We start from the raw sequence: 113551 nt of genomic DNA on the forward strand, positions 1-113551 counted from the left end.
ACGTGTCGTTGTTGTGGTGGTGGTGGCGTTCGGTGGTGGGGAAATCCTCCGCCATGCCGTACACCGAGGCGCTGGATGCCGCCACCAGCTTGCCCACGCCGTGGTCGGCCGCGGCCTCGAACACGTTGAACGTGCCGTCCACCAGCACTTCCAGAGCCAGCCGCGGCTCCTCGGCGCACTGCGTGATCCTGATGGCCGCCTGATGGAAGACGATGTCCTTGCCGCGCGTGAGGTCGTGGACCAGGTCCCGGTCGCGGAGATCGCCTTCGACAAGCTCCACCCTGCCGGTGGCAACCGCATGGTCGAGATTGGCGCGGCGGCCGCGGACCAGGTTGTCCAGGACTGCCACCTGCTCGACGCCGGCGGTGATCAGGTGGTCAACGATCGTGGATCCGATGGTGCCGGCGCCGCCGGTGACCAGGACCCGCGCGCCCTGGAGCATGCTCATCGCCGTCCCTCCATCTGGGCTTCGTTGCCTGTGACGGCGACCGACTGTCCGCCGCTGCTGAGGCTGCGGCTGACCGCTTCCAGCACGGACAGCACCCTCAGCCCGGATGCACCGCTGGTCCGTGCAGGGCGCTGATGCCAGATGCTGCTGGCAAATTCCGCCACCATCTGGCCGAGGGCCTCATGTTCCGGCAGCGCGGGCGACCAGGTATCACCCAGCCGGTACGAAATGGCGAATGCCTTCTTCTCCGCCGGTGACCGGTATTTCCGGTCCAGGCTGACACCCCGGTCGTAGACACTGAGCCGCTGCTGTGGATTCAGGTCGTCCCAGACCAGGGTGCGCTGGGAGCCGCCCACCACCATCTGGCGGATCTTGGTGGGACTGAGCCAGTTCACGTGCACGTGCGCCATGGCGTCGTTGGGCAGCGCAAAGGTCAGGTGCCCCACGCAGTCCCGTCCGGTGCCCAGGGGATCAGCGCCGTGGGCCGCCACTTCCACCGGCCGGAGGCCGCCGGGCAGGATGAAGTCGATGATGGACAGATCGTGCGGTGCGAGGTCCCAGAATACGTCCACGTCCGGCTGGACGAGCCCCAGGTTGATCCGCACCGAGTCAATGAACAGGATCTCGCCCAAGGACCCTTCCGCGATGAGTTCCCGGATTTTCAGGACAGCGGGCGTGTAGCAGTACGTATGGTCCGCCATCAGGACCAGGCCCCGCTTCTCGGCTTCTTCGACCATCTCCACGCCTTTGGCCCTGCTGTCGGCCAGGGGTTTTTCCACCAGCACGTGTTTGCCTGCCCGCAAGGCCGTCAGGGCGATCCCGTGGTGGGTGTGGGCCGGGGTGGCGATGGCCACCGCGTCGACGTCGACGGTGTCCAGAAGTTCGTCTATGGATTCGCAGACCGGAACGCCCCCGTTCGCTGCGGCGAGCTTGACGGCGCGGTCCCGGTCCATGTCCACGATCGCGGACAGTTTCCAGTCGGGGCTGGCCTTGAAGTTGCGGGCAAGGTTCGGCCCCCAGTAGCCGGCGCCGATGACGGCGGCCCGCAAGGGTGCGGCGGAAGCCATCAGGTCAAGCTCCCGGCGGTAGGACTCTTGTGAAGCGTCCATGTCTGTCCCCTCTACTTAATACGCGCCCGAAGGCATGCACATTGCTTTGAAGGTCCGCCACATGATGATGACGTCCCCGATGATCGACCAGTTTTCGACGTAGTAAAGATCGAGGCGCACGGCCTCGTCCCAGGGCAGGTCCGAGCGGCCGTTGACCTGCCAGAGGCCGGTGATTCCCGGTTTGATGAGCAGCCGGCGGTGGGTGTGCCGTTCGTAGGCTTCCACCTCGCGCTGCAGCGGCGGCCGTGGACCCACCAGGCTCATCTCGCCGGTGAGCACGTTCCAGAACTGCGGCAGTTCATCCAGGGAGTAGCGGCGCATCCAGCGCCCGCAGCTGGTCACCCGCGGATCGTTCTGCATTTTGAACAGCACGCCTGCACCCTCGTTGCTCGCCATCAGTGCAGCGAGTGACGCTTCCGCGTCGGTCACCATGGACCGGAACTTGATCATCCGGAACGGACGGCCGGCTTTGCCGACGCGCTCCTGCTTGAAGAACACCGGCCCCGGACCGTTCCGTTTGACGATGACCGCGAGGGCCAGGAACAGCGGCGACAGCAGGACGAGGGCCACGGACGCGCCCGCGATGTCCAGGAGCCGCTTGAGCACGTGCTTGCCGCCGCTGTATTGCGGCACGTCCACATGCATGAGCGGCAGTCCCTCCACCGGCCGCCAGTGGATCCGAGGCCCTGCCACGTTCGTCAGCGTGGACGCCAGGACGAGTTCGGCGCGATGCTCTTCCAACCGCCATCCCAGCTCCCGGATGTACTGGTTGCCTCCCGGCACCGGCCCCGCCACGATGACTGCCTCTGCACAGTGCTTTCCCACGGTCCGGACAACGTCGTCGGTGGAGGACAGCACCGGAATCCGGCGGCCTTCGACGTCGAGCATCATCCCCCGGCGGGCTCCCGGCAGGGACACCCCCAGGATTTCGTAGGCCGCGCCGGTCTTTTTGGCGATCCGACCGAGGACGTAGCGAACATCGTTCGGCTCGCCAATGACTATCGCCTTCACCAGGAACTGGCCCTCGGCCTGTTTCCGGTTGTACCAGCGGCGGGCGAACCACCGGTTTCCCACCAGAGCCAACAGGCCCAGCGGGAACGACGCGACATAGAACGCCCAGGCCGGTTCCAGCCGGAACACCACCAGGAACACCGCCAGGAGGCCAAAGACGCGGGTGGTGGAGACGGCAACGCGCTTGTATTCGCTGGAGCCGATACCGAGCACCTTCGGGTCCCGGGTCCGGTAAAAATGGAGCGCACCGATCCATGCCACCGCGAGGCCGGCGGCCAGGAGGGCGCCGAGCGCATTTTCGCGGCTTTCCGCAAAGGAGTGCCCGCCGTCGAACCGGATCACGTACCCCGCGAGCACCGAGACAACCACCAACAGGGAGTCGGTCAGCCGGAGGCAGCGGGCAAGAAAGCGGGCCCATTCCCGGCCGGACAGCTTGTGCGCGGACGGCGGCCGTTCCGGGCGGCCGGGGGAACCCCCGACGACGGCGCCAAGCGGCGGAGCGGCGGCGGTCCCGGAGGTCCCTCCGGGACTCAGGAACCTCAGCACGAACGGGCTTGTTTTACCCAGCTGGCTCACTGCAGCCCCCAAACATTGGTGGCGGAAGGGCGCCACGCGCAGGCAGACCATGTCGCCATTGCCTATCCCCCCGAACATTGGTAGGCGGCATCGGTTGATGCCTTCCCCAATGAAAGCCGTGGGCCGGTCCCCGCGTCACGAGCGGCACCTACCCGGCTTTCTATGCACGCGCTTGGAGCTTTATGCGTGTGGTACTCGGACACGTCGTGGACGGTCAGGTGGAGGTGCCGGGTATTACGTGCACCCCCGGCGGCCAGGGACACCCGGGCCTACGCGAAACCGGGGCCCGGAGGCGGGCTCTCGAAGGCGTCCCCGGGTTGGCAGCCGCCAGCTCCTGAGCGGTACAAAAACCGCGCCAATTCAGGGATGTGGGCGTTCGTGACGCAGCCGCAATCCCCCTGAAACAGGGGCCGGACATGATGTGAGTATGAAGCGCAAGGCACAGTCCCCCGAATCGGCCGACTTGAGCTGCGAAGTTTGCGGCCAGATGCCGGAACCGCCAAAAGCCCGGCTGACCCTGGCGAATATTTTGGTGATGCTGCCCATTGAGCTCCTGGTGCATGCCGCCGTGGTGGAGACGCATCTCCCCTATGTGGCCAAGGTCCTGGTACTTACCCTGACCGCCACGGTGCTGGTCATCTGGGTGGCCGAACCATCAGCGGCCCGGATGCTGAGGAGCTGGCTGCATGCCCCGGCCCTGCGGCACCGCAAACGGCTGAATACGGCACCGGCCCTGTGGCGGGCCCGCACAGTGCTGCGCGATGAGCCGGGGTCGCTTCAGAAGATTACGCAGGCGCTGGCACGGCTGGACACCAACATCCTCAGCATCCACATCCATCCGGTGGCGGGCGGTGTTTTGGACGAGTTCGTCCTGTCCGCCCCGGGGCACCTCCGCGAGCGCGGGCTGCTCGAGGCACTTCGGGACGGCGGCGGCCGGCACGCGCATGTCTGGCCCACCACTGCCCTGGCGATGGCCGACGGCCAGACCAGGGCCCTGAGCCTGGCCGCCCGGATCGCCGGCAATCCGAATGAGCTTCCGCTGGCCGTGGCCGAGCTGCTTTCCGCCAGGATCGTGCCCGTTCCGGTGGAGGGTGGCCAGGAATCTCCGGCCTCAGCCGACGCCGGGACGGTATTGAAGATCCCCACGGCGTGGCACGGCCCCATCACCTTCTACCGCCCCGGCGAACCGTTTACTCCCGCCGAATCGGCGCGCGCGCACCGGCTCGCTGAGCTGGCTGAGATCCTGGCGCACAGCGGCAGCCGGTAACCGGGCCGTCGGGCTGCCGGGTCCCCCTTGCTCGCACCGAGGTGGGGCAGGCTGCTGGCCGGCTAAACGCCAGGCAATCTGCAGTCACAAGCCTGCAGATCAAGCAGCCCAAGCAAGAACCGACGGCGGCCCACTCACATGAGTGGACCGCCGTGCGGGCCGCCGTCGAACCTTAATTACTGTTGTTCAGGCCTCCGGCGGGGCCGTCATCAGGATCTTCAGGGCATTGGGCTCCACCCGGACGGCCAGGTGCTTCCCGGTACCCACATGGTCGCCGTCCAGCTGGAATTCCTGTTCGTGCTCCAGGGTGATCTCGGCGGACTTGCCCTGGAAGTACTCCACGGATTCCGTCTCGTCCTTGTTCCGGCCGAAGATGCCCGCCACCACTCCCAGCCAGCCCAGCCGCCCCTTGGGCGCCAGGATGAGCAGGTCCAGGACGCCGTCGTCGACCTTGGCGTCGGGGAAGATTTCCACGCCGCCCATGATCCGGCCGCAGTTGCCGATCATGACGCTGCGGATGTGCCGGCGGACGGGGTGCCGTCCGTCAATGCTGACGTGGGCCTTCACCGGTTTGCCAGGCAGCTTGCGGATGCCGGCTTCCACATAGGCCAGCCAGCCCATGCGGTCCTTGAGCGCGTCGACGGTGTCGGCCATGATGGCGGCGTCGTAGCCCAGCCCGGCCATCACCAGGAACACCTGTTCGTCGTCCGAGTGGTCCAGCTTTGCCTTGACGACGTCCACGGTCCGTTCCGTGCCGTTCAGGACGTCGAACGCCGCTGACACCGGGTCGGTGATGTTGACGCCAAGGTTGCGGGCCAGCAGGTTGCCCGTGCCCAGCGGAACAAGGCCCAGTGGTATGCCCGTTCCCGCGAGCACCTCCGCCACGCAGCGCACGGTGCCGTCGCCGCCCGCCGCAATGACGACGTCGGCCCCTGCCTCCAGCGCCTCACGTGCCTGCCCCTCGCCCGGGTCTTCGACAGTGGTCTCGAGCCACAGCGGCTCCGCCCAACCCTGCGTTTCGCAGAGCCGGACCAGGGCGCCGCGCAGATCGGCGCCAACGGCTTTTGCAGGATTGACGACGACGGCGGCGAGCTTGGTGTTGGTACCGGTCCGGGCCGCCGGGGTGTCGGACGGAGCGCTGGTGTTCTCCGGCTCATTGTTGTGCTGTGTCATGGCATCCTTCACGGGCAAATGGTCGGGGGTGGTCCCCACGTGAAGCGTAGCCGAAATCCGGGTCTTGCTCCCCTGCCAGTGCGCGTGCCGTACGCCTAGGCTCGGCAGCATGAACAAGTCTGAGCCGGGCCAGGAAACACAAGACCTCACCGTCCATGAATGCTGGAGCCACCTTCGTTCCGTTTCGGTGGGACGGCTGGCGCTCATCAGCCATGGCAAACCTGAAATCTTTCCGGTCAACTACCTGCCAGATGAAGGTACTGTAATTTTCCGGACAGGACCGGGTACCAAGCTGGAGGCCGTGCTCTCCGGGGAGCCTGTGGTTCTTGAAGCAGACGGGCTGAACACGTACGGGACCATCGCCTGGAGCGTGGTGGTCAAGGGGGCGGCCGCGCCTGTGCAGCCCGGCGAGGATGTTCCGGCCCGGACCCCGTCGCCGTGGGAAGAGGGCGACAAGGACATCCTGGTCCGGATAACTCCCACCGAGCTGAGCGGGCGCCGCTTTGTCATCGGCCCGCCCACGAGCTGGTGGCCGCCGCTGGAGCCCGTCAACTTGCCGGGTCCGAAGGAGTAAACCGGGGCCCACTAATGCTTGGCTGAGAGATCCGCGGAAATCAGCCGGGCCGTCTCCACCGTTTCCGTCCGCACCATGTCCAGGTAGGCCGTGGGGTCCGCTTTGGCGGCCACCGACTGGGCCTGCAGCGACACGTTGATGGCCGCCACCACCTTCGTGGGGCCGTGGTAGACCGGCGCCGCGATGGACATCAGCCCCAGCTCGAGCTCCTGGTCCAGCAGGCACCAGCCCTGTGCACGGACGGTGTCGAGCGCGGCCGCGAGGTCCTTCCTGGTGCCGATGGCCCGGGGCGTGAGGGGCTTGATCTCGGCCTCCGCGAGGTACTCCTGGAGCTTGGCCGGCGGCAGCGCGGCGAGCAACACGCGGCCCATGGACGTGGCGTACGCCGGGAAACGGGTTCCCACCGTGATGCCCACGTTCATGATCCGGCGGGTGGTCACTCGGGCAATGTACGCGATGTCCCGGCCGTCCAGGACAGCGGCGGACGTCGACTCCCCCAGCCGGAGCGATAGTTCCTCCAGGTGCGGCTGGGCCAGCTGCGGCAGGGACAGGCCGGACAGGTAGGCGTAGCCCAGCTGCAGTACCTGTGCCGTCAGGGCGAAGGTCTTCCCGTCGGTGCGGACGTAGCCCAGCTCAACGAGGGTGTGCAGGAAACGGCGGGCGGTGGCGCGGGTCAGGTCGGTCCGTGCAGCCACCTCGGTGAGGGTCATCACCGGGTGGTCGGTGTCGAAGGCGCGGATCACGGCCAGGCCGCGCGCCAGGGACTGGACGTACTGGTCGCTGGCCTGGGGCGCAGAGGAGGGCCTGGGCGCGGTCTCTGCTGCTGCGTCGGTCATGGATACCAATCCTATTAGCCCGCCGGTCCCCTGAAGCGCGAACTGGAGTTAGCGTTCGACGGCGGGGGCTGCTGTGAGGGGGACCGGCACCAGGGCCTGGAGCTCCTCGAGGGTGCAGCCGAAGGTCTCACGCACCTGGACTCCGTCCGGACCCGTGAGGAACACGGCCTTGTCGGTGTACACGCGGGTCACGCAGCCCACGCCGGTGAGCGGGTACGTGCAGGCCTGCACGATCTTGGAGGCACCGTCGCGGGTCAGGAGCGTCATCATCACAAACACGTCCTTGGCGCCGGTGGCCAGGTCCATCGCACCGCCCACGGCAGGGATGGCGTCCGGGGCGCCGGTGTGCCAGTTGGCGAGGTCACCGGTGGCGGAGACCTGGAACGCACCGAGGACGCAGATGTCCAGGTGCCCGCCGCGCATGATCGCGAACGAGTCGGCGTGGTGGAAGTAGGACGCCCCGGGGAGTTCGGTGACGGGGATCTTGCCCGCGTTGATGAGGTCGCCGTCGATCTGGTCACCGGTGGCTTCCGGGCCCATGCCGAGCATGCCGTTCTCGGTGTGCAGCGTGATGTCCTGCTCCGGCTCCAGGTAGTTGGACACCAGGGTGGGCTGGCCGATGCCCAGGTTCACGAACGAGCCGGGCTTGATGTCCTTCGCCACGAGCCGGGCCAGGTCGTCGCGGCCCAGGGGCGTCTCGCTGGTCTGGATGGATGCTGTCTGGATGCTCATGTCAGGCCACCTGTTCTGTCGTTCCGGCGGCGGCAGCTCCGCTGGAATCAATACGGACAATGCTGTTCACGTAGATGCCAGGGGTCACGATGACCTCCGGGTCCAGCCCGCCGACCGGGACGATTTCGGACACCTGGGCGATGGTGTGCTTGGCCGCGGCGGCCATGATCGGGCCGAAGTTCCGGGCCGTCTTGCGGTACACGAGGTTGCCCTTGCCGTCCGCCTTGAGTGCCTTGATCAGGGCGACGTCGGCGTGGATGGGGGTCTCGAACACCTGGCCGCGGCCGTCGATGATGCGGGTCTCCTTGCCCTCGGCCAGCATGGTGCCGTACCCGGTGGGCGTGAAGAAGCCGCCGATGCCGGCGCCGGCGGCACGGATCCGCTCGGCGAGGTTGCCCTGCGGAACGAGTTCCAGCTCGATCTCACCGGCCTTGTACTTGGCGTCGAAGTGCCAGGAGTCGGACTGCCGCGGGAAGGAACAGATCATCTTCTTCACCCTGCCTTCCTTGATGAGCAGGGCCAGGCCCTGGTCGCCCTGGCCGGCGTTGTTGTTGACCACGGTGAGCTCGCGGGCTCCGCAGTCCATCAGCGCGTCGATCAGTTCGAACGGCTGGCCGGCGTTGCCGAAGCCACCGATCATCACGGTGGAGCCGTCCTTGATGCCGGCGACTGCCTCGCCGACGGTGTCAATGAAATTCAGCATGATCAGCTCTCTCTTTTATGCCGCAGCGCCGGCGGTGACGTTTTCGAGGACGACGGCCAGGCCCTGGCCGACGCCGATGCAGATCGCGGCGACGCCCCAGCGCTGCCCGGAGGCCTGCAGGGACCGGGCCAGGGTGCCCAGGATCCGGCCGCCGGAGGCGCCCAGCGGGTGGCCCATCGCGATCGCGCCGCCGTGCCGGTTCACGATGGAGGCATCGATGCCCCAGGCGTTGATGCACGCCAGGGACTGCGCGGCGAACGCTTCGTTAAGTTCGACGGCGCCCACCTGGTCCCAGCCGATGCCCGCCTTCGCGAGGGCCTTGTTCGCGGCCTCCACCGGGGCGTAGCCGAAGAACTGCGGGTCGTTGGCGTGCGCGCCGCGCCCGGCGATCCGGGCCAGCGGTTCCATGCCGAGCAGCCCGGCGGCGTTCTCGGAGCCGATCCAGGCCGCGGACGCGCCGTCGGACAGCGGGGACGCGTTGCCTGCGGTGACGGTGCCTTTCTCGGTGCGGAACACGGTCTTGAGTCCGGCGAGCTTCTCGGCCGAGGACCCGGCGCGGATGCCCTCGTCCCGGACCAGGTCCGTGCCGGGCACCGGGGTCACCAGGTTGTCGTAGAAGCCCTCGTCCCACGCGGCTGCGGACAGGTTATGGGAGTTCGCAGCGAACTCGTCCTGCGCCTCGCGGGTCACCCCGTACTTCCCGGCCAGCCGTTCGGTGGCCTCGCCCAGGGAGATGGTCCAGTCCTTCGGCATGGCCTTGTTCACCAGGCGCCAGCCCAGCGTGGTGGAGGCCAGGGTCATGTCCCCGGCCGGGTAGGCCTTCTCGGTCTTGGGCAGCACCCACGGGGCCCGGGACATCGACTCGGCGCCGCCGATCAGCATCAGCTCCGCGTCCCCGGCGTTGACCTGGCGCGAGGCGATGATCGCCGCATCCAGGGACGACCCGCAGAGCCGGTTGACCGTGGTGCCCGGGATCGAGACCGGCAAACCAGCCAGCAGGGTGCCCATCCGGGCGATGTTGCGGTTCTCCTCGCCGGCGCCGTTGGCGTTGCCGAAAACGACCTCGTCGATCCGCTCGACGTCGAGCTTCGGGGCGCGATTGACGATCTCACCGATCACGTGCGCGGCGAGGTCATCCGGACGGACGCCGGCCAAACCGGAGCCGAACTTCCCAAAAGGCGTGCGAACGGCGTCGTACACAAAAGCCTGGTTCATAACTAATCCTCTAAATTCTGTGTGAGAGTCCCAACTAGGTAGCAGTTAGTGTCGTTTTGACGGCTCAAAACGACACCTGCTGCTACCTAGTTGGGCGGGGTGGCTGCGTCAACCGCTGTGTTGTCCATTGCTGCTTTGTCCATTTCACGGAAAACCTGCTGCGCGGTTTTGAAGGCGGTGTTGGCGGAGGGAACTCCGCAGTAAATGGCGGTCTGCAGCAGGATTTCCTTGATTTCGTCCCTGCTCAGGCCGTTGGTGATGGCGGCGCGGATGTGCATCGCCAGTTCTTCCCAGTGCCCGTGGGCCACCATGGCCGTGATGGTGACGGCCGAGCGCATCTGCCGCGTCAGGCCCGGGCGGGTCCAGATGCCGCCCCAGGCGATGCGGGTGATCATGTCCTGGAAGTCCTCGGTGAAGGAATCCTTGTTGGCGTTGGCGCGGTCCACATGCGCGGCGCCGAGCACTTCGCGGCGGACCACCATCCCGCCGTCGTAAATCTCCTGGCTGGTGGCGTCCGGCTGGACTGCGCCATGCCTTTCCAGGCCGGGGCGTGCGGCGCCGGATGCTTCGGGGCCGGTCATTTGGCTGCTCCGCGGGTTTCGCTCCAGGCGATGAGGCCCTTGAGCAGTTCGGCGACGTGCGCGGGCGCTTCGGCCGGAGCGAGGTGCGCCACCCCCTCCAGCGTTACGGCACTTGCGGTGCCGCCGCCGGCTGTGATGCCCTTCGCCACTTCTTCGGCGAACGACGGCGGCGCGACAGCGTCCTCCGCACCTGCCACGGCCTGGGTGGGGACGCGGATGCTGCCGAGCTCCTCGCGGACGTCGAAGCCGGCCAGGGCTTCGCAGCAGAATGCGTAGCTGAAGCGGTCGGCGTCGCGCAGGGAGTGCAGCAGCCGGCTGCTGAGCTCGGGCTCGCGTTCCATGAATCCGGGCGCGAACCAACGTTGCGCGGAACCCTGGATCATCACCGGGGTGCCCTGGCTGCGGACGGTTTCGGCCCGCTCCAGCCAGCCTTCGGGAGTGCCCAGCTTGGCACCGGAGCACTGCACGGAGAGGCTCTTGAGGCGTTCGCCGTGCTTGATGCCCAGCTGCAGACCGGTGGCCCCGCCAAGGGACACTCCGGCGTAGTGGAACCTCTCGCCCGGGGCGATCGAATCAACCAGTTCGACGACGGCGTCAGCCAGTTCGGCGACGTCGAAGGTTTCCGTGGCAGCCGGCGAGACGCCGTGGCCGGGCAGGTCCCAGGCGACGACGTCGAAGTCGTCCCCGAGCAGGGCGCCGGCCTGTGTCCACAGCACTGAGGACGTCCCCAGTGAAGGCCCCACCACCAGCAGGGGCTTGTCCCCCAGCGGGCGCTGGGGGGAGAGCAGTACAGCCTTGACTGTTGGTCTAGCCACGGGAAACTCCGTTCAGGTCTGTTTGGATGGGGGCATCTTCGGTTGGATCCGCCGGTGTTGGGCCGCTGCTTCCGGCGAACTCGGGGAAGGCGGCCAGGATGCGGCGGGAGATTTCGGCGGCCTGGCCCAGGTAGCCGGCCGGGTCCAGGAGTTCGTCCAGCCGTTCTTCCGAAAGGGCACTGGCCGGGACAGCCTCGCGCAGCAGGCGGCGGTAGGTTTCGGACTGCTCCGCGGCCGGAACCTCGAGCGTCCGGTCCACCACGGACTGGAGCTGCTGCTTGCCGGTCCGGCCGGCGGCACCAGCGTTCTGCTCTGCCGGCAGCGCATCGAGCAGCGGCGCCACGGCGGCGGACACTCCTTCGCTGAGCAGCAGCGGCCCGGACAGGTCCAGGTTGCGGCGCATGGCATCCGGGAAGACCCGCAGGCCTTCGGCGAGCTCCCTGAGCTGGCCGGCGGAGCCGAGTGCCAGGCGGAGCAGCTGCCTGAAGGCGGGCCATTCGCTGTGCCACGCGCCGTCGGGCCGTTCGTCGTTGAAGGTGGCCGCCGCCAGATGCAGCTGCGCGGCCAGGTAGGGGCCCTGGAGTGCCGCACTGCGGACCAGGACCGACAGGACGGGGTTTTGCTTCTGCGGCATTGCCGAGGAAACTCCGCGCCCGGCGGCCCGCGGTTCGGCGAGCTCAGCCACCTCCGGGCGGCTGAGGAAAAGCACATCGGAAGCGATCTTGCCCAGCGCGTCCGTCACACCGGTCAGGGCGTCGCCCAGCGACGTGACGGCAAGCCGGTTGGTGTGCCACGGTCCCGGGGTGGCCGCCAGGCCCAGGTGCGCCGCCAGGTTGCCCGAGAGGTCGAAGGGCGTGTCCACGGAATCCCTGGTCAGGACGGTTCCGGCGGCGAGTGTTCCCGCGGCGCCGCCGGTCTGCAGCGGCAGCTCGACGGCTTCAAGGCGGCGTGCGGCGGCAGCGAGCCCGTGGAACCACTGCGCCGCCTTCAGGCCGAAGGTGAACGGCAGGGAATGCTGCGTCAGGCTCCTGCCCACGCAGAGCGTGTCCGCATGCCGTTCCGCCAAGGCAGCCAGCGCCGTCGTGATCCCCCGAACATCTGCCAGGAGTGCCGAAACGGCTTCGCGGGCCAGCAGCATCAGGGCCGAGTCCAGGACGTCCTGGCTGGTCAGCGAGGTGTGCACGGCGCGCACAGCGCCCACGTGCTCCGTGTCCAGGGCATTGACCTCGGTCCGGAGGTCAGCCAGCAGCGGGATGACCGGGTTCGCGCCGCCCTGCGCGCGGACGGCAATGCCGGCCACGTCATAACGGTCGACGTCCGCGGCTGAAGCCACGACGGCGGCTGAGCCGGCCGGCGCGAGGCCGGCCTTCTCCAGCACCGAAGCCCAGCCGGACTCGACGGCGAGGATTGCCGCGAGCACCGCCCGGTCCCCTGTCAGCGCTGCCACGGCGGGCGACGCCGATACCGGGCTCAGGAGCCCGACGTCGCCGTCCATGCCGCTCACGGCATATTCGTTTATGGCGCTGGCTGAGCTGTCCGCGCTGGCTGCTCCGGAGGTGTTCACTGTGCGGCGCCCCCGGCAGCCGCTCCCTCGACAGATGCTCCCTCGAAGTCGAGGAACACGGTTTCGCCCTCGCCCTGCAGCCGGATGTCCCAGGTGAGTCCGCCGTCAGCATCACGGCGGGCGATCAGCGTGGAGCGGCGTTCCGGATCCAGGGAGGACAGCAGCGGGTCGGCCGCCAGCGCTTCGGCGTTTTCGGGCAGGTAGACGCGGGTGAAGAGGCGGTTCATCAGGCCGCGGGCAAACACGGCCACGGAGATGAACGCCGCCGCGCCGGGCTTGGTGGGGCCGGGGTTCACCGTGGTGAAGGTGTACACGCCGCTGTTGCCCACGGCGCTCCGGCCGAAGCCGGTGAACGTGTAGCCGTCGCGGACCAGCGAGCCGGTCCGGTGCACGATGTTGCCTTCGGAATCCGGCTGCCAGATCTCCAGGATCGCGTCCGGGATGGGGTGGCCGGCGCCGTCGTACACGGTGCCCTGCAGGCGGATGGAGCCGGGCGATCCCGCGGCCAGCAGTTCGCGGTCCTTCTCGTACGGCAGGGCGTAGCCGTAGAAGGGGCCTACGGTCTGGCCGGGTGTGGGGGTCAGCTTGGTGGTTGAGCTCACGTTATTCCTCGTCTCCTTCTGCGCCGAATGCTTCGTTTTCGGTCCAGGTCCGTTTGGAGCCCGTCAGGACAATGTCCCACTTGTAGCCCAGCGCCCATTCGGGCTGGGTGAGATCGTGGTCGTAGCTCGCCACCAGGCGGTCCCGGGCATCGTGGTCCACGATGGACTGGTAGATGGGGTCGAGCGGGAACAGCTGGTCACCCGGGAAGTACATCTGGGTGACGATGCGCTGGGTGAATTCCTGCCCGAACAGGGAGAAGTGGATGTGCGCCGGGCGCCACGCGTTGAGGTGGTTCTTCCACGGGTAGGCGCCGGGCTTGATGGTGGTGAAGCTGTAGGAGCCGTCGGCCGCGGTGATGCAGCGGCCCACGCCCGTGAAGTTGGGGTCGAGCGGTGCCGGGTGCTGGTCCCGCTTGTGGATGTAGCGGCCGGAGGAGTTGGCCTGCCAGATCTCCACCAGCTGGCCGGCGACGGGCCGGCCGTCACCGTCGAGCACGCGGCCGGCGACGATGATGCGTTCGCCCTGGGGCTCACCGTTGTGCTGGATGGTCAGGTCCGATTCCAGTGTGTGCACGTCCTGGTGCCCAAAGGCAGGCGAGTACAGCTCGATGGTTTCCGGATCGGCGTGGTGCAGGCTCTTGGTGGGGTGGCGGAGGATGCTGCTGCGGTACGGCGCGTAGTCCAGCCGCGGCTGGATTTCCGGAGCCTTCCCGGTTTTCAGGGCTGCGGCGTACGCGTCCCCGATTGCCTTGATCTCCGCGCTGAGGTCCTGCTGGGTTTCCACGGCGTTCTTCGGCTGGGTTTGAGGCGCAGCCTGCGGTGCGGCCTGCGGTGCGGTCCCGGGTGCGGCCTGCGGTGCGGTCCCGGGTGCGGCCTGGGGTGCCACGTCCGACACGTCTTCGGTGATCGGATCGGCATTGAATGTTTCAAGGTTGATTTCTTCAGGCACGGCAGCCTCCTTTCGGTTGATGGTGTTGATGGTTGGACTTAGGTTCAGGTGGTGCGTTTCAGCTGGTGCAGGTGGTCGTACTGGACGGCGTGCCGGACCGGGGCGTTGGGGGCGCCGTAGCCGTCGTAACCGCCGCGGCGTTCCACCATTTCGAAGAACACGCTGCCAACGGTGGCGGTGTAGAAGTGCAGGAATTCGCCGTCGGCGTCGCGGTCGTACAGGAGGTTCAGTTCCCGCAGGGTGGCCAGGAACGCAGGGTCCAGGTCGAAGCGGGCATCCAGGTCCTCGTAGTAGTTCGCGGGGATCTGCAGGAAGTCCAGGCCGCGGTCGCGGGCCTCGCGGGCGGTGGCCACGAGGTCGTCCACGGCGAAGGCGATGTGCTCCTGGTACGTCTTCCGGTGGGCGGTGCCGGTGTCCGCGCCGTCCTGCTGGATGACGGGAGCCAGGTTCAGCACCAGGCGCACGGCGCGGTCGGCGGTAAGCATCACCTGGGAGCGGACCAGGCCGCTGGGGCTGGGCACCTCCGCGAACGGCTGCGGCTCCAGGGCCAGGGCGCTGGTGTAGAACAGCACGGCTTCGTCAAAGTGCTGCCACGGCTGCGCGAGGTTCACGTGGTCAATCACGGCACTGCGGGCGCCGGCAGGGACTTCGAGCCCTGCGCCGAACTCGTGGGTCCAGGCGGCGGTGCCGTCCGGGCTGCCCTGGCAGAGGAAGATCTCGGTGGAATCCGGTGCGGCGAAGCCCTGGAACACTTCCTCATTGGCCTGGCTCTTGCGCGGCACGGCGGGTGCCTTGAGCTGCTGGGCGCGGGCTGCGGCAATCACCGGCGAGTCGACGTCGAAGCCGAGCGCGGCGATGGCTGGCGCGGAACCGGCAGGAATCCCGGCAAGTGCTGCCGCGTCGCCTTCCGCATGAGGCGCGTCGGGATCCTGCTCGTTGATGATCACGCGTGCGTGGCCCATGGTCCACAGTTGCACGTCCTTGGTGCGGTGTCTGCCGTTGAATTCGAATCCCAGCTGGCCCAGCAGCTTCTCCAGGCCTGCGGTGTCCGCGGCTTTTACCTCGGCGAAGTTGAAGCCTGCCGGTTCGGCAACCTGCGGGAGGGTGGCCAGTTCCATCGGATAACGACGGCGGGCGGCGGCCGCAGGCCCACTAACAACAGCGCCCACGCCACCCGCAGGGGCGTTGGCGTCCAGCCATTTGGCGCTCTGTTCCTCGAGCCAGATCAGGGACCGCATGGCGTCCACGGCGGTGCGTTCGACGTCGGATTGGCGGAAGACGTCATTGAAGACCTCCAGCGAGACCGGCCCGGCGTATCCGGCGCGGACCACGTGGCCCATGAATTTGGCGAGCTCGAACTGGCCCTCGCCCGGGAAGACCCGGTAGTGCCGGCTCCAGGACAGGACATCCATGGAGAGCTTGGGGGCGTCAGCCACCTGGACGAAGAAGATCTTGTCCGTATTGAAGGCCTCGATGGGCGCGGTGTCCCAGTCGCGGGACAGGATGTGGAAGGAGTCGAGGCAGGTGCCGAGGTTCGGGTGGTCCACGGTTTCCACCAAACGGTGGGCGTGCTCGTAGTCGTTGACGTACTTGCCCCAGGCCAGTGCCTCGTAGGCCACCTTGACGCCGTGGTCACCGGCGAGACCGGCCAGCCGGGACAGCTGCTCAGCGCGCAGGGAGTCGTCGTCAACGGTGGCGGTACCCACGTTGGAGCAGACCAGGATGGTGTCCATGCCCAGGCGGGACATCAGCTTGAACTTGGCCTCGGCCCGGCGGAGATTGGCGGCGAGGAGGTCCTCGGGAACGCTGTCGAAGTCGCGGAACGGCTGGTAGAGGTCCAGGGTCAGGCCCAGGTCCGCGGCCATTTTCCGGACGTCCTCCGGGCTCAGGGACGACGTCACAAGGTCCTGCTCGAAAATTTCAATGCCGTCGAAGCCGGCGATGGCGCACGCCTGCATTTTTTCCTTCAGCGTCCCGGACAGGCACACGGTGGCGATCCCGGTACGCATCAGGCGGCCACCTCTTCCGCGGCCACGAGTTCCAGGAAGTGGGAGCGCATGCGGTCCGCGTCGGCTTCCAGGCCGGTGAAGATCCTGAAGGCGTCCGCCGCCTGGCCCACGGCCATGCGGCCGCCGTCCAGCACCTCGCAGCCCCTGGTGCGGGCTTCGCGGACCAGCTCGGTTTCGATCGGGCGGTAGACAATGTCCGCCACCCAGTGCCGGGATTCGAGCAGGGACAGGTCCAGCGGGACGCCGGGGTGCGCGGCCATGCCCACGGGGGTGCAGTGCACCAGGCCGTTGGCGAGGGGCATCAGCTGCGGCAGCTCCGCCGTCGTCCGGGCCGTGACGGTGCTGTCCGGGAAGAACCCGGCCAGTTCGGCGGCGCGCGCGGCGCAGCGGGCAGCGTCCGTGTCCACGAGGTCCAGGTGGCGGACGCCCGCGGTGAGCAGGGCGTAGGCGACGGCGGAGCCGGCGCCGCCGGCACCCAGCTGGACCACACGGTCAAGCTTTGCGCCGGGAAGGCCGGAGGCGAGGGCGGCCGCGAAACCGGAGAAGTCGGTGTTGTGGCCGATGAAGCGGCCGTCCCGGATGGTGACGGTGTTGACGGCTCCGAGGCGGCGGGCGTCCGGTGAGATTTCATCGAGGTGGTCCAGGACCAGCTGCTTGCACGGGTGCGTGATGTTCAGCCCGTTGAAGCCGAGGCGGTGCGCGCTCTGCAGGAGCTCTCCCACGGAGGCGCCGGGCAGGCCCAGTTCCAGGAGGTCGATGGGGCGGTAGAGGTACCGCAGGCCCTGCACGTCGCCTTCGCGCTCGTGCATGTGGGGCGTGAGCGACGGCATGACGCCATCACCTACGAGGCCCACCAGAAAGGACTCTGCTCGATTGCTCATCCGTATAGCTCCTTTGACAACGGCATCCGGCTTGCCGGGGCGCCCTGGGCGCCGGCGGCCGCGTGCCGGGTGATATGGCTTACAGTACAGGAAATGTTCACATCTTGCACTGATGTTCTTATTGCGAACAAATAATGACGGCGACGGGAAGTAGCCGAGGCAGCGCGGCTCATCGTTGCGGCAGCCTGGCGGACAGTTCGGCGGCGGCCTCCTGGAGTGCCGGGACGAGCGCCACCAGGTTCTCCAGGGTGAGCCGGAAGACCGGAACCGCCGTGGCCAGGGATGCAAACGCGAAGCCCTGGGCATTGAAGACAGGCACAGCGACGGCGCGCATGCCCAGCTCGTTTTCCTCATCCATGACGGCATAGCCCCGGCGGCGGACATGCTCGATCTCGGCCCGGAAGGCCTCCCGGTCTGTGATCGAGAATTCCGTGAGCGGCTCCAGCTCCAGCTCCTCCACGAGGCGCTGGCGTTCGGCGTCCTCGGCAAAGGCCACGAGCGCCTTGCCCACGGACGTGGTGTGGAGGGCGCCGAGGTGCCCCGGATCGCTGGTGACGCGGAACGTCTGGGGGCCGTCCACCTTGTTGACGGTGAGGTGGTGGTGCCCGTCGCGCACGGAGAGGATGGTGGCCTCCCCGGTCTTCTCGGTGACGCGCCGGAGGATGGGCAGGGCGGTGCCGGCAAAGCCGTGGTGGTTGGATACGCGCTGGCCGAGCTGGAAGACGCGGAGGCCCAGGTGGTAGCGGCGGCCGTCGGGTTCATAGTCCACAAAACCGTCCCGCGTGAGCGAGCCCAGCAAACGGTATGTGGTGCTGAACGGCAGTTCCGCGCGGCGTGACAGCTCTGCCGCACTGGCGCCCCGGGGCTCATCGCCCAGCAGCACGAGCAGGCCCAGGGCCTTGCCCACCATGTCCGTCCGGGAGTCCTCCTTGGAAGCCTTGGGCGCCTTCGTTGCCTTCGCTGCCGCTACTGCATCTTCTGCCGCGGCCGGTTCTGTGTCTTGATTCACACTCATAACCCGATATTGCCACATCGTGAGAGCTATTTCTAGATGGTGATTATTTTTCTTGACAGGTGATAGTCCTCACAGCCATCATTGCTGTATCGCAAAAGTAGCTCCCACCATGTGGCTACTTCTCCCAGGGTCTTCACAAGGACCTCCAGCCGCCGCCAGCTGAGCCTCCATTGGGCCTCCGGCTGGGTCTCCAGAAATGAAGGGCGGCAGCTGCGAACATCCTGATCCATCCGCGACAATGTCGTCACACAAAGGAACACCATGAGCCAGACACTCCCGTCCACGACGCCGGGCACCGTTGCACCGGCCGGGACCCCGAAGAAGGCGGCCCTCGCCAGCTTCCTGGGAAGCGCCGTCGAGTACTACGACTTCTTCATCTTCGGTTCCGCCGCCGCGCTGATCTTCCCGCACGTGTTTTTCCCCAACGCTGATGCCAACGCCGCCATCATGTCCTTCGCCACGTTCGGTTTCGCCTATGTGGCACGCCCGGTCGGCGCCGTCATCCTCGGCCACTTCGGCGACCGCGTGGGCCGGCAGAAGGTCCTCATGTTCACCCTGGTACTGATGGGCGCGTCAACCTTCGTCATCGGCTGCCTCCCCGACTTCAATACGGTGGGCTGGTGGGCTCCCGCCCTGCTGGTGCTGGCACGCCTCTGCCAGGGCCTCTCCGCAGCGGGCGAGCAGGCCGGCGCCTCCTCCATGACCCTGGAACACGCCCCGGACAACCGGCGCTCCTTCTTCACCTCCTGGACCCTCACCGGCACCCAGGGCGGCCAGATCCTCGCGGCCCTCGTCTTTATCCCCGTGCTCGCCCTCCCTGACGAGGTCAAGTACGGCATCGGCTGGCGCATCCCGTTCTGGCTCAGCGCCGTGGTTGTCCTGGTGGCGTTCTTCATCCGCCGCACGCTGCACGAGCCGCCGGCATTCGCCGAAGCCCAGAAGTCCGCTGCGATCTCCAAGCTGCCGGTGGCCGATCTGCTGAAGCACCACTGGCGCGACGTCCTCCGCGTGGTCGCCTGCGCCTTCATCGCCGCCGTGTCCACTGTGTTCGGAACCCTCGCCATCAGCTACGCCAAGACCGTCGCAGGGGTGGACGGCACCACCACCCTGTGGCTGGTGGTCGGCGCCAACTTCGTGGCCCTCGGCACCCAGCCCCTGTTCGGCATGCTGTCAGACAGGATCGGCCGCAAACCTGTCTTCATCTACGGTGCAGTGGCCAGCGCGGTCCTGACCCCGGTGTTCCTGCTGAGCCTCGAATCCGGCAGTGTTCCGCTGATGTTCCTCGCGGCCATCGGGTTCTTCTCCTTCGGTTACGCCGCCTCCAACGCCGTCTGGCCGTCCTTCTACGCCGAGATGTTCAGCACCAAGGTCCGGTTCTCCGGCCTGGCGATCGGCACCCAGCTGGGCTTCCTGATGGCCGGCTTCGCCCCGGCGATCGTGGCGGCAATGGGCGGCATCAAGCCCGGCGGCTGGGTCCAGATCAGCATTTTCACGGCTGTTATCTGCGGAGTCGCCGCAGTGTCGGCCCTCACGGCCAAGGAATCCTTCAAGACACCCACCCGGGAGCTCGGCCTGAAGTAACCGCTGCCCGGTAAAAGTACGACGGCGGCCCGTCCCCTCTTGGGGGCGGGCCGCCCGGGTTTAAGTGCGCGGGTCAGGTTGCAGATTTTCCTGTGGCCAGCACTTCGGCGAGGTCGAAGCTGACCGGCTCTTCCAGCTGCCCGTAGGTGCAGGATTCCGGGTCCCGGTCCGGCCGCCAGCGGACAAACTGGGCGGTGTGGCGGAACCGTTCGCCTTCCATGTGGTCGTACTTCACTTCCAGCACGCGCTCGGGGCGGAGCGGCGTGAAGGACAGGTCCTTGCCCGCGCTCCAGCGGCTGCCCTCGGCATTCCGCGGCGTCCGTTTGCCTTCCTCCTGCTTGGCCCAGGCCCAGGGGTGGTTGTCGAAGTCCGTCACCAGCGGCTGGAGTTCTTCAAACAGTTCCTTGCGGCGCTGCATCGGGAAGGCACCCACCACCCCCACACTGGCCAGCCCGCCGTCGCCGTCGTAAAGCCCCAGCAGCAGGGACCCGATCCGGTCCGGTCCGCTGGTGTGCACGCGGTAGCCGGCCAGGACGCAGTCCGCCGTGCGTTCATGCTTGAACTTGAGCATCACGCGTTTGTCCGGCTGGTACGCGCCGTCCAGGGATTTGGCCACGATCCCGTCGAGGCCCGCTCCCTCGAACTGTCGGAACCACTTCTCGGCCGTGCCGTTGTCCCGTGTGGTGGCGGTCAGATGAATCGGCGCCGCGCTGCCGGCCAGGGCCCCTTCCAGCATGCTCCGCCGCTCGGAGAACGGCCGCCCGGTGAGGTCCTCGTCTTCGAGGGCCAGCAGGTCGAACGCCACGAAGCTTGCCGGTGTCTGCGCCGCCAGCAGCTTCACGCGGCTGGCCGCGGGGTGGATCCGCTGCTGGAGCGCATCGAAGTCCAGCCGGTCACCGGAACCGCCCACCAGGACAATCTCGCCGTCCAGCACGCAGCGCGGCGGCAGGTTTGCCTTCAGGGACTCCACGAGCTCGGGGAAGTAGCGGGTCATGGGCTTGCCGTTGCGGCTGCCGATCTCCACCTCGTCGCCGTCCCGGAAGATGATGGACCGGAAGCCGTCCCACTTGGGTTCAAAGCTCCACTTCGGGCCGGAGTCCGGCGGGTCGGGCAGGGCGCTGACGGCTTTGGCGAGCATCGGCGCGATCGGGGGCATCACCGGCAGTTGCATACCGCCCATTCTTGCCCGGCGGTCCGCTTCGCACCACCCCCGCAAGGGAACGGCCCGGCTGGGCCTCCCGCCTACAGGGCCTTGACCGCGCCGAGCACCTTCGTCAGCGAGTCCTTGGCGTCGCCGAACAGCAGCGTGGTCTGCGGCTCGTAGAGGAGCTCGTTCTCGATGCCTGCGAAGCCCGGCCGCATGGAGCGCTTCAGGAACACGACCTGCCGGGCGTCGGCCACTTCCAGGATGGGCATCCCGAAGATGGGCGACCCCGAGGACGTCTTCGCGGCGGGATTGACCACGTCGTTGGCGCCCACCACGAGTGCGACGTCGGCGGTCTTGAATTCCGAGTTGATCTCGGTCATCTCCTTGAGTTCCTCGTACGGCACGTTGGCCTCCGCCAGGAGCACGTTCATGTGCCCGGGCATGCGGCCGGCCACGGGGTGGATGGCGAAGTCCACCTGGATGCCGCGGAGCTGCAGGGCCTTGGCCAGTTCCGCGGCGGTGTGCTGGCCCTGTGCCACGGCCAGGCCATAGCCGGGAACGATGATCACGCGCTGCGCGTAGCCCAGCAGCACGGCGACGTCCTCCGCGCTGGAAGAGCGTACCGGCCGCTCACTGACCGCGGTGGAGCCCGCCGTCGAACCTCCCCTGAAGGCGCCGAACAGGATTCCCGCCACGCTGCGGCCCATGGCGGCAGCCATGGCACGGGTCAGGATGGTACCGGAGGCGCCCACCAGGGTGCCGGCCACCAGCAGCAGCACGTTGCCCAGCACCAGGCCTGACGCCGCAACCGCCAGGCCGGTAAAGGCGTTCAGCAGCGAAATGACGATCGGCACGTCCGCGCCGCCCACTGGAAGCACCAGGAGAACGCCGGCGGCGAGGCCCAGCACAAGCAGCGCCAGGGCCAGCGGCAGCGAACCGGCCAGCACGACGCCGACCGCGGCACCCACCGCGGCCAGCAGCACCGCCGCCATGATCACGGGCAGCCCGCGGAAAACCACCGGACGGGTGGTCATGAGCTCCTGCAGCTTTGCGAACGTGATGGCGGAGCCGGCGAACGACACCGCGCCCACGAGCAACGTGAACGCAATGGCCAGGCGGACCCAGGCGTCCCCCGTGTGCGCCAGTTCAAGCAGCGCTACCAGTGCGGCGGCACCGCCGCCCACGCCGTTGAAGGCCGCCACGAGCTGCGGCATCTGGGTCATTTTGACCCGTCGGGCCACGGGGGCGGCCACGGCCGTACCCACGGCGATCGCGCCCAGGATCCAGGGAATGTTATCCAGCCGCGCCGACAGGAACACCGTGACGACGCCAAGCACGGCGCCGGCGGCGCCAACAAGGTTGCCGCGTCGTGCGGTGCGCGGTGAGTTGAGGCCCATCAGGGCAAGGATGAAGAGCGCGGCGGCCACGAGGTAGAGCAGCCCCGTCCAGGTCGGATCAAGGAAGCTCATCGCGGACCCTCCCGGTCCCTGCGGCCGCGGAACATCTCCAGCATGCGGTCAGTCACCACGAATCCGCCCACCAGGTTCGCGGTGGCCAGCACGACGGCGAGCAGCGCCACGGCGAGGACCCACGGGTCCGCAGCCTGGCCGGCCACGATGATGGCACCCACCAGGATGATGCCGTGGATGGCGTTGGCGCCGGACATGAGCGGTGTGTGCAGGGTGCTGGACACTTTCGAGACCACTTCGAAGCCCACAAAAACCGCCAGCACGGTAATTGTGAGCAGGCTGATGCCATCCATCAGACCACCCCCTCGTTTTCGGACTCGCGGTTCCCGGGTTCATCGGACTGCGCGAGGGCCTCCGCCGTCGGTGCGTGGCGCACCTCGCCGTCGTGCGTCAGGCACGTGCCGGCCACTACTTCGTCGCTGAAATCCAGGGCCAGGGTTCCGTCCCGGACCATAAGGGCGAGCAGGTTGGCCACGTTCTTGGCGTAGAGCCGGGAGGCGTCCGCGGGCATGGCTGAGGCCGCGTCCTTCATCCCCACCAGGGTGACGGTGCCCTGGCCGTCGGCGGTATCCACCAGGATGTCCTGGCCGGGAACTGATCCCTCCACGTTGCCGCCGGACTCCGCGGCCAGGTCCACCACCACCGAGCCGGGCCGCATGCCCTGCACCATCTCACGGCTGACGAGCAGCGGGGCGCGCCGCCCGGGGACGGCCGCCGTCGTGATCAGGACGTCGGCCTGGGCCACGTGCGGCGCCAGGAGCCGGCGCTGCAGGGCACCGCGGTCCGCGCTGAGCTCCCGCGCGTAACCGCCAGAGGCTTCGGCCGTCTCCAGGTCGAGCTTGATGAAGGTTCCTCCCATCGAGGTGACTTCGTCCGCCGAGGCCGGCCGGATGTCGTTCGCGGAAACCCGGGCGCCCAGCCGTTTTGCCGTGCCGATGGCCTGAAGGCCTGCCACGCCGACGCCGAGGACCAGCACGCGGGCCGGCGGGATGGTCCCGGCGGCCGTCATGAACAGCGGGAAGAACCGGGGCAGGCGCATGGCCGCTTCCAGCACACAGCGGTAACCCGCCACGAGGGCCTGCGAGGACAGGGCGTCCATCGACTGTGCCCGGGAGATCCGCGGCACCAGTTCCAGCGCGAAGGATGTCACCCCAGCGGCGGCCAACGCCCGCACGGTGGGCAGTTCGGACGACGGCGACGCCAGGCCCGCGGTGACGGCCCCGCGGCGCAAAGCCGCCGCCGTCGCCGGTTCCAGCGGCCGCACGTGGGCGAGGACATCGAGTGATCCCGGATCCAGCTCGGGGACGATCCGCGCGCCCGCCCGGACGTACGAGTCGTCACTGTGGCCTGCCGCGGTTCCGGCCCGGGATTCCACCAAGACCTCGAGGCCGAGGCCGATCAGTTGCTGCACGGTCTCAGGCGTCGCGGCCACCCGCCGCTCGCCGTCGCGGCGTTCCCGCACTATGCCTAACTTCACCGGCCACTCCCTTTCCAGCGTCATCGCTGTCCCGGGTCATCGCTGTCCCGAGTCGGTACTGGCTAGAGTCTATGCAGAAAGCTCCGGCTCCGCCGGAGTGCCGCGGCACGATCCCGCGCACAAGCCGGTTCCGGGCGGTGGATAGTTTCAAGCCGGCCCCGGTTTTCCTCGACACTCCCCCGCCCCGATAGTAGACATTAACGATGGCTACTATCGGTTTTCACGCATCGCATGAACAGATCAGCCCGGGCCAACTGCTCCATGACGTCCAACTGGCGGAGCAGGCAGGATTCGACGCGGCCATGTGTTCGGACCACATCGAGCCGTGGTCCGCCCGGCAGGGCCATTCCGGCTTCGCTTGGTCCTGGCTGGGCGCGGCACTGGCCACCACGTCCCTCCGCTTCGGTGTGGTCACGGCTCCCGGCCAGCGCTACCACCCGGCCATCATCGCGCACGCCTCGGCCACCCTGGCGGACATGTTTCCAGGCAGGTTCTGGATGGCGCCGGGCAGCGGGGAGAACATGAATGAGCACATCACGGGCGACGCATGGCCGGCCAAGGAGACCCGCCAACAGCGCCTGGAGGAGTGCGTTGACGTCATCCGCCGCCTGCACAACGGCGAGGAGGTAACCCACCACGGCCTGGTCACCGTGGAACAGGCCCGCCTCTGGGACGTTCCGGACACCAAGCCGCCGCTGATCGCACCGGCGATCAGCGTGGAGACCGCCCGGCGCGCCGCGACATGGGCAGACGGGCTGGTCACGGTAAACCAGCCGCACGCGAAGCTGACGGAAATGCTCGCCGCCTACCGGGACAACGGCGGCCGGGGCAAGGCAGTCCTCCAGATCCACCTGTCCTGGGCGCCGCGGGAGGAGGATGCGGTTTCCATTGCCATGGACCAGTGGCGCTCCAACGTCTTCGCCCCGCCCATCCCCTGGGACCTGCCCACCGCCGCCCACTTTGACGGCGTCAGCACCGACGTCGGCGAGGACCAGGTGCGCAAGGCCGTCAACATCTCGTCCAGCCTCGAGCAGCACGCCATCTGGCTCCAGGAATACGCGGAGCTGGGCTTCGACGAACTGTACCTGCACTTCGTGGGGCAGGAGCAGAAGCCTTTCATCGGGGCGTTCGCTGAACACGTTCTCCCCCGGCTGCGGGAGAAGTCTTCCCGCGAGGTGACAGCGTGAGGATTGCGCAGACCTCCGACCTGTGGTGGAAGAACGCTGTGATCTACTGCCTGGATCCGGAAACCTTTTTCGACGACGACGGCGACGGCACCGGGGACTTCGGTGGGCTGATCCAGCGCGTGGATTACCTGGCGGCCCTGGGTGTCACGTGCATCTGGCTCATGCCGTTCTACCCGTCACCGGACCGGGACGACGGCTACGACGTGACCGACATGTACGGCGTCGACCCCAGGCTCGGTACCCTGGGCGACGTGGTGGAGTTCATCAGGACGGCAAAGGACCGGGGAATGCGTGTCATCGCGGACTTCGTCATCAACCACACCTCGGACAGGCACCCCTGGTTCAAGGAATCCCGGAAGTCCGTGGACAACCCCTACCGCGATTACTACGTCTGGCGGAAGGACACTCCCCCGGACACCTCGGAACAGGTGGTGTTCCCCGGTGAGGAAACATCCATCTGGACCCAGGACAAGGCCACCGGCGAGTGGTACCTGCACATGTTCGCCAAGCACCAGCCGGACCTGAACGTCGCCAACCCGAAGGTCCGGGACGAGATCGCCAAGTCCATGGGCTTCTGGCTCCAGATGGGGCTGGACGGCTTCCGGCTGGATGCCGTGCCGTTCTTCCTGGAGCTGCAGGGCGTGTCCAAGGAGGATGCGGGAAAGATCGACCCGCACGACTACCTGGCAGCGCTGCGCAGCTTCATCAACAGGCGGAACGGCAGCGCCATCCTGCTGGGCGAGGTCAACCTGCCGTATAAGGACCAGCTGAAGTACTTCGGCGGGCCGGACGGAAACGAACTGAATATGCAGTTCGACTTCCTCTCAATGCAGAACATCTACCTCTCCCTGGCCAGGGAGGACGCACGGCCGCTGGCCAAGACCCTGGTCGGCAGGCCCGCCATCCACCCGGACAACCAGTGGGCCATGTTCGTCCGCAACCACGATGAGCTGACGCTGGACAAGCTCAGCGACGAGGAGAAGGCGGAAGTCTTTGCCGCCTTCGGCCCGGACCCGGACATGCAGATGTACGGACGGGGGCTCCGGCGCCGCCTGCCCCCCATGCTCGACGGCGATCCCGCCCGGATCCGCATGGTGTATTCGCTGATGTTCTCCCTCCCCGGAACCCCGGTCCTTTTCTACGGCGAGGAAATCGGGATGGGTGAGGACCTGCGGGCCAAGGGCCGCTCCGCCGTACGCTCCCCGATGCAGTGGAATGACACGGAAAACGGCGGATTCTCCACGGCGCCGGCGGACCAGCTGGTGGCCCAGGTGGTCGACGGCTACTTCGGGCCGAAGAACATCAACGCCGCCCGGGCCAAACGCGACCCGGACTCGCTGTGGAATTTCATCGCCGCGCTCATCCGAAGCTACCGGGAAAGTCCCGAGCTCAGCTGGGGCGAATTCGAACTCATCAAGCAGCCCAATCCGGGCGTGCTCCTGCACAGCTGCACCCGCGCAGGTTCAACGCTGGTCCTGGCCCACAACATGGCCGCACAGCCGGCCTCCGTCACCGCAAGGGTTTCGTCGCCGGAAGATCCGGAGGAGACGTTCGGCGGAGCCATCCTGCTGGACCTGCTCGACGGCGAAAACATCGCCTTGGCGGACGACGGCGGATTCGAGCTGGAGCTGGAACGCTACGGCTACCGCTGGTTCCGGATCCAGCGGCCAACGGACCGCCGGATCTGACAACGGCCCGCCGCACCTAACCCCGCCCCGCTGAGCGGCGGTTTCCTTGACCGCCACGAGCCAAGGAAACCTCCGCATACTTATTTCAAACCATTTAATAAGAGCTATTGAAAAGCGCGGGTTGTCCGAATAGTTTGGATTCCAGCCCGGTTCCCCAGCCCGGGACGCTAGTGGATTCACACCCAACTTCACCTCACCCTTGGAGAACCGATGATGCTTCGCCCGAGACTCAGGGCTGCCCTGGCAGCCCTGGCCATCGCTGCCACGAGCCACACAGGCGCCGGCGCCGCGACTGCCGCCGACACGCCGGCGCCAGCGCCTTCCCCCACCTCCGAACCCACCTACCTGTTTGCCTTCGGCGCCAACACGGCAGGGCAAACCACCCTCCCCGCCGCTTACAAAAACGACTCCATCGTGCAGCTGGCGGCGGGCAACGCCCACACAGTTGCCCTGACGCAGCCCGGCCGGCTCCTCGCCTGGGGCTCCAACACCGCCGGGCAGGGCACGCTCCCGGACACCGGCAAGACAAAGTTCAAGGCCGTTGCGGCGGGCGCCACCCATTCACTCGCCCTGTCCGAGGACGGCCGCGTGACCGCCTGGGGCGGCAACTCCGCCGGACAGGCAACCGTTCCCGCCGGCGCGCAAGCCGGCGTCCAGGGAATCTCCGCCGGCGGCAGCAATTCCCTCGCCCGCAAAACCGACGGGACACTTGTCGCGTGGGGAGACAACGCCTTTGCCCAGAACCACGTCCCCGCTGAACTGGCGGGCAAGCAGGTCAAACAGACCGCAACCGGCGCCGGCTTCAACCTGGCCCTCACCTCGGACGGGAAAGTCACGGCATGGGGCCGGAGCGATTTCGGGCAGCTCGAGCTTCCGGAGGCCGTGAAAACCGCCACCATCGGTGCGATCTCCGCCGGCGTGAAGCACTCGCTCGCCCTCAGCGCCGACGGCAAGGTCCTGGCCTGGGGCGACAACACGTACGGCCAGCTCAACGTGCCGGCGGAACTAGGTTCCGAGAAAGTCACGGCGATTGCTGCCGGCGGCTTCCACAGCCTGGCGGCCACTGCGTCCGGCAAGGTCTTCGCCTGGGGCGAGAACAATGCGGGCCAAAGCACGCTCCCCGCCGGCCTGGGCACCAAGGTTGTGGCGCTGGCCGCCGGCGAGGCGCACAGCGTGCTGTTCACCCGGCCCGACGACGGCGGCGCTGCCGCCGTTCCGCTGTCCGGCCCGGCAGCAGCCGTTCCACCGCAGCTGACCGTGGCTTCGTTCCTGTCAACGGCTGCCTCCGGGGCAGCCCTGCCCGCCGCCGGAGTCCTCGGGCTGGCACTGCTCGGGCTGGCACTGCTGGGGGCAGCCGGCTTCGCCGCCTTCGGCTCCCGGCGCCTGCGCGGCACAGCCGCCTGGATCCGGCCCCGGGCCGGCGCCCGGCGCGCAGCAGGAGCAACACTGGCTGCCGCCGTCGGCGCGTCCCTCCTGATCCCGGCAGTCCCGGCCGTGGCGGCCGAAGAGGCTCCGGCGGGATTCCCGGAACCGACCCTTGCTCAGCTGGTCGCCACCAACGGCGTGCTCTACTTCGCCAACAGCGGCGCAGCAGTGACGGACACCGTGGCCGACGGGGACACGCTGGGCGTCTTCCAGTCCCGTTCAGACCAGCCGCTGGGAACTGACGCGAAGACCGGCGGCAGCTGGGGCTACGTCTCCGACGCGTCTTCCAACCCGAAAGCCAATACCAACAGCACCACGGGAAAGTACGACTCGATCCTGTACGACGCCCCGCCTGCCGGTTCCGTGCTGGACCAGCGCGCGGTGAAGTACAACTTCGACCTGCCCAACGGCAGCTATGACGTCACGTTCGGCTTCAAGCTGCCCGGCGGCTGGGGCGGCCGCACGATGGACCTCATGGCCGAAGGCGCCATCGTGGGAACCGCTGCCGCCAGCAACACCGCGCTGGAAAAGACGGCCACAGTGCAGGTCACGGACGGCACCCTTAACCTTCAGGCCCACAGCCAGGCAGGCCGCACCAACACCTTCCATGACCCGGCCCTGAACTTCGTGCTGGTCCGGAAGCCATTGGACTACACCACGGAACTGCTCGCCGAAAAGATCCGCCAGGCCAGCCTGGGCCCCGACCAGGCATCCCTGTACGCGGCCGACAGCGTTGATGCCCTCAAGCAGAAGATCGCTGCGGCGCAGTCGCTGGTGGGCGCTTCGTCCACGGATGCGGCTGCGATCAAGGCGTCCTACGAGGCGATCGACGCCGCCAGCAAAGGCCTGCGCAAACTGGTCAGCTACGATTCCTTCCGGCCGGGGCAGCCCTGGCTGGACAACAACGCCAAGGCCATCCAGGCCCATGGCGGCCACGTCATCCCGACCAAGGACGCCAACGGCAGGACCGTCTACTACTGGTACGGCGAGGACCGGTCCAACGGCTACCAGCCCATGCCCGGAGTGCACGCCTACTCCTCCTACGACCTCTACAACTGGAAGGACGAAGGGCTGGCCCTGAAGGCCCTGACTTCCCGCGCGCAGCTGGACACTGACCCGTACTTCACGGCCCTCTACGCCGACTACACGGCACACGAGAAGGACGCCGTGTTCCGCGACCTGGACAGCAACGGTTCCGGCAACTCCGAAGGCCGGGCAGTGGTCCTGGAACGCCCCAAGGTCATCTACAACAAGGCCACCGGCAAGTGGGTCCTGTGGGTCCACGCCGACGGGCCCTCCGCCACCTCCAACGCGCAGTACGCCAAGGCCCAGGCCGGCGTCGCGGTGTCCGACTCTCCGTTCGGGCCGTTCCGCTACGTGGACAGCTACCGCTTGGACCAGATCCCCGCGGACGATCCGGACAACCAGCACCCGTCCCAGCTGGGCATGGCCCGGGACATGAACCTCTTCCAGGACGACGACGCCGCCCAGACCGGGTACATCGTCTACTCGAGCGAGGAGAACCGCACCATGTACGTTTCGCGGCTCAACGCCAGCTACATGTACCTGAACGTGCCGCCGTCGCGGTCCGTGAACGGGGTGGACTTCAGCCGCAACTTCCAGGGCCAGCAGCGGGAGGCCCCTGCCATGTTCAAATACGACGGCACGTACTACATGATCACGTCCGGAGCCACAGGCTGGACAGCCAATCCGGCCCGCTACGCCACGGCGGCGTCCCCCATCGGGCCCTGGACGCAGCACGGCAACCCGGCCGTGGGTCCGAACGCCAACACCACGTTCTCCTCGCAGAGCACCGCCGTCATCCCGGTGGACGCGGCAGCCGGAAAGTTCATCTACATGGGCGACCGCTGGACGCCGTCGGACCTAGCCAATGCACCCCAGGTGTGGCTGCCCATGACGTTCGACGCCAACGGCGGACTCACCTTCGACTGGCACGACACCTGGAAGCTGTCAGACCTCGAGAACCGCGGAAAGTTCAGCGTCCAGATGGACGTCCCGCGGCAGGTGGCTCTCGGGGCAGGCCCCGCCGCGCTGCCCGCCACCGCCGTCATCACCCAGAACGGAACAACGACGACGACGGCAGTCACCTGGAGCGGCGCGGCGTTCAGCACGCCGGGCACAGCCACGGTCACGGCGACGTTCGCCTCCAACGGCAGGAGCACCAACTACAGTGTCCTGGTGGTGCCGGCCGGCACGGTCTACCTGGCCGATCCCGGCGGTGCCGACACCGCTGACTACGCCGAACTGCGGGACGCCGTGTCCGCCCTCGGCCCGCTGTCCAACTCGGCGAAGGACCAGCCGCTGGGCGCCGATCCGGCCACGGGCAAGGTGTGGGGCTATGACAACCCCGGCACCGCCACGACGTCGGGAAGTTCGATGTTCTCCACCCTGCGCTACGTCACCAGGACGGCCGCCCGCAAGGACCTGTCCTACGTGTTCGGAGCGCTGGATCCCGGCCAGTACACGGTGTACGTGGGTCTCTTTGACCCGTGGGCCTCCTCAGCGCCGACCCGGGCGGCCAGGATCAGCATCAACGGGACGGTGGTGGCCGCCAGCCAGCGGATCGGCGGAACGGACACCACGGTGAGCTACGCCGCCCAGTCTCCGGACGCTGCAGGCAAGCTCAACGTCAATCTGGCCCCGACCACCGCCAACGACGTCCAGCTGAGCTGGATCATGGTGGTGAAGAACTAGGTACGGCCGCCCGTCAGTAGTCGCAGAAGCACCCCCGGCCCAATCTCGGACCGGGGGTGCTTAGCGGCCACCGGGGTCAGGCTTTGGCAAGGTTGAGGCGTTCTTCCGATTGCTCCAGGACTGCCACGGACGCAACCGGGTCCGAGCGGAACAGGTGCTCGCCCCGTGCGTTGTGGAGGGCCGGCCACATGCTGGCCGCCCAGGCGATCTCCCGTTCGTCGTCGCTAAAGGTGCGGGCACGGGCCGACTCGTATGAGTCGAGAAATATGTCTGAGCTCCCGATCGGAGCCAGGGTGGGAACTTCCGTGCTGGCGAAGGCACCCGATGCGGCTCCGACGATGGCTGCTTCGGGAAGGGACACGAGGCTGTCCCAGTCGTACACCGACCAGGGCCGGCCGTCTTTCCACCGGATGTTCTGGGCCTCCCAGTCGCCGTGGCCGAGGACGTGGGGCAGCGCCGAGCGGCGGAGCCTCGAGGCGGCACGGCGGGCGCACTCCCGGATGATGTCCGGTACGGGGGCTTGATCCATCCGGTCAATTGGACCGTTCGGTGGCCACAACCCGCCTCCGGGAGGATTCCAGTTCATCCAGGGCGGCGGTGGGTCCAGGGCTTTCGCGGGCCGTCGTTCGAGAAGTGCCACGAGTTCGGCCAGGAGGATGGCGGAGCGGCGGGCCGAGTCACCGTCGTGGCCCCGGAGCATTTCGCCGCCGGGGCGCCATTCTTCCGATGAAACGACGCCAGTGGCGTCGAGTGCCTCTGCCTCTCCCAGCGGCATGGCGCAGGGAAATCCGTTCCTGGCTGCCAGGCGCTGCGCGTCAAGGCAACGTTTGACCCGTTCAAGCGGCTCTGAACGGACCTTGACCACCGCGGAATTGGCTTCCATGAGGTACCGGTAGACATTCGACATCTGGCCGCCCGCAGCAGGAACCAGCTGAACCAGCTCCCCGGGGCCGAGCCGGCTCGCACACCAGTCGAACAGCTGCTGCGTCCGCGCGTCGTTTCCCATCACCCCAGCCTAGGCTTGCGGCACACAGCCCAACGGCGCAGTTACTCGTTACGCAATACTGCGTGGAACGCGAAGGAAGCGTTGCTCCAGACGACGAACAGCAGTGGCGCCGGCGCCAGTGCAACGCCCATCACGGGCTGCAGGAGGGCAGCTGAAACGATGATGCCGAGCAGGACCAGCATGGCAAGGCTCAGGTACCAGCGCCGGATGCTGAGGTACAGGGATGCCTTGAGGACGCCCTTCAGCGTCGCCTCAGGCAGGAGAACGACGCCGGCTGTCGCCGTCACGGCGAGGCTTACCGTGACGGCGGCTGCTACGACGATCAGCGGCACCAGGACCGCCGCGGCCGGCATGGCCTGGACGATCACCAGGTCCACGCCGAGGAACAGCAGCACGGCTACCGCCCCCAAACCGAGCGGTGCGGCCCGCCGGAAACTGCGCGTGTATCCGCGCAGGAAGGCGGCAACCGGCTTGACCGCGCCGCCGTCGTCGTTCAGTGCACGGAAGGCGGCGAAGATGCCGGCGAGCGACGGCGCCACGGTGACCGAGAGCGCCAGGAAGAACGGCCAGGCGGCTGCGGGATCAGCCACCAGGGCGAGACAGAGCACCAGCGGTGCGTTCGCCACGGCAAGCAGGACGTTCCCGGCCAGGAAGGTGTAGACGAACCCGAAGATGCTTCCGAAGGTTTCGAATCCCGGCCCGGTCCAGCGGCGCGGCTTCTGCCTGATCGTGTGCTGAACCACAGTGGTCACCCCTTCATCCCGCTCGTCGCGATGCCCTGGATGAAGTAGCGCTGGCCGATCAGGAAGATGATGAGGATCGGGATCACGGAGATCACGGAGCCGGTCATGATCATGGCGTATTCGGCATCGAACTGGCCCACGAAGGAGCGCAGGCCCAGCTGGACGGTCCAGAGGCGGTTGCTGGTGAGGTAGATGAACGGGCCCATGTAGTCGTTCCACGTGTTGACGAAGGTCAGCAGCGCCAGGCTGGCGAGGGCCGGCTTGGACAGGGGCAGGATCACCCGGGCCCAGATGCCGTATTCGCTGAGTCCGTCGATGCGTGCGGCCTCGCACAGTTCATCCGGAATGGTCATGTAGTACTGGCGCATCAGGAACACACCGAAGGCGCCGAACGCCTGCAGCAGGATGAGCGAGTTGAAGCTGTTGGTCAGTCCCAGCTGCTGCATCATGATGTACTGCGGCACCATGTAGGCCTGCCACGGCACGGCGATGGTGCCGATGTAGCAGAGGAAGAGCACGTCGCGGCCAGGGAAGCGGACCTTGGAGAATCCGTAGGCCGCGAGGGACCCGGTGAGGACCTGCAGGCAGGTGATGATCACCGCGAGGTACAGCGAGTTCTGCAGGTAGCCCATCATTGGGATGCGGGTCCAGATGTCCGTGTAGTTGCTCCAGACGAACTCGGCGGGGATCCACTGGATGGGGACCGTGAGGACCTGGTTGTTCTCCTTCAGGGAGGAGGAGAGCATCCAGATGAACGGCACCAGGAGCGCCAGGACCAGCACCGCCAGGACGCCGTAGATGATGACGTTCGCGGTCCGTTTCTTCTGTTCGCGCGTGGATCGCCTGCGCTGCGTATGACGGCGGTCTTCCGGCGTCCGTGCCGGGCCGGGCCCGATGAACGGCGCCCCGGCCCTGAGCTCATGGGCTTTGAGGTCTTCAGCCATGTTGGTCATCAGCGTTCCCTCCGCTGTTGGATCTTGAACTGCAGGACGGTGACCGTCAGGACGATGAGGAACAGGACCAGCGAGATGGCCGACGAGTAGCCGAACTTCCCTTCTCCAATGCCCTCCTGGTAGATCAGCTGGGACAGCACGGTGGTGGAACGTCCGGGGCCGCCGTTGGTCATGACGACGATCAGGTCGAACACCTTGAAGCTGGAGACCGTCAGCATCACCACCACGAAGAACGTGGTGGGCCGCAGCGAGGGGATCGTGACGTTCCAGAAGCGCTGCCAGGCGCTGGCACCGTCCACTTCGGCGGCCTCATAGAGCTCGGTGGGAATCGCCTGCAGGCCAGCGAGGTACAGGACCATGTAGTAGCCCATGTCGCGCCACACGCTGGTGATGATGACGGCCGGAAGCGCCCAGTCCGAGCTGGAGGTCCACCCGGGTGCCTCGGCGATGCCGATCGCGTGCAGGAACTGGTTGATGGGGCCGCTGTCCGGGCTGAACAGCATGTTCCAGACGACGGCGACAGCCACCAGGGAGGTGATGTAAGGGAAGAAGATGGCCACCCGGAAGAAGCCGATTCCCTTGAGCTTGCGGTTCAGCAGCATTGCCAGGACCAGGGCGAGGGCCATGGTGAGGGGGACGTGGCCGAGCGCGTAGACCACAGTGTTGCGCAGGGCCACCCAGAACGAGTCGCTGGCGATCATGCGTTGGAAGTTGGCCAGGCCCACCCAGCGGGGAGCACTGAACGAGGTCCATTCCATGAAGGAGAGGGCGAAAGCGGCCAGGACAGGGATGAGCGTGAAGGCCAGGAAGCCCAGGAAGTTTGGAAGGATGAACGTCCAGCCGATCAGCGTGTTGCGCCTGGCCTGCTTCCTGTTGCCGCGGCTGTGGGGTGCGGTCCGTGCCGGGCCAGCAGCCTGGGTGATTGTTTCAGTAGTCATGGTTACTTCAGGACTTCGTCCCTGACGCGCTTGCCCATTTCAGTGATGCCGTCGGCCACCGATCGTTCGCCCACCATGACCAGGTCGTGCTCCTGGTTGAGGATCTTGTCCGTAGCAGCGGACTTGTCGCTTACCGGCATTTCAAGGGCGGTCTCGTCCGGGGCGAACGCCTTCTTGGAGAGCTCGTCGGTGGGCAGCCCGTCCAGCTTGAAGTACTCCGCCGTGACGGACTCGTTCTGCAGGGCCGGCACAACGCCGATCTTGGAGATGGCTTTGGCGCCTTCCTTGCCGGCCGCCCACTCGATGAACTTCTTGGCCTCATCCGTGTGTGCGGCGTTCTTGTTCACTGCGAACGCGGTGGGAGACCCGAACGTGGAGACCTTGCCGTCGGAGTCCTTCTGCGGCAACGGCGCCAGGCCCCAGTTGACGTTGGTCTTGCCGTCCTTCTTGGCCTGCAGGATGCCGGCGATGTACCAGGTGCCCATGGGCATCATGGCAGCCTGCCCGGTCTCGAACATGGTGCGGTAGCTGGTCTTCTGGCTCTTCGCCGTACCGAAGTCCAGGGTGGCGCCGCTCTTCTGCAGGTCCAGGGCAGTGTTGTACTGCTCCTCAAAGAAGCCGTAGTCTCCGCTGACCTGGTCCCCGCCGTTCTGCGCTGCCGCAATGGCCTGGACCACCGAACGCCAGATGTGATGGTAGGTGCCGTACACCTTCTTGCCGTCAGCAGTGGTGGTCAGCTTCTTGGCGATCTCCGAGTACTTCTCCCAGGTCAGGTCCTTCGGGTCCTCAACTCCGGCAGCCTTGAACATGTCCTTGTTGTAGTACAGCAGCCAGAAGTCCTGCCGGTAGGGCGCGGCGAAGTACTTGCCGTCGATGTCGAAGGCGTCCAGGCCCGCGAGGTTGTCCTTGCCCACCGTGTCCACAACGCTGTTGATCTCCTGCAGCTGGCCGTTGCTGGCATAGCGGGAGTAATCGATCACGTTTTTCATGGTGAGCACGTCGGTGGTGTCGCCGCCGGCGAGCATGGTGGTGACCTTCTGGGGGTAGTCGTCTGCCAGGATGTCGACAGGTTCGATGTCGATGTTGGGGTTGGCAGCTTCGTAGCCGTCGAAGAGGGCTTTGAACTCGGGGGTGCCCTCGTAGTTCCAGACCGAGACGGTCAGCCGGGTCTTGCCTTCGGCGGCCTGGGGTTCGGCGGGACCGGCGGCACCGGCGCAGCCGGTAAGGCCAAGCCCTGCAGTCACCGCCAGGGCGATCGCGGCGAGGGTTGTGCGCTTCATTGCGTTCTCCTTATGAGGGGGTTGGGTCTGCCGCAGGTGCGGCTTGGTGGGGCCGGGCCTAGGCGCTGAGGCCGAGGTCCTCGTGTACTACCTGGGCCAGGAGGTCCTTGCCGGCGAGGTACCGCTCAAGGTCGTCCAGGGCGGCATCGGACATCCTCCGGGTTTCTGTTCCGAGGGAGCCGGCGATGTGGGGCGTGATGATCACATTCGGGAAGTCGTACAGCCTGGAGTCCGCGGGCAGGGGCTCGGGTTCCGTGACGTCCAGCAGGGCAACGATGCGTCCGGTGGCGCACTCGGCTTCGAGTGCTTTCGTGTCAACCAGCGAGCCGCGGGCGGTGTTGATCAGCGTCGCGTGGTCCTTCATGGCGCGAAGCTCCCGTGTGCTGATCATGTGGCGGGTTTCCGGCAGTGCAGGTGCGTGGATGGTGACGACGTCGGACACCGGCAGGAGATCCTCAAGCGTCACCAGCGTGCCGCCGGCTGCCGCCACCTCAAACGGATCGGCGTGGGGATCGCTGACCAGGCAGGTCACGTCCTGGAGTTGCCGGACCAGCTGGACCACCCTGCGGCCGATGCGGGAGAAGCCGATGACGCCGACCGTGCGGCCGATGTTGCCAAGCTCGCCGCGGGCCGTGGTGTAGCTCCAGTCAGTACGGAAAGTGCGGGCATCGTTGGCCAGGACGTGGGCCTTCTTGCCGGCGAGGACGATCGAGGCGAAGGTGAATTCGGCGACCGGGATCGCGTTGGCGTCCGCTCCGTTGGTCACCAGGATGCCGCGCTCCCACAGCTCGTCGCTGACGAAGCTCCGGACTGTTCCTGCACAGTGGAAGACGGCCCGCAGCTTGGGCATGCGCTCCAACCGCTCAGCCGTGAGCCGGGGAACTCCCCAACTGGTGAGGAGGATCTCCACCTCTTCCAGGCGCCCGGCAAGTTCCGGCGTATCCAGGGAATCCGTCCATTGCTGTCCACCAAGGTCGACCAGTCCTGCCAGCCGCTTCAGTCGCGTGGAGTCGAACTGGTCGGCAAAGGTTCCGCTATTCATGACCAGCAGTGCCTGGGGCTTGAGCGACATTGAGGGGATCCTCCCTTCGGGTTCTTGGTCGGCCTGTTCGACCGGTTATTTATGTGTTGCATCACATCTAATAATCGGTACATACTCATAAACAAGACAGTTCATTCAATTCGATCGAAGTCGATCTAAAACATTCAGATTCGAACACACGAGGGAAGAATCCAGCATGGCAAAACCCACCGGCACCGCCGCTGTTGAGGCGCCGCCCCGGTCCCGCACGCAACCGCTTCTCGCCGGTTGGGGCACCAACGCTGCCGGCCGCGCGCTGACCAATGCCCTGCAGGGTTCCAGGGACCGTCTCACCGTGCGTCCAGCGTCCGACGGCGCGTGGCAGCGCGCCGCTGCACACCCGCTGGGGCAGCTGATCGCCCAAGCTGCCGAGGAGAAGGGGAGCCTCTGGCCGCAGCCGCTGGTGTCCCACTACGCCCGGTATTTCCGCGACGGAAACCGCACAGCGTACGAGGGACTCGTGGCGGAACGGCAGCAGCGGCTGACGCGCGCCGTCGTGATGGCTGCATTGCCGCGCGGGGCGGACGGCGAGGCGGACGCCTGGCTCGATGAAGTGATCGACGGCGCGTACCTCCTGTGCGAGCAGAGCTCCTGGAGTTGGGCCGCGCACGACGACGTCTTCACCCGTGCCGGCGACGTGGTCCCGGACCGCACGCGGCCATACCTGGATCTCGGTGCCGGCGAGATCGCAGCCCAGCTCGCCTGGCTGGACCTGGTCCTCGGCGAGCAGCTGGACGAGCGCGCACCCGGGCTGCGGAAGCGCCTGCGGGACGAGACACACCACCGCGTGATCGGGCCGTTCCTGGACCGGCTCGACTGGCACTGGCTCGGACTCGACGGGGATGTTCACAACTGGAACCCCTGGATCCACTCGAACATCATCGCCGCCGCTCTGCTGCTGGTGGACGATCCCGGGCTGCAGGCCCGCACCGTCGCCCGCTGCATCGAGGGCCTTGACCGCTTCCTTGCCTCGATCCCGGCCGACGGCGCCATCGATGAAGGCTTCGCCTACTGGTGGAACGGCGCCGGCCGGGCACTCGAAGGACTCGCTGTCCTGGAACAAGCCACCGGCGGGATGCTCGACGCCGATCTCCCGGTCATCCGCGCGCTGGTCGCCTTCCCGCACCGCATGCACCTGGGCCACCGGTGGTTCCTCAACGTGGCCGACGGCCCGGCACGCGCCGCCGAGGGGCTCCCGTGGGACATGCTGCACCGCTGGGCCGTCCGGCTGGGCGACGCGGAAGCCGCCCGGCACGCCGCCGTCTTCGCCAACCCGGAACCGCATTCGTCGGCGGGACTCGGCCGAGTGCTTCACTCTCTGCTCTCCCCCTCCCAACCAGGTAGCAGCAGAGGTCGTTTTGAGGGCTCAGAACGACAACAACTGCTACCTGGTTGGGTAACGTACCTCCCGTCGGTGCAGATCATGGTGGCGCGGCAAACTCCGGGCACCACGGAGGGCCTCACCCTGGCCGCGAAGGGCGGGCACAACGGCGAGCACCACAACCACCGCGACGTCGGGTCGGTCGTGGTCGCCGTCGACGGCGTGCCCCTGCTGGTGGATGCCGGGCAACCCACCTACACCGCCAAGACGTTCGGACCCGATCGCTATGACATCCGGGCCATGCAGAGCGCCTGGCACAGCGTTCCTGCGCCCTTCGGCCTCGAACAGGGAACCGGTAAAGGGTTCGCCGCCATGGTCATCCAGGAGCCGACGCCGGAGGAACCGACGCTCGCGCTCGGGCTTGGCGAAGCCTACGGATTGGACCACGCCGAGCAATGGATCCGCACATCCCTGCTCAACCAGGAACTCGGGGCTGTGGTGATCGACGACCGATGGAACCTGCCGCCGTCCCCGGAAGGCGCGGCCGGAGAAGGGACAGCTTCCGGCGGGACGGACGACGTCGACATCAGCTTCCTCGTCGCCGGCACCTTGAGCATCGGTAATGACGCGACGGCGACCGTCATGCCGGACGGCATCCCGACTGTGGCCGGCGGCAAGGGCATGCGCCTGCGCTGGAAGCCGGCTACCGCCGTCGTCCTCGTGGACGAATGGCACCTCGACGATCCGCTGCTGCGCGACGTGTGGGGCCACAAACTGACCCGCCTGCGGTTCCGCATGCCCGCCGAAACCCGCGCCTCCGGCGCATTCACCCTTACCGTGGAGGCAACGAAATGAGTCCTGAATCCAGCCCGGAAGCGGGCGGCAAGTCGCTGTTCTCCCTCCAGCGTCGTGAGCGGCTCATGGAGGAGCTGCGCGCGCACGGCGCCATCACCGTACGCGACATCGCCGCCAAGCTTGGCGTCAGCGAACTGACCATCCGCCGCGACGTCAACATCCTCGCCGACGAAGGCCTGGTATCCCGCGTGCACGGCGGCGCCACGCTGCGGAGCCCGCTGGACCGTTCCGCGGTTGCCGGCAAGCCCTCATCGCACGGCTACTCCATCGGCATGGTGGTGCCGTCGCTGGACTACTACTGGCCGCAGGTCATCAGCGGCGCGCGGGAGGAAGCCGAGGAGCAGAACCTCCGGATCCTGGTCCGCGGCTCCGCCTATGACGCCGCAGACAACCGCCGGCAGGTCCAGGCCCTTCTCGACATCCAGAACATCGACGGGCTGATCGTGGCACCGGACATGTCGGGCGAACACGGCCAGGAGCTGCTGCGCTGGCTCAACGCCCTGCCCATTCCGGTGGTCCTGACCGAGCGCCGGTCGCCGGCGGAGGTCCCGGCACACCGGCTGGAATGGGTGGCAACCGACCACGCGTTCGGGGCGGGCATGGCCGTCCGCCATCTGTGGCAGGAAGGCCACCGCATGATCGGGTGCCTCACGGACTCCACCAGCCCCACCAGTCCGCACGTGGTGCGCGGCTGGCAGCAGGCGATGGCCGCCCTGAAAATTCCGGTCGAAAAATCCGTCCACGAAGACTCCGCCAAACTGGACAACGACCACCGCGCCAAGCATTTCGACCACGTCCTGCAGCGCTGCCGGGAGACGGAGACAACTGCCATGCTGGTGCATTCGGACACCCAGGCCGTGGCGTTTGTCCAGCACTGCGTGGACCGGGGGGTGGACGTGCCGGGAAGCATGGCGATCGTGGGCTACGACGACGAAGTGGCCTACCTGGCGGAACCGGCCATTTCCGCTGTCAGGCCGCCCAAACGCTACGTCGGCAAGGTGGCCGTGCAGCTCATGGCGGCACGGCTGGCCGAGGGCCGGATGCGGCCCGTGCACCGCATCGACCTCAACCCGGAACTGATTGTGCGCGACTCGTCGCTGGGCGCGCCCCGTCAGCAGCCCGGAAACGTCCTCCAGGATTCCCTGTGACGGCGGGCAGGTTGACGTCTGCCAGGGCACTGCTCCTGAGCGGCACCGGCCGCTACGCGGACCCGTGGCATCCGTTCGCCCAAACGTCCGCCGCCCTCGCGGCGCTGCTGCAGGAAGGGGGCTTCGAGGTGGAGACGGCGGACGACGTCGATGCCGCCTTGGCGGGGCTGGGAACCCACGCGGCGTGGCCGGATCTGCTTGCCGTCAACGTTGGTTTGCCCCGCGACGGCGGGACGTCCCCCGGCACGGCGGCCGCGGCTCGGGGACTGGAGGCCTGGGTGTCCGGCGGCCGGCCGATCCTGGCCAGCCATGTCAGTTCAACGAGTTTCGTGGACTCCCCGGCCTGGGAGGACGCACTCGGCGGCCGGTGGGTCCGCGGAACGTCTATGCACCCCGAGTACGGCACCGCGCACATTCTGGTGGACCCCGGATCCGGCGCGCTGGCAGCCGGAATTCCGGACTTCGAACTCTCCGACGAGCGCTACAGCTGGCTGCGCGTCAACCCGTCCGTGTCGGTCCATGCCCGGCACCGGCACGACGGCGCCCTGCATCCCGTGGCCTGGTCCCACGTCCGCGGCGGGGCCAGGACGTTCTACGACGCACTGGGCCATGATGCGCCCTCTTTCGAGTCACCGGAACACCGGGAGCTGCTTCGGCGCGGCATCGCCTGGCTGGCCGGCGGCATCACCGCGGCCTGACGCCTGGCCGGCCGGGGGAGGCCGGCCGGGGGTGTCAGGCTACCGGGCCGGCGCCTGCCGGCCCGGTATGCCTACTTCTCGTCCGGGCCCAGGTCCGGGCTGTCCACGAAGCGGACCTCCCGCGTGACGCTGCCGTGGAGTTCCAGGACGGCGAGTTCATTCCGGCCGGCGCGGATGAGCGGTGCAGGAATGTACAGGGTGCGCTGGGGGCCGCGGCTCCAGTACCTCCCCAGGTTGAAGCCGTTGATGAAGGCGTTGCCCTTGGTCCAGCCGTCCAGCCGGAGGTACCTGTCTTCCGGGCCGTCGGCTTCAAAATCGGCGAACGAAACCGACGGTCCGGCCACCCCGCCACCGCCGGGCCTGAGAGCGCCGGCAGCCCCGCGAAGCTCTTGGAGTGCCGCGAAGTCCAACGGGCGGATTTCCCACCCGAGGAGTTCCTCGCCGTCGAGCTTTACCGGGGCAATCAAGCCCTTGACCTCGCCGATCCGCTGCCCGTAGTTCACCCGGCCCTGGTCTTCCACCAGGACCTGCAGCAGCCCCCCGGACGGCAGCGCAATGGCACGTTCGCCGAGGTCCCGGCTCAGAACGCCCACGGGGACGCCTGCCAGGAAGAACTGGGCGCGGTCGCGGACTTCGCCGACCGTCAGCACCCCGCCATGCTCCAGCACGGTGCTGTAGAGCGTGAAGCCCCGGTAGTGGGCGGCGTCTTCGGTGGTTGGCGCCGGACCGGGCACGTCCAGGGCGGTGCCCAGTGCCGGCAGGACGTCCAGGACCGGGACTGAAGCGTGGACCCTTACCGTCGAGGCGATGGCCTGCGGACGGCGTTCCGGCAGCTCGTCCGGGACCGGGAAGTACTTCGAGATCACCTCGCGGAAGGCGAAGTATTTCTCGGTGGGGTAGCCGTCCTCGGTGAGCGGGGCGTCGTAGTCGTAGGAGGTGATGGTGGGTTCATAGATGCCCTTGTCGTTGGCGCCGTTGGTGAAGCCGAAATTGGTGCCCCCGTGGAACATGTACACATTCACGGACGCCCCGGCAGCCAGCAGGGCATCCAGCTCGGTGGCGGAAGCGGCGGCGTTGGTGGTGTGGTGATGCGTGCCCCAGTTGTCGAACCAGCCATTCCAGAATTCGGCACACATGAGCGGCCCGCTCGGCTGGTGGCGGCGCAAAACCTCGAGCCGCTCAGTGGCGCGTGAACCAAAAGTGCCTGTTTTGTGCAGCTCCGGAAGGGAACCGTCCTCGATCATGGTGCCGAACGGCTGGTCGCACGTGAAGAGCGGAACGTCGATCCCCTCACGTTTGACCAGGTCCACGAGGTGCTGCAGGTAATGCTTGTCGTTGCCGTAGGCGCCGTACTCGTTTTCGATCTGGACCATGATCACGGGCCCGCCGCGGCCGATCTGGCGCTCGGCCACCGTGGGCAGGATCGCTGCAAAGAAGGAGTCGACGGCGGCAAGGTAGCTTGGTTCGCTGCTGCGGATCCCCACGGTCGGGTCGCTGAAAAGCCAGGCCGGTAGCCCGCCGTTGTCCCATTCGGCACAGATGAAGGGCCCCGGCCGGACGATGGCCTGCATCCCCTCGGCCGCAACCAGGTCGAGGAAGCGGCCCAGGTCGAGCTGGCCCTCGGCGGTGAAGGCGCCGGGGTGGGGGACGTGTTCGTTCCACGGGACGTACGTCTCGATGGTGTTCAGGCCCATCAGGCGGGCCTTGCGGATCCGGTCCTGCCACAGATCCGGATGGACGCGGAAGTAGTGGATGGCGCCGGACAGCACGCGGAACGGCTCGCCCCGAAGCAGGAAGTCTTCCTCGCCTATGGCAAAGGTTCCCATCTTGGTGTCTCCTTCTACGTCGAGCCACGTGGGCGCCGACATAATTCAACTCTTATTTCAACCATTAGAATAACTCTCACGACTGCGGTTGGGAAGACCCGCCGCCTCCAACCGTAGAGGGACCACCCCCCGGGCCGCACGGGGGTCAGAGCCCCAGCGCCGGAAATTCTGCGCCCAGCCGGCCGAGCGCTACCGACCGCACCTGCCGCGCCGAGCTGGCTGATTCGTCGGCTGACTCGCCGCCGGTGAAGCCGGCGGCGCAAAATTCGATCCTGGCGCCAGCCACATCCTCCACGTACCGGACTATCCAAGTCGGTGCAGCCTCAGATCTGAATATAACCACTGCGGCATATATGCCGTCGGCCGCCGGTCCGGACGTACCCGCCCACGGGATACCGTGCCCGGTCCCAACAGGCGAGGGGCGCAGGTCAACATGGTGGCCGCCGTCGTCGAGCTCCCCGCCAAAGCCGGCCAGGGGCGCTACGGAACTGTGAAGCGCGGAACCGTGAAGCCCGCCGGAACCCGGAGTAACTGGCCAGCCTCCGATCAGGAGCCGGGCCGGCGGACACTTGTCAGCGCCCGCCAACCGCACAACCCGCACTTCCGCATTGCCGCAGCTGATGGACAGCACGGTAAGTTCGGGGCCGGCGGTCGAGTGGCCGCGTGCGCCGCTGCCGTGGTCCGGTCCGCCGTCGGGGTCCGCGTCGATCCAGTTCGCGGACCAGCGCGAGGCACCGAGGAGCACCCCGTCAGCATCCGCCTGGCCCAATACTTCGAAGCCGGTCCGGTGCGTGTGGCGGCCGGTGCCGTCAACCAGGGTCACGGCGTTGTCCAGCGACTCCGGTTCCAGGTCCGGGAAGCTGTGCGTCGAGTATCCCAGGCGGGCGTAGAGGGGCGAATCGGTGGTGAGGTCCCCCTTGTTGGCGTGGTCGGTTCCGTGATTATGGATGCGGACCACGCCGTCCCGGGCCGTGCCGCTGACCTGCCAGCCGGGGGCCGCGATCAGCCGGGCGGTATCGCCGGTCTCCACCGGCAAGGGTTCCTCCACGGCCGTCCACACCCGGTGATCGGCCGGCAGGGCCAGCCCCATCATTCCCTTGGCGGCCCAGTAGGGGGATCCGGCTCCCGAATAGGACTGCTTCATGCCGGGGAACTCGCCGTGCCAGCCGATGGACAGCAGGCCGTCCTGGTCCATGGCGCCGTGGCCGGCGAAGTAGTTCAGCATCCCGGAAGCCGCGCGGCGGCTCAGGCCCGGCGACAGCCGCGTATGTCCGGCAAGTTCGCCGGCCCAGAACGGCGCTGCCGCGGCGAAACGGTAAATCAGGCTGCGGCCCTGGACCAGCGGGGCGCCGTTGGCTCCCACTAGGTAGGCGGCGTCGTCCAGGAAGTCCGCCAGCCGCGCGCCGTCCGTGGCCGCGCGCGCTTGTACCCTGGGATCCTGCGGAGCCATCAGCGCCCAGAGCTGCGGATAGACCTGGAAGGCCCAGCCGACGTAGTGGTCGTAGGAACGCTCCGGACCGTCGGCGAACCAGCCGCCGCCCTGGTAGAGGGAATCATGAACGGCCAGGCCGGCGTCGATGTCCACGTCGGAGTAGCGTCCGCCCACTGAGGCGAGGAACTGCTCCACAACAATCTGGAACCAGACCCAGTTGATGGGCGGGTAGTCCTCCCCGATGACCGTCTCGAACCAGGCGATGAGCTGTTCCTGGACGCGCTCCGGAAGCCGGTCCCAGAGGTGTTCGCGGGTCAGGGCCAGGCCCACGGCCAGGGACGCCGCTTCCACCTTGGCCTGTCCCAGTTCGTCCGGCCGCGGCCACCTCTCCGCCGAGTACGGGTCGGTCCCCGCATCCAGTCCTTTGGCGTACCAGTCGGCCAGCCAGCCTGTCCCTTCGGGATCACCGGCGATGCGGAAGGAGGCCAGCAGGAAAGTCCTGGCGAAGGCTTCGAGGGAGTCACTGCTGCGGCCGTAGGCGCTCACGGCACCCGGCAGGTGGATGTTCGCGTGGCTTTCGGTGCCGTGCACATGGACGGAGCGCAGCAGATGGTCGGCGTAGCCGGTCCAGTGTCCGCGGGTCAGTCCCGTGTACGGGGAGAGCGTGTAGTCCGGTTCCGGCAGGTCCAGGCGCGGCCGGTTCATGCGCCCGCTGCCGGCGCGCCTGCAGCCGACTGTGCGGCGTTGCGCACCGCGCTCCGGTTGGCGGAGCCGCGGCTCGGCAGCCCCACCTGCTCCAGGAATCCTTCGAGGGCAAAGGTGGCCATGCCCAGGGTCACCGAATTACCGGCCACCGTGGACAGGCCCACACGGACGGCAGCGCCGGCGCTGGGCAGCATTTCGTTGGGCAGGTACTTTTCGGTGACCTGGAGGAGTTCAGCGCCGATGCTCCCGGCCGTCCAGCCCAGGATGCTGACGTGGTCCGGGTTGATGAAGTTGATCAGGTTGCCCAGGGCGGCGGCGAAGTAGCGGCCCGTGACTTCAATCAGTTCGATGCAGTCAGGATCGCCGTCGGCCAGTCCCTTGGCGACGTCCGACACGAACTCGCGCTGGCGGTCTCCGGTCAGGAGGTCGTGGGCGGCGTTGATCTCCGCCATGGTCATCTGCAGCCCGGGGACACCGAGGTAGGCTTCCACGCAGCCATGGCGCCCGCAGCGGCAGAGGCGGCCGCCGAAGACCAGCGTGGTGTGTCCCCATTCGCCGGCGGTGTTGCTGGTGCCGCGGACAAGGTCGCCGTCAATGGCCAGGCCGGCGCCCACGCCGGTGCCCAGGTTGATGGTGGCCACGTTGTTGACCAGGCGCCCGGCGCCGAACCACAGTTCCGAGATGGCGATGGCCCGCAGCGGGTTGTCGACGTCGACGGGGAGCCCGATGGCCTCGGCCAGCATCGACTGGATCCGCACTTCGTGCCAGTCCCAGTTGGGGGCGAACACGGAAACCCCGCGTTGCGGGTCCACCTGGCCGGGAAGGCTGACACCTGCACGCAGCAGGCGGTCCCGGGAGATTCCGGCGTCGGCCGTGGCCTCGTCAATGACGCCGGCCACGCGGCGGACCAGGGCGGCAGGTTCGTTTTCCTCGATGGCCAGCTCGCTTTCGGCCTGGCCGATCACCCCGAGGGCGAGATCGTAGATGTCCACGTGGATGTAGGTCTCGGCGATGTCCACCCCGACCAGGGCGCCGCGGTCCGGCGAGATCTTCAGCCGCGTCACGGGGCGGCCGCCGCCGGAGTCCTCCCGGCCGGCTTCCACGAGCACGCCGACGTCGATCAGTTCGCCGACAATGTTCGAAATGGTGGCAAAACTCAGTCCGGTTGAGGCTACCAGTTCCTGCCGCGTTGCAGTGCGCAGGGAGTAGAGCCCGCGCAGCAGGGCAAAGCGGCTTTCGTTGCGGATGTCCTTGGACGTTCTCTTCGTCATGGTCTGCTTCTACGTTCGCTTCGGTCGGATTGTCAGCTGTGCGCCGGTTGGCACAGCAGGGATTCGAGCCGGCCCGGGGAGGTGCCGCGGCTTTCCAGCAAAAGGGTGAGTCTGGCCCGCGGTTTCATCATAGGCGCCGGGAGCCAGATCACACCGGGGTCGCCGCCGCGCATTGGCGGCGTCCCGTCCGTGCCCGGCGGATCCAGCAGGAGCCGGCCAAGCCGGGTGCCGTCCAGCCAGGCGCTGAGCATCAGCCCGGAGCCGGCAGCCTTCAGGAAATACCCCCTTCCGTCGGACAGTTCCGGCAGTTCCGCCAGCTCCGGCCACAGCCATCGGGCCGCACCGGCAGGAACCTCCAGCGGTACCGCTCCGCCTGGCGCAGAACCCGGCACGGCACGGTCAGCGAGCTCATCGAGCGCATCCTGCGGCAGTGGCTGGACCGACCAGTCCTGCAGCCTGGAACCGGACAGGAGGGTGACGGGGCCCGGGCCATGGGAAGGATCGTGCGGGAAGGAGACGGCCACGTCCCATCCGGCAGAACCGGATGGCAGGACGCCGGAGGGCAGGAGAAGGTACGGATTCTCCGGCGTCACCGTCACCTTTAACGGGCTCCCCACCGAAACCGCCACCGGGCACGGCAGGCCGGCGAAATGCAGGTAGTTCCGGTCCTCCGGCCCCGCGGGGATGGTCTTCCGGTACTCGATGCCCACGCCAAGCCGCGTGCTGCTCCAGCCGCCAAAGCGGCGAAGGGCCCGGCCGGGTTCCGCCCACTGGCCGCCGCCGTGGACGTGCCAGAGGCCGGATACGTCGGCACGCCGGGAAACAGCCATGACGGTCCCGGGCCCGCGCAGGGAGCCCAGGGCCAGCGCCGGCAGCCGTGCGTCATCGAAGTTGGAATGACCCCAGATTTCGACGTCGGCGGTGAGCTCGCCGCCGTTGCCGGACGGAAGGTCGACGACGGCGGCAGCACCGAACGGGGTCAGCGTTCCCAGTGCTTGGGGCGCCGAGGCGGCGTCCGCGGCGAAGGTCAGCGACAGGATGTCCGCGGCTCCGTCGACCAGAAGCTGCGTGCAGCCGGCCGGCACCGCGGCCCGGTACCGGCCGCGGCCGGCGTGGACGCCGAGGGCCTCAAGCGGCGGTGCGGTGGAATGCCCGGCTGACGGCACGTCCGCGAAGAGCTCCGCCGTTGCTGTGGGGGCCGTGCAAAGCACGCGGCCGGCCCGGTTCGCTGACTCGTCATTCGTCCCGGGGGTCCCAACGGCCGCAGCCGCCGTCCTCCACACAAGCCGGGACCCGCCGTCGAACACCACCGAGCCGGGACCGGCTGACAGGTCCGCCTCGAGCCGGCCGCCGCGGATCTCCGCCTGCCCGGATTCCTTCTCCAGGCCGCCGTCGGGCGCCAGCAGCAGCACGGCGCCCGGTGTCGCGGCGAAAGTGAGTTCGAGCCGGCCGGCGGTCCGCGCGACGGCGACCAGTTCCGCCGTCGCCAGTTCCAGGGTTGCGGGCACGCCCCACTCCCCCAGCGGCAGGTTCACGGGCAGCAGCGGGCACTGGCCCGGCGGCACCGCCACGGAGGCGAAGGCGCCGGCGTCGGTCTTGATCTGGAGGGTGCCGGTGCGGTCGGAGAGGTTGGGCATGCCTGCCAGGTGGCCGCCGCCGGCCAGGGCCAGCGCGGGCCGCACGCTGGAGGTGGCAAATTCAGGCACCAGCTCCACCGGAGCATCCAGCACCGGGACGGACGCTGCGAGCCGGGCACCCAGGGCTCGGATCACACCGGCGAGTTTCTGTCCTTCGAAGAATTCCGGACGGCGGCCACCGTCGGCGGACACGTAGCCGCCGAAATCGTAGCTGTGGGTCATGAAGTTTCCGGGGTTTCCCCAGTTGCCTGCGGAGGGGTTGAGCCCGAAGTTCCAGCCGGAGCTCTGCAGATAGGGGGCAATAAGCCGGGCGCCGGCCAGCAGTTCGCGCCGCAGCGTGAGGTGCAGCCGGTTGGTCTCGGTCACCAGCAGGGGCAGGCCGCGGGCCGCCAGCTCGCGCTGGTAGGCCAGGACCTCGGCCTCGATGTCCGGTGACGAATCGTCCGGATAGAAGTTGGCCGCGGGCACCACGCCCTGCGCTCCGCCCGTTGCCGCTGACAGGTCGCCCTGCCCGGCGCAGGCGATGACGGGCACGGTGATGCCGGCCGCCGCGGCAGCATCGGCCAGTGCCTGCATGTAGCCCGGCCGGTCCAGGCAGTCGAAGAAGTCGAGTTCGTTCTCAATCTGCAGCAGGATGATGCTCCCGCCCAGGCCGCGCTGGCGTTCCGCGAGGAGCGGCAGCACCTGCCGGTACCACCCAAGGGCCTGGGCGAGGAACTTCGGTTCGTTCTGCCGGACCTTCAGCTCCGGGTCCAGGCCAAGCCAGGCCGGAAGCCCGCCGCCATCCACTTCGGAACAGATGTACGGGCCGGGGCGGGCCATAACGAACAGGCCTTCAGCCGCCGCCAGGTCCAGGAACCGGGCAACGTCCCGGCCCCCGGAGAAGTCGAACACGCCCGGGGCCGTCTCATGGAAGTTCCACGGTATGTACACGTCCACGGCGCGGTAGCCCGATTCACGGACCAGCCTCAGTCGGTCCTGCCATTGCTCCGGCGGCAGCCGGAAGTAGAACAGCGAGGAGCACAGCAGGACCTGTGCCTCGCCGTCGATCATCAGCCTGCCGCCCTCGAGCGAAACAGGACCGCCTGAAGAGGATTTCATGGCTACTTGACCCCTGCGCTTCCGGTGGAGAGGTTCATCTCGTACATGTACTTCTGGCCGAAGTAGTAAATGATGATCATCGGCAGCGAGAGGAACACCGTACCCACCATCACCAGGTTCCAGGGCGGCGTCTGCAGTTCCTGGCTGGTGCTCGTCAGGAGCTGGACGCCCAGGGCGAGCGGCATCTTGGTGTCCTCGTTGATGTAGATCAGCGGCCCCATGAAGTCCCCCCACGTCCACGTCAGGGTGAAGATGGCGATGGCGATCAGCACCGGCGTCATCATGGGCAGGACGATCCTGCGGAAGATGCCGAAGTAGCCCAGGCCATCCACCATCGCGGCCTCGTCCATTTCCAGCGGAAGCCGGGAAACGAACTGCCGGATCAGGAAGATGTTGTAGGCATTGCCGAAGAAGTTGGGGATGATCAGCGGCAGGAAGGTGTTGATCCAGCCGAGCTCCTTGAACAGGATGAACTGCGGAATCATGGTGATCTGTGCGGGGATCATCATGGTGGCCAGCACGATCATGAACGTGATGTTCTTGCCCTTGGCGCGGAGCCTGGCAAAGGCGTAACCCACCAGGGCCGAGGAGAACACCTGGCCAACGGCTGAGAGCACCGAGATGACCACCGAGTTAAGGACAAAATTTCCCACCGGCTGCTGCGTCTGGAAGATCCGGACGAAGTTGTCCCAGCGGAATTCGGTGGGGAACAGCGAGAAGCTGCCCGTACTTACGGTCTGGTCGCTGCTCAGGGCGATGGACACCACGAAGACCAGGGGTGCGAAGAAGACTGCGGATGCGATCAGCAGGCCTGCGTAGGTGAACGCGGTGCTTTTGTAGACCTTGAGCTCGGCCATTAGTTCTTGACCTCTGTTTCGTAGAAGACCCATTTGCGTGAGGTCGCGAAGGCGATGACAGTGAGCACCATGACGATCAGGAACAGGAGCCAGGAAATCGCCGAGGCATAGCCCATGTGATAGTTCCGGAAGGCCTCGTTGAAGAGCAGGGGAACCAGCATCTGGCTGGCGTTGTCCGGACCGCCCTGGGTCAGGATGTACACCTGGGCGAAGACCTGGAAGGCGCCGATGATGCCCATGATCAGGTTGAAGAAGATGATGGGGGTCAGCTGCGGGAACGTGATGCTCCAGAACTGCCGCACCGAGGACGCGCCGTCGATTTCCGCAGCCTCGTAGAACTCCTGCGGAATGCCCTTCATGCCCGCCAGGAGAAGGACGGTAGCTCCGCCTGCCTGCCACAGGGAGAGCAGGATGATGGCCGGCTTCACCCATTCGGAGTCGAACAGCCAGGCCGGCCCGTCAATGCCGAACAGCGCCAGGACCTTGTTGAGGGGGCCCGAATCGGGGGCCAGGAGCATCTGGAAGATCAGGGCCACGGCCACGATCGGCACCAGGTGCGGCAGGTACACCAGGGTTCGGAAGATCTTCCTGGCCCGCATTTTCTTGTTCAGCAGCGCCGCCAGCCACAGCGCGATCCCCATGCCCAGCGGGACGGAGAAGAACGCGAAGTAGAAGGTGTTCCAGAGCGTCTTGTGGAACACCGTGTCCTCTGTAATGAGGCGCGCATAGTTGGCCACGCCCACCCAGTTGGGGTCCGTGAAGGAGTCCCAGTCGGTGAAGGACAGGTACACCGACGCAAGCATGGGCCCGAGGAGGAAGACCACAAAGCCGAAGACCCACGGCGAAATGAAGAGCCAGAAGAACCTGGCCTCCTTGCGCCGCATGGAGCTCGGGCGTGCTTTTTGTTGGGGCGCGGCGGCCCTCCGTTCCGGCGCCGGAGCCGGAGCGGGGGCCGGAGCGGGGGCTTTCTGCTGAACGGTTGTCATTGGTCGGGGCTTCCCTAGGCCTTGACGATGGTGTCGAGGCGCTTCTGGAGGTCAGCGGCAGTGGCCTTGGCATCGGACTTGTTGAGCCAGAAGTCTGCCATGGCGTCCGTCATGGCCTTCTGCATTTCGTTCCACTCAGGGATGAACGGCGGCTTGAAGATCGACGGCGCCGAGTCCGGGAACACCTGCATGTCCACATCCCCCTTCAGCCAGGACGGCTTGAGGAACTCCTGGCTTTTCTGCAGGTCCTGGCGCGCCGGCACGTCCTGGCCCAGCTTCAGGATGGGCTGCTGGCCCTCGGCCGAGGTCATGAACTCAATGATCTTGAAGGCATCGGCCGGGTTCTTGCTGCTGCGGGACACGGCCAGGCCGGAGCCGAAGGCTGAAATGGCCTTTTCCTTGCCGCGCCAGATGGGCGCAACGTCCCAGCTGATCTTTTCCTGCTTGGCAAGGTTCCCGATGTTCCAGAACCCGGTGCTGTTCATCATGACCTTGCCCGAGGCAAAGGCCGCGTCACCGCCGACTCCGGCACCCATGTTGGCGTAGTCCACCTTGGAGGGTGCCACTTTGTGCTTGTAGACCAGGTCCTGGCAGAACTGGAGGGCTTCGATGACTTCAGGGGTGTTGACCGTGGGCTTGCCACTGGACGGGTCGATGATCTGGCCGCCGTTCTGGTACGCGAAGGACATCCAGATGGGCCACCATTCAGTGCCGCCGAATCCGAAGACGCCGTTTCCGGTCAGTTCCTTGGCAGTGGACAGCAACTCATCCCAGGTCCAGTCGGCGGTGGGCGCCTTGAGGCCCTTCTTTTCGAACTCGGCCGTGTTGTAGTACAGGATCATGGCGCCGGCGCGGTCGGGTACGGCGTAGGTTTTGTCCTTGTACTTCCAGTTTTCGGCCACCGGCCCGAAGGTCCCGGAGAGGTCCAGCGAAGCTTTGGAGATGTAGTCATCCAGCGGCAACAGCTGGTTCTTTGAGCTGTAGGCGTTGGCGTCCTCGGCCACCTGCATGATGTCCGGCCCCGTGCCGCCCGAGATCATCGTCTGGACCTTCTGCGCGTAGTCCTTGTTGGGAATGATCTGGAGCGTGATGTTGTAGTCCGGGAACTTGCTCTTCGCCAGGTCAAGCCGGGCCTGGTAGGCGGCCTTGTCAGGATCCCCGCCCCAGACCGTCATCACAAAGTCCTTGGCGCCGGAGGAGGCGGATCCCGAGCCGGAGCCGCAGGCCGTGAGCGTGATGATGCCGACCGCCGTCGCACCGAAACCGGCCAGCAGGCTGCGGCGCGAGACATTGGTTTCAAGAAGCTTCATTGCATTCCCTTCATTGGCCGGCGCTCATTGCCGGACGCGGTGTACCCGAAGATGTGAGCGGATTCAGCCGGTCGCGGCGAGCCCGAACGGCCCTTACGCTATTGCTTATTCTAACCCTTGTCAATAGTATTTAGTGACGTGTGGCACAGGGTGCGAAACAGTGGGGGCGCGGAAAACTAACGCGCCCATTACCGGCATGAAACGCGGCGGCAACAATGGCGAAGGACACTGGATGTGCCGGCAATTGCAGGCAGAAGCCCAAGCTCCAGCTCAGGAGGCCACGCCATGTTGAAGGAAGCCAAAGCCCATGTAACCCGTGTTCGCGCCCTGGACCAGTTGCACCGCGGCGACGAGATCGAAGCCCGGCTGTCGGTAGGTCCCAGCTATGACGACGTAGTGATCCGCCGGGGCAGGGTGCAGGAGACTGCGCCGGGAATCGGCGTCGTCTGGATCATGGACCGCCAGACCGGAATGCGCAAGGCGATCAATGCGGACGAATGCAGCGTTTGGCGAGTAGCCTGAGCCCCTCAGCCCCCGGCCACGGACTGGATGATCACCACTTCCTGGCCGCCGGCCACTTCAGTTTCCAGCCCCCGCAAGCGCCGGACCTCGTCGCCGTTCACGTAAATATTCACGTAGCGGCGGAGGGCACCGGTTTCATCCCTCAGCCGCCTCGCAAGCACCGGGTAGTCACCGGCCAGCGAGTCCAGCAGGAACCCCACAGTCACCGCCCCGTCGGCGGGCGCAGTCAGGATGGACTGCCCGCCGGCGAGCGGCTGGAGGACACTGGGCAGCACCACGCTGATGTCAGCCACAACGGACCCTTAGGCGGGTACCGGAGCGCCGGGCACCAGGGACGCGGACACCACAGCGGCGCGGACACACAAAACGTCCGGCAGGTGTGAGGCCACTTCGGTGAAGTGCTCGCCCTCGTCCGGGCTGGCGTAGACGGAGCCGCCGCGCGTTCCGAAGTACACCCCGGCCGGTTCCGCGGAATCCACCGAGGCAGCGTCACGGAGCACAGCGTTGTATTCGCCCTGCGGCAGCCCGGAGTCAAGGCGCTTCCAGGTCCTGCCGGCGTCATCCGTCCGGTGCGCGGCCAGCTTGCCGTCCGGCGGAATCCGTTCGCCGTCGGCCTTCAGCGGGACCACCCACGCGGTGCCCGCCCGCCGGGGATGCGTCAGCATCACAAAACCAAAATCAGCCGGGAGGCCTTCGGCAATCGACTCCCAGTTCTCGCCGTTGTCATCCGTGCGGTACACGCCGTGGTGGTTCTGCGCGTAGAGGCGGCCGTCGACGGCGGCGTCCGCCGCGATCTTGTGGACGCACTGGCCGAATTCGGGGTTGGGATCCGGCATGAAGTAGGCCGATATCCCCTTGTTCCGCGGCTCCCAGGAGGTCCCGCCGTCGAGCGACCTGTACACGCCGCCGGTGCTCATGGCGACGTGCACCTTGTCTCCGGTCGGATCCACCACGATTGAGTGCGCGGCCGCCCCGCCGTAGCCGGCACCCCATTCGCTGCGGTGCGGATGGTCCCAGAGGCCGCGGTTCAGCTCGAAGTGTTCGCCGCCGTCGGTGGATTTCCACACCGAGATGGGCTCAGCGCCGGCCCAGACCACACCCGGGCGGGATTCGGCGTCGGGATAGATCTGCCAGATGCGTTCGACGGCGGCGGCGGTGCCCTCCGGGAACTTGATGGCACCCTGTTCCGGTTCGGTCCAGGTCGCACCCAGGTCATCAGAATGCGCAACGGTGGGACCCCAGTGCTCGGAGCGGACACCCACCATGATGCGGGTCCGGCCGTTGCGGGTATCGATGGCGATGCTGGGGACCTCGCTCATCAGGAAGTGCGGGCCGGACATGGACCATTCGCGCCGGTCCGGGCTGGTCGCCAGCCACAGCCCTTTTTTCGTTCCGATAGCTAGGACATAACTCTCTTCGGTGGCCATGCACCCCATGCAACCACTCCAGCCCGGGGGCCGCAATGGTTTCGGCGCGGCAAAGTGCGTCCCTGGAGGTCAGTCCACGAATTCGGACTGCGTCTCGATAAAGTCCCAGTCCGCGTCCGTGAGGACTCGTGTGGGGGTGTCGGGGTGCGGGCCGCCAGCCTCGGCAATTCCCTGGAGCACGGGTAACGGCAATTCCTCGGTGCGAAGGTTCTCGCGCAGCCATTCCTTGCTGTCCAGATCCAGATCAAGCCACCACATGTAGATTTCCACCGCGGACCACCTCTCCCTATGCCTCAACGTTATTCCGGCCCGGAGGGGTGTACAAGGGTCCAATGGCGGTGTTGCAAGCATGCCAGCCGAACTGCAGGCGCCCCTTGTGCCTTGCAGTTCCAGTGGGCCAATCTTGTCTTGTAGGGCAGTCCGGCACGCCTGAACTACCGCGACGGACGCCTTCCGTGGAGGCACTCCGCACAGCGATGAGAAGGTTGCCATGGACAGCCCCTCGCCCGTTCGCCACTGACTTCCACCCATAGGAGCCTTCCATGAGCACCGAACAGCTGATCATCATCGGGTCCGGCCCCGCCGGCTACACCGCGGCCATCTATGCCGCCCGAGCCGGACTGAAGCCCCTGGTTCTGGCGGGGGCGGTCACTGCCGGCGGCGCGCTGATGAACACCACCGAGGTGGAGAACTTTCCCGGCTTCCCCGGCGGTATCCAGGGGCCCGAGCTCATGGACGGGCTGCAGCAGCAGGCTGAACGGTTCGGCGCGCAGGTGGTGTTCGACGACGTCACCGAGGTTCAGCTGACCGGTCACCTCAAGCGGGTGGTCACCGGTGCCGGCGACATCCACGAGGCGCCCGCTGTCATTCTCGCCACCGGCTCCGCGTACAAGGAACTGGGCCTGGCTGAGGAGAAAAGGCTCAGCGGCCACGGCGTCTCCTGGTGCGCCACCTGCGACGGCTTCTTCTTCCGCGACCAGGACATCATCGTCGTCGGCGGCGGGGACTCGGCCATGGAGGAAGCGACCTTCCTGACCCGCTTCGGGAAGTCCGTGACCGTCGTGGTCCGCAAGGGTGAGTTGCGGGCTTCCCGGATCATGGCCCAGCGGGCCAAGGACAACCCGAAGATCAGCTTCGCCTGGCACTCGGCCGTCAGCGCCATCCACGGTGACGGCAAGGTCACTGGTGTGACGCTGAAGGACACCCGCACCGGCGAAACCCGCCAAAAGGCCGCGACCGGAATCTTCGTGGCGATCGGGCACGTGCCGCGCACCGAGCTGGTGGCCGGGCAGGTGGATCTGGACGCGGAGGGCTACATCAAGGTCGATTCGCCCACCACGGTCACCAACCTGACCGGAGTCTTCGCGTGCGGCGACGCCGTGGACCACCGCTACCGCCAGGCCATCACCGCCGCCGGCACCGGCTGCGCCGCCGCCCTGGACGCCGAACGTTACCTCGCCGCCCTGGACGACGCCGACAGCATCGCCACCGCCTTGGTGGAAGAACCCACCCACGCCTAAACCATGCCGGAACGGGAGTGGAACGGGCTCTGACGCAGCCGTGGCTGACCCCCTGGAAGCGGTTGCCAAGCGCTGTTCAAGCGCTGCACCCGGGGCCACAATGGAGTATGTCTCCTGAACGCTTCAGCGGACCTCCTCCCTTGGTGGTCGGGGTGCTGCCCGGCCAGCATGCGGAGGTGCTGCGGTTTGCCGGCGGCCTGGCCGAAAAGATGGGCCTCCCCTTGTTGTGCGCCTACGTGGATGAGGCAAGCTACCTGGTCGAGTGGGACCCTGCGCGTTCCGCGCACCGGCTGTCCCTGCACCCTGACAAGGACGACGCTGATGTCCGCGCCGTGAGCGAAGAGCTGCGCGCCGTTGTTGGGGCAGCCTGCGCCGGCAAGTCCGTTGAGTGGACACTCCGGACCCTGGCCGGAGACCCTGCCCGCGCCCTGGGACGCGTGGCCGCGGAGGCCAACGCCTCCATGATTATCGTTGGCACGCCCGAGCGCGGACTGGGGCACCGCATCTCGGCTGCCCTTAACGGTTCCGTAGCCGCGTGGCTGACCCACCACCAGGACCGCCCCGTCCTCGTAGTGCCCGCCCGCATGGGTGCCCACCGGGACGAACCGGAGTGACGGCCGCTCCGGGCACCATTCATCACGGCTACGGGCGCAACTGCAGGGAACTGGAGCTATGGTTGGCCGCGGCGTCCGACGCCGACCTCCGCCGCCGCAGCGCGGGCACCCGCTGGACCAATGAGGAGCTGCTTTTCCACATGGTCTTCGGCTACATGGTGGTGCAGGCGCTGCTGCCTTTGGTTCGCATATTCGCAGCCCTTCCAGCTCCATTTAGCAGGGGATTCGCGCGGATCCTCAACGCCGGAACTGCGCCGTTCGACGTCGTCAATTACCTTGGCTCCAAAGCAGCGGCCCGGCTGTTCAACCGGAAGCGGATGGCGGCGAAGCTCCGACGGGTCACGCGGTCACTCGAGCGGCGGCTGGAGTGCGAGTCAGCTGCGTCGATGGCCCGGGGAATGTCCTTTCCCGACCGCTGGGACCCGTTCTTCACGCCCTGGATGTCCGTGGCGGACGTCTATGCCTATCCCATCCTGCACTTTGACTTCCATGCCGCGCAGCTCAGTCTTGGCCCCGGAAGAACACCCTAGGAAAGTCGGGACGAAAGACCCTGTGAAACTAAAGCGAAAGTAGTTATTCAGGGTGGTAGCGCTCACCGCGGCCGCCAAGTATGCTGGATTTCGCAGGAAGATGTTGGACCTGCCCCAAAAGCTGCTCCGGAGTGCGTATCCCCCAATAACGCACTCCGGAGCTTTTTAATGTTCGGCCGGATTTCCCTTGTGGCCCCGTCACCCCTCAGGAGCAATCCCGTGACCTCAGCGCCAAGCCACTCCCCCACCGCAACAGCCGCGGTGACTGCCCCGCTGTACGCGGCCGGCTTCGTCACAGCCTTCGGCGCACACAGCATCGCCGCCGGAATGGGCGCCCACAGCGGTGACATCGGTCTGAGCCTGCTCAACCTGGGTATCCTCCTGGCCGTCTATGACCTGGCGGAGGTGGTGCTAAAACCCGTGTTCGGAGCCCTGAGTGACCGCATCGGCACCAAGCCGGTAGTCGTGGCGGGGCTCCTCGCCTTCGCCCTGATGTCGCTTATCGGGCTTTGGGGGGCGAACCCCCTCATGCTCGGTCTCGCCCGTATTGGCCAGGGTGCGGCCGCCTCGGCCTTTTCACCGGCCTCCTCCGCGATGGTCGCGAGGCTTGCCGGCCGCAGCGCCGGCACCTACTTTGGCCGCTACGGTTCGTGGAAAAGCCTGGGCTATGTCGCAGGTCCCCTGATCGGCGCGGCGCTGATCTTCCTGGGCGGCTTCCCCCTCCTCTTCGCCGCCCTTGGCATCCTCGCGGCAGCCACCGCAGTGTGGGCGATGGCGGCGCTGCCCCGGCTGGACCCTCTGCCGCGACCCCGGTACACGGTGTTGGACCTTGCCCGCCAGGTCACGCACCGCAGTTTCCTCGTTCCCACGCTGGTCCTGGCGGCAGCCACCGGCGCCCTCGGCACAGCCATCGGATTCCTTCCCGCACTGGCCACCCGGCACGGCCTGGACCCCGTCGCCGCCGTGGCCGCCGTCAGCCTGCTGGCCCTCACGTCCGCCGCGACACAGCCGTGGATCGGCCGCCTGCGCGATCAGGGCCGACTCCCTGACGGACCGGGAATGACGGCCGGACTGCTGCTGACGGCGGCCGGAATCGCAGCCGTGGCGTTGTTTCCCGGGCCGGTCACCATCTTCGGGGCGGCTGCGGCCATCGGTGTGGGCATCGGCACCGCAACACCGCTGGGCTTCGCGCACCTCGCCGCCACCACTCCGCCCGAGCGGCTCGGCCGGACCATGGGATCGGCCGAGCTGGGACGGGAACTCGGCGACGCCGGCGGCCCCCTCCTGGTGGGTGCCGTCGCCACAGCTTCCGCACTGCCCCTGGGACTCGGAGTTCTCGCCGCGGCCGTCGCCGCCACGTCCCTCCTGGGCATCGGCAGCATTGGGCGCAGCGGGCTTCCTGCGGAGTCCGCTGAACCGAGGCCCTGAACCCGCACCGTAAAAGCGCAGGCGACGCAAACCGGAGACTCGCGGCATACCCCCAGGGGGTACTTGTTTTATACCCCTCAGGGGTATATGTTGAGGATATGGACTCACCTGAAGACGCCGCCACCGGGTTTGCGGACGCCGAATCCGCCCCGCAGCACGGCTACACCTCAAACAAGGACGCGTACCTGCGCAGGCTTAAACGCATCGAGGGGCAGGTCCGCGGAATCGCCCGGATGGTGGATGAGGACAAGTACTGCATCGACATCCTGACCCAGGTTGCCGCGGTAAATAAAGCCCTGCACGCGGTGAGCCTCGGCCTGGTCGAGGAGCACATTGGCCACTGCGTCGTCGGAGCCGCCTCTGAGCCGGACCCTGTACTCCGCGCGGAAACCATCGACTTCAAGGTCAAGGAGGCCACCGATGCCATCGGGCGCCTGCTGCGGTAAACCCAACCCCGCCCGCCATACCTTCCGGCTGATCCAACCGGGTCAGTCCGGCACCACCGGCACCGCCGAGAAAAAGGAGCAACCATGAGCCCCGTATCCACCACCGTCAGCGTGTCCGGCATGACCTGCGGCCATTGCGTGTCCTCCGTAAGCGAAGAACTCGAAGCGCTGGAAGGCGTGGAAGCGATCGACGTCGACCTCAACGCAGGTGGAATTTCCACGGTCACCATCACGTCCGATAAGGCGCTCTCGCGCTCCGAAATCGGGGAAGCAGTGGCTGAGGCTGGCTATCTGGTGGTGGCCAACGAAGCCTGACCCGCCCACCCCACCAGGACAGAGGACGACAGAGGACACCCTGTGAGTAACGAGCAACTGATGCACCAGCCGGGAAATCGGGTGATTGAACTGGACATCGAGGGCATGACCTGCGCTTCCTGCGTCAGCCGCGTGGAACGCAAGCTCGGAAAGCTCGACGGCGTGGAAGCCTCGGTAAATCTGCCCCTCGAGTCCGCCCAGGTCACGGTCCCGCCCGGCATCACCGACGACCAGATCACAGCCACAGTGGAAGCGGCAGGCTACAAGGCAAAGATCCGCCCCCCGCGCTACCCGCGCCAAGGTTCCGGCCACGAAACCGCCGCGCCTGGCTTCGGTGGCGCCGCGCCTGCCGACCACATGGCACACGGTGGCGCCGCCGCCCAACTCAAGCCGAGACTGACGGTCGCAGCCGTTCTGACGATCCCGGTGTTCGTGATCTCGATGTTCCCGGCGTTCCAGTTCGCCGGCTGGGGCTGGGTTGCAGGCACCCTGGCTTTGCCCGTCGTGAGCTGGGCGGCCTGGCCCTTCCACCGCGCAGCGGCCATCAACGCCCGGCACTTCGCCTCAACGATGGACACCCTGGTCTCCATCGGCGTCGTTGCCGCCTACCTGTTCTCTGCCTGGCAGTTGCTGGCCGAGCCCCGCATGACCGAACACCCGGGCATGGAAATGGGGTCGGGCGGCCTGTACTTCGAGGTGGCCTCCGTGGTCACCACCTTCCTCCTCCTGGGCCGCTACCTGGAGGCAAACGCCAAGCGGAAGGCGGGCGACGCCCTGAAGGCGCTGCTGAACCTGGGCGCGAAGGATGCCACCGTGCTGGCAGACGGCGCCGAGCTGAGGATTCCGGCCGATCAGCTGGCGGTCGGCGACGTGATGGTGGTCCGTCCCGGCGAAAAGATCGCCACCGACGGCATGGTGATCGACGGCGCCTCCGCCGTGGACGCCTCCCTGGTCACGGGCGAGTCGGTGCCGGTCGAGGTGGGTCCGGACAGCTTTGTCACGGGCGCAACGATCAACACGTCCGGCCGGCTCCTGGTGCGCGCCACCCGGGTGGGCTCGGAAACCACACTGGCCCAGATGGCCCGGCTGGTTTCCCAGGCGCAGACCGGCAAGGCTCCGATCGCACGCCTCGCGGACCGCATCAGCGCCGTGTTCGTTCCGATTGTGCTGGTCATCGCCGTCGTCACGTTCGCCGCCTGGCTGCTGATTGCCGGGCCCGCCGTCACTGATGCTGAACTGCGCGCAGCCTTCACCGCCGCCGTGGCGGTGCTGGTCATCGCCTGCCCCTGCGCCCTGGGCCTGGCCACCCCGGTTGGCCTCCTGACCGGCACCGGGCGCGGCGCCCAGCTGGGGATTCTGATCAAGGGTCCGCAGGTGCTTGAAGACACGCGAACTGTCGACACCATCCTGCTGGACAAGACCGGCACGGTGACCACCGGCCGTCTTGCCGTTGACGGCACCCGGGCCTTCGGCACATACACCAGCGCAGAGGTGTTGCGTCTTGCCGGGGCGGTGGAGGCCGCTTCCGAGCACCCCATCGCCCACGCCATCGCGGATGCGGCGCTTTCCGCGGAGCGCCGGAACGACGACGGCGGGCGGCTTCCCGCCGTCGGACACTTCCGTTCCGCACCGGGCGGCGGGGTTTCCGGCCAGGTGGCCGGCCAGCTGGTCACGGCCGGAAGGACAGGCTGGCTGCGGGAAAACGGCATACCTGTAACGACGGAACAGATGGAGGCGCTGCGGACCGCCGAAGAGTCCGGGGCCACTGCCATCTGGGTTGCCGTGGACGGGGAGGCCGCAGGGATTGTCTCGCTGCGGGACATCATCAAGCCGGGCTCGGCGGATGCGATTGCGCGGCTAAGGCAATTGGGGCTCCGGCCGATCCTGCTGACCGGGGACAATGCGGCTGTGGCTGCTCAGGTGGCAGCCGCCGTCGGCATCGCTCCGGACGATGTGTTTGCCGCGGTGCTGCCGGCCGGCAAGGTCGACGCCGTGCGGAAACTGCAGGCGGGAGGCGCCACCGTCGCCATGGCCGGCGACGGGGTGAACGACGCTGCTGCCCTGGCGCAGGCCGACTTGGGCGTCGCCATGGGCTCGGGCACGGACGTGGCCATCGAAGCGGCGGACCTCACCGTGATGGGCAACGATCTGGGACAGGTGGCGCAGGCCATCGAGCTGTCCCGGCGGACGCTGGCCACCATCAAGACCAACCTGTTCTGGGCATTCTTCTATAACGCCGTCGGCATTCCGGTGGCGGCGCTGGGTTTGTTGAATCCAATGATCGCCGGCGCTGCGATGGCCGCGAGTTCCGTGCTGGTGGTTGCCAACTCGCTGCGGCTCCGCAGCTTCGGCCGGCCATCCCCAACCGGCCGGGCCGCTTAGGCGGCGCCGAAGCGGACAGCCGCCCTGGCACGTGCCTTGGCGGCCTCCTCGTCCCGGTGCTTGGCCGGGGCATGCGTCACCAGCGACTCAAGCAGGTGCTGGGTGATGTGGGCGATCTCGTGCACGGCCTCCTCAAAGGCCTCTTCATTGGCCTTGGAGGGCTTGGTGCTGCCGCTGACCTTCCGCACATACTGCAGGGCGGCGGCGTGCACCTCCTCGGAGGTGGCGTGCGGTTCAAAGTTGTGGAGGGTTCGGATATTCCGGCACATAACCCCATGCTAGGCTCTGGAACGCTTGGGATCGACCCCCTGCCCTGTGCAGCCTGAGGTCTTCCACCAGTGGGGAGTGGTGCATGGGGAGCGGTGCCCATCGACGACGGGTTGGACCGCGGGATAGGTTCTAGGTAATGGATCTTCCGGATGAGCCGGGGGCCGCTGGGGAGCCGATCGGATCGGGTCCGTTGACTAAAGGAGATAACTAATGGCTATTTGGGGTGCAGACATTGCTCAGCTCAAGGCGCTCGGAACCAAGCTGCAGGCTGGTTCGTCCGAGATTGAGAAGCAGAAGTCGCAGCTGTCGAAGGCTCTGGACGGCACTGACTGGAAGGGCCCGGACGCGGACAAGTTCCGCAGCGAGTGGTCCGGTTCGCACGTGACGGCCCTGGCCAAGGTGGCACAGGCGCTGCAGGAAGCCGGCAAGCAGGCAACCAAGAACGCTTCCCAGCAGGAAGAGGCTTCCCGCTAGGAAGGCCTCCTCCCGTCAGGGACAGCATGCCGGATGCCCCGGACGCCACACAGCGTCCGGGGCATCCGTGCGTCCGGGGTATCCGGCCGTACCGGACCGAGGGGCCGGCAGGGCGTGCCGCTGCTTAGGGGACCGGCTCGACGTCGTTCGCGTGATCCAGCGGCGCCAGCGTTGCCGCGCTTTCCGAAACGGAGCCGCCCGCAGCGGCGGCTGCCGCCCGCGAACCCCGCAGTTCGTCCACCCGGACCAGAACCACACCGCCGACAATCAGCACCCCGCCGAGGAGCTGGATGGGACCGGGGAGTTCACCGAGCAGGAGCCATGCCCAGATAACGGCGAAGAGCACTTCGGTGAGCGACACGAAGGACGCCACTTTGGAGCCCAGCGCCCGTGCGGCAACAATGCCGGAAACGTAGGCAAGGACCGTGGCCAGGACAATCAGGCCGCCCAGCGAAACCCACCACGGCGTGACCCACGGCCCCAGCTTGGTGTCCGCCGTGCTGAAGGCCATGGGCAGAAGGCCCGTGGCTGCGGCCAGCCACATCACTGCCGCACCGACCATGAGGCCGCCGGACGCCAGGACAATGGGCGGTAGCGTGTCATTTTCCTTGGCCGTGATGAAGAAGTAGATGGCCAGGCAGACAGCTGCAGCGATTCCCCAGAGGACACCGATGAAATCAATCTTCACTGCACCTGTCAGGTCCAGCACCAGGATCAGTCCGCCCAGCGAAAACAACGTTCCCGCAATGGTCAGGGGGCGTGGCCGCCGGCGGCTTGCCGCCCACAGCCAAAGCACAATGATCACCGGGGCCAAATACTCAAGGAGCAGGGCAACGCCTACAGACAGCCGCGCCACGGCGTTGAAGTAGAAAAGCTGACAGGCCGCCACGCCGATCAGGCCGAAAAGCAGTATGGTCAGCCAGTTGTCCTTCAGCTGGTTCCAGCGGCCGCGCAGGGCTGGGACGGCCGGGACGGCGAGGATTATTGCCGCTCCGGTGAGGCGTGCCGTCACGGCGGCGCCGGGCGTCCAGCCGGTTTCGAGCAGGGCTTTCGCAAATGATCCGGAAAGTCCGAAAACCGCCGAGGAAAACAGGGCAACGCCGAGCCCGGACGCCAGAAAGCCGGCAGCGGGACCGCGGGTGGCGCCGGGTCGGGAAACGGCGCCCTCGACGGACGCTTCGGCGCGTTTGCGTACGGCAGGCACGGCTGCCTCCTGTCAGGAGTAAAGTGGGGTAATGGTCATGACATTACGCCCGGACCCTGTAAGGAGTCAAGATGGTATTTGCCCCTGACACTGAGGTAGCACTCCGCACCGTGGTGAGACTGATCAACAGCGCCGCCAACGGCGAAGAGCACCTCGCCACGGTCGGGGATTTGGACCGCTTTCTCCACGAGGAAGGGTTCTCCGGCGCGAGGGCCCGGGACGCGGCTGAACTGGCCAGCGTCCATAAACTGCGGGGCCAACTCACCGAGCTCTGGACCATGGATGAGGACTCGGCCGTCGAAACGGTCAACCGGCTGCTCCGCGAAGCCAGTGCCCTGCCGCAGCTGATCAAGCACGATGAATGGGACTGGCATCTGCACGCCACCACGCGGGAAGCCCCTTTGGCGGACAGGATGAGCACCGAAGCCGCCATGGCACTGGTCGATGTGATCCGCAGCAAGGAGATGGACCGGATGCTGGTGTGCGCCGCGGAAGATTGCGACGCCGTCGTGCTGGACCTCAGCCGGAACCGGTCCAAGCGTTATTGCGATACCGGAAACTGCGCCAACCGGGCGCATGTGGCCGCTTACCGTGCGCGGAAGGCGGCGTCATAGGAAACCGCGCCGGCAGGAACCGGCGCCCGAAGACCTAGCGGGGGTCGGCGCCGGGCGCGGAATCCGGCGTCCCCGGGGCCTGGGACTCCGGACGGGCGGAATAGCCGCCGTGCCCGGAGGACTTTTTCGAACTCAGATTGACACCGGAACCCTTGCCCAAGTGGTCGGGGTTGTCCTTGTAGCTCATCGAGAGCATCGCGGCGATGACCAGGGTCACGATGAATGCAATGCCGGCACCGGTGAAGGCGAGATCGAAACGGGGAGCCCGGGAGCTGCCCCCGGAGGCGAAGATCAGCACGGCAAAGAACGCCAGGACAGCCCAGAATGCGGAGAACATGAGGGGTCCCTTGACCGAGGTCCGCAGATTGCGCGGTTCTCCTGGTTTCTGGTGTGCCAAGGTATTTCCTCCCGTGCGGCACGGCCGGGGCCCTGCCACTTTTAGTCAAGCGATTGTTCTACACGAAGTAGAACCGTTCCCTACTAGTTTACGGCCTCACTGGAAACAGCCCGCGCATCGTGCCGCAGGGTCAGGGCAGCCAGGATCCAAAGAACGCCGGAAATGATCGCCCCGCCGCCAGCCACCCCCAGCAGGGCATGCGCTCCGAGGCTGATGAAGAACGGCAGGGCCACAGCGGTTCCCAGGCCGATCACGCCTGAGGCCATCCAGTCGCGCGCCAGGACGCTGCGGCCGCGGTACATGATTCCGAGGTAGAGTTCCGCCGCCCCCAGCAGGCCCAGGCCAAGCGCCGCGATGACACCGAACACCAGTTCACCGCCCAGGAACACCACGGCAACTCCGGCTCCGGTCATGGCAGCGCCGGCCGCGGCCATGGCTTTGCCGGCCGGCTGCTTGGCCGCAATGCCAAACTGCCCGATTCCGCGCAGCAGCGTCACACCGGTGGCCAGCAGGTAGAGGCCGCCCGCCCAGCCCGTTTCGGATGCCGACGGAGACGCCCAGAACACGGTCACCGCGCCGAAGGCAAGGGCTACCACGGCCCTGGTGAGCACCGGCTTCCACAGGTCCGCAGCGGGAGCGGTGAGGGCGGCAGGATCGGCAGGAGATGCGGGGAGGGTCACGCGTCCAGTTTAGTGCGCAGCGGTTTCCACGCGAACCCGCCTCGCGAACCGCGCAGCCGAAGCGGCTGGTCAGCCCCGGGAACCGGCCTGGGACGAACCCAGGACCATCCACTTATCGGTCCTTGCCCGCAGGCCCAGGGTCACAGCGCGGGCGGACATGTAGCCCAGCGAAAAGGCAACCCACAACCAGGCGAGGCCGGCGGCGCCGTCGACTGCCGTAAGCCGCACAGCCACCAGGAGGGGCACGTACACCGCCAGGTTTACGACGCCGGCGATCGCCAGGTACTTCGCGTCGCCTGCACCAATGAGGACGCCGTCCAGGACGAAAACGTAGCCGGCCAGCGGCTGTCCCACGGCGAGCACCCACAGCGAGAGCATCAGCGCGGACTGGACGCCCGCGTCGGACGTAAAGAGGCCGCCCGCCCACGGAGCCGCAACGGCCAGCAACACCCCGGTGACCACGCCAAAACCCGCACCCCAGCGGATCATCGTCCGGGTCAGCTCGCGTACTTTGGCAGGATTGGCCGCACCCAGCTCCTTGCCGATCAGGGCCTGGGCGGCGATGGCCAAGGCATCCAGGGCGAATGCCAGGAACGTGAAGATGGTCATGGCCAGCTGATGGGCGGCCAGGTTCACGGAGCCCTGGGCCGTAACCACGAGCACAGTCGCGAGGATCGCGATGCGCAGGCTCAGCGTCCGCAGCATGAGCCAGGACCCCACTTTGGTCATGGCCCGCACTCCCTGCCAGTCCGGCCGCAGCGAGACGCCGTGGTCGCGGGCATTGCGCTGGACGATGACCAGATACACCAGGGCCATGGCCCACTGGGCGATGCTGGTGCCCACGGCTGAACCGGTCACGGACCAATTCAGCCCATAAACGAGGGCCAGGTTGAGGAGAATGTTCAGGGTGAAGCCCGCCGATGCCACGGCCAGCGGCGTACGCGCGTCCTGCAGGCCGCGCAGCACCCCGGTGCCGGCGAAAATCAGGAGCATGGCCACGAGTCCGGGCATGGACCAGCGGAGATAGTCGACGGCGAACTGGCGGACGTCGCCCGTTGCCCCCATCAGGTCGACCAGGACCTCGGCGCCGGCAAACCCTGCCGCTGCCAGCACCAGGCCCAGGACAAGTGCCAGCCAGACGCCGTCCCGGCCTGCCGCCAGCGCCTTGGGGAGCTTGCCCTCGCCGATGGCCCGGGCAACCGCCGGGGTGGTGGAGTAGGCCAGGAACACCATGAGGCCAACGGCCGTGTGGAGCACCGCGGACGCCAGCCCCACCCCTGCCAGCTGCGCCACACCGAGGTGGCCGACGATGGCGGAGTCCGCAAGAAGGAAGAGCGGCTCGGCGATGAGGGCGCCGAACGCCGGGACGGCGAGGCGGAGGATTTCCCGGGCGTTCCGGCCGGCGGGAACAACTTCGGCGGTGGCGGGTGATTTTGGCACGGATTCAGCCTAACTGGAGAGACCCGTCACATGCGGGGCCATATGGTTGACTCTTCAACCAATTCTTGGCAATGTTAATTATTGAAGTTTCAAGAGCGCGGTCCTCACGGCGCCGCGGCAATATCCCACCGATCTCCGAAATGGTGAAACTCCCATGAACCAGTCCACACTGACCACCACAGCACTCACTATCCTGCGCGTCATAGCTGGATTCCTCTTCGCAGCCCACGGCTGGCAGAAGTTCAATGAGTGGACCATCGCGGGCACGCAGGCCTCCTTCGCCAAGATGGGCATACCGGCCGCTGAAATGGCAGCCCCTGCTGTCGCCACTCTCGAGCTTGTTGGCGGCATCGCGCTGATCCTCGGGGTGCTGACGCGCATCTTCGCCGCACTTCTCGCGCTGGACATGCTCGGCGCCCTGTTCCTTGTCCACGCCTCTGCCGGCGTTTTCGCCGCCACGGGCGGTTACGAGCTGGTGCTTCTGCTGGCAGCCGGAGCCCTCGCCATTGCCCTGACCGGCGCGGGCAAGGTGGCCGTGGACCGTGCCCTGTTCGGCCGCAGCAACTCGAAGCTCAGCGTCCTCGCCTAAGCAGCCGTCCCCGGAACAATGAAACCCGCACGACGCCGGGCCGGTCACCTTCGTGGCCGGCCCGGCGTCGTTTTCTGCGGGCGTACCCAAAGTATTCCCACCTTGGACTATTAGCCGGAGACTCCCGTCAATTCGTTGGGCACGTGCGGCAGCCCGGCTGATTTCCGGACGCTGCCCGAGGCAAGGTCCACGGCATGGATCACGCGGCGGGCCGGCTCGGTCACGTAAGCAGTGGAGCCCTGCACGAACAATGTGGGGCGCGGGTCCTGCCACGTCTCGGACTCCTCCCACGCCTCCACCACCGGAACGGTGGACGTGATGTTTCCGGTCAGCGGATCGATGATACGCAGGGCACCGTCGGTCCCCAGCACCAGGGCCTCGCCCTCGGGGCCCCTGCCCAGCGAGCGGAACGAGTAGCTGGTACCGAGCTCCACGAGGCGGAGGGTCGCCGTGTCCGTATTCACGAGTGACACACGTGTTGGACGCTCCAGTTCGGCCTCCCTGTCGACTTTGTAGTCACCCAGGACCACGGGCGACTCCGGCGATCCCGCCTGGTTCCCCATTCGGCCGTAGGCGTCAGGACTGGCCACCTTGGAAATGCGGCCGTCGCGGTAGATCAGCATGCCGTTTTCGCAGCCCACCACAACGGCGTCCTGCCCTGCCGATGCCTCGCCATGCACGCCCGGGCAGTCCTCGTTGCGCACCAGCTCGGTCCGGTCCTGGCCCGCTCCGGCACTGAGGACGGCGACTCCCCGCCTCGCCTCATCGTCACCAAGGGTTACCAGCAGCTTGCCGTCCTTTAACGGCACCGCCACGCCGTGGTGGGCTTCCGGCGTGGTGTAAACATCAGTCCCGGGAACATCCCCGCCTTCTTCCGCCAGCCCGGCCGGGTCAAAGATTTCAACTTTTCCGGAACCGTCACTGAAGAGTGCTGTCCTGCCGGCATGGAATACGGCATGGCCGGGCTTGATCGCCTCAAACGCGGCGTCCGTGAGCGTCGGCGGCGCAGCATACGAATGCCCGTGATCGCCATGCTTTTCCGTCCAGACGCCGGCATCGAACACCCGGAAGGCACTGCCTGTCGATACCAGGACATGACGGCCGTCGCCCGCGGGGTTCAGCCTGTTGAAGCCCGCGAGACCTGCCTCCCCCACCACGTCCAGCGACGCGGCGTCGAGCACCGTGATGCCCTCCGCGTGCGTCATGACCAGCCTGGGCACCGGGCCCTGGACTTCCTGGGCGGCAGCGGACTCGGCAGCCCGCCCCGTGGCCGGCGCGCCGGCCCCCGTGGCGTCACCGCCGACGCTTCCGGGAGCAGCACCGGCGCAGCCGCTCAGCACCAGAGCGGATGCAGCCAATGCCGCCGCAGCGGAGAGGCGGGGAAGGGGGGCGCCCGGCCGCCGGGGCGTCGAGAGACCGGCGGGCCACAGGAGCACCCGCGGGATGGAGGGCGGCGCGGACAGCGGGGAGCGGAGGACGGGCTTGAAGCGGGACAGGCGGCGAGTGGGATTCTTCATAAGCTAAATGATAGTGATTCTCATTAGCTCCGCAAAACGGATGAAGGGGGAACCGCCTTCCGCGCCTGCGGACGCCGCCCCAGCCCGCATATGGCGGATGGGGCGCCGTTTGTGTCATTCCGACCGGGCGGTACGCAGGGTCATCAGTAAACTCTCAGCATGAGCGAGACTGCCGCCAATTCAGTGACCCTCCGCTTCCTTGCGGCCCCCACCGACGTCGGCCACAGCGGTTCCGTGGACGCCGGAACGGTCCTCGAGTGGGTTGACAAGGCTGCTTACGCTGCCGCCGTCGGCTGGTCCAAGTCCTATTGCGTGACCGCCTACGTGGGCAATATCCACTTTGCCGATCCGGTCAACAGCGGTGACATGGTGGAGGTCACTGCCACGATCGTCTACACCGGGCGCTCTTCCATGCATATCCGGACCGTGGTGTCCTCCGGCGACCCCAAAGGCGGCCCGGCCACGATGCGCAGCCAGTGCATGGTCATCTTCGTCGCCGTGGGCCCGGACGGGAAGCCGGTACCCGTCACGCAGTTTGAGCCTTCCACCGCGGAGGAAATCGAGGAGCGCGACCACGCCCTGGCACGGATCAAGGTCCGCGAAGACATCGTCCAGGCAATGAACGCGCAGGAATACACGGACGCCGGAACCGCCGAACGGGTTGTCCTCCGTTTTATGGCCGCTCCCACGGATGTGAACTGGGGCGGCAAGGTGCACGGCGGCATCGTCATGAAATGGATCGACGAGGCCGCCTATGTGTGCGCTTCGCGGTACTGCGGCAAGGACACCGTGGCCGTGTTCTCCGGCGGAGTGCGCTTCTACCGTCCGCTGCTGATCGGCCACGTGGTGGAAGTGGAAGCGCGGCTGGTGTACACCGGCACCAAGGGAATGCATATTGCCGTGCACGTCCGCTCCGGCGATCCCAAGGGCCGGGAGATGAACCTCACCACCTACTGCCTGACCGTCATGGTGGCCCGCGACGCCGCCGGGAACTCGGTGCCCATTCTGCCCTGGGTGCCGGTCTCCGAGGAGGACAAGCGCCTGCACGCCCATGCCCGGGAACTGCTGGAGATCCGGGGCCGGGCACCTGGAAACCGGCTGCCCAACCACCTGCTGGCCGGCGGCGCGGCCCGCGACACTGCGCAGGATACGGCCACGGAGCTCAGGCGACGTAGCCCGGCAAGCTAGAAGCCGCCGCCTCCGGCGTCGGCCGCCATGTTGGCAAAGCGCGAGTAGTGCCCCTGGAACGCCACCACAATGTCCTTGGTGGGGCCGTTACGGTGTTTGGCGATGAGGATGTCCGCCTCGCCGGCGCGCGGCGATTCCTTGTCGTAGACGTCCTCACGGTGGAGCAGGATAACCATGTCGGCGTCCTGCTCGATGGATCCCGACTCACGGAGGTCCGAGACCATGGGCCGCTTGTCCTGCCGCTGTTCGGAGCCACGGTTCAGCTGCGAAAGGGCAATCACGGGCACCTGGAGCTCCTTGGCCAGCAGCTTCAGGGCACGCGAGAACTCCGAGACTTCCTGCTGCCGGGATTCGACCTTCTTACCCGAGCTCATCAGCTGCAGGTAGTCCAGGATGACCAGCTTGAGGTCGTGCTGCTGCTTGAGCCGGCGGCACTTGGCGCGGATTTCCATGAGCGACATGTTCGGGCTGTCGTCAATGAACAGCGGGGCGTCGTTCATCCGGCCCATGGTGGTGGCGATCTTGGACCACTGTTCGTCCTTGATGGTGCCCTTGCGGAGGTCCTGGAGGCCGATGGTGGCCTCCGCGGAAAGGAGGCGCATGGCGATTTCGTTCCGGCCCATTTCCAGGGAGAACATCACCGTGGCGAGGTTGTTCTTGATGGCCGCGGACCGGGCGAAGTCCAGGGCAAACGTGGACTTACCGACGGCCGGGCGGGCGGCGATGACGATCATCTGCCCCGGGTGCAGGCCGTGGGTGAGCTCATCCAGTTCGTAAAAGCCCGTGGGCACGCCCGTCATGCCTTCGCCGCGGTGGCCGGAGGCTTCGATCTCGTCCACAGTGGATTCCATGACGTCCTTGAGGACAACGTAGTCCTCAGCCGTACGTCGTTCGGCCACGGCGTAGATCTCGGCCTGGGCCTGGTTGACGAGGTCTTCCACTTCACCGTCTGAGCCGTACCCCAGCTGGACGATCTTCGTGCCGGCATTTACCAGCCGCCGCAGCACGGCACGCTCGGCAACGATCTCCGCATAGTATCCGGCGTTGGCTGCAGTAGGTACGGTCTGGATGAGCTCGTGCAGGTAGGCGGGGCCGCCGATTCTGTTGATCTCGCCGCGCTTGGTCAGCTCATCAGACACGGTCACGGCATCGGCAGGCTCGCCGCGGCCATAGAGGTCAATCACGGCCTCGTAGATTGTCTCGTGGGCGGGCCGGTAGAAGTCCTGGCCCCGCAGGATCTCAACGACGTCGGCGATGGCGTCCTTGGACAGCATCATGCCGCCGAGAACTGATTGCTCAGCAGGGATGTCCTGGGGCGGCTTTCGGTTGCCTTCGGAACTCCGGGTGCCCTCGATTGAGTCCAGGTGCGTAACTGACAAAGCTGCCGTCCTCCGTTGTGTACCGCGGCGGTTTCTCAATGCCGGCGGTGCTGTAGCTTTCTGCCTGTGGGCTGCCATGCGCAGCGGAATTCCCCGCTGCGCAGCAGGACCAGTAGTACCTGCAGGCACTGACAGTTTTCCGGCGTCGGCAAAGCGCCGACGTCCGTTCCTTCCGGCCGCTAATCCGGTTATCCCCAGTTTGCGGGGGTTATCCACAATTGAGCGTCCGAGCCCGTTTCCGGTTGTCCCGCAACAGGCCTGGCCGGAGTATCGAAAACAGGTACGAACGCCCCAAAAACAGGTATCCCGCTACGTTAGTCCCCGTTCCGCCGGCCACCAAGCCCACGTACATGCACACCTGTGGATAAGTTGTGGATTAGCGGCCGCTGCTTGTGCACAGCCTGTGTGGTCACCTGTGGATACTAAAAAACTTTGGCCGCCAATGTGCCTCTGACCTGCGGAAACGTTCAAAATGGCTTGTGGATGAAAGATTCTTTTGGGGAACGTTCATCCACAGCTTGCAGGTTCGAATTGGGGATACTGGCCAGTAGGAGAGGCGAAGTGACGCAGAATATACGCGCATTGTGATGTACGCCACGACAACCGGCCCGAATTGACGGTTTACCTACGCGGGTTGTATGCAGACGTCAGAATATGCTGTGGATAACGGTGAACTGGCATAAGCTCTATTCATGGGCGATGTATTAGTAGTTATGCTGCCTGCCCTCATTCTGGTGGCAGTGATTTGGGGGGTTTCAACGGCGTTGAAACCACGGGACACCGGCATCTCCGATGCGGAACGCTATCAACTGGAACTGGCCCTCCGGTCGCAGTCTCACTACGCGGCCCAGGTGAAGGCAGCCACGGCCGCGCGGGCGCGGGTTGACGCCTCCACCCGGCCAAGCCAGAACGAGCAACAGCAGTCGCAGCAGGCCGACCACGCACGGGCGGCCCTGCGCGCCCAGGCGGGCTCCAGTCCGGGCGTGGGCATGCACGGCTACCAGGGAGCGGTCCTCCCCGGTGGGCAGCTGAACCCGCAGTTCGCCCTGCAGCTCCAGTCGATGGCCCGCAGCGGCCAGAAACTCCAGGCCATCAAGTTGCTGCGGCAGGCAACGCATTCGGATCTCTTGACCGCCAAGAATTATGTAGATCGGCTGTAGTAATGGAATCGCTAGTGATCCCCGTTCTGATCCTGCTCGTCGTGGGAGCGGGTGTCCTCGTGGTGGCCCGCGCCGTCGGACGGCGCACCGCCGCCAACAGGACGAGTGGCAGTACGCCGCCCGGGAACCCTGTGGAACTGGCCCGGGCCGCGGCGGCGAAGCTCACCGAGGACCAGCACCGGCGCCTGTACGCCCTGATCGCCCAGGGGCAGGCCATGGCGGCCATCAAGCTCTACTACGAAGCCTCAGGAGACGGCCTGCGGGCCTCGCGTGACGCCGTCGGCGCCCTGGCGGCCAATCCGCAGCCCTTCCACCCAGCGGCCCCTGAGGAGCCGGAGAATGACGACGACGACGCTCCCGAGCGTTTCCCCTACCGCTATCGGGCCATCGCCAGTAAGGGCGATGTCACCCGCGAGGTCAGCAGCAACATGCTGAACGACGAGATCTACGGCCGGATCCGCACGTTGGCCAGAAGCGGCGACACGGAAGCGGCGGCAATGGCGCTGACGCGGCACTCGGACATCTCCATGAAGCAGGCCCGGGAGTTCATCGCCCTGCTCGACGACTGAGCTTCCAGCCGGGCGCAGCCCGCCTGACCCCGCAGGCGTGACCCCCGGCCGATTCGGGCCGCCGGGGCCCGTTGTCAGAAATCGAAAAGCTCCCCGAGCCAGCCTTCCTTCTTTTTGGGCCGCCTGCGATCGTCATAGCGCCGGTCGTCATGCCGGGGCTGATCGTACCGGGGCCGGTCCCGCCGCTCGTCATAGCGGCGATCATCGGGACGCCTGTCATCGCGGCGCGGGTCCGGGTTGTTGTTGTAGAGCGGCGGCGGAATGAGCCCCGGGGCGGGAGGGGCCACCGGGGCAGCCGGCGCGGCCGGACCCATCAGATCGGCCGCCCTGTCGATGATCTTGTCCAACTCGCCGCGGTCAAGCCACACGCCGCGGCACTGCGGACAGTAATCGATCTCCACTCCGCTGCGTTCGCTCATGATTAGGTCTACTGAATCCACAGGGCATTTCATCTCCGGCACAACGAGCAGGGCCCCGGAAAAGTTCGGCGCATCCACCGCGCGCCGGCAACTGAGGGCCGGCGCCCTGTTCCTACCGCCCGCCCGAGATTCCGGCCAGCAACTGTTCGAACGGCAGGGACTCGGCGGCTTCGGGCTTCCGCCGCGGCCGGGCAGCCGTCAGCAGCCCTGCGAACTCATCCGCGGCCCGGTCGATCCGCACCGAAAGGGGCGAACCGCCGTCGTCCGTGTTGCCCCAATCCTGGGGGCCCGCGAAGACGGCGGTGGCTGCCGTGCGGGTCCGCAGGTAGCTGAACAGGGGACGCATGGCATAGTCCAGGACCATCTGGTGGCGGTCGGTGCCGCCGGTTGCCCCGAGGAGGGCGGCCTTGCCCTCCAGCGACTTCGGATCCAGGACGTCGATGAAGGACTTGAAGAGGCCGCTGTAGGAGGCACTGAAGACCGGCGTGACCGCGATGATGCCGTCCGAGTCCTCCACGCCGGCAATGACTTCGGCGAGGCGCGGGCCCGCATAGCCCGTCACAAAATTGTTGGCGATGTCCACTGCGAGGTCACGGAGTTCCACAACGTCCACGGTCACGGCGTAGCCGGCTGCCGCCAGCCGCTGTTCGGCGGCGACCGCCAGCTGGTCAGCCAGAAGCCTGCTCGACGACGGTACGCCAAGGCCGGCGGAAAGGACGGTTATGCGGCGGGTTTCCACGGTTTTCTCCTGAAGGTCAACGGTAAATCCAGAGTATATGCGTTTGCATCTACCTACTCAACCGACGCATCCTCGTGTTTATTCCGCAGCGACGGGGCACGGCCGGGCGGGCCTGCTGACAACCCGGGCGGCGTCTGCCAGACTGCCGTCATGGCTGAAAACAAGACCCAGGCAACCGATGCGTCCGTGCAGGATTTCCTGGACGGCGTGGAAAACGACGCCCGGCGAAACGATGGCCTGCGGCTTCTGGCCCTCATGAAGGAAAACACCGGGGAGGCACCCGTGATGTGGGGGCCCAGCATCGTTGGGTTCGGAAGTTACCACTACCGGTACGAGAGCGGCCGTGAGGGGGACACCGTCGCTGTGGGGTTTTCCCCCCGGAAGGGGAGCCTTTCGCTGTATGGCCTCACCTACGCACCCGAGGCGGCGGACCTGCTGCCGCGGCTGGGCAAACACAAGGTGGGCGCGGGGTGCCTGTACGTCAACAAGCTGGACGACGTGGACGAGGCGGTGCTGGCCGAACTCATCCGGGCAGGCCACCGGCACTCCACCACCGTGATGCACCAGGACTAGGGCTGAAGCGGGAACCCGGGCGTTAACGACAAAGGCCCCCACGTTCGGTTCCGAAGCGGAATCCGAATGCGGGGGCCTTCAGCAGTTCAGGACTGCGTAGCGCTCTGGCGAAGGGCCGGAGGGACTACTTGCCTGCGACTACGTCGAGTTCGATCACAGCGGCAACGTCGTCGTGCAGACGGACGTTGGCCTGGTAGGAACCAACCGACTTGATGTGTGCCGGCAGTTCAACCTTGCGCTTGTCGATGCGGCCGAGGCCAGCGGCCTCAACAGCGTCGGCCACGTCGCCCTGCTTGACGGTGCCGAACAGGCGTCCGGTCTCGCCAGCCTTGACAACGAGCTTGACCGGCTTGGCGGAGAGTGCAGCAGCCTGCTTCTGAGCATCTTCCAGGGAAGCGTGCTCGCGGGCAACGCGGGCAGCCTTGATGGACTCAACCTGCTTTTCGCCACCCTTCGACCAGGTCAGAGCGAAACCGCGGGGCAGCAGGAAGTTACGTGCGTAACCGTCCTTGACCTCGACAACGTCGCCAGCAGCACCGAGACCGGTTACTTCGTGGGTCAGAATGAGCTTTGCCATTTTAGTTAATCCCTTCCTTAGCCGCGGCCAGCGCCGGAGTAAGGCAGCAGAGCAACTTCGCGGGCGTTCTTGATTGCCTGGGCGATCTTGCGCTGTTCCTGCACCGTGACGCCAGTGACGCGACGGGCGCGGATCTTTCCGCGGTCGGAGATGAACTTGCGCAGCAATGCTACGTCCTTGTAGTCGATGACGGTGATGTCAGCGGCCTTCAAGGGGTTGGACTTTGGTTTGGGCTTACGGAGTTCAGCCTTAGCCATCGTGGAGCTCCTATTCTATGGAGCCCGTGGATATTGATCCACGGGATGGTGGTGGTTCGACGGCGGCACTCACCCGGGAGCCGTGAGGCATCCCGGCGGGGTCCGGCGCCGGACCTGAATTATTGGTTAGAAGGGAGGTTCGGAATCCGGGCCGTTGCCCCAGCCGCCGCCCGCATTGCTGACACCGGGCGTTGCCCAGGGGTCTTCCTGCGCTGCGGGCTGGTTACCGCCCCAGGTTCCTCCGGTGTTGCCGCCCTGGTTTGCACCCTGGCCGCCACCGAATCCACCGCCGCTGTTGCCGCCGCCGAAGCCACCCTGACCACCCTGACCGCCGGAGCGCTGGGTGCGGTTGACCTTGGCGTTGGCGTAGCGCAGGCTCGGGCCGATTTCATCGACTTCGAGCTCGATAACGGTGCGCTTCTCGCCTTCTTTGGTTTCGTAGGAACGGCTCTTCAAACGGCCGTTAACGATAACGCGCATGCCCTTGGTAAGGGATTCCGCGACGTTTTCGGCTGCTTCACGCCAGACCGAGGCGCGGAGGAACAGGGTTTCCCCGTCCTTCCACTCATTCGACTGGCGATCGAAGGTGCGGGGCGTAGAAGCGATGGTGAAATTCGCTACTGCCGAACCTGACGGTGTGAACCTCAGTTCGGGGTCATTGGTGAGATTACCGATGACCGTAATAGTGGTTTCGCCTGCCATCTACTGCCTCCTTGTTCGTTCCTGCGGGGTAAAGATTGAATGCCGGGAGCTGAAATTACTCAGCAACGACCTTCTGCTCTTCGGGGCGGGTGATCTTGGTGCGCATGATGGTCTCATTGAGACTCAGCTGGCGGTCAAGTTCCTTGGCGGTGTCCGGCTTGGCGGTGAAGTTCACCACTGCGTAGATACCTTCAGACTTCTTCTTGATTTCGTAAGCCAGGCGACGACGGCCCCAGATGTCAACCTTTTCGATGGTTCCACCATCGTTGGTGATGACGTTCAGGAACTTCTGAAGCGTTGGCTCAACGGTACGCTCTTCGACCTCGGGGTCGATGATTACCATCAATTCGTAAGGACGCATATGTGAACCCACCTCCTTTGGGCTAAGCGGTTACGGCATTTCCGTAACAGGAGGTTCATTTGCGATGCCATGCACGCCCGGCCACCAAAACGGAGACAGGACGCAGCACAGACTTCAATATCTTAGTGCATTTAGGCCGGTTTCGGCGATTCGTGACCCGTTCAGGCTAGTCCCCGGGCCGTGCCGGGCGGAAACGCCCGCGGACGCTATGTGGAAAAGCGTGCAGGAACGGGGTCCGGCCTGTTTGTTTGGCTAGAGTAACGACACATGGATACCAGCCCTCCGCCCGCCAGGATCCGACGAAGCCGGCTGCGGTTCTTTGCCATGGTGGCGGCAGGCCTGGCTACCGCGGCAGCAACCGGGCTGTCCGGGCACTGGGTCGAAGCGCCGGCCGTCGGTTGGGGCAGCGCCGCGCTGGTCTACGTGGCCTTGGTGTGGCTTGTGGTGGGAAGGCTCGGACCCGACGGGACGCGGGCCCATGCGACGTCGGAGGACCCGTCCCGCAGGACTACCGACCTGCTGATCCTGGTGGCCAACGTTGCCAGCCTGGCCGCTGTTGCCGCCGTCGTCGTGGATTCGCACAGGGCCGACGGCGGTTCGCGACTCAGCGGCGGGCTCCTGGCCCTGGCGTGTGTCGCATTGTCCTGGATCCTGGTGCAGACACTCTTCACCCTGCGCTATGCCGAGCTCTACTACAGCACCGGCAAACGCGGCGCACGGGAAGTGGGCGGCATCGACTTCAACCAGGAGCGGCCGCCGCAGTACACGGATTTTGCCTATCTCGCCACGAGCCTTGGCATGACGTACCAGGTGTCTGACACCAATCTGCAGAACCACCTCATCAGGGCCGAGGCCCTCAAGCACAGCCTGCTTTCCTATCTCTTCGGCACCGTCATCCTCGCCACGACCATCAACCTGGTGATCGGACTGGCCTGAGCACGGCCGAATGGACCGGGCTCCCGGGCAGACTTGACTGCCCGCGGTCTTGACCCGCCGGACGCCGAGGAGCACTATGACACAAGCACCGGTCTCACCTCGGCGACGATAGGGGTAGACCATGGGAAAAATCACGCGTCGCAGGACGGCAGGGGCCCGCGGAATTGGCCTCAGCGTCCTTTTCGCTGCCGTCCTTGCATCAGGACTTTCCTTCGTCTGGAACCAGACGCAGCCGGCCCCTGCCGAGGCCGTAGCAACCGCTGCTCCTGTTCAGTTGCGTGGAGTGGACGGCGGCACAGACTATTTTGCGAAGTATGCCAACCCGCTCCCTACCGATCCTGCGTATTTCCCCGTCGGCGTCTGGCTGGAAAGCCTCATAGAACCAACCGATGCCCCCAAGGACCGTCTCATGGGGATAAATCTTTACGTTGATCTGACCAGCAGCTCGGATATTACGCTTGCCACCAAAGAGGGAATGCGCGCCCTGACCAGCATCCCGATGGCCAATGCCGCCGGATGGATGCTCTCGGATGAGGTGGACATGTGGGCCGGCCCCGGTGATGCCGCCTGGACAGGCAACTGGCCGGGATACGGCCCCATCTGCACACCGGAGAACGAGCGATGCGGCTATACCGTCCTGCGCGACCTCCGCGAGTCAGTGCCCGCCGGGACGATGGTCTATGCGAACTACGGCAAAGGCGTGACGTTCTGGGAAACCAACGGGCAGGCCGCAGCTTTCGTCAATGATTTCCAGGACGTGGTGTCTGCGGATAACTACTGGTTCACTGACCCCTATATCTGCGGGCCGTCCGAGGGCGGTGCGGTGTTGGCGGCCGGAGCGCAGCTGGAACCGGGGAAATGCAGACTTGCCGCCAACTACGGCTGGACAGTGGACCGGCTGCGATCCCTGGTGAATCCGGCAGCCAGCAAACCGGTCTGGTCATTCGTTGAAGTCGGCCATCCCTTTACCCAGGCGGACGCGCCCACTATCACCGGACCGGAAATCCGCGCTGCCGTGTGGAGCAGCCTTATCCACGGCGCCCGCGGGATCGTGTACTTCAACCACAACTTCGGCGGCGACTGCCAGACCCAGCATGTGCTGAGGGGCCCGTGCGGGGATGCCGTCAGACCGTGGGTGACGGATGTGAACGCACAGATTACGAGGCTTGCGCCTGTACTCAATGCCCCTTTCCTCGAGAATGCACTCTCGCACGGCGAAGGGATTGATGCCGCCATCAAAGTCCACGACGGATCGCTTTACGTCCTCGCCGGTTCCGCGCAGGCAGGGCAGCAGGATGCCGTCTTCCGGCTGACCTGCATGGCCGGCGCCGGCGCCGCAGTAACCGTCGTCGACGAAAACCGCACTGTGACGATGGCCGACGGCGCCTTCACCGACCACTTTGCGGACGGCAATGCCGTCCATCTATACCGGATCGACGGCGGCGCCGCGTCCTGCGTCAAGTAGCGGAGCCGCCGAACCTCCCGACTACGCCGGCGTCCGGAAGAACAGTTCGGTCACACGGGCCAGCCGGAACGGGTCCTCGACGCCGCAGAGTTCGCGTGCCGAGTGCATGGACAGCAGCGGCACCCCCACGTCGACGGTCCTGATGCCCAGCCGCGTAGCGGTCAGCGGTCCGATGGTGGATCCGCATGGCATCACGTTGTTGGAGACGAACTCCTGGTACGGAATCCCCGCCTCGCCGCACAGCCGCGCCCAGAAGGCTGCTCCTGGTGCATCGGTCGCGTAGCGCTGGTTGGCGTTGATCTTCAGCAAGGGCCCGCCGTTGAGGACCGGCCGGTTGACCGGATCGTGGCGCTCGGCATAGTTAGGGTGCACCGCGTGCCCCGCGTCGGCGGACACGCAGAACGACGCCGCCAGTGCCTGTCGCCGCTGGCTCGCCGACGCGCCGAGGCCGTCCGAGATGCGCACCAGGATGTCCTCGAGCAGCGGTCCGCAGGCACCCGAGCGCGAGTTGGAGCCGATCTCCTCGTGGTCAAAGGCCGCGAGGACGGCGATCGGCCCGCCGCCCGCGCGCTCCCCTGCCTCACCGTGGGCGATGAGTGCTGCCAGGCCCGCATGGGTGGCGGACAGGTTGTCCAGCCGCCCGGAGGCGAAGAACTCACTTTTGGCCCCGAAAACCGCGGCTTGCTGCGTGTCCGCGATGACGACGTCGTACCCGCCGATCTGTGCCGGATCCACCGGCGCGACGCCGGGAGCCGCCGGGGTGGCCCGCTCGGCCAGCAGCGCGAGGAGGTCCTCGCCGGCCGGGTCGCCGAGCCCGAAGACGGGATTCATGTGCTGCTGCTTGTCCAGCGCCAGGCCGTCGTTCACCGCCCGGTCCAGATGAATGGCCAGCTGAGGGAAGCGAAGTAGCGGCCCGGTGGCGGTCAGGCACTGCGTGCCGTCGAGCATCACCAGCCGCCCGGCCAGCTGCAGTTCACGGTCCAGCCAGGAGTTGAGCAGCGGACCGCCGTAGACCTCGACGCCTGCCTGGAGCCAGCCGAACTTCCCCATGGTGGGCTTGGGCTTGAGCTTGAACGACGGCGAATCGGTGTGCGCCCCCAGGACGTTGAACCCGGTGGTGGGTCCGGCACCCTCCGGCGTCACCCAGGCGATCAGCGCACCGTCGCGGACCACGTAGAACCGGCCTGCCGCGCCGCCTTCCCCGCCGTCGCTTGTGCCGGCCGGCCACGCCTCAAGCTCGTCCAGTCCGGTGAAGCCCGCCCCGTCCAGCCGCCGTGCGGCTTCCTCCACTGCGTGGAAGCTCGACGGCGACGCGCTGACGTACGCGCCCAGGTCCCGGATGTGGTCTGCGGCAGTGGCGTGGGAAGGCATGGCTCCGAGTCTAGCGGTGCCGCGACGGCCCACCGCCGAAGGTCCTTTCCTGCACCGTTTCCTACACCGTGACGTTGAGCCCCGCCGTGTAGCCGCCTGCCACCGAACCGGACATGGTGGCCAGCTGGTATATGCCGCCGTCGTCGCCAAAGACGTTGTCCGAGGTGAGCGTGGTGTTGGGAAAGTTCCGGGCGCTGGACTCGTAGCCTGCCGTGGCGTAGACCTCGTTGCAGGCAGCCTCCGTCATGGCGATCTGGGAGACCGCCAGCACGTGGCCGGCCACCGTGGCATTGCTCATGGACTCGAAGACTTCGAAGTGGATGTGGGGCCAGCGGCCGTTGTACGCCCCGGGGTAGATGGTGGCGAACGAGACCTGTCCGTTCGCGTCCGCTTCCTGGACCCCGCGGAGGAAGTTCTCGTTTTCCAGCCCGGCGTCGTACATCGAGTATTTGCCGTCGCGGTCGCAGTGCCAGGCATAGACGGCGGCGCCGGCGAGCGGCCTGCAGCCGTTGGCGTTGTCCAGAAGGGTCAGAGTGACCGTCAGCGGGATGCCTTCGGCCTTGGTGGTGGAGGTCCCGAAGCTCGAAGTGATGTCCTGCCGGACCACGCCGGATGCCTCCAGGACGTTGGGCCCGTTGGAACCGTCACCAGGGTAGGGGCCCGCTGTCTCCTGCGGAATTTCCACGCCGCATTCGGCAATGGCACGGGTCAGCGTGGGTGACGCCGACGGCGTGGCGGACACTGACGCTGAGGAGGTCGCCGTCGCTGTTGCGGAACCGGTGGCGGCCGCCGTCGTACTGGCAGCGCCGGAGGTGGACCCGCCCGGGCTGCAGGCAGCCAGTGCTGCGGCCGCGGCGCCGGCGCCGAAAAACATGCCCAGCGACCGGCGGCTCACCAGCGTCGAAAGGTCGAATTCCAGGCCGCGGTCATGGTTGGGATGCGGTTCGTGGGGAGGCTGCGGTGAAGTAGTCATGGACCCATGAAACTCCAGACGACTATGCCGGGCATAGGCCTTTCCTGTGTGCCGGCTGTGCGGTTCCTTCAGGCGCGGCGGCGGTGCCGGCCGGCAATACGGCGGTGCCCGCCGCCGGGATCCTGCCGTTTCGTGAATGGCCGGTCCGGCCGGGGACTTTGGTCCCTATCCCCGCTCGCCGGATAGGTATCTACTGGTGTGTGGGTCTGGCCGCCTGCGGTTGCCGCCCTGCCAGGAGAACAACCAGGAGAGAGCTATGTCGGGTGCGTTGAAATGGTCCCCGTTCGAGTCGGCCCGGTGGCCGGACGCCGACGACGGGGCGGGCAGGACTCCCCCGGGCTTCACCGGCGCACTCGGGCGGGTCTTTGGTCCCAACAACGTACCGGTCCCCGCTCACAACGAGGAGGTCCGTGCCGCCGATGTGCGTGTCGAGGAGTTCGTCGACCGGGAGACCCTCGTGGTCCGGGCCGACATGCCCGGCGCGGACCCGGACCGTGACATCGAGGTGTCCGTGGCCGGAGGCGTGCTGCATATCCGCGCCGGACGCGGGGAATCCGATGGTCCCTCCGACGGGAACGGCCATCATTCCCGGTTGCGTTACCGCCCCTTCACCCGCAACCTGCCGTTGCCGGAAGGGGTTACCGACACAGATATCAAGGTGTCCTTCAGGGACGGCGTGCTCGAAGTCAGAACACCGCTTCCCGCGGCACCATTAGCGGATGCCCCGGAGAAGCGGCTCCCGATCAGCCGCGAATAGCGTCGGATCCATCAGCCAACAGGCTCATTCAACCAGCCGGGCGACCGGGAAAGAGGCAGCAGAACATATGGAACGGGTCCCTCAATGGAACTGAAAACACAGTGGCACCGGCTTGATCCCGCAACACGCCGCTGGTTCATGGATAATCCCGGCTGTGTGGTGCTGCCGAGGACGATCGCCACGATCGTTGCCCGGGTTGCCGATGAGCCGGTGGTTCGGGACCAGCACGGCGCCATCCAGCTCAGTGCTGAGGACGTCAGCTTCATTCGGACCCGGGTTCACAGTTCCGCCGCCGCAGCCGGGGAGCACACGTTCTTCGATTCCGTGCAGCCGGGCCAGGGCGTGGATCCGGCGGCGGACGTGGACTCCGAAAGCAGGGAGTCCGGAAGCACGGAGTCCGGCCACCTGGACTGACGGCGGCCGGACTCCGGTTGCGGGCAGGTTACGCCCGCTGCTGCCGGGCTAACGCAAGTGAATTACGACGCCGGTCCGGCACCTACGCCGGCTTCTTCGGCTGTGGCGTCCGTCCGGTCGGTGCTGGTCGAGGCGGTTCGTTCGGTCCCGGCCTGTTCGGTCCCGCCGGTGCTGCCGAGGTTCTTGCGGTAGCGCCAGACGCCGATGCCCACCACAACGCCGGCCAGTGCCAGTGAGAGCAGCAGCGACTCCCGGGTGGACTCCAGGACCACCATGCCGATCAGCAGCGCAACGATGCTGACGATGGACACCCAGGTCAGGTAGGGGAAGAGCCACATCTTCAGGGCAAGGTCCTTGGCAGCCGCGCCCATGCGGCGACGGAGGATCAGCTGCGAGGAAGCGATGACCAGCCAGACGAACAGCGCGATCGCACCTGACGTGTTGACCAGGAACAGGAACACTGTGTCCGGCGCAATGTAGTTGAGGCCGACGGTGACGAAACCCACCACGGTAGAGGCCATCACCGCGGCGGCCGGAACGCCGCGCTTGGAGATCTTCATCCAGGCCCGGGGTGCGTCCCCCCGGCGGGAGAGCGAGAACAGCATGCGGCTGGCCGTGTAGAGGCCCGAGTTCAGGCAGGACAGCACCGAGGTCAGGACCACAATGTCCATGATGGTGCCGGCGCCCGGGATGCCGAAGAGCTCGATTACCGCGACGTAAGGGCTCTTGGCCACTGAAGCGGAGTTCCACGGCAGCAGGGTGACCACGATGGCGATGGAACCGATGTAGAACACCAGGATGCGCCAGACAGTGGACTTCACGGCCTTCTTGACGGCGTCCACGGGGTTCTCGGACTCACCGGCTGCGATGGTGGCGATTTCTGCGCCGAAGAAGGAGAAGACAACCACCAGGATGCCGGCGAGCACCGCTCCGGGTCCGTTGGGCAGGAATCCGCCGTTGTTGACCAGGTTGTCCAGCCCCGGTGCCGGAACTCCGGGGATCAGGCCCAGGATGGCGGCCACGCCGAAGAGAAGGAACAATACGATGGCAGCCACCTTGATGGAGGCAAACCAGAACTCGAACTCCCCGTAGGATTTCACGGAGCCGAGGTTCGTCAGCGTCAGCAGCACCATGAGGACCAGTGCCCACACCCACTGGTCGATTCCCGGAACCCAGCGGTGCATGATGGCTGCGCCCGCTGTTGCTTCGATCCCCAGGACAATGATCCAGAACCACGCGTAGAGCCAGCCGATGCTGAATCCGGCCCACCGGCCCAGGGCCTTGTCCGCGTAGGTGGAGAACGATCCGGTCTCGGGGTTGGCCGCGGCCATTTCACCCAGCATCCGCATCACCAGGATCACCACGATTCCCGCAGCCATGTAGGCGAGCAGGATGCCGGGGCCGGCCTGCTGGATGGCGGCGCCGGAGCCGACAAAGAGGCCCGCGCCGATCACGCCGGCAATGGCGATCATGGACAGGTGCCTGGGTTTCAGGGACTTGGAAAGCTGTTGGTCAGCGTGCATGGAAGCGCCGTCCTTAGTTGAGGGTGCGGGCCCAGGACAGGCACGGATCTCCGTGCGTCAGGCCACATTTCTTTCTCACCCTAGACCGGATGCCGGACGCCACATCTTGTGCAGTCGAACATATTGGGTGGCCACGAAACAGCGCTTCCCACAACGAAGAACAGCATTAGGCAACCAAAGTATCCTTTACGGCAACATGGAAATGTGCCCGAAATCTACTTCCGGGTAGTTAGTAGTCCGGATTGCTCGGGACCACCAGCCCTGTCTCGTAGGCATAAACAACTGCCTGCACCCTGTCCCGGAGATGCAGTTTGGCGAGGATCCTGCGCACATGGGTTTTCACGGTTGCCTCGGACAGGAAGAACCTGTGGGCGATCTCGGCGTTGGACAGTCCCTCGGCCATGGCTTCCAGCATTTCCGTTTCGCGCGGTGTCAGCGCCTCCAGCAAAGGGTCCCTGTGCTGCTCGTCGCCGTTTGCATGCCGGCCCCGGCCCGCTGCCGGCGCGGAAGCTCCCAGGCGTTGACCGGGCACGGCCGAGGGGTGGTCCCCGCGCACATAGGCTTCCAGCAGGCGGCGCGTGACGCGCGGCGCCACCACGGCGTCTCCGCTTGCCACCACCCGCACGGCATTCACCAGATCAGCCGGGGCCACGTCCTTGAGCAAAAATGCCGAAGCACCGGCCTGCAGGCCGGCAAAGGCGTACTCGTCCAGGTCGAATGTGGTCAGGATGATCACCTTGGCGGCGGATCCTGAAGAGGTCACTGCCCGGGTTGCCTCGATTCCATCCAGGACCGGCATCCGCACATCCATCAGCACCACATCCGGGTCCGTTTCCCTGACCTGCCGGATTGCTTCAGCCCCGTCGGACGCTTCCCCCACGATCCGAAGATCGTCCTCACCCTCGAGGATCAGCCGGAAGCCCATCCTCAGCAGCGGCTGGTCGTCCACCAGCAGGACTTTGATCGGTGCATTGCCATTCATGATTTTCCTTGGTCCCCATTCCAATTCAGTACAGCCCTGACCCGCCATCCTCCGGCGGCCGGGCGTCCGGCTTCCACCGTACCGCCGTAGATCCCCGCCCGCTCGCGCATTCCGGTCAGGCCCTGGCCGGTCCCCAGCGGTTTGGCTCCGCCGGCCACCGTTCCCGCTCCGCCCGTTCCCGCCTGGCCCACAGTGCCCCGGCCGTCGTCGAGCACTTCAATGGTGACCGTGCCGTCAGCGCGCACCATGCTGACATCCACCCGGCTCAGGGCCCGGCCGTACCGGAGAACGTTCGTCAGTGATTCCTGAACAATCCGGTAGACGGTCAGCTGGAACGCCGCATCGTCAGGAAGTGCCGGCCCGGTGTGCGAATAGTGCAGCGGCAATCCCGCCGTACGGAATCCCTCCAGCAGTTTGGCGAGGCTGTTTCCTGCGCTCAGGGGCTGGCGCGGTGCCTGTCCGGCAGGCGATTCGTCGCGTAGGACTCCCAGCACGCGGCGCATATCGGCCAGGGCCGTCCGTCCGGTCCGCGACAGTTCGGCCAGCACCACGGCGGCGCGGTCCGGGCTCTTCCTGACCACCACGGCCGCACCGTCCGACAAGGTGACCATTACCGTCAGGGAGTGGGCAACGACGTCGTGCATTTCCCTCGCGATCCGGTTGCGTTCAGTGACCGAACCCAGCTCCGCCGTCCGGGCAGCCCATGCGGCGATTTCCTGTTCGTGTTCCCGGCGCTGCCTGACGGAGATGCCGATTCCGGTGGCGATGATGTTGGACAGCGTGATGGTGATGCCGGCAACGATTCCGAAGACAAGCTGCGAATTCTCCGGCGCTGCGGGACCCCCGTTGGGAAGCGCCCGTTCCAGCGGCCCCACAAGGGTGAGGAAGTACAGCAGTGATAACGGAGCGTTGGCCAATGCCAGCGCCGTGATGGAGAACCTGCGGGACCGCTGCACTGCCAGCGCATAGAGGGCAAACCAGAGGCCCCCTGAAACATTGGAGCCCCAGGGGTGCAGGAACGTGATGCCTACTTCCAGCACGGCCACTGCCGCCACAACGGCCATCGGATGGGATCGGCGGAACGAGAGCGCAACGGCGACCGCGGCAAGGAGCGCCGTCGCAGCCCAGCCGCCGTCGGCCACGGTGTCCACTGTGGTGGGCGTGACGAGGAGCAGGTAGCACAGCACCACCACGGCATCCATGGCCCGGGGGTGCCGGTGGAGGTACCGCCGGAGCCTGCCGCGGCGCCGGTCGGCGAGTGCGGCAAAGGACGCATCAACCTGATTCAGGGCTGATGCGTCCTTTGCCATCGGTTCTTCAAGCATGCGTTGAGCCTAGACGGCCATTCCGCTGCGGGACCTGCTCATACGTCGCGCTTCTTCAGCAGGATCATGGCGAGCACTGCGGGAACGACCACCCACGTGCCGAGCACCAGGGCCGCCTGCCACGCCTCGAGGGACCCGTCCACGTGGTTCACGGCCGTCAGGGCGTCCACGGTGTTGCCCGGCAGGTACTTGCGGGCTTCCTCGAAGAATTCGCCGGGGATCAGCTGGAAGGCGATCGGGACCACGAAGAAGAGACCCACCAGGCTCATGATCCCGCCGGCGGAATTCCGGATGATGCTGCCCAGGGACATGCCGATGGTAGCCACAGCGGCCACATAGAGGCTGTTGACGATCAGGAGTTTGACGGACTGCGCACTGGCCAGATCCAGGCCGAGGTCGTAGTTGTCCAGGATCGGGACGGATATCAGGCCGGCCAGCAGGGTCGAGACGCCTGTGAGGGCGAAGGACACGACACCAACCACGAGGAATTTCGCCACGAAGGCGGGGATCCTCTTGGGCACGGCCGCGAAGGTGGAACGCGCCATTCCGGTGGTGAACTCGGAGCTCATCAGCAGCACGCCGAGGGACCCGAGGATCAGCTGGGCGAAGACGACCCCGGAAGTGGGCGCGGTCACCGCAATGTCTCCGCCCTGGGCGGCCATCTGGGCTGCCGCTGCCGGATCGGACGCCATCTGCTCGCGGAACTGGCCCGTGGAGAACGCCGCCAGAGCCCCGAAGCCCACCATCACCAACATGGTGGAACCGAGCAGGATGAGCGTCGAGAGCAGGGTGCGGAACTTGATGAATTCCGAGTTCAGCACACGCAGGAAACTGGGACCGGGGCCCGGTGACGCCGGACGGCCGGACGGAAGGGCAGCCTGCCCTGCGGGCGTCCCGGCTTGAGGCTGGCTGCCGGACTGGGCCCGGCGGCCCGAGGGGTTGGGTTCCAAAGTGGTTGAGCTCATGGCTTAGTTGCCTCCGGTCTGGGCGGGAACGGGGGCTCCCGTGCTGATCAGCGAGTGGTATTCGACCTCATCCTTGGTCAGCTCCATGTAGGCCTCTTCGAGGCTGGCCTGGAGCGGGGTGAGTTCGTAGATCATGACGTGGTTGTCCAGGGCGGCGCGTGCGATCTGGCGGGGATCCAGCCCCTTGACCTCCAGCAGTTCCTGATCCTGGGCCTCCACCGAAACTCCCGCGCCGGCGAGGAGACGCATGAGCTGGTCGGGCTGGTCGGTGCGGACCCGGGTGCGGCTCGCACCCTTGCCGTTGATGATGTCCCTGATGGGGGCGTCGGCAATGATTTTTCCGCGGCCGATCACAATCAGGTGGTCGGCCGTCACGGCCATTTCGCTCATCAGGTGGCTGGACAGGAAGACGGTCCGCCCTTCGGAGGCGAGGTACTTCACCAGGTTGCGGACCCACACCACACCCTCCGGGTCCAGCCCGTTGACCGGCTCGTCCAGGATGATGGTCTGCGGATCCCCCAGCAGTGCCGCGGCGATGCCCAGCCGCTGGCCCATGCCGAGCGAAAAGCCCTTGACTTTCTTTTTGGCGACCTCACCCAGTCCGGTCATTTCGATGACCTCGGTGACGCGCTTCTTGGGAATGCTGTGGGTGGCGGCCATGGCCAGGAGGTGGTTGTAGGCCGAACGGCCCGTGTGCACTGCCTTGGCGTCCAGCAGGGCACCGATTTCGCGCAACGGGGCGGCGTGCTTGGCGAATGGGACACCGTTGACGGTGACCGAGCCCGACGTCGGGGTGTCCAGTCCCATGATCATTCTCATGGTGGTGGATTTGCCGGCTCCGTTGGGGCCAAGGAAGCCGGTGACCTGGCCTGCCTGGACCGTGAAATTGACTCCGCCGACGGCGGTTTTGTCGCCGTAGACCTTGGACAGGCCTTTTGCTTCAATCATGGAAGCGTTCCTTTGCGTTGCTGTGGATGCGGTGACGGCTTCTGCTCGCCGCAGATCCGTTCGTACCACCCACGCTACAGACGCAAGCCTCCGTTTTCGCCGGTCTCAGGGATGATTCAGGGTGCAGTCAGGGTAGTCCCAAGGGATGACCCCCGCCCCGTGCCGGCTGCCTACTCCGGCTGCGGCGAGTAGTAGGTCAGCGCCCCGGGCAGCACGGAGAATTCAACGCGGCGCACGCCGGGCATGGCTTCACCGTCCACGGCCAGGGCCATGGGCGATCCCGCTGCCTCCACTGTCACCGACGTGGATTCGCTCAGGTGCGTGATCCGGGACGTGGCCACGGTGCCCGTCAGGACGGACCACAGCAGCCGGATCCGCGCAAACGACTCGTCGGCAGTGATCATCCGGAGGTCCAGGACGCCGTCGTCCATCACCGGCCGCACCAGCGGGGCATGGTCCCGGGGGTAGTAGCGGCCCCGGCCAACGTAGAGGATCCACAGCTTGTGGCGGACGCCGTTCACAATCATGGTGGTCGGGGTTCCGGAAGCAAAAGTCCGGAACATGGCCGCGACTCCGGCAAGCGGTTTGCCGAGGGCCGGCTGGAGCTGTTCCCGCCGGCGGACCAGGTTGGGGTACAGGCCGATGCTGGCCGTGTTGAGCATGATCCGTTCCAGCTTTTCGGGACTTCCTGCGAGGCCCCGTTCCAGCCGGACATGCCCAACGTCGGCGCAGGCCGCCGCCCCGTTGGAGGCCGCCTGCACGGCATCCTCGAGGGAGGATGTTCCGGCGTCACGGGCAAAGTGGTTCAGTGTTCCGCCGGGAAGGACCAACAAAGGAAGCGAGAGTTCGACGGCGACAGCCGCCGCCGTCCCCACCGTTCCGTCCCCGCCCCACACGCCGAGCGCCCTCACACCGGGCCGGGCAGCAGCCGCCTGGATCTCGGAAGCGATGTCGCTGTCGTGACCGATCTCCTGTATATGCGCTAACGGGAATACATCCTGCAGCGCCTTCACGGTTTCCGGCGCATAGGACCCGCCCAGGGTGTTGACCGCGATGCTGAGACCCTGGCCGCCGGGCAGCTTGGCGGCCCCGGCACCGGAGCGGCTGGTCTCCGGGAAGGGCGGGCGGACGGGCCACCACTTGCGGGTAATCATGGCTGCGCCGGCGCCTATGGCGGAGCCGAACAGCACGTCCGAGGGCCAGTGGGCGCCGGTATGCACACGGGAATATGCAACACCGGCCGCAAGGGGCGCCAGGACTGCGCCGATGGCTGGCTGAACCAGCCCGACGCCCACGGCAAAGGCCGCCGCGGACGCCGAGTGGCCTGACGGCATTGAGGAACTGGTGGGTTGCGGGTTGACGAACCTGAACACGGGAAGATGCTCGGGCAGCGGGCGGGCACGCGGAAGGAGTGTCTTGAACACCACGTTGGTGACCGCCGACGCCACGCCCTGGGCAATCAGCCCGTGCAGGGCCGCGCGCCGCGGTTTCCCGGGGATGAGGGCCAGGCCTCCGGCCACCGCGAACCAGAGCTTTCCGTGGTTGGCGGACGCCGAGAGCCGCCTGAACAGCACGTCATGGTTGCCGCCGGGCAGGCCGGACACGGCCTTGAGTAACATCCGGTCCAGCCCGGCGACCAGGCCCGGGCCCTTCCTCAGCATGCTTCGCATTTTTCCACCCTACCGCCGGGAAGCCGCCTACTCGTTGCGGAGCGGCGCGCCCGGCAGGGGCTTCGCGGCTCCGGCAAGGAGGAGTGCCACGACGATGGGCGCCATGATCGCGAGCAGGGCCAGGTGGATGCCGGTGAGGTCACCCAGGTAGCCGAGGAGCGGCGGCCCTGCCAGGAAGGAGATGTATCCCAGCGTGGACACCACGGATACCCGGGCGGCGGCCTTTTTCGGATCGTCGGCAGCGGCGGACATGCCCATCGGGAAGGCCAGAGCGGCCCCGATTCCCCAGAGCGCGGCCCCGGCCGTGGCCAGCCAGACGTTGCCCGCCAGGACGAAGAGGCCCAGGCCCGCAGCTGCGGCGGCCATGCTGGCGCGGAGCACGGCAACACGTCCGTACTTGTCGATGACGAACCCGCCGCAGAACCGCATCGCCGTCATGGCGAGGACAAAGACGGCAAACATCAGTGCGCCGGTGGATTCGCTGGTACCGAGGCCGTCCACTGATGCCTTGGCGATCCAGTCGTTTCCGGCACCTTCGGTGAGGGTGGCCCCGAGGACCACCACGCCGATCAGCAGCGTGCGGCTGTCCCGCCAGGCGGACTGCCCCTTCGGTGCTGCGGTTTCCGGGTCGGAGTGCACCTCGGCGGCGATGTGCGGCAGGAAGTAGCGGGGCGCCACCATGGTCAGCACGGCCACTATGGCGGCAATGACCAGCAGGTGGGCCGGGAGTCCGACGCCAAGACCGGAGAGGCCGGCGCCGATCAGGGCGCCCACGAAGGCGCCGCCGCTGAAGGCTGCGTGGAACTGCGGCATGATGGTGCGCTTAAGCCGGTGTTCGACGTCGGCTCCTTCAATGTTCTGGGAAACGTCCCACAGACCGATGCCGATACCGAAGAAGAACAGCGCCACCGCCGTCCCGGGCACGGATTCGGCCGTCAGCGAGAGGGCGATGCCCACGCCCGCCACAGCAGCCAGAAGACCGCTGGCGCGTACCGCGTTGGCCGTTCCGATCCTTCCCACCACCCACCCGGCCGTGGGAAGGGCGATCAGCGAGCCGACGGCCGTGCAGAGGAGCAGCGTTCCCATCTGTCCGGAGGTCACGTGCAGAATTTCGGTGACAGCGGGGATGCGGGCGGCCCAGCTGGCAAACACCAGGCCATTGATCCCGAAAATCAGGAACGTCGCGGCGGCCGCGGCATTCAGTTTCTGGCTGGAGACGGCGATGCTCATACGTTCACTACTTTCACTGAGTGTTTTCCAAGTTGTGTGAGTTCCTGCGGGCTGAATGTCCTGTCCGTCACGATGACATCGACCGCCTCCAGGGCTGCCACGAGCGCCACGGCGGCTGCGTTCCATTTGGAGCCGGCGCAGGCGGCGATCACCCGGCCGGCGGATTCCAGGCCCGCGCGCTTGACGGCGGCATCGTCGAGGTCGTGCGCCAGCAGTCCGTCTTTGAGGGTCACCGCGCAGGGTGTCACCACGGCAGTGTCGAAGCGGAGGGAACGGATGTTGGCCTCGGCCAGCGGCCCGCGGAAACACAGTTCGCCCGGGATCAGGCTTCCGCCCGGCACCAGGAGGGCGGGCCGGTACCCGGCGTGGCTTTCCGCCGTCAACACATTGAGGGCGCGCAGCGACATGGGCATGAGGGTCAGTTCGCGTTGCCGCAACTGGCGGGCGATCTCGGTCGCAGTGGTGCCGCTGTCCAGCCAGACGTGCTCCCGGTCCCGCAGCAGTCCTGCCACGCCGGCGGCGATCCGGACCTTGGCGTCCTGCCCTTCCAGCTCCCGCTGCCCGTACCCGGGATTCTCGCCCCGGAGCACCAGGCTCTTGGCTCCGCCGTGCACCCGGCGGAGGACGCCGTTGCCGGCCAGGGTATCCAGGTCGCGCCGGATGGTGGCACCGGAAGCTCCGCACTCCGCCATCAGCTCGTCAACGGTCACCTCTTCACGGCTCCGCAGCAGGTCACCGATCAACCGGTGCCGCTCTTCAGTCCTCATGGTCAAATGCTAACGGAAAGTGATCATTTAGTCAGAACTGTGAGCGTTTGGACGGCGTAGTGTTTTCCCTATGGCTGAGGAACTCTTCAAGGACGGCAAACTTTCAGGAGCCGGGAACTACCTCGACGGCGAACGCGAGGGCCGCTGGCTCTTCTACTACCGGAACGGGCAGCTGAAGGCTGATGCCGGCTACCGCCGCGGTGAACTGGACGGAGACTGCGTCTGGTACCGCGAAGGGGGCGGGCTGCTCCAGAAGGGGTCGTTCCGTGAGGGGCAGCAGGACGGTTTCTGGCAGCGGTGGCACAGCACCGGGAACCTCATGGATGAAGGAACGTACGACGCCGGCCGCAAAGTGGGCGAATGGGTCACCTACGCGCCCGACGGCGCGGAGACCAAGCGCAAGACCTTCAAATAATCCGACGCTCTCTCACTTCCTGCGACTAATCCCCCAACCCTCTCTCACTTCCTGCAGGGAAAACACGAACGCTCGCTCACCAGGTGAGCGAGCGTTCGCGCAAAATGTGCAGGAAGTGCGAGAACGTCCGCTCAGCGGGCGCGCTGCACGCGCTTCTCGTCCCAGACAGGCTCGGCGGATTCGTACACCCTGCCGTCCGAACCGAACACCATGAAGCGGTCGAAGGTCCGGGCGAACCAGCGGTCGTGCGTCACGGCCAGGACGGTTCCCTCGAAGTGGTCTATGGCGCGTTCCAGCGCCTCGGCCGAGTGCAGGTCCAGGTTGTCGGTCGGCTCATCGAGGAGCAATAGTGTGGCGCCGGAGAGCTGAAGCAGCAGGATCTGGAACCGGGCCTGCTGCCCGCCGGACAGGGACTCGTACTTCTGCTCCGACTGCGAGGCCAGGCCGTAGCCGTCCAGGGCGCCGGCGGCAGCCTCGCGGCCCAGGCCGGAGCGGTGCTCGTCGCCGCGGTGCAGGATCTCCAGCAGCGTCTTGCCGAGGAGGTCCGGGCGGACATGCGTCTGCGCGAAGAAGCCGGGACGGATCCGGGCGCCGAGTTTTACGGTGCCTTCGTGGGGCACTTCGGCGATGTCGACGTCGGACACCGGCAGGTGTTCACGCTCCGGGTCGGTGCCGCCGGTGGCGAGCAGCCGCAGGAAGTGGCTCTTGCCGGAGCCGTTGGAGCCGAGCACGCCGACGCGGTCACCGAACCACACCTCGGTGGAGAACGGCTTCATCAGTCCGGTCAGTTCCAGCTTTTCGGCCACGATGGCCCGCTTGGCGGTCCGGCCGCCCTTGAGCCGCATCCGCACGTTCTGCTCGATCGGCAGCGCCTCGGGCGGCCCGGCTTCGAGGAACTTCGCCAGCCGGGTCTGCGCCGCGTGGTAGCGGTTCGCCATGTCGGAGCGGAACGCCGCCTTGTTCTTGTACATGTTGACGAGTTCCTTGAGCTTCACGTGCTCCTCGTCCCAGCGCTTGCGCAGCTCCTCGAAGCGGGCATTGCGGTCTGCACGCGCCTCGACATAGGAGCCGAAGCCGCCGCCGTGGACCCACGCGCCCGCACCGTTGATGCCCGGTTCGAGGGTGACGATGCGGCCGGCCGCGTTGTTGAGCAGCTCGCGGTCGTGGCTGATGAAGAACACGGTCTTCTTGGACTCGTTGAGCTTGCCCTCGAGCCAGCGCTTGCCCGGCACGTCGAGGTAGTTGTCCGGTTCGTCCAGGAGCAGGAGCTCGTCCGGGCCGGCGAAGAGCGCCTCCAGTACCAGCCGCTTCTGCTCACCGCCGGAAAGGCTCGACGCCGGGCGGTGCTGCGCACGGTCGAACGGCAGTCCCAGCGCGGCCATGCAGACCTCGTCCCAGACGGTCTCGACGTCGTAGCCTCCTGCGTCTCCCCAGTCCACGATTGCCTGGGCGTACTGCATCTGGGTGGGCTCGTCGTCGTGCTCCATCATGGCCATCTCGGCCTCGTCAACGGCGCGGGCGGCGGCGGCCAGGGCGGGCGGGGCAGCCGAAACCAGCAGGTCGCGCACGGTGGAGTCATCCCGGACCTGTCCGACGAACTGGCGCATGATGCCCATGTTGCCGGAGCGTCCGATTACGCCTTCGTCCGCGATGAGGTCGCCGGAGATGATCCGGAACAGCGTGGTCTTGCCCGTTCCGTTGGGCCCGATCAACGCGGTTTTGGTCCCGTCCGGGACCTTGAAGGTCACGCCGTTGAGCAGCTGGGTGCCGTCGGACAGGAAGTAATCGATATTGGATACGTCAATATGAGCCACGCTTCCATCCTCCCACGGCCACCCCGCCGGAGTTTTTGAAGGTCGTGCTACCCCGCTGCGACCAGGAATTTTTTGAGCAGCGGGCCCGAGGTGGTGGCGCCAAGGCCGCCTTCCTCGACGAACACGGCAACGGCGAGGTCTCCGTGGACAGCCACAATCCAGGCGTGCGTCTTCGGCGGGTTTTCGTTGCCGAATTCGGCGGTGCCGGTCTTGGCGCCGACGGGTTCCCCCGGCACGGAAGAGAGGAAGCCAGCGTGGCCCGACGTCACCACTGCACGCATCATGTCGGCCAGGGCGGCAGCCTCCGCCGCCGTAACCGGCTTGTCCGCGGCTTTCGCGGGCGCAGCTGCAGTGGAGGTCAACGACGGCGACGTTCCGTCCGCCGTCGGCGTTCCGGCGCCGTCCGTGCCCGCCGTGCCGGCGCCGGCTTCAGCGTTGAGCACGAGGGTGGGCGAGACGGGGGAGCCCTTGGCTACGGATCCGGCCATGACGGCGGCTGCCAGCGGGGACAGGAGCACCTTGCCCTGTCCGATCATGGATGCGGCATGTTCGGTGCCTTCAGCCTCGCCGGGGACGGAGCCGAGGAAGGCGTCAGCCCCCAGGCCGGGCGCCTCAACGGCAACGCCCAGGGAAGTGGCTGCGGACTCCAGCTGGGCCTGGCTGACTGAATCCCGGGCCGAGATGAACGCGGTGTTGCAGGAGTGTGCAAACGCGTCGCGCAGGGTGACGGACCCAAGGGAGTCTGCCGGATAGCCTTCGGCGTTCTTGAACGTGCGGCCGTCCACCGTGAGTGTGGGCGTGCACTCAACCTTGGAGTCCGGGGTCATGCCGTTGCGGATCATGGCGAGTGAATCCACCATCTTGAACGTTGAGCCCGGGGCGTACTGGCCCAGCATTGCGGTGTTATAGCCGTTGCTGCCGGGGCCTGACGCTGCGGCCAGCACCGCGCCGCTGGAGGGACGCAGGGCCACGATGGCGGAGGCCGGACCGACATCGGCAAGGACGTCTTCTGCAAGCTGTTGAAGATTCGGATCCAGGGTGGTTTTCACGGGCGTTCCCGGCTTGATCTCAACCTGGAAAAGGAGCCTGCGGCCTTCATCGGGAAGCGCCTGCTTCTCGTCAGCCGTGAGGCCGGCCTTTTCGGCGAAGACCTGGATTCCATCGGTGCCGCGGAGTTGTGCGTCATATTGCTGCTGCAGCCCGCCGGTGCCGGTGGTGTCCCCGGCTTTGAGCGTCCCGCCGGACTTTTCAATTTGTTCGGCGTTAGCTTCGGCTGCAGTGCCCAGGAGGGCGCGGGCGAAGGTGCGGGTGGGTGCCAGCGGCAGGAGGCCGCGGATGGAACGGGCGCCCGGAATCTCGGCGATCTGCGCGTCCGTGATGGTCCGGCCGTCCTCGCGCAGGGTGATGGCGGCGACGAAGGCCTCGGCCCCGGCCGCCTGAACCTGCTGGGTGTAGGTGGCCGGATCCACTCCCACAAGCTGGGCAAGTTTGGTGGCGGACGCGGCCGGATCGGCGGAAGCGAGCTGGGGCTTGTCGATGCCGACGTTCACTACCGGCCGGTATGTGACGAGTTTTGCGTCACCGGCACCCAGGATCTCGGCCCGCTGCGGTGATTGCACGGCCGAGCTGAGGACTTCGCCGTCCGCCAGTTCGGGGACCAGCATGTCCGGCTTCCACACGGTCAGCCACTTGTCGCCGGACTTCTTCAGTTCGGCGGAGACGGTGTACTTCCAGTCATCGGAGCCGATCTTCCAGCTGTAGTTCAGCGGAAACGTTGCGGTGTCCTTCTCCAGTTTCAACTCGCCGCTTTCAACAGCCGGCTTGGCAGGCTCGAGCGCCTGGAACACCTCTTTCAGCTGTTCGTTGGCGGCGGCGGCGTCCTTGCCGTCAAAGGCAACGGAGCCTACATCCAGCGCAGCCACTGCGGCAGCGAGCTGCTTCGCGGCGTCCTGCGCCCCGGCACGGCCGTCATCGCAGGCCACCAGCGATCCGCCAAGTATGAGTCCGACAAGGGCAAGCGAAAGTTTCTGAAAGTTCCCCACCGCGCCATTATGCCCGTTGGCGCGGACAAAGTTCTTGTCACAGCGTTGCTGCGCTCAGGCGGGGCGGATGATCCGGCGCTGCGTGGCGACCGAAATAGCCGCCGTGCGGTTGTCCACGCCCAGCTTGCCGTAGATGTGCACCAGGTGGGTCTTGACAGTTGCCTCGGAAATGAAGAGCTGCCGGGCGATGCGGTGCCTGCCGCTGCGGCGCTGATCCGCCCGACCTCCGGTGTGGTCACCGTCGACGGCCAGGAAGCCACGGGCCTGCCGACGCCGGACTGGCGGCACTGCGCAGGGATAAGGTGGGCATCATATTCCAGCAACCCAATCTCCTGCCGTCCCTGACGGCACTCGACCAGCTCCTCCTGACGAATTAAGGGTGGCCACCGTGATGGTCACCCACGACACCGAATTCGTGCCGCTGACGGATGCCGTGGCCACCATGCGGGATGGCCGGATCTCTGCCCGTCAGCCCTCCGGCAGCGCCCCGTCACGGGCGTCATCATAGGCGTCCCTGGCGTCCAGGATGCTGGGAACGTTTGACTCGGCCCATTCCCGGAGGACCGCGAGAGGGCCCAGCAGCGACTCCCCCAGGCCGGTCAGTTGATAGTCGACGCGCGGGGGAACCTGGGCGAACACTGTCCGGGTGATCAGCCCGTCCCTCTCCAGCGTCCTGAGGGTCTGGGTCAGGACCTTGGGCGTAATGACGTGGACGTGCTTGCGCAGTTCGGAGAATCGGACGGGGCCGTCCGCGAGCACCTGGACCACAAGCGACGCCCATTTGTCCCCGATCCGTTGGAAAACAACGCGGGACGGGCACAGCGGATCCATGATGTCGGCTCCTGGCCTTAGGCCGGGCAGAACGGTATCCAAGCAGCACCTCATTTCTCTGAAGTCAACGGTATCCTATAGATACTGTGAAGTCCTACGGTACCAACGCTAGGAGCGGCATGAAGATTGCGGTGTACGGTGCCACCGGGATGGTGGGCGGCCAGATCGTCAAGGAGTCGCTGCGACGGGGCCACGAAGTAACGGCCGTCTCGCGGACAGGCGCCCCCGTCCGAGGTGCCACGGCATGCAGCGCCGAACTGGCGGATGTCCGCACGTTCGCCAACATAGCCAATGATCACGACGCCGTAGTGCTGGCCACGGTGCCCAGCCGCACCGGCGGCGACCACGGTGAGTGGCTGGCGGCCATGACGGCCGCCTTCAGCCACGCCGGCGATACGCGGCTGTTGGTGGTGGGCGGTGCAGGTGCGCTCGAAATCAACGGTGTCCGGCTATGCGATTCCCCCAATTTCCCTGAGCCGTACCGGCCCGAGGCCCGCACCATGGCAGCTGCCTACGACGAGATCCGGTCAGCCCCGGAGACCCTCGACTGGACCGTGGTTGCCCCTGCGCCCGTCATGCAGCCGGGTCCCAGGACCGGCACGTACGTCACGGCGAAGGATTCGCCCGCCGGCCCTTCCATCTCCACTCAGGACTTTGCCGTGGCGATGCTGGACGAGTTGGAGGCCCCGTCCCATCACCGTGCCCGCTTCACGGTGGCAAACCCTGAAGGAGCGATGGCCCGGGACGCTCCCGCCTATCCCGTCTCCTGAACTGGAGGGCTAGAGGCCCAACCGGGGCAGCGTCAACCCGAATATGTCCTTGAGTGCATATTTAGCGGCATGGAAGCCCGGCATGCCGGTCACACCGGGACCTGGCGGGGTCGACGAGGAACAGAGGTACACACCGGCAAGCGGAGTGCGCCACGGCACGGGGCTGATTACCGGCCGCTGGATCAGCCCGCGGAGATCCATCAGTCCGGCAGCGAAATCTCCGCCGACGTAGTTCTGGTTGTACTCGGCCAGCCCGGACGCCGTCGTGACGTGGGCCTGGACCACGAGGTCCCGGAAACCCGGGGCGAACCGTTCCAGCTGGGCCGAAACCGCCTCCGTCATGTCAACCGTTGAACCCGCCGGAACGTGGCAGTAGGTCCACAGGATATGCCGCCCCTCCGGAGCGCGGGAGGCGTCAAAACGTGACGGCTGGGACACCAGCACGTAGGGCCGCTCCGGGTGCTTCCCCGCCGCCACAAGGTTTTCAGCCTCGGCCATCTCGGCGCGTGAGCCGCCCAAATGGACTGTTCCGGCGTCGGTCAATCCGGCTGCGGCCCACGGCACAGGTCCGGACAGGATGAAGTCCACTTTGCAGGCCGCGTTGCCGAAGCGGAAAGACTCCAGCGACCGGCGGTAACCGGAAGGCAAGCTGTCCCCGGCGAGCCTGAGCAGTGCAGGCGGCGCAATATCCAGGAGAGTCGCCTTGGCCGGCGGCAGCTCCTCCAGGGAGCCGATCGGCCGCCCGGTCTCGACGGTCCCGCCATGGGCTTCGATGTCCCGGACCATGGCCCGGGCGATCGACACGGACCCGCCCACGGGTATTGGCCAGCCCTGCGCGTGGGCCAGCGTCCCGAGCATTAGCCCGGCTCCCGAAGGTGCCAATGACGGCAGCCGTCCCACGGAGTGCGCGGCAACACCGGTCAGGAGTGCCGGCGCCAGCTCGTCCCGGAATCTGGCACCCCATGCCGGTGAACCCTGTTCGAGCGTCCGCAGCCCGAAGAGAATGGCTGCGAGCGGATCGTGCGGGATGCGCAGGAGCTGGTTGAGGGTGAAGTCGGCTACGCCGTTCGCCCGGCGTACGAGAGGTGCCATCAGGCGGCGGTAGGCGGGGCCGTCGCGCCCCAGCCCTGCAACCGTCCGGTCCAGGGAGTGGTACGCCAGGGCAGCCCGGCCGCCGTCCAGGGGCGACCCGAAGGAGAGCTCCGGCGTGATGAGTTCCACGCGCCGGGACAGCTCGAACGACCGGAAGAACGGCGACGCAAGCGCCATGGGTTGCACGGCGGAGCAAATGTCGTGCAGGTGCCCCGGCTGCATCAGCTCGGACGTCCGAAGTCCGCCGCCAGGGGTGCCGGCTGCCTCATACACGTGCACCTTGAGGCCCGCGCGGGCCATTGTCACCGCAGCAGCGAGTCCGTTGGGACCGGAGCCGACGACGGCGACGTCAGGCATTGCTGGCCGCCCGCCGCCACGGAAGGACCGACGAGGCAGGATCTCCCGGATTCAACCGCAGCCAGTCCCGGGCGCCGTCGAACGGGCCGCCCTGGGGATCGTCCAGCGCATGGCGGCGGATGATGTCATAGCCCGGGTCCCAGATGTCCCAAGCCACGCGGACCATAAGGTACGCCGTGGCGATCATGTGCAGGCCCACTGCCAGCACGTAGTACGGCATATCGATATTGTGCTGCGTCGGGCCGCCGCTGGTCACCTGTCCCAGGTACATCCACACGGCCGCCCAGTGCAGTCCCTCGATCCCCTGCCAGATGAGGAAGTCGCGCCAGCGCGGGCGGGCGAGGGCCAGCAGGGGGATCAGCCAGATGACGAACTGGGGCGAATAGACCTTGTTCGTCAGGATAAACGCCGCCACAATCAGGAACGCCAGCTGTGCCAGCCGGGGGCGGCGGGGTGCCGTCAGGGCCAGGCCTGCGATGAGCACGCAGCTGATGAGGAAGAGGTTGAGGGCAAGGGTGTTGATCGCCTCCGGCCCCAGGACCGGCCATTGCAGGCGTCCGGCCACAAGGTTGTACGCGAACCAGGGGGAGCTGTAGCCGGCCGGGCGGTCCTCCGTGAATTGGTAGAAGTACTTCCAGCCGGAGGGGTTCATGGCGGCAATGGGGATGTTGACGGCGAGCCAGGCCGCGGCGGCTGCGGCGGCTGTGACCAGTAGCGGACGGATCTTCCCCGTGCGAAGGGCCAGCAGGAGGATCGCGCCGAAAACCAGGACCGGATACAGCTTGGTGGCCGTGCCCAATCCGATGAGGATGCCGGCCAGCACCAGCCGTTCGCGCGAGAAGAAGTACATCCCGACGGCCAGCAGTCCGACCGCCCACACGTCCCAGTTGATCACTCCGGCGAGGATGATCCCGGGTGCGACGGCCACCATGGCCGCGTCCCACGGCCTGCGGCGGCTCATGCGCGCGGTGGCCAGGACCGTAACGATCCAGACGGCGGCGATCAGTGTGGCGTTGACGTCGAAGTAGCCGAGGATGCGGGCATCCGTGGCCCCCTGCCCGGGGACCAGCAAAGCTGTCAGCCCCGCAATAATTCCCATCAGGACGGGATACTCGAAGAAACTGCCCTCACTGAAAAAGGGGAAGGTGCCGTCGCCCAGTCCGCGGTTGCGGAAAAGTTCCGGGAAATCCGAGTAGCAGGTGGAATAGAACTGGCCCGGCGACTCCCAGCCGTTTGCCCGGCAGTAGTTCTTGACCAGGACACTCGCCAGGGCGGCCAGCACGGTGAGGATGATGAGGACGCGTTCGACGGTGAAAATTCCGGGTGAGACGACGCCCGGTGCAGCCCGGTGGCCCATGGGGCCGCCGATCAGCTCGGTGAAGTTCCTGAGCAGGAGATCGCTTCGGCTCGGGATAACCAGGCGGGACCGTTTTCGGTGCGCCGGCGGCATAGTCTCCTGCATTCCTCGAGCTTACCGTCGCAGTTAGGGGATCAGGGCCCCCGTAGCGGCTTGGCCCGCCCGGGGGAGCGGCTCCGGCAAACAAAAAGCCCACGCGTTGCCGCGTGGGCTTTTTGTGCATGGATATCGGTTGTCGCCATCAGGTCCTCCTGGTTGATCCGTTCCCGGCTGCAGCCCGGGAAGTTCAGAAACGAAGGTCCTGCCTCAGCGGATGACGCCCATCTGGTGCATTACGACGTACACGTCTTCACGTTTCTGGTCGAGGAGCTGGCCGTCGAACAGCGTCTTGTCCTTCAGGGCAGGCCTCCAGCCCAGGCGCAGAACGCTTCGGAGTCTTTTCATCATGGTTACCTCCTTCCGGGGTGTGTTTCGCCGGTGCCGGACGCGGCGGCGTTCGACACGGCGCTTTGACTCGGTCGTGCTGACGGTGGTGCTGACAGTGGTGTTCACGCTGGATCCTTTGATTGGTTGAATGGTGAATTCGCTTGTAATTTGGCATGACAATTAGGGCCAGCTAATTGCGGGAATTAATGGCTTGAATAAAGGCAGGGAAATACCCGGTGTATATACGCGCGAAAAAAATGCGCTAAGTAGTTGGTGGGTTTCGCCGGGCGAAGGATGGCCCCTGGATGCAGTTACGCCGCAGTCCCCAACAAGAAGCTGGGTTCCGAACTATGGGGTGGTGTTGCGCAACCGCACGGGCCCGCGCGGACGGCCGCCTGCCGCACGGCTTCCGTTGTCAGGAAGCCGGTCGCCGATACCTCGGCCGCAAGGCCGAGGTCAGTGGGTCAGGAGACGGTCAGTCCGTGATTTGGGCGCGATTCAGCAACAGAGGCCGGGACGCGGTGATGGTCATCTTCCATCCGCTAGTCAAAGTAATCATTTTCCCAACCTCCTTTTCTGCTTTGCCGCCGGCCAGTTGACTAACTGGACAACGCGCGCCGGTGACCCTGGCAGAACGCACTGGGGTCAGAAATAAAATTACACTAAGCTCAGGGCTTTTGCCTACTGAATTTAGAAGATTCTTCGAAATATTTGATAAATCGTCTTTATAGTCCCCAGCGGACCACAGCGGGGGTCTTCTTATCCCACCCCAGGGTGCAGACTTTCGCCGTGCCCAGGATGAAGTGCCGGCCTTCCTGCGGGTCCAGCCCGAGCCAGCGCGCGGTAAGGATCCTGGAGAAGTGGCCGTGGGCCACAATGAGAACGTTGTCGAGGCCGGATTCCAGCACGCGGGCCACGATCTTGTCCGCCCGCGCTGCCACTTCTTCCAAAGCCTCGCCGTTGGGTACACCGTGGGTCCAGATCAGATACTCCGGGTTGTCCTTGCGGATCAGGTCCGAACTGATGCCTTCATAGTCGCCGTAGTTCCATTCCACCGCGAGGGGTTCCTGTTCGGCGTCGGGGAAGCCTGCGAGTTCCGCCGTCCGGCGGGCCCGCCGCAGCGGCGAGGTCAGCACCAGGTCGAAGTCGACGCTATCGAGGACCTTCCGTGCCTCCACGGCCTGCTGCTCGCCTTCCACCGTCAGGGGAAGGTCCGTGAGTCCGGTGTACTGGCCGCTCTTTGACCATTCGGTTTCACCATGGCGCAGGATCCAGAGCTGGGGGCGGGCAGTGCTGTTGAGTGACATCACTTATGACTCCTCGGTAGTGGAAAGTTCGACGCCGGCGGCCGGCTCGTGTTGGGCGGCTTCAGGCTGGTCCGCCCACCACTCACGCAGCTTTGCCTCGGCTACAGCAGGTTCGAGCGGGCCGTACTCCATGCGCTGGTCAAGCAGGAACTTATAGGCCTTGCCCACCACCGGCCCGGGTTTCAGGCCAAGCAGGGCCATGATCTGGCCGCCGTCGAGGTCGGGCCGGACGGCTTCCAGTGACTCCTGTTCCCGCAGCGCCGCGATGCGCGCTTCAAGGTCGTCATAGGCGAAGGACAGCCGGTCCGCCTTGCGCTGGTTGCGGGTGGTCACGTCCGAGCGTGTCAGCAGATGCAGACGGTCCAGGAGGGGCCCCGCGTCGGTCACGTAGCGGCGGACCGCGGAGTCGCTCCAGCCGGCCTCGCCGTAGCCGTAGAAGCGCATGTGCAGCTCGACCAGCCGTGCCACAGCCTTGATGGTGTCGTTGTCGAAGCGGAGGGCCTTCATCCGTTTCTTGGTCAGTTTGGAGCCCACCATGTCGTGGTGGCGGAAGCTCACCGCGCCGCCCGGCTCAAAACGGCGCGTAGCCGGCTTGCCGACGTCGTGCATCAGTGCCGCAAACCGCAGGACAAAATCCGGGCCGGGCACGGGGCCCTCACCATCGGTTTCCATCCCTGCGGCCTGCTCCAGTACCTGGAGGGAGTGCTGGTAGACGTCCTTGTGCCGGTGGTGTTCGTCAGCCTCCAGGCGCAGGGCGGAAACTTCCGGCAGGACGAATTCCGCAAGGCCGGTGTCCACCAGGAGGTCTATGCCCACGCGGGGGTGGGTTCCGCAGATGAGTTTCACCAGCTCCTCGCGGATCCGCTCCGCGGAAATGATGGTGATCCGCTCCGCCATCTGTGTCATGGCCCGCTTCACGTCGTCGCGGACCGCCACACCAAGCTGGGAGGCAAAGCGGGCCGCCCGCATCATGCGCAGCGGGTCATCGGAAAAGGATGTCTCGGGGGCGCCGGGAGTGGCCAGCACGGAGGCGTGGAGGTCGCGGACTCCGCCGAAGGGGTCCACGAGTTCCAAGGTGGGCAGCCGCAGCGCCATGGCATTGATGGTGAAGTCCCGGCGAAGGAGGTCATCCGTCAGGGATGACCCGAACGCGACGGCGGGCTTGCGCGACTCCGGGTCGTACGCCTCGGCGCGGTAGGTGGTGATCTCGATCTGGAAGCCGGATTTCTTCATGCCGATCGTCCCGAACGCCCGTCCGATCTCCCAGAAGTTGTCCGCCCACTTACGGATCAGCGCCAGGGTCTGGTCCGGCGTGGCGTCCGTGGTGAAGTCGAGGTCGGGGGAGAGCCTGCCCAGGAAAAGGTCACGCACGGGCCCGCCCACCAGCGACAGTTCATGGCCGGCGTCGACGAAGCGCTGCCCGAGCTCCAGGACCACCGGGTCCACCTGGAAATCGACGGTGTGGGAGTCGGACTTTTGATGTGCGTGCGCCATAGTTACTTAAGCTTGTCAGAAAACCACGCCAACAAGCACCAATAGGGGCCGCGGAACCATGCCGTTACGCCGCGGGTTCCGGAAACTGCGTCACACGCAGTCCACTTTCTTGTCATGTTCCGGTCATCACCAAGGGGCAAGAGTCGTTAGAGTGGACTTCATGGCCCATCCCGTACCGAGTGCTCCAGGCAGGAGGACAAACCCACCGTTGCCGTCGGCAATCGGTGCCCATGTCGCGCCCGCCCAGCACCCGGGGCCGGCCTCGCTGCCTACCGTCGAGGAAGTCTCCGCCGGCGGCGTTGTTGTTGACACGTCCGACGGCGAGCTGAGGGTTGCGATCATCGCCCGCCTTAACCGCGGCGGCCGCCTCGAATGGTGCCTGCCGAAGGGCCACCCTGAGGGCAAGGAAAAGAACGAGGAAGCGGCAGTCCGCGAGATCGCCGAGGAAACGGGCATCAGCGGCAACATCCTGGCGCCGCTCGGCAGCATCGACTACTGGTTCACGGTCAGCGGGCACCGGGTCCACAAGACCGTCCACCACTACCTGCTTCGGGCTACCGGCGGCGAGCTGACCATCGAAAACGATCCCGACCAGGAAGCCGTGGATGTCGCCTGGGTGCCCATCCAGGAGCTCGCACGCAAGCTATCTTTTCCGAATGAACGCCGCATTGCCGACCTCGCCAGAGAAGTACTGCCGGAACACCTCTGAGGTCATGTGACGGATTCCATGAAGCGCCCACGTGCGTAACTGCGCACCTTTGAGACGATGAAGGCCATGTCAGCAGCCAATCCAGCCACTCCCGAACCGGGCTCGGCCGAATCCCAGGCCGATTCCCGGACTGTCCAGCGGGGAGAGGCCCGTTCCAGCGCCATCATGGCCGCAGGGACCCTGGTCTCCCGCTTCCTGGGCTTCGGCAAGACCTGGATGCTGGGTTTTGCCCTTGGCCTGGGCTCCACGGTCAATGACACCTTCATCAACGCAAACAACCTGCCGAACCTGATTTTCCTGCTGGTGGCCGGCGGCGTGTTCAACGCCGTCCTGGTGCCCCAGATCATCAAGGCCAGCAAGGGCCCGGACAGGGGAGCGGACTACATCAGCCGCCTGCTCACGCTGGCTGTCCTGGTGCTTGTGAGCCTGACCCTGCTCGTCACCCTCCTGGCTCCGTGGGTCATTGAGCTGACCACGCAGGGGTACTCACCTGAACAGAAATCACTCGCGGTGTCCTTCGCGTTCTGGTGCCTGCCGCAGATCTTCTTCTACGGCCTGTACGCCCTGCTGACGCAGGTGCTGAACGCCAACGGCGCCTTCGGTCCCGCCATGTGGGCACCCATCCTGAACAACATCGTGGCCATTGCCGGCCTGGGCATGTTCATCTGGATCCTCGGGCCCAACCTCACGAATCCCCACACCCTGGACAACTGGGGCCCCACCCAGACCTTCCTGGTGGCCGGGTTCTCCACCATCGGTGTGGTGGCCCAGACCGCCATCCTGCTGATTCCGGTGTTCCGGCTCCGGCTGCGGCTCCGGCCCAGGTTCGGCTGGCGCGGGGTTGGCCTGGGACAGGCCGCAAAACTGAGCGTCTGGACGCTGCTCACTGCCGCCGTCGGGCAGCTCGCTTTCCTGTACGTGATGCGCATTGCCACCATTCCGGGTGCCGAGCGGCTTCGCCTTGAGCGCGCGGGGGACCTCACTGCTGCCGCCACCCTGCCCGGCAACGCCGTGCTGGAGGTGGCCAGCCAGCTGTACCTGCTGCCGCACTCCATCATTGCCCTGTCCCTCGCGACCGTGCTGTTCAACCGGATGACCCGGGCAGTCCAGGACGGTAACCGGGCCGAGTTGCGGGACGCGCTGTCGCACGGCCTCAGGACCATGGCAGTGGCCACGGTCTTCGGGGCACTGGCGCTGTTCGCCCTCGCCGGGCCGCTGGGCATGTTCTTCTCGGGCGGAAAAGAGCAGGACGGCGTGATGCTCGCCCAGACGCTCACCATCCTGGCACTCAGCACACCGTTCATGAGCGCCAACTTCATGATGTCCCGGGTTTTTTACGCCAACGAGGACGCCCGGACGCCGTTCTACATCCAGCTCGTGCTGGCCCTCGTCAACGTCGTGGCGGCGTTCAGCATTCAGTTCCTGCCCTTCGATCAGATCATCTTCGCCATTGCCATCCTGTACACGGGCGGAAACATCCTGTCGGTGGTTGTGAGCGCGTTTTTCCTCCGCCGCCTGTTGGGTCATCTGGACGGTCCCCGGATCGCCAACTCCTACATCCGGATGGGTTACGCGGCGCTGGGTTCCGCTGTGGCAGGTGCCGGTGGGCTTTGGCTCATGGGCAGCTACAGTGCCGATGGGTTTGCCTGGAGCGGCAGGATCGAGGCCCTGGTGACCATTGTCGTCGTCGGACCCGTGATGCTCGTGGCGTACCTGATGCTGCTGAAGCTTTTCCGCGTCACCGAACTTCGCGACCTGCTGCAGCCCCTGCTCGGCCGCCTGGGCCGGCGCTCAGCCCCCGCCGCCGCCGGACCGGAGGAACCCTCCGCGGGGACGCCGGCGGGCACCCCTGCGGCACGGGGACGTGCGACGGCGGAGCGCGCCACGGTTTCGGTTGACACCGGCCTGATTCCCAGGATTTCCGGAGAGTTCGACGCTGCGTCGTTCCGTGCGGGACCCCAGGTTGAAGAACCGGTACAGCACCACGACGGGCAGGGTCCGGCATCCGCGGACGAATACCTCCCGGCAGAGGAAGTGCCCAATACCGCCCGGGGAAGCATCATGCGTGAGGAGATCCCGCTGCCTGGCCGCAGGACATTCCAGGGAACGGCCGGCCGCAACCCGTACTTCAGCAGGCACCGGAGGAAGAAAAGGTGACAATGCGGTGGTTTCACAGCGCCTGTCTCACACGGCCGTTATGCTCCATCGGCTAGGATCAGAAGCTAACTAGGGTAATTACAGACCAGAAATTAACCGGCTAACCGGCGGATCCGCTTTGGCACGACCGAAGCGGCGATTCCCCGGACAGTCTAGGAGGAACCCGTGTCCCACCCGATCGATGTTGGATCAGTGCTCGGCGGCCGCTACAAGGTCACCGCCACCGTATTGACCTCACACGACCATGATCTGGTGCTGGATGGTGTTGACCAAGTCCTCAACCGGCCGGTGAGCATCCTGGTTGCGGGTCCGGACAACGCGGAGCAGGTAGCCCAAAGCGCCCGCGAGGTTGCCACCGGAGAACGTCCCGGAAATGTCCAGATCCTGGACCTTGGCGTAAGCGATTCCACAACCTACCTGATCACCAACCACACATCGGCTGCCGATCTCCTGGACCTTGTGGTTGCGTCCCACCCTCCGTACGTTGAGCCCTTCTTTACCGACACCCTCGGAAGCGAGATTTTCGGTCAGGCCCGGTCCCACGAGCCCGAGACCTATGACGGCCTCTACGACGAAGAAGAGGTCGACGCCGGCTACATCAATTACGGCAACAACAAGCCCGCTGGCCAGGTCGGCAAACAGTCGACGCCCCCGGTGGTGCCGCCTCGCGCTGCACCGGCGCGCCCGTCGGCGGCGCCCTCCCTTGGCTCCTCCGGCGCCGGTGCTGCCAATGGACGCGGACCCGGTGCCGGGGCTGCAGCCGCCGGTGCGGCCGGTGCCGCCGGGCTTGCTGCCGGAGCGGCGGCGGGCAAATCATCCGGGGATCCTTCCACTGCACCCCAGGCGACCACCCCGCAGCAGGCCGTTTCCCCGCAGGCCAGCACGCCGGCGTCAGCGCCCAGCGCACCGCGGAACACCGAAGCGCTAAAGGCCCAGGCCCCGGCTGCGGAATCTCCAAAAGTGTCCCTGTGGGCCGACGATGACTATGACTACGGGGATGAAGCGGCCCCTGCCACCGGGCCCGCCAAGACGGCGCGAGAGCGCATGGCCGGCACTTTCCCGGCTTTTGCCCGAAACAGTCGGGATGATGAGACAGACGAATACTACGACGACGATGAGCCCGTGGAGCGCGAGCCCCGGTCAATGCGATGGCTCGTGGGCGGGCTGCTGGCCGCCGTACTGGTAGTAGGCCTCATCTTTGCCGTATCCAACCTGGGAAGCCTGTTCAAGAGCGAGCCCCAGAGCAATCCCGCCCCGGGAACCTCCGGTGCGTCCCAGCCGCAGACGTCGGGGGAGGCCAAACCGAGCGAGTCCGCCTCACCGGTGGCAGGCCCGCCGGCGGTCGACGGAGTATCCCGCCTGGGCGACTTTGACTTTGCCGCCACTTATGACGGCGACCTGTCAAAGACCTTTGACGGCAACGGTGCAAGCTACTGGTCGGATATGGAGTTCGCCACGGACAACTGGGGCGGCCTGGCACCTGACGTGTCACTCGTCGTCAAACTGAAGAGTCCGTCGAAAGTCTCTTCCATCACCCTTAGCCAGCTGGGCGGTTCCGGCGGCAGCATCAGTGTGCTGACGAATGACCGCCCGTCCATGGAGGGCGCCAAGCAGGTTGGAAGCAACAGCTTCACCTCGCCGGACCTGACCATGCCGCTTTCTGAGCCTGTGACGGCGCAGTATGTGATTGTGACCATCAAGAACCTCCCGAAGCTGGCGGCGCCCAAGACGCGCTTCGGCTACGGACTCCGACTCGCCGAGATCAAGGTCCAGTAGGCAGCCCCTGGCCCGGCAGCAACGGGTTCATGAACGCGTTCGAGGCCCGGTAACACGGCGTCTCCCAGCCCGACGAGACGGTACCCTGAGTGGTGGCGTCTTGTTGGGCTACCGCATTCCCCGGAATATTCAGCACCAACAATAGGTTGTGCCATGTGGCCGGCCAGCAAAAGCAGGCGCATCGACTAAGGAAGAGGTTCACCGTTCAGTGAGCAACGCAGAAAACACCGCGTCCCCGGTACGTGATGTCATCATCGTCGGCTCCGGCCCTGCAGGCTACACGGCTGCAGTCTATACGGCACGAGCCAACCTGAAGCCGCTGCTCCTTGCCGGTTCCGTCACCGCCGGCGGGGAACTGATGAACACCACCGACGTGGAGAACTACCCCGGGTTCCCCGAGGGCATCATGGGCCCGGACCTGATGGAGAACTTCGAAAAGCAGGCCGCCCGTTTCGGCACGGAGATCCAGTTCGAGGACGTCACCAAACTGGACCTCAACGGCGACATCAAGACCGTCACCATCGCCACGGGCGAGACCTTCCAGGCCCGCTCCATCATCCTCTCCACCGGATCGGCTTACCGCGAGCTCGGCCTTCCGAACGAGAAGCGACTCTCAGGCCACGGCGTTAGCTGGTGTGCAACCTGCGACGGTTTCTTCTTCAAGGATCAGGACATCGCCGTTATCGGCGGCGGAGACTCCGCCATGGAAGAAGCACTGTTCCTCACCAAGTTCGCCAAGTCAGTCACGGTCGTTCACCGCCGGGACACGCTGAGGGCCTCCAAGATCATGGCGGACCGCGCACAGGCCCACGAGAAGATTAATTTCGTGTGGAACACCGCCGTTGACGACGTCCTCGGCGGAGACAAAGTCACCGGCCTGAAGCTGAAGAGCCTTGTGGACGGCACCGAGTCGGAACTGGCCGTGACGGGCGTCTTCGTGGCCATTGGAAACGATCCCCGCACCGACCTGATCAAGGACACTCTGGACCTCACTCCGGAGGGGACCATCGCCGTCGAAGGCCGCAGTTCCAAGACGAGCGTCAAGGGCGTATTCGCGGCCGGCGACGTTGTGGACCCCACGTACCGCCAGGCAATCACAGCCTCCGGCTCTGGCTGCGTTGCAGCTATCGACGTCGAGCACTACCTCGCAGACTTCCACGCCTAAACAGCGCACTATTGATCCGAAGGGAAACAACAAGCTAATGAGCAACGCAAAAGACGTAACCGACGCAAGTTTCAGCACGGATGTTCTGTCGGCCGACAAGCCGGTCATCGTGGACTTCTGGGCCGAATGGTGCGGTCCCTGCCGCAAGCTGGGCCCGATCCTGGACGAGATCTCCGTTGAGTACAGCGAGAAGGTCAATGTCGTCAAGGTAAATGTTGACGACAACCCGGCTATCGCAGCCGAGTACGGCATCACCTCAATTCCGGCCGTCTACCTGTTCCAGGGTGGCGAGGTAAGGAACACCGTCATCGGCGCCAAGCCGAAGCAGTTCTTCGAGAAGGAATTCGCCGACGTCCTGTCGTAGCACGTTGACCGCCTGGAGCGGATCAAACGCAGCGGACCACGTGCCCCCGGAATTTTGGGTAGGCCGGACTTCCACCCGCAGAAACGGTGGCCATCACTCATCAGGGTGATGGCCACCGTTTTTCGTTCCCTGGGCGATTTTCCGGTGGGTTGGGAGTATGCGCTTGAGATGCAGATCGCCGTTTAGGGTGGGAGTCAGCGTTTGAGGTGTAGGTGGCTCCAGCAGCACTGGGGGGAGTGGTCCTAAAAGCCCAACTTCAACTTAGGTAAGTTGCTTCAAATGGTGCTCTTCCTCAGAAGGATTCCGGGCCCACGCCAGGATATTTGCCTGACGTGGGGACACTGTGACTGGTCCGCATGCGGTCCGGGCGGGGTGCCAGCACCTAGCGGATCTGACGGCAACTGTTTCACGTGAAACACCCGAAACACCGTGACCCGAAATGGGTGAAGGCCGATGGGGTCGAAGCCGGCCGGGTGTGGCCCCAAGAGGTGCGTACAGGCGAGGGATGGAATGACAGCGCAGTCCCGTTCACTAGTTTCTGAATGACAATGTTTCACGTGAAACGTGAAACATAGGACTGGCCGAATGGCCCCTTCCTCGCCCGCGTGCCATGAGTCCCACGACTCCACGGCACCCTCCTTCTCGGCCACGACCGACCTATGCACGTCTTGCCAGGTGACCTACCCACTAAAGGCCAACCCTTGCTGACTTCGGCAGGAACCCACCCGCCCAACGCGCGGGAATCTCTGCTCTCGAGTCTCCAAGTGGCGAACAGCATGCCGTTGATCCCCAACCCTGGACCGGGGAGCGTGCCTCCGCTCGGCCCGTCATGAATCCACAGGGCCGCAGCCAGGGGATGGGCGCGCAGAAGTCGCCATTGCGTCCGTTTAGCTACGCCTCCAAAGCGCTACAGACTTGATTTCCGCCGGTGGCGATTTCGACTCTCGTAGACTCGTCGCACCCACCGAACGGCTAGGCATGCGGGCACGTCGAAGGCCCAGCTGGCTGCACCCGGATCATGGAATCGATGTTCCCATCGGATCTGAATGCTTCAAGATCTAAGCGTGTGTCAAGAGGACAGGGAGTCCCGGGATCAACGCACCCCGTCCGGCGGAGGGTATGGGACACCATTCGTCGACGCGCCGGGGATTGCTGTCAGCTGCAAGTACCAGGTGAATGTGGCCAATGAACCGCTATTGTGCGGTGATGAGTTCTTCCCTGATCGTTTCATCTGGTGTTCGTGCCTCATGAGTCGGGTCCGCACCCAGAATCTTTCCCTGTCCGTAGTTAGTTGGACGGTTCCGCTAAGCCGCATGCTGCCATTACCATGGTTCACCTTCATCATCCGAGCCGAGCCGTCGCCCACTCACGAGCTGGAACCGGGGCCGGCGGCGAAGACCTTCAAATCGAACCACGCAGTGGTTGACGGAGCATCGCGGACTGTTCACGCAAGAGGGGCGCAGCCCGACGACGACGATCTGCCATTGGCACCGGTTAGGCCAAACGAAGAATCAGCACCTGAGGTGGCCGTACGTTTCACGTGAAACATCCGAGGTGGCATGCGAATCCGAAGCTCGCTCACACCCCCAGTGCGAACTTCCCGTGTCGAGTCCACAGCAAACCTCAAGGCCCAACAAGGTTCGCAGATCAAACGCACCACGGGGGAACGCGGATGGTCAGCCCGGCAGAAGGGGAGCAGCGGAGGGGTGGAGCAGCTCCACGGCTCCGCGACGCACGGGAGACACCTGAATCCCTACCCCTTGAGGTTCAATTTCGAGGAACCGCCACCTATCCCGCTATGGCTCCGTTTCAGAGTTGCGTGCAATTCGATGAGAAATTGAGCCAAACACTTCGCCTGTGCATTCGTTGGCGGTGACGGGAGAGGCCACTCTGCCCACTACGGTAATCCGGCTGAAGTGGATATTGCACAGACGGATGATCCCGGCAGGGGACTGAACCGACCTGAACGGAAGCCCTCCGGTCGGCTGCTCCCTGAAAACAGTACCTGTGGTGGCAACTAGTGCCAGGACCTCACTTGGATCTCCACTATGATTCACTCGCCACATATCCGACCGCGAGCACTCCGCAGATTGCTATTTCTGCGGGCTCTAGCAATAGTCCATAGCCCATTTGGTCCTGGAGCCCATATATTGCAGTTGCCAGGTGTATATCGCTAACTGCTCCTCGTTCTGCTGAAGAGTCATTCCGGACGTGAGTCAACGACTCGGCAGGCCCGAATATGTTTCACGTGAAACCGGACGACAATTGTGTGTGTACCGCTCGAACCATCGCTGCGTCCTCCTCGGGGCATCTCGACAGTGCGAGCGGAGGACTGCCGAACGAACGCAGGAAGGATGGGGTCAATCGGGCTCACGGGCTTCTTCAATCATTCTTGATGCTGCGCGAGAAAGGCAATGTGCGCAGCGCACCCGGCACCAATGCCAAGCGCATGAGGTGGGCCTGGAGGTCGAATGGACACAGAAAGCCCACTAGTGTTTCACGTGAAACACGGTTTCCGTCTGCGCTTAGAAACCGATCTGGATTTCACTGCATCGTCTGGGAGGCCGTCGGAGGTCGACGGAAGCGAAAACCAAGACGGACACAGCGCGGCCCAATACCTTCTTGCGGCTACGCTCCAGCAGCACGCAAAGGTGAGCAGCCAGAGCTCACAGTCCTGACTATATGTTGGTCTCCGGTCGTCTCCGCTTAGACACCGACACCAGCAATGAGCGCAAAACAATTGAGCATACGCAGGGCCACAAGTAGCGCCTGCACAATCCAACGCCCAACGAAGTCGTCTTTCGAACCATCAAGTGCGTGAACCATCAGGTGCAGGGAACATCGGTTGCTGCTGCGGAAAACCTGGCCTGTCCATCGTCGAGAACGTGGCCCCGGCCCGGTAAAGGAGCGGCTCTCACACGGCCTCTCATGAGACTCAGCCATACGCTCACGTTGTTGCCGGCACTGCACGCCCGGCCTTGAGCGTCGCTAGAGACATCTGCCGTCCAGGAGCACGCCGACACGTCGGCGCTTTGACTCCAACAGCCCATGGCTCAGCCTGCAACGAACCTCAGTGATGCCGAGGCGATGGACGTTCACCGCGCTCCACGGCCGCCCTGAACCCGCCGCACTGAGCTGCTTGCACTTCCGAACCGGCCGTCCCGATCCAGCCGGCCCGCTGCTGCGGCACTGGAAACGGATCCCGATCCAGTGCCATACGCCGGCGCTTCTGCCCGCCCCACCCTGGCCGGGTACGTCCACTGGCATACCGACTGCACGCGAACTCGTCTGTTGCAGCGTCACGAGCACACGTGAAGTGTTCCATCACCAATCCTGGCCAGGCAGATTCATTCGGACAGCGTACGGCGTCCCCGTGGACTAGCAGCAACAACGCTGAACGTCGATGCGGGGCCGGCACGACTGCCAGGCAAATCCGAGCAACGGACCGAAGAACGCCCCAGAGAGCGGACCTCTCAGCTGCTCGGCTGAAACCGGCCTTAGGCGCCTGATCCGAGATGGAGCTTGAGCGCTGTACTCAGCGCACGAGTCTTCGATGTCTCAGTCGGATGTCTTCGCCGCATATGCACTTTGGCCAAGCAGGTGAGAAGGAACACCTCACGGATCCCGTGCACCTCTGGCCGCGGGCAAACCCCGTTCCGACTAAATGCTCGCCAGGTGCCATAGCCCGATCCCTATCGTCGTCGTGCGGGGTGCGGGTGCGGGTCGGGTGAAGGCTAGCGAGATGTGCATCTTTTCGGCCATCAATGCCTGGCACAACGCGTTCATCAGACCATTCGATGCCAACCATCAGCCACTCGCAGTGACGATTTGGGGAGAGGCAGGCTTCCGGTTCTGCGGCGACCCCATGGCGATCATACGAACATCGTCACCGTGATGCGCCTGTCGGGCGCACAGCGGGCTATCATCCGATCCACCGCGGAGCAGTCGTGGGGCCAACT

102 protein-coding genes and 2 pseudogenes (1 of these 104 running past the window's edge) are annotated in these 113551 nt (G+C 66.2%); 36 read left to right on the plus strand and 68 right to left on the minus strand.

Annotated elements, in window-relative coordinates:
* The 3 genes in view from AB0N24_RS07760 to AB0N24_RS07770 are tightly spaced (at most 15 nt apart) and all read right to left on the minus strand, a layout consistent with a single transcriptional unit that may run on beyond the window.
* On the minus strand, positions 1–448 hold the 5' end (the start) of the coding sequence (locus AB0N24_RS07760; protein WP_364122588.1) for an NAD-dependent epimerase/dehydratase family protein. The gene continues 548 nt to the left of window position 1, outside the view; the window shows 448 of its 996 coding nt (coding positions 1–448); its start codon is at positions 446–448; its stop codon lies beyond the left edge, outside the window.
* Complete coding sequence (locus tag AB0N24_RS07765; protein WP_364122590.1) at positions 445–1557, minus strand: Gfo/Idh/MocA family oxidoreductase; 1113 nt, start codon at positions 1555–1557, stop codon at positions 445–447. Before AB0N24_RS07765 ends, AB0N24_RS07760 begins: the two co-directional genes overlap by 4 nt.
* A 15-nt stretch (positions 1558–1572) precedes the next feature.
* Entirely contained in the window at positions 1573–3144 is a 1572-nt protein-coding gene (locus AB0N24_RS07770; protein WP_364122592.1) for a sugar transferase, read from the minus strand.
* A 427-nt stretch (positions 3145–3571) separates the two neighbouring features.
* On the opposite strand from AB0N24_RS07770, the gene AB0N24_RS07775 reads away from it, so the two are divergent.
* Positions 3572–4411 carry an ACT domain-containing protein gene (locus tag AB0N24_RS07775; RefSeq protein ID WP_364122594.1) on the plus strand — a complete coding sequence of 280 codons (840 nt, stop codon included), beginning with the start codon at positions 3572–3574 and terminating at the stop codon, positions 4409–4411.
* A gap of 186 nt (positions 4412–4597) precedes the next feature.
* Here AB0N24_RS07775 and AB0N24_RS07780 read toward each other — a convergent pair whose 3' ends face one another.
* The gene (locus AB0N24_RS07780) at positions 4598–5584 is read right to left on the minus strand and encodes a diacylglycerol kinase family protein (protein ID WP_364122596.1); all 987 of its coding nucleotides are present in this window, start codon (positions 5582–5584) and stop codon (positions 4598–4600) included.
* Positions 5585–5693: 109 nt separating this feature from the next.
* Between AB0N24_RS07780 and AB0N24_RS07785 the strand changes: the two genes are divergently transcribed.
* Positions 5694–6158 (plus strand): pyridoxamine 5'-phosphate oxidase family protein, encoded by a 465-nt coding sequence (locus tag AB0N24_RS07785; RefSeq protein WP_364122598.1) that lies wholly within the window; start codon positions 5694–5696, stop codon positions 6156–6158.
* An 11-nt stretch (positions 6159–6169) separates the two neighbouring features.
* On the opposite strand, the gene AB0N24_RS07790 is transcribed toward AB0N24_RS07785, so the two are convergent.
* From AB0N24_RS07790 to AB0N24_RS07845, 12 genes are all read right to left on the minus strand, one after another.
* Positions 6170–6994, minus strand: a complete 825-nt coding sequence (locus AB0N24_RS07790) for an IclR family transcriptional regulator C-terminal domain-containing protein (RefSeq protein WP_364122600.1) — start codon at positions 6992–6994, stop codon at positions 6170–6172.
* A 48-nt stretch (positions 6995–7042) separates the two neighbouring features.
* Positions 7043–7726 carry a 3-oxoacid CoA-transferase subunit B gene (locus tag AB0N24_RS07795; protein ID WP_364122602.1) on the minus strand — a complete coding sequence of 228 codons (684 nt, stop codon included), beginning with the start codon at positions 7724–7726 and terminating at the stop codon, positions 7043–7045.
* Position 7727: 1 nt separating this feature from the next.
* The gene (locus tag AB0N24_RS07800; RefSeq protein ID WP_364122604.1) at positions 7728–8429 is read right to left on the minus strand and encodes a 3-oxoacid CoA-transferase subunit A; all 702 of its coding nucleotides are present in this window, start codon (positions 8427–8429) and stop codon (positions 7728–7730) included.
* A 15-nt stretch (positions 8430–8444) separates the two neighbouring features.
* Positions 8445–9644 carry a thiolase family protein gene (locus AB0N24_RS07805; protein ID WP_364122606.1) on the minus strand — a complete coding sequence of 400 codons (1200 nt, stop codon included), beginning with the start codon at positions 9642–9644 and terminating at the stop codon, positions 8445–8447.
* Positions 9645–9730: 86 nt separating this feature from the next.
* Positions 9731–10225, minus strand: coding sequence for a 4-carboxymuconolactone decarboxylase (gene pcaC, locus AB0N24_RS07810; RefSeq protein WP_364122608.1), 495 nt, complete (start codon positions 10223–10225; stop codon positions 9731–9733).
* A complete protein-coding gene (locus tag AB0N24_RS07815; RefSeq protein ID WP_364122610.1) occupies positions 10222–11040 on the minus strand; it encodes an alpha/beta fold hydrolase in 819 nt (272 codons plus the stop codon). The genes pcaC and AB0N24_RS07815 overlap by 4 nt, the downstream gene beginning before the upstream one ends.
* On the minus strand, positions 11033–12535 hold the full coding sequence (locus AB0N24_RS07820; protein ID WP_364122859.1) for a lyase family protein: 1503 nt from the start codon (positions 12533–12535) through the stop codon (positions 11033–11035). Before AB0N24_RS07820 ends, AB0N24_RS07815 begins: the two co-directional genes overlap by 8 nt.
* Positions 12536–12600: 65 nt before the next feature.
* A complete protein-coding gene (gene pcaG, locus AB0N24_RS07825; protein ID WP_364122612.1) occupies positions 12601–13206 on the minus strand; it encodes a protocatechuate 3,4-dioxygenase subunit alpha in 606 nt (201 codons plus the stop codon).
* Position 13207: 1 nt separating this feature from the next.
* Positions 13208–14155 carry a protocatechuate 3,4-dioxygenase subunit beta gene (gene pcaH / locus AB0N24_RS07830; RefSeq protein ID WP_364122614.1) on the minus strand — a complete coding sequence of 316 codons (948 nt, stop codon included), beginning with the start codon at positions 14153–14155 and terminating at the stop codon, positions 13208–13210.
* A 44-nt stretch (positions 14156–14199) separates the two neighbouring features.
* Positions 14200–16164, minus strand: coding sequence for a TIM barrel protein (locus AB0N24_RS07835; RefSeq protein WP_364122616.1), 1965 nt, complete (start codon positions 16162–16164; stop codon positions 14200–14202).
* On the minus strand, positions 16164–17045 hold the full coding sequence (locus AB0N24_RS07840) for a shikimate dehydrogenase (RefSeq protein ID WP_364122618.1): 882 nt from the start codon (positions 17043–17045) through the stop codon (positions 16164–16166). The genes AB0N24_RS07835 and AB0N24_RS07840 overlap by 1 nt, the downstream gene beginning before the upstream one ends.
* Positions 17046–17214: 169 nt before the next feature.
* Entirely contained in the window at positions 17215–18060 is an 846-nt protein-coding gene (locus AB0N24_RS07845) for an IclR family transcriptional regulator (RefSeq protein ID WP_364122620.1), read from the minus strand.
* A 261-nt stretch (positions 18061–18321) separates the two neighbouring features.
* Between AB0N24_RS07845 and AB0N24_RS07850 the strand changes: the two genes are divergently transcribed.
* Positions 18322–19641, plus strand: a complete 1320-nt coding sequence (locus AB0N24_RS07850; protein WP_214955256.1) for an MFS transporter — start codon at positions 18322–18324, stop codon at positions 19639–19641.
* A gap of 73 nt (positions 19642–19714) precedes the next feature.
* Here AB0N24_RS07850 and AB0N24_RS07855 read toward each other — a convergent pair whose 3' ends face one another.
* From AB0N24_RS07855 to AB0N24_RS07870, 4 genes are all read right to left on the minus strand, one after another.
* Complete coding sequence (locus AB0N24_RS07855) at positions 19715–20812, minus strand: ATP-dependent DNA ligase (RefSeq protein WP_364122622.1); 1098 nt, start codon at positions 20810–20812, stop codon at positions 19715–19717.
* A gap of 71 nt (positions 20813–20883) precedes the next feature.
* Entirely contained in the window at positions 20884–22257 is a 1374-nt protein-coding gene (locus tag AB0N24_RS07860; RefSeq protein ID WP_364122624.1) for an NAD(P)(+) transhydrogenase (Re/Si-specific) subunit beta, read from the minus strand.
* Positions 22254–22550 (minus strand): NAD(P) transhydrogenase subunit alpha, encoded by a 297-nt coding sequence (locus AB0N24_RS07865; RefSeq protein WP_104175205.1) that lies wholly within the window; start codon positions 22548–22550, stop codon positions 22254–22256. Before AB0N24_RS07865 ends, AB0N24_RS07860 begins: the two co-directional genes overlap by 4 nt.
* Positions 22550–23734 carry a Re/Si-specific NAD(P)(+) transhydrogenase subunit alpha gene (locus AB0N24_RS07870; RefSeq protein WP_364122627.1) on the minus strand — a complete coding sequence of 395 codons (1185 nt, stop codon included), beginning with the start codon at positions 23732–23734 and terminating at the stop codon, positions 22550–22552. The genes AB0N24_RS07865 and AB0N24_RS07870 overlap by 1 nt, the downstream gene beginning before the upstream one ends.
* Positions 23735–23937: 203 nt before the next feature.
* Here AB0N24_RS07870 and AB0N24_RS07875 point away from each other — a divergent pair, with 203 nt between their 5' ends.
* From AB0N24_RS07875 to AB0N24_RS07885, 3 genes are all read left to right on the plus strand, one after another.
* Positions 23938–24921 (plus strand): TIGR03885 family FMN-dependent LLM class oxidoreductase, encoded by a 984-nt coding sequence (locus AB0N24_RS07875; protein ID WP_364122629.1) that lies wholly within the window; start codon positions 23938–23940, stop codon positions 24919–24921.
* Positions 24918–26609 (plus strand): alpha-amylase family protein, encoded by a 1692-nt coding sequence (locus AB0N24_RS07880; protein ID WP_364122631.1) that lies wholly within the window; start codon positions 24918–24920, stop codon positions 26607–26609. The genes AB0N24_RS07875 and AB0N24_RS07880 overlap by 4 nt, the downstream gene beginning before the upstream one ends.
* 210 nt (positions 26610–26819) lie before the next feature.
* Positions 26820–30749, plus strand: a complete 3930-nt coding sequence (locus AB0N24_RS07885) for a family 43 glycosylhydrolase (RefSeq protein WP_364122633.1) — start codon at positions 26820–26822, stop codon at positions 30747–30749.
* A gap of 76 nt (positions 30750–30825) precedes the next feature.
* Here the strand turns inward: AB0N24_RS07885 and AB0N24_RS07890 are convergent, their stop codons facing one another.
* From AB0N24_RS07890 to AB0N24_RS07915, 6 genes are read right to left on the minus strand one after another with little or no spacing between them, the layout of a single operon-like run.
* Positions 30826–31755 (minus strand): phosphotransferase, encoded by a 930-nt coding sequence (locus AB0N24_RS07890; RefSeq protein ID WP_364122635.1) that lies wholly within the window; start codon positions 31753–31755, stop codon positions 30826–30828.
* Between the two features lie 41 nt (positions 31756–31796).
* On the minus strand, positions 31797–32498 hold the full coding sequence (locus tag AB0N24_RS07895) for a hypothetical protein (protein ID WP_364122637.1): 702 nt from the start codon (positions 32496–32498) through the stop codon (positions 31797–31799).
* Positions 32499–32503: 5 nt separating this feature from the next.
* Positions 32504–33451, minus strand: a complete 948-nt coding sequence (locus tag AB0N24_RS07900) for a carbohydrate ABC transporter permease (protein WP_364122639.1) — start codon at positions 33449–33451, stop codon at positions 32504–32506.
* Complete coding sequence (locus AB0N24_RS07905; protein WP_364122641.1) at positions 33451–34389, minus strand: sugar ABC transporter permease; 939 nt, start codon at positions 34387–34389, stop codon at positions 33451–33453. The genes AB0N24_RS07900 and AB0N24_RS07905 overlap by 1 nt, the downstream gene beginning before the upstream one ends.
* Before the next feature lie 2 nt (positions 34390–34391).
* A complete protein-coding gene (locus tag AB0N24_RS07910; RefSeq protein WP_364122643.1) occupies positions 34392–35669 on the minus strand; it encodes a sugar ABC transporter substrate-binding protein in 1278 nt (425 codons plus the stop codon).
* Positions 35670–35727: 58 nt separating this feature from the next.
* Positions 35728–36741 (minus strand): hydroxyacid dehydrogenase, encoded by a 1014-nt coding sequence (locus tag AB0N24_RS07915; protein WP_364122644.1) that lies wholly within the window; start codon positions 36739–36741, stop codon positions 35728–35730.
* A gap of 166 nt (positions 36742–36907) precedes the next feature.
* Between AB0N24_RS07915 and AB0N24_RS07920 the strand changes: the two genes are divergently transcribed.
* From AB0N24_RS07920 to AB0N24_RS07930, 3 genes are read left to right on the plus strand one after another with little or no spacing between them, the layout of a single operon-like run.
* A complete protein-coding gene (locus AB0N24_RS07920) occupies positions 36908–38926 on the plus strand; it encodes a heparinase II/III family protein (protein WP_364122645.1) in 2019 nt (672 codons plus the stop codon).
* The gene (locus tag AB0N24_RS07925) at positions 38923–40074 is read left to right on the plus strand and encodes a substrate-binding domain-containing protein (RefSeq protein WP_364122647.1); all 1152 of its coding nucleotides are present in this window, start codon (positions 38923–38925) and stop codon (positions 40072–40074) included. Before AB0N24_RS07920 ends, AB0N24_RS07925 begins: the two co-directional genes overlap by 4 nt.
* Entirely contained in the window at positions 40071–40772 is a 702-nt protein-coding gene (locus AB0N24_RS07930) for a ThuA domain-containing protein (protein ID WP_364122649.1), read from the plus strand. The genes AB0N24_RS07925 and AB0N24_RS07930 overlap by 4 nt, the downstream gene beginning before the upstream one ends.
* A 71-nt stretch (positions 40773–40843) precedes the next feature.
* Here AB0N24_RS07930 and AB0N24_RS07935 read toward each other — a convergent pair whose 3' ends face one another.
* The 7 genes from AB0N24_RS07935 to AB0N24_RS07965 form a co-directional block, all read right to left on the minus strand.
* Positions 40844–42598, minus strand: a complete 1755-nt coding sequence (locus AB0N24_RS07935; RefSeq protein ID WP_364122651.1) for a beta-galactosidase family protein — start codon at positions 42596–42598, stop codon at positions 40844–40846.
* 145 nt (positions 42599–42743) lie between these two features.
* Positions 42744–44735: a DUF2264 domain-containing protein gene (locus AB0N24_RS07940; protein WP_364122653.1), complete on the minus strand. Its 1992-nt coding sequence runs from the start codon at positions 44733–44735 to the stop codon at positions 42744–42746.
* Entirely contained in the window at positions 44732–46006 is a 1275-nt protein-coding gene (locus tag AB0N24_RS07945) for an ROK family protein (protein ID WP_364122655.1), read from the minus strand. The genes AB0N24_RS07940 and AB0N24_RS07945 overlap by 4 nt, the downstream gene beginning before the upstream one ends.
* Positions 46007–46038: 32 nt before the next feature.
* Positions 46039–48744, minus strand: coding sequence for a beta-galactosidase (locus AB0N24_RS07950; protein WP_364122657.1), 2706 nt, complete (start codon positions 48742–48744; stop codon positions 46039–46041).
* Positions 48745–48746: 2 nt separating this feature from the next.
* Positions 48747–49601: a carbohydrate ABC transporter permease gene (locus tag AB0N24_RS07955; protein WP_364122659.1), complete on the minus strand. Its 855-nt coding sequence runs from the start codon at positions 49599–49601 to the stop codon at positions 48747–48749.
* A complete protein-coding gene (locus AB0N24_RS07960; RefSeq protein ID WP_364122661.1) occupies positions 49601–50587 on the minus strand; it encodes a sugar ABC transporter permease in 987 nt (328 codons plus the stop codon). The genes AB0N24_RS07955 and AB0N24_RS07960 overlap by 1 nt, the downstream gene beginning before the upstream one ends.
* Positions 50588–50601: 14 nt before the next feature.
* Complete coding sequence (locus AB0N24_RS07965) at positions 50602–51897, minus strand: sugar ABC transporter substrate-binding protein (RefSeq protein WP_364122663.1); 1296 nt, start codon at positions 51895–51897, stop codon at positions 50602–50604.
* A gap of 285 nt (positions 51898–52182) precedes the next feature.
* On the opposite strand from AB0N24_RS07965, the gene AB0N24_RS07970 reads away from it, so the two are divergent.
* Positions 52183–52419, plus strand: coding sequence for a hypothetical protein (locus AB0N24_RS07970; protein ID WP_104175208.1), 237 nt, complete (start codon positions 52183–52185; stop codon positions 52417–52419).
* Positions 52420–52424: 5 nt separating this feature from the next.
* On the opposite strand, the gene AB0N24_RS07975 is transcribed toward AB0N24_RS07970, so the two are convergent.
* From AB0N24_RS07975 to AB0N24_RS07985, 3 genes are read right to left on the minus strand one after another with little or no spacing between them, the layout of a single operon-like run.
* Positions 52425–52712 (minus strand): MoaD/ThiS family protein, encoded by a 288-nt coding sequence (locus AB0N24_RS07975; RefSeq protein WP_104175209.1) that lies wholly within the window; start codon positions 52710–52712, stop codon positions 52425–52427.
* Positions 52713–52721: 9 nt separating this feature from the next.
* Positions 52722–53855 (minus strand): exo-alpha-sialidase, encoded by a 1134-nt coding sequence (locus AB0N24_RS07980; protein ID WP_364122666.1) that lies wholly within the window; start codon positions 53853–53855, stop codon positions 52722–52724.
* Positions 53856–53915: 60 nt separating this feature from the next.
* The gene (locus AB0N24_RS07985) at positions 53916–54116 is read right to left on the minus strand and encodes a hypothetical protein (protein WP_364122668.1); all 201 of its coding nucleotides are present in this window, start codon (positions 54114–54116) and stop codon (positions 53916–53918) included.
* A gap of 272 nt (positions 54117–54388) precedes the next feature.
* Here AB0N24_RS07985 and trxB (AB0N24_RS07990) point away from each other — a divergent pair, with 272 nt between their 5' ends.
* From trxB (AB0N24_RS07990) to AB0N24_RS08020, 7 genes are all read left to right on the plus strand, one after another.
* The gene (gene trxB, locus AB0N24_RS07990; protein ID WP_364122670.1) at positions 54389–55366 is read left to right on the plus strand and encodes a thioredoxin-disulfide reductase; all 978 of its coding nucleotides are present in this window, start codon (positions 54389–54391) and stop codon (positions 55364–55366) included.
* A 107-nt stretch (positions 55367–55473) separates the two neighbouring features.
* Complete coding sequence (locus tag AB0N24_RS07995) at positions 55474–55980, plus strand: universal stress protein (protein WP_364122672.1); 507 nt, start codon at positions 55474–55476, stop codon at positions 55978–55980.
* On the plus strand, positions 55977–56510 hold the full coding sequence (locus tag AB0N24_RS08000) for a DinB family protein (protein WP_364122674.1): 534 nt from the start codon (positions 55977–55979) through the stop codon (positions 56508–56510). Before AB0N24_RS07995 ends, AB0N24_RS08000 begins: the two co-directional genes overlap by 4 nt.
* A gap of 219 nt (positions 56511–56729) precedes the next feature.
* Complete coding sequence (locus tag AB0N24_RS08005; RefSeq protein WP_364122676.1) at positions 56730–57938, plus strand: MFS transporter; 1209 nt, start codon at positions 56730–56732, stop codon at positions 57936–57938.
* 98 nt (positions 57939–58036) lie between these two features.
* Positions 58037–58384 (plus strand): metal-sensitive transcriptional regulator, encoded by a 348-nt coding sequence (locus tag AB0N24_RS08010; protein WP_364122678.1) that lies wholly within the window; start codon positions 58037–58039, stop codon positions 58382–58384.
* 84 nt (positions 58385–58468) lie between these two features.
* Positions 58469–58699, plus strand: coding sequence for a cation transporter (locus AB0N24_RS08015; protein WP_364122680.1), 231 nt, complete (start codon positions 58469–58471; stop codon positions 58697–58699).
* A 42-nt stretch (positions 58700–58741) separates the two neighbouring features.
* Positions 58742–61081, plus strand: a complete 2340-nt coding sequence (locus AB0N24_RS08020; RefSeq protein ID WP_364122682.1) for a heavy metal translocating P-type ATPase — start codon at positions 58742–58744, stop codon at positions 61079–61081.
* Here AB0N24_RS08020 and AB0N24_RS08025 read toward each other — a convergent pair.
* Positions 61078–61350 (minus strand): DUF2277 domain-containing protein, encoded by a 273-nt coding sequence (locus tag AB0N24_RS08025; protein WP_364122684.1) that lies wholly within the window; start codon positions 61348–61350, stop codon positions 61078–61080. The genes AB0N24_RS08020 and AB0N24_RS08025 overlap by 4 nt on opposite strands.
* A 211-nt stretch (positions 61351–61561) precedes the next feature.
* On the opposite strand from AB0N24_RS08025, the gene AB0N24_RS08030 reads away from it, so the two are divergent.
* Positions 61562–61825 (plus strand): hypothetical protein, encoded by a 264-nt coding sequence (locus AB0N24_RS08030; RefSeq protein WP_104172623.1) that lies wholly within the window; start codon positions 61562–61564, stop codon positions 61823–61825.
* Between the two features lie 124 nt (positions 61826–61949).
* Here the strand turns inward: AB0N24_RS08030 and AB0N24_RS08035 are convergent, their stop codons facing one another.
* A complete protein-coding gene (locus tag AB0N24_RS08035) occupies positions 61950–62942 on the minus strand; it encodes an EamA family transporter (RefSeq protein ID WP_364122861.1) in 993 nt (330 codons plus the stop codon).
* A 158-nt stretch (positions 62943–63100) separates the two neighbouring features.
* On the opposite strand from AB0N24_RS08035, the gene AB0N24_RS08040 reads away from it, so the two are divergent.
* The gene (locus tag AB0N24_RS08040; RefSeq protein WP_364122686.1) at positions 63101–63643 is read left to right on the plus strand and encodes a CGNR zinc finger domain-containing protein; all 543 of its coding nucleotides are present in this window, start codon (positions 63101–63103) and stop codon (positions 63641–63643) included.
* 34 nt (positions 63644–63677) lie between these two features.
* Here AB0N24_RS08040 and AB0N24_RS08045 read toward each other — a convergent pair whose 3' ends face one another.
* From AB0N24_RS08045 to AB0N24_RS08055, 3 genes are all read right to left on the minus strand, one after another.
* Positions 63678–64040 carry a hypothetical protein gene (locus AB0N24_RS08045; protein WP_364122688.1) on the minus strand — a complete coding sequence of 121 codons (363 nt, stop codon included), beginning with the start codon at positions 64038–64040 and terminating at the stop codon, positions 63678–63680.
* Between the two features lie 83 nt (positions 64041–64123).
* Positions 64124–64720, minus strand: coding sequence for a hypothetical protein (locus AB0N24_RS08050; protein WP_364122690.1), 597 nt, complete (start codon positions 64718–64720; stop codon positions 64124–64126).
* A gap of 69 nt (positions 64721–64789) precedes the next feature.
* Positions 64790–66160, minus strand: coding sequence for an MATE family efflux transporter (locus AB0N24_RS08055; protein WP_364122692.1), 1371 nt, complete (start codon positions 66158–66160; stop codon positions 64790–64792).
* 154 nt (positions 66161–66314) lie between these two features.
* On the opposite strand from AB0N24_RS08055, the gene AB0N24_RS08060 reads away from it, so the two are divergent.
* A complete protein-coding gene (locus AB0N24_RS08060; protein WP_364122694.1) occupies positions 66315–66749 on the plus strand; it encodes a DoxX family protein in 435 nt (144 codons plus the stop codon).
* Positions 66750–66859: 110 nt separating this feature from the next.
* Here AB0N24_RS08060 and aztD read toward each other — a convergent pair whose 3' ends face one another.
* Complete coding sequence (aztD, locus tag AB0N24_RS08065; RefSeq protein WP_364122696.1) at positions 66860–68266, minus strand: zinc metallochaperone AztD; 1407 nt, start codon at positions 68264–68266, stop codon at positions 66860–66862.
* A 159-nt stretch (positions 68267–68425) separates the two neighbouring features.
* On the opposite strand from aztD, the gene AB0N24_RS08070 reads away from it, so the two are divergent.
* Entirely contained in the window at positions 68426–69454 is a 1029-nt protein-coding gene (locus tag AB0N24_RS08070) for an acyl-CoA thioesterase (protein ID WP_364122698.1), read from the plus strand.
* Here AB0N24_RS08070 and dnaB read toward each other — a convergent pair.
* On the minus strand, positions 69451–70833 hold the full coding sequence (gene dnaB, locus AB0N24_RS08075; RefSeq protein WP_104174562.1) for a replicative DNA helicase: 1383 nt from the start codon (positions 70831–70833) through the stop codon (positions 69451–69453). The two genes, AB0N24_RS08070 and dnaB, sit on opposite strands and share 4 nt — an antisense overlap.
* 692 nt (positions 70834–71525) lie before the next feature.
* Between dnaB and AB0N24_RS08080 the strand changes: the two genes are divergently transcribed.
* Positions 71526–71993, plus strand: coding sequence for a hypothetical protein (locus AB0N24_RS08080; protein ID WP_364122700.1), 468 nt, complete (start codon positions 71526–71528; stop codon positions 71991–71993).
* Positions 71994–71995: 2 nt separating this feature from the next.
* Entirely contained in the window at positions 71996–72562 is a 567-nt protein-coding gene (locus AB0N24_RS08085) for a hypothetical protein (RefSeq protein WP_364122702.1), read from the plus strand.
* 74 nt (positions 72563–72636) lie between these two features.
* Here the strand turns inward: AB0N24_RS08085 and AB0N24_RS08090 are convergent, their stop codons facing one another.
* The gene (locus tag AB0N24_RS08090) at positions 72637–73014 is read right to left on the minus strand and encodes a zf-TFIIB domain-containing protein (protein ID WP_364122704.1); all 378 of its coding nucleotides are present in this window, start codon (positions 73012–73014) and stop codon (positions 72637–72639) included.
* Positions 73015–73093: 79 nt separating this feature from the next.
* Positions 73094–73720: an FMN reductase gene (locus AB0N24_RS08095; protein WP_364122706.1), complete on the minus strand. Its 627-nt coding sequence runs from the start codon at positions 73718–73720 to the stop codon at positions 73094–73096.
* Positions 73721–73870: 150 nt separating this feature from the next.
* Between AB0N24_RS08095 and AB0N24_RS08100 the strand changes: the two genes are divergently transcribed.
* Positions 73871–74293, plus strand: coding sequence for a DUF1801 domain-containing protein (locus tag AB0N24_RS08100; RefSeq protein ID WP_364122708.1), 423 nt, complete (start codon positions 73871–73873; stop codon positions 74291–74293).
* A gap of 124 nt (positions 74294–74417) precedes the next feature.
* Here AB0N24_RS08100 and rplI read toward each other — a convergent pair whose 3' ends face one another.
* The 4 genes from rplI to rpsF all read right to left on the minus strand — a co-directional run bounded on the left by rplI (position 74418) and on the right by rpsF (position 76190).
* Complete coding sequence (gene rplI / locus AB0N24_RS08105) at positions 74418–74870, minus strand: 50S ribosomal protein L9 (protein WP_011693939.1); 453 nt, start codon at positions 74868–74870, stop codon at positions 74418–74420.
* A gap of 17 nt (positions 74871–74887) precedes the next feature.
* Positions 74888–75127: a 30S ribosomal protein S18 gene (gene rpsR, locus AB0N24_RS08110; protein ID WP_003800144.1), complete on the minus strand. Its 240-nt coding sequence runs from the start codon at positions 75125–75127 to the stop codon at positions 74888–74890.
* A gap of 126 nt (positions 75128–75253) precedes the next feature.
* Positions 75254–75829, minus strand: coding sequence for a single-stranded DNA-binding protein (locus tag AB0N24_RS08115; protein WP_104174567.1), 576 nt, complete (start codon positions 75827–75829; stop codon positions 75254–75256).
* Between the two features lie 55 nt (positions 75830–75884).
* Positions 75885–76190, minus strand: a complete 306-nt coding sequence (gene rpsF / locus AB0N24_RS08120) for a 30S ribosomal protein S6 (protein WP_055802737.1) — start codon at positions 76188–76190, stop codon at positions 75885–75887.
* 267 nt (positions 76191–76457) lie between these two features.
* On the opposite strand from rpsF, the gene AB0N24_RS08125 reads away from it, so the two are divergent.
* Entirely contained in the window at positions 76458–77126 is a 669-nt protein-coding gene (locus AB0N24_RS08125; protein WP_364122711.1) for a DUF1345 domain-containing protein, read from the plus strand.
* A 121-nt stretch (positions 77127–77247) separates the two neighbouring features.
* Positions 77248–78591, plus strand: a complete 1344-nt coding sequence (locus tag AB0N24_RS08130) for a hypothetical protein (RefSeq protein ID WP_364122713.1) — start codon at positions 77248–77250, stop codon at positions 78589–78591.
* 21 nt (positions 78592–78612) lie between these two features.
* Here the strand turns inward: AB0N24_RS08130 and AB0N24_RS08135 are convergent, their stop codons facing one another.
* A complete protein-coding gene (locus AB0N24_RS08135; protein WP_364122715.1) occupies positions 78613–79962 on the minus strand; it encodes a M18 family aminopeptidase in 1350 nt (449 codons plus the stop codon).
* A gap of 61 nt (positions 79963–80023) precedes the next feature.
* The gene (locus AB0N24_RS08140; protein ID WP_364122717.1) at positions 80024–80935 is read right to left on the minus strand and encodes an intradiol ring-cleavage dioxygenase; all 912 of its coding nucleotides are present in this window, start codon (positions 80933–80935) and stop codon (positions 80024–80026) included.
* Between the two features lie 256 nt (positions 80936–81191).
* Here AB0N24_RS08140 and AB0N24_RS08145 point away from each other — a divergent pair, with 256 nt between their 5' ends.
* Both AB0N24_RS08145 and AB0N24_RS08150 read left to right on the plus strand, forming a co-directional pair.
* Positions 81192–81692: an Hsp20/alpha crystallin family protein gene (locus AB0N24_RS08145; RefSeq protein WP_364122719.1), complete on the plus strand. Its 501-nt coding sequence runs from the start codon at positions 81192–81194 to the stop codon at positions 81690–81692.
* 84 nt (positions 81693–81776) lie between these two features.
* Entirely contained in the window at positions 81777–82106 is a 330-nt protein-coding gene (locus AB0N24_RS08150) for a hypothetical protein (RefSeq protein WP_364122721.1), read from the plus strand.
* 62 nt (positions 82107–82168) lie between these two features.
* Here the strand turns inward: AB0N24_RS08150 and AB0N24_RS08155 are convergent, their stop codons facing one another.
* The 8 genes from AB0N24_RS08155 to AB0N24_RS08190 form a co-directional block, all read right to left on the minus strand.
* On the minus strand, positions 82169–83629 hold the full coding sequence (locus AB0N24_RS08155; RefSeq protein ID WP_364122723.1) for an amino acid permease: 1461 nt from the start codon (positions 83627–83629) through the stop codon (positions 82169–82171).
* A 229-nt stretch (positions 83630–83858) separates the two neighbouring features.
* Positions 83859–84611: a response regulator transcription factor gene (locus AB0N24_RS08160; RefSeq protein WP_364122725.1), complete on the minus strand. Its 753-nt coding sequence runs from the start codon at positions 84609–84611 to the stop codon at positions 83859–83861.
* The gene (locus tag AB0N24_RS08165; RefSeq protein ID WP_364122727.1) at positions 84608–85936 is read right to left on the minus strand and encodes a histidine kinase; all 1329 of its coding nucleotides are present in this window, start codon (positions 85934–85936) and stop codon (positions 84608–84610) included. Before AB0N24_RS08165 ends, AB0N24_RS08160 begins: the two co-directional genes overlap by 4 nt.
* A gap of 38 nt (positions 85937–85974) precedes the next feature.
* Positions 85975–86901 carry an ABC transporter permease gene (locus tag AB0N24_RS08170; RefSeq protein ID WP_364122729.1) on the minus strand — a complete coding sequence of 309 codons (927 nt, stop codon included), beginning with the start codon at positions 86899–86901 and terminating at the stop codon, positions 85975–85977.
* 3 nt (positions 86902–86904) lie between these two features.
* Complete coding sequence (locus AB0N24_RS08175) at positions 86905–87849, minus strand: ATP-binding cassette domain-containing protein (RefSeq protein ID WP_364122731.1); 945 nt, start codon at positions 87847–87849, stop codon at positions 86905–86907.
* A 170-nt stretch (positions 87850–88019) separates the two neighbouring features.
* Positions 88020–89519: a phosphatase PAP2 family protein gene (locus AB0N24_RS08180; protein ID WP_364122733.1), complete on the minus strand. Its 1500-nt coding sequence runs from the start codon at positions 89517–89519 to the stop codon at positions 88020–88022.
* Between the two features lie 27 nt (positions 89520–89546).
* Positions 89547–90749: an MFS transporter gene (locus AB0N24_RS08185; protein ID WP_364122735.1), complete on the minus strand. Its 1203-nt coding sequence runs from the start codon at positions 90747–90749 to the stop codon at positions 89547–89549.
* Positions 90746–91516 (minus strand): DeoR/GlpR family DNA-binding transcription regulator, encoded by a 771-nt coding sequence (locus AB0N24_RS08190; protein WP_364122737.1) that lies wholly within the window; start codon positions 91514–91516, stop codon positions 90746–90748. Before AB0N24_RS08190 ends, AB0N24_RS08185 begins: the two co-directional genes overlap by 4 nt.
* Positions 91517–91586: 70 nt before the next feature.
* Between AB0N24_RS08190 and AB0N24_RS08195 the strand changes: the two genes are divergently transcribed.
* Complete coding sequence (locus tag AB0N24_RS08195) at positions 91587–91931, plus strand: hypothetical protein (protein WP_364122739.1); 345 nt, start codon at positions 91587–91589, stop codon at positions 91929–91931.
* A gap of 131 nt (positions 91932–92062) precedes the next feature.
* Here AB0N24_RS08195 and AB0N24_RS08200 read toward each other — a convergent pair whose 3' ends face one another.
* From AB0N24_RS08200 to AB0N24_RS08210, 3 genes and pseudogenes are all read right to left on the minus strand, one after another.
* Positions 92063–93745 carry an ATP-binding cassette domain-containing protein gene (locus AB0N24_RS08200; protein WP_364122741.1) on the minus strand — a complete coding sequence of 561 codons (1683 nt, stop codon included), beginning with the start codon at positions 93743–93745 and terminating at the stop codon, positions 92063–92065.
* 47 nt (positions 93746–93792) lie between these two features.
* Positions 93793–95787: a penicillin-binding transpeptidase domain-containing protein gene (locus AB0N24_RS08205; RefSeq protein WP_364122743.1), complete on the minus strand. Its 1995-nt coding sequence runs from the start codon at positions 95785–95787 to the stop codon at positions 93793–93795.
* Between the two features lie 54 nt (positions 95788–95841).
* Positions 95842–95976: pseudogene (locus tag AB0N24_RS08210) on the minus strand (LuxR C-terminal-related transcriptional regulator); the annotation flags it as partial.
* Between the two features lie 12 nt (positions 95977–95988).
* On the opposite strand from AB0N24_RS08210, the pseudogene AB0N24_RS08215 reads away from it, so the two are divergent.
* Positions 95989–96295 (plus strand): annotated as a pseudogene (locus AB0N24_RS08215) (ABC transporter ATP-binding protein); the annotation flags it as partial.
* On the opposite strand, the gene AB0N24_RS08220 reads toward AB0N24_RS08215, so the two are convergent.
* Complete coding sequence (locus AB0N24_RS08220) at positions 96256–96618, minus strand: helix-turn-helix domain-containing protein (protein ID WP_364122745.1); 363 nt, start codon at positions 96616–96618, stop codon at positions 96256–96258. The pseudogene AB0N24_RS08215 and the gene AB0N24_RS08220 overlap by 40 nt on opposite strands.
* Positions 96619–96737: 119 nt before the next feature.
* On the opposite strand from AB0N24_RS08220, the gene AB0N24_RS08225 reads away from it, so the two are divergent.
* Positions 96738–97388, plus strand: a complete 651-nt coding sequence (locus AB0N24_RS08225; RefSeq protein ID WP_364122747.1) for an NAD(P)H-binding protein — start codon at positions 96738–96740, stop codon at positions 97386–97388.
* A 9-nt stretch (positions 97389–97397) separates the two neighbouring features.
* Here the strand turns inward: AB0N24_RS08225 and AB0N24_RS08230 are convergent, their stop codons facing one another.
* From AB0N24_RS08230 to AB0N24_RS08250, 5 genes are all read right to left on the minus strand, one after another.
* Complete coding sequence (locus tag AB0N24_RS08230) at positions 97398–98837, minus strand: NAD(P)/FAD-dependent oxidoreductase (protein WP_364122749.1); 1440 nt, start codon at positions 98835–98837, stop codon at positions 97398–97400.
* The gene (locus AB0N24_RS08235) at positions 98830–100299 is read right to left on the minus strand and encodes a glycosyltransferase 87 family protein (RefSeq protein WP_364122751.1); all 1470 of its coding nucleotides are present in this window, start codon (positions 100297–100299) and stop codon (positions 98830–98832) included. Before AB0N24_RS08235 ends, AB0N24_RS08230 begins: the two co-directional genes overlap by 8 nt.
* Positions 100300–100500: 201 nt before the next feature.
* On the minus strand, positions 100501–100746 hold the full coding sequence (locus tag AB0N24_RS08240) for a hypothetical protein (protein WP_364122753.1): 246 nt from the start codon (positions 100744–100746) through the stop codon (positions 100501–100503).
* A gap of 599 nt (positions 100747–101345) precedes the next feature.
* Positions 101346–101927: a histidine phosphatase family protein gene (locus tag AB0N24_RS08245; RefSeq protein WP_364122863.1), complete on the minus strand. Its 582-nt coding sequence runs from the start codon at positions 101925–101927 to the stop codon at positions 101346–101348.
* A 3-nt stretch (positions 101928–101930) separates the two neighbouring features.
* Positions 101931–103421, minus strand: coding sequence for a CCA tRNA nucleotidyltransferase (locus AB0N24_RS08250; protein ID WP_364122755.1), 1491 nt, complete (start codon positions 103419–103421; stop codon positions 101931–101933).
* Between the two features lie 160 nt (positions 103422–103581).
* Here AB0N24_RS08250 and AB0N24_RS08255 point away from each other — a divergent pair, with 160 nt between their 5' ends.
* The 5 genes from AB0N24_RS08255 (at position 103582) to trxA (ending at position 109592) form a co-directional block, all read left to right on the plus strand.
* Positions 103582–104130: an NUDIX hydrolase gene (locus tag AB0N24_RS08255; RefSeq protein ID WP_364122757.1), complete on the plus strand. Its 549-nt coding sequence runs from the start codon at positions 103582–103584 to the stop codon at positions 104128–104130.
* A 66-nt stretch (positions 104131–104196) separates the two neighbouring features.
* Complete coding sequence (murJ, locus tag AB0N24_RS08260) at positions 104197–106287, plus strand: murein biosynthesis integral membrane protein MurJ (RefSeq protein WP_364122759.1); 2091 nt, start codon at positions 104197–104199, stop codon at positions 106285–106287.
* A 165-nt stretch (positions 106288–106452) separates the two neighbouring features.
* Entirely contained in the window at positions 106453–108063 is a 1611-nt protein-coding gene (locus tag AB0N24_RS08265) for an ABC transporter substrate-binding protein (protein ID WP_364122761.1), read from the plus strand.
* Between the two features lie 208 nt (positions 108064–108271).
* Complete coding sequence (trxB, locus tag AB0N24_RS08270; protein WP_364122763.1) at positions 108272–109228, plus strand: thioredoxin-disulfide reductase; 957 nt, start codon at positions 108272–108274, stop codon at positions 109226–109228.
* Positions 109229–109265: 37 nt separating this feature from the next.
* A complete protein-coding gene (gene trxA, locus AB0N24_RS08275) occupies positions 109266–109592 on the plus strand; it encodes a thioredoxin (RefSeq protein ID WP_364122765.1) in 327 nt (108 codons plus the stop codon).
* The last annotated feature ends 3959 nt before the right edge of the window (positions 109593–113551 follow it).

This window comes from Arthrobacter sp. NPDC093128 (assembly GCF_040683875.1).
Classification (GTDB): domain Bacteria; phylum Actinomycetota; class Actinomycetes; order Actinomycetales; family Micrococcaceae; genus Arthrobacter.

Excerpts from the sequence above, each read along its gene's own strand:
- AB0N24_RS08085 (WP_364122702.1), top strand. The coding sequence starts at position 71,996 with ATGGAATCGCTAGTGATCCCCGTTCTGATCCTGCTCGTCGTGGGAGCG.
- AB0N24_RS07765 (WP_364122590.1), bottom strand. The coding sequence starts at position 1,557 with ATGGACGCTTCACAAGAGTCCTACCGCCGGGAGCTTGACCTGATGGCT.
- AB0N24_RS07905 (WP_364122641.1), bottom strand. The coding sequence starts at position 34,389 with ATGACTACTGAAACAATCACCCAGGCTGCTGGCCCGGCACGGACCGCA.
- AB0N24_RS08170 (WP_364122729.1), bottom strand. The coding sequence starts at position 86,901 with ATGAGCTCAACCACTTTGGAACCCAACCCCTCGGGCCGCCGGGCCCAG.
- trxB (WP_364122670.1), top strand. The coding sequence starts at position 54,389 with ATGAGCACCGAACAGCTGATCATCATCGGGTCCGGCCCCGCCGGCTAC.
- AB0N24_RS07950 (WP_364122657.1), bottom strand. The coding sequence starts at position 48,744 with ATGAAATCCTCTTCAGGCGGTCCTGTTTCGCTCGAGGGCGGCAGGCTG.
- AB0N24_RS07860 (WP_364122624.1), bottom strand. The coding sequence starts at position 22,257 with ATGAGCTTCCTTGATCCGACCTGGACGGGGCTGCTCTACCTCGTGGCC.
- AB0N24_RS08250 (WP_364122755.1), bottom strand. The coding sequence starts at position 103,421 with ATGGCGCACGCACATCAAAAGTCCGACTCCCACACCGTCGATTTCCAG.
- AB0N24_RS08100 (WP_364122708.1), top strand. The coding sequence starts at position 73,871 with ATGGCTGAAAACAAGACCCAGGCAACCGATGCGTCCGTGCAGGATTTC.
- AB0N24_RS08080 (WP_364122700.1), top strand. The coding sequence starts at position 71,526 with ATGGGCGATGTATTAGTAGTTATGCTGCCTGCCCTCATTCTGGTGGCA.
- AB0N24_RS08140 (WP_364122717.1), bottom strand. The coding sequence starts at position 80,935 with ATGACTACTTCACCGCAGCCTCCCCACGAACCGCATCCCAACCATGAC.
- AB0N24_RS07800 (WP_364122604.1), bottom strand. The coding sequence starts at position 8,429 with ATGCTGAATTTCATTGACACCGTCGGCGAGGCAGTCGCCGGCATCAAG.
- AB0N24_RS07775 (WP_364122594.1), top strand. The coding sequence starts at position 3,572 with ATGAAGCGCAAGGCACAGTCCCCCGAATCGGCCGACTTGAGCTGCGAA.
- AB0N24_RS08185 (WP_364122735.1), bottom strand. The coding sequence starts at position 90,749 with ATGAGCATCGCCGTCTCCAGCCAGAAACTGAATGCCGCGGCCGCCGCG.
- rpsR (WP_003800144.1), bottom strand. The coding sequence starts at position 75,127 with ATGGCTAAGGCTGAACTCCGTAAGCCCAAACCAAAGTCCAACCCCTTG.
- AB0N24_RS07925 (WP_364122647.1), top strand. The coding sequence starts at position 38,923 with ATGAGTCCTGAATCCAGCCCGGAAGCGGGCGGCAAGTCGCTGTTCTCC.
- rplI (WP_011693939.1), bottom strand. The coding sequence starts at position 74,870 with ATGGCAAAGCTCATTCTGACCCACGAAGTAACCGGTCTCGGTGCTGCT.
- AB0N24_RS07785 (WP_364122598.1), top strand. The coding sequence starts at position 5,694 with ATGAACAAGTCTGAGCCGGGCCAGGAAACACAAGACCTCACCGTCCAT.
- AB0N24_RS07885 (WP_364122633.1), top strand. The coding sequence starts at position 26,820 with ATGATGCTTCGCCCGAGACTCAGGGCTGCCCTGGCAGCCCTGGCCATC.
- AB0N24_RS08115 (WP_104174567.1), bottom strand. The coding sequence starts at position 75,829 with ATGGCAGGCGAAACCACTATTACGGTCATCGGTAATCTCACCAATGAC.
- AB0N24_RS08030 (WP_104172623.1), top strand. The coding sequence starts at position 61,562 with ATGGCTATTTGGGGTGCAGACATTGCTCAGCTCAAGGCGCTCGGAACC.
- AB0N24_RS08145 (WP_364122719.1), top strand. The coding sequence starts at position 81,192 with ATGTCGGGTGCGTTGAAATGGTCCCCGTTCGAGTCGGCCCGGTGGCCG.
- AB0N24_RS08130 (WP_364122713.1), top strand. The coding sequence starts at position 77,248 with ATGGGAAAAATCACGCGTCGCAGGACGGCAGGGGCCCGCGGAATTGGC.
- AB0N24_RS08220 (WP_364122745.1), bottom strand. The coding sequence starts at position 96,618 with ATGGATCCGCTGTGCCCGTCCCGCGTTGTTTTCCAACGGATCGGGGAC.
- rpsF (WP_055802737.1), bottom strand. The coding sequence starts at position 76,190 with ATGCGTCCTTACGAATTGATGGTAATCATCGACCCCGAGGTCGAAGAG.
- AB0N24_RS08160 (WP_364122725.1), bottom strand. The coding sequence starts at position 84,611 with ATGAATGGCAATGCACCGATCAAAGTCCTGCTGGTGGACGACCAGCCG.
- AB0N24_RS08180 (WP_364122733.1), bottom strand. The coding sequence starts at position 89,519 with ATGCGAAGCATGCTGAGGAAGGGCCCGGGCCTGGTCGCCGGGCTGGAC.
- AB0N24_RS08010 (WP_364122678.1), top strand. The coding sequence starts at position 58,037 with ATGGACTCACCTGAAGACGCCGCCACCGGGTTTGCGGACGCCGAATCC.
- AB0N24_RS07795 (WP_364122602.1), bottom strand. The coding sequence starts at position 7,726 with ATGAGCATCCAGACAGCATCCATCCAGACCAGCGAGACGCCCCTGGGC.
- murJ (WP_364122759.1), top strand. The coding sequence starts at position 104,197 with ATGTCAGCAGCCAATCCAGCCACTCCCGAACCGGGCTCGGCCGAATCC.
- AB0N24_RS08230 (WP_364122749.1), bottom strand. The coding sequence starts at position 98,837 with ATGCCTGACGTCGCCGTCGTCGGCTCCGGTCCCAACGGACTCGCTGCT.
- AB0N24_RS07970 (WP_104175208.1), top strand. The coding sequence starts at position 52,183 with ATGTTGAAGGAAGCCAAAGCCCATGTAACCCGTGTTCGCGCCCTGGAC.
- AB0N24_RS08090 (WP_364122704.1), bottom strand. The coding sequence starts at position 73,014 with ATGAAATGCCCTGTGGATTCAGTAGACCTAATCATGAGCGAACGCAGC.
- AB0N24_RS07805 (WP_364122606.1), bottom strand. The coding sequence starts at position 9,644 with ATGAACCAGGCTTTTGTGTACGACGCCGTTCGCACGCCTTTTGGGAAG.
- AB0N24_RS07935 (WP_364122651.1), bottom strand. The coding sequence starts at position 42,598 with ATGGGAACCTTTGCCATAGGCGAGGAAGACTTCCTGCTTCGGGGCGAG.
- AB0N24_RS08015 (WP_364122680.1), top strand. The coding sequence starts at position 58,469 with ATGAGCCCCGTATCCACCACCGTCAGCGTGTCCGGCATGACCTGCGGC.
- AB0N24_RS07790 (WP_364122600.1), bottom strand. The coding sequence starts at position 6,994 with ATGACCGACGCAGCAGCAGAGACCGCGCCCAGGCCCTCCTCTGCGCCC.
- AB0N24_RS07900 (WP_364122639.1), bottom strand. The coding sequence starts at position 33,451 with ATGACCAACATGGCTGAAGACCTCAAAGCCCATGAGCTCAGGGCCGGG.
- AB0N24_RS08225 (WP_364122747.1), top strand. The coding sequence starts at position 96,738 with ATGAAGATTGCGGTGTACGGTGCCACCGGGATGGTGGGCGGCCAGATC.
- AB0N24_RS08235 (WP_364122751.1), bottom strand. The coding sequence starts at position 100,299 with ATGCAGGAGACTATGCCGCCGGCGCACCGAAAACGGTCCCGCCTGGTT.
- AB0N24_RS07940 (WP_364122653.1), bottom strand. The coding sequence starts at position 44,735 with ATGAACCGGCCGCGCCTGGACCTGCCGGAACCGGACTACACGCTCTCC.
- AB0N24_RS08135 (WP_364122715.1), bottom strand. The coding sequence starts at position 79,962 with ATGCCTTCCCACGCCACTGCCGCAGACCACATCCGGGACCTGGGCGCG.
- AB0N24_RS07875 (WP_364122629.1), top strand. The coding sequence starts at position 23,938 with ATGGCTACTATCGGTTTTCACGCATCGCATGAACAGATCAGCCCGGGC.
- AB0N24_RS08040 (WP_364122686.1), top strand. The coding sequence starts at position 63,101 with ATGGTATTTGCCCCTGACACTGAGGTAGCACTCCGCACCGTGGTGAGA.
- AB0N24_RS07890 (WP_364122635.1), bottom strand. The coding sequence starts at position 31,755 with ATGGGAAACGACGCGCGGACGCAGCAGCTGTTCGACTGGTGTGCGAGC.
- AB0N24_RS08060 (WP_364122694.1), top strand. The coding sequence starts at position 66,315 with ATGAACCAGTCCACACTGACCACCACAGCACTCACTATCCTGCGCGTC.
- pcaC (WP_364122608.1), bottom strand. The coding sequence starts at position 10,225 with ATGACCGGCCCCGAAGCATCCGGCGCCGCACGCCCCGGCCTGGAAAGG.
- AB0N24_RS07910 (WP_364122643.1), bottom strand. The coding sequence starts at position 35,669 with ATGAAGCGCACAACCCTCGCCGCGATCGCCCTGGCGGTGACTGCAGGG.
- AB0N24_RS07840 (WP_364122618.1), bottom strand. The coding sequence starts at position 17,045 with ATGAGCAATCGAGCAGAGTCCTTTCTGGTGGGCCTCGTAGGTGATGGC.
- AB0N24_RS08150 (WP_364122721.1), top strand. The coding sequence starts at position 81,777 with ATGGAACTGAAAACACAGTGGCACCGGCTTGATCCCGCAACACGCCGC.
- AB0N24_RS07995 (WP_364122672.1), top strand. The coding sequence starts at position 55,474 with ATGTCTCCTGAACGCTTCAGCGGACCTCCTCCCTTGGTGGTCGGGGTG.
- AB0N24_RS08245 (WP_364122863.1), bottom strand. The coding sequence starts at position 101,927 with ATGTCACTCAACAGCACTGCCCGCCCCCAGCTCTGGATCCTGCGCCAT.
- AB0N24_RS08165 (WP_364122727.1), bottom strand. The coding sequence starts at position 85,936 with ATGCTTGAAGAACCGATGGCAAAGGACGCATCAGCCCTGAATCAGGTT.
- AB0N24_RS07960 (WP_364122661.1), bottom strand. The coding sequence starts at position 50,587 with ATGACAACCGTTCAGCAGAAAGCCCCCGCTCCGGCCCCCGCTCCGGCT.
- trxA (WP_364122765.1), top strand. The coding sequence starts at position 109,266 with ATGAGCAACGCAAAAGACGTAACCGACGCAAGTTTCAGCACGGATGTT.
- AB0N24_RS08125 (WP_364122711.1), top strand. The coding sequence starts at position 76,458 with ATGGATACCAGCCCTCCGCCCGCCAGGATCCGACGAAGCCGGCTGCGG.
- AB0N24_RS07780 (WP_364122596.1), bottom strand. The coding sequence starts at position 5,584 with ATGACACAGCACAACAATGAGCCGGAGAACACCAGCGCTCCGTCCGAC.
- AB0N24_RS07820 (WP_364122859.1), bottom strand. The coding sequence starts at position 12,535 with ATGGACGGCGACGTCGGGCTCCTGAGCCCGGTATCGGCGTCGCCCGCC.
- AB0N24_RS07835 (WP_364122616.1), bottom strand. The coding sequence starts at position 16,164 with ATGCGTACCGGGATCGCCACCGTGTGCCTGTCCGGGACGCTGAAGGAA.
- AB0N24_RS08175 (WP_364122731.1), bottom strand. The coding sequence starts at position 87,849 with ATGATTGAAGCAAAAGGCCTGTCCAAGGTCTACGGCGACAAAACCGCC.
- AB0N24_RS08025 (WP_364122684.1), bottom strand. The coding sequence starts at position 61,350 with ATGTGCCGGAATATCCGAACCCTCCACAACTTTGAACCGCACGCCACC.
- AB0N24_RS08155 (WP_364122723.1), bottom strand. The coding sequence starts at position 83,629 with ATGCACGCTGACCAACAGCTTTCCAAGTCCCTGAAACCCAGGCACCTG.
- AB0N24_RS07945 (WP_364122655.1), bottom strand. The coding sequence starts at position 46,006 with ATGACGAAGAGAACGTCCAAGGACATCCGCAACGAAAGCCGCTTTGCC.
- AB0N24_RS07965 (WP_364122663.1), bottom strand. The coding sequence starts at position 51,897 with ATGAAGCTTCTTGAAACCAATGTCTCGCGCCGCAGCCTGCTGGCCGGT.
- AB0N24_RS08255 (WP_364122757.1), top strand. The coding sequence starts at position 103,582 with ATGGCCCATCCCGTACCGAGTGCTCCAGGCAGGAGGACAAACCCACCG.
- AB0N24_RS08190 (WP_364122737.1), bottom strand. The coding sequence starts at position 91,516 with ATGAGGACTGAAGAGCGGCACCGGTTGATCGGTGACCTGCTGCGGAGC.
- AB0N24_RS07955 (WP_364122659.1), bottom strand. The coding sequence starts at position 49,601 with ATGGCCGAGCTCAAGGTCTACAAAAGCACCGCGTTCACCTACGCAGGC.
- AB0N24_RS07850 (WP_214955256.1), top strand. The coding sequence starts at position 18,322 with ATGAGCCAGACACTCCCGTCCACGACGCCGGGCACCGTTGCACCGGCC.
- AB0N24_RS07915 (WP_364122644.1), bottom strand. The coding sequence starts at position 36,741 with ATGTCGCTCAAGCCCCAGGCACTGCTGGTCATGAATAGCGGAACCTTT.
- AB0N24_RS07855 (WP_364122622.1), bottom strand. The coding sequence starts at position 20,812 with ATGCAACTGCCGGTGATGCCCCCGATCGCGCCGATGCTCGCCAAAGCC.
- AB0N24_RS07980 (WP_364122666.1), bottom strand. The coding sequence starts at position 53,855 with ATGGGGTGCATGGCCACCGAAGAGAGTTATGTCCTAGCTATCGGAACG.
- AB0N24_RS08070 (WP_364122698.1), top strand. The coding sequence starts at position 68,426 with ATGAGCGAGACTGCCGCCAATTCAGTGACCCTCCGCTTCCTTGCGGCC.
- AB0N24_RS07845 (WP_364122620.1), bottom strand. The coding sequence starts at position 18,060 with ATGAGTGTGAATCAAGACACAGAACCGGCCGCGGCAGAAGATGCAGTA.
- AB0N24_RS08195 (WP_364122739.1), top strand. The coding sequence starts at position 91,587 with ATGGCTGAGGAACTCTTCAAGGACGGCAAACTTTCAGGAGCCGGGAAC.
- aztD (WP_364122696.1), bottom strand. The coding sequence starts at position 68,266 with ATGAAGAATCCCACTCGCCGCCTGTCCCGCTTCAAGCCCGTCCTCCGC.
- AB0N24_RS07920 (WP_364122645.1), top strand. The coding sequence starts at position 36,908 with ATGGCAAAACCCACCGGCACCGCCGCTGTTGAGGCGCCGCCCCGGTCC.
- AB0N24_RS07865 (WP_104175205.1), bottom strand. The coding sequence starts at position 22,550 with ATGGATGGCATCAGCCTGCTCACAATTACCGTGCTGGCGGTTTTTGTG.